This is a genomic window from Pedobacter sp. Leaf216, from assembly GCF_001421515.1.
GTDB lineage: Bacteria > Bacteroidota > Bacteroidia > Sphingobacteriales > Sphingobacteriaceae > Pedobacter.
This window is the reverse complement of record NZ_LMKM01000033.1, coordinates 1-115,343: the sequence shown is the minus strand read 5'-3', so window position 1 is coordinate 115,343 and position 115,343 is coordinate 1. Positions and strand designations below refer to the sequence as shown.

Genomic DNA, 115,343 nt, shown 5'->3' with positions numbered 1-115,343 from the left:
TCGTTAGGATATAAAAATAAACTTATCCGATATTAACAACTTCTTAAAATGTAGGTAGAACGCAATCTTAGCTTTCGTTGATAATTGCTTTAAATAAAGTTAAGCTATTCCCACTTAAATACCTTTATTGCTACAGCATAGATTCCGATGCCCCAAAGTAATAATATCATAATCTGGAATTTCACATCCCACAAACCCGAACCTTCGAAAGCTACCTTACGCATGGCATCGTTTAAATAGGTAAGTGGTAGGGCTCTGCTAATGGGTTGTAACCAGCTTGGAAAAGCCTCAATAGAAAAGAAAGTACCCGATAACAAGAATTGAGGTAAGGTAACAATGTTCGAAATAGGTGGTACCATACTTTCGCTTTTGGCTATGCCAGAAATGATAAAACCAAAACCCATAAATACAATAATACCAAGCGTGGCGAGTATAAGCATATTAATGACCGTTATGGCACCATTTACGAGTGTAAAGCCAAAAAAGAAATGACCAATCAGAATAATAAACAATGCGCCCAGCAAAGCAAAGCCGATACGGGCAATACCCTCGCCAATTACAATACTCGAACGTTTTACCGGAGTGGCAAAAAAGCGTTTAATTACCAGGGTTTGGCGCAAGCTTAAAAATACAAATGCTGTTCCGAAAACCCCCGTGCTTAATAGAGAAAAACCCAATTGCCCTGGAAGGATAAAATCAATGGTTTTATATTCGCGGCCTGTAATGGTGCTTTCTTTTATCTCTGCAACTGTTGGTTTTAAGGTTTTATCATAAAAAACATTGTTCAAAACCGATTTTAAAATTCCGCCCTTATCTCTTGATGCTGAAGTGTAAACCACATTTACCGAATAAGCTGCAGAATTTACTTTTCTATGCACATCAATCATGGCATCAACATTACCTTTTTCGAGTAATTTATCAAAATCCGCTTTCGTTTTATCCTTGATGAGCCTAATCATACCCGTTTTTGCTAACATCCCCATCACAGGATTGTTAATGTCAGATCCTGGCGTAACACCCACATCGATATGGGTGCCGCCACCGCCTAAAAACCCAAATACAAGGATAAATATTAAAGGAAAAGCAAGCGTAAATACCACTGCCGAAGGGCTCCGCATAATGGATCTGAAACTTGCTTTGGCGAGGGCAAGTGTTGCTTTGGTATTGCTATATCGCCCAACCGCTGTTGCGGAGTTTGAATCTCTTTCTTGTATATCTTTTTGCATGTTGGTTCTGCTGGTTTTTTTAAAAAATGTTTTAAGCACTGGATTTCGGGTTCCCGATTAAGAATTTACAATGAATTATTCTCTCCATTCCTGTCCGGTAAGGTTAATGAAAACGTCTTCCAGATTGGCTTTTTTAACTTCTTTTTTACGTTCGAAACCACTGCTTACCAGTTTATCAATTAAATTATCAGGGGTATCAAGAGCGATAATCTGTCCGCGTTCTACAAAAGCCACACGATCGCATAATTGCTCGGCCTCATCCATGTAATGGGTGGTAATTACAACTGTTGTGCCTGCATTTCGTATTTCGATAATCAAATCCCAAAGGTTTCTTCTCGCTTGTGGATCTAAGCCTGTTGTAGGTTCATCAAGAAAGATGATTTTAGGTTGGTTGATTAGTGTGGTGGCGATAGAGAAACGCTGCTTCTGGCCTCCTGAAAGTGCCTTATATTTCGCTTTTGCCTTATCCTGAAGATTTACTTTCTCCAGCATTTCCATCGGTTTGATATTAGCGCCATATAAACCGGCAAAAAGTTCGATCAGTTCAATCAGGTTTAAATTTGGGTAATAGCCCGCTGCCTGTAATTGTACTCCAATAATCTGCTTAATGTTATGTGGTTGTTTATCCACCGAAAAACCGTCAACAATAATTTCGCCTGAGGTTTTTTCCCGTAAGGTTTCGATAATTTCGAGCGTGGTGGTTTTGCCAGCACCATTTGGTCCGAGTAAACCAAAAATCTCATGTTCGTATACCTCAAAACTAAGGCCTTGAACAGCCACAAAATCATCGTACTTTTTTACCAGATCTGTAACACTGATAATGGCTTTTTTTGTTTCCATATTGCGAATGTAAGGAGCTTTACATGAATTGAAAATGAATTATGAAAGAATAAATGAAAATGTCGGTAAAATGATGTTTTAAGCAGGCGAAAAATGGTAAAAAAACAAATCTGCGGACCGGCAGCCTTAATTTTGCCGCAAATCCGCAGATTATATTATTGATTTTTGTTAATTGTTAAAATGCTTTGATTTAAGCTTTAGCTCCAAATCTCAGTATTTTATCTCAATCTACCAGCTTAATTCACCTTTCATTACTTCAACAAAATCATCGAATAGGTAACGAGAATCATGTGGGCCTGGAGAAGATTCAGGGTGATATTGAACAGAAAATGCTTTTTTACCTTTAACACGGATACCTTCGATAGATTTATCGTTTAAGTTCACGTGTGTAATTTCTACTTTATCTGAGTTTCTAACTTCATCCGGAATTACACCAAATCCATGGTTTTGTGAAGTAACCTCGCAGTGGTTTTTGATGATGTTTTTAACAGGGTGGTTTAATCCACGGTGGCCGTTAAACATTTTCATTGTACCGATATCATTGGCTTCGGCCAGTAACTGGTGACCTAAGCAAATTCCGAACAAAGGTTTATCTACAGCTAAAATATCTTTTATAGTTTCTACTGCATAAGGCATTACCGATGGATCGCCAGGGCCGTTGGAAATAAAATAACCATCTGGATTAAATTTTTCCATTTCGGTAAAAGTAGTTTTTGCAGGGAAAACCTGCACATAAATATCACGGTTTTCGAAACTGCGTAAAATGTTCTTCTTAATGCCCAAATCTAAAGCTGCAACTTTTAAGCTGGCTTCAGGGTTACCATAAAAATAAGGTTCTGTTGTACTTACTTTAGAAGAAAGTTCCAGCCCATCCATTGAAGGCACCTCAGAAAGTTTTTGTTTTAATTCGTCAAGATCAGTAATTTCTGAAGAGATAATTGCGTTCATGGCACCTTTATCTCTAATGTGGCGAACCAATGCACGTGTATCAATGTCGGATATGGCTACAAGGTTATCATTCTGGAAATAATCCTGAATAGATTCTGTTGCCTCTTTACGGCTATAAGTGATGTTGTAATTTTTACAAACTAAACCAGCAATTTTAATCGAACCCGATTCGATTTCATCTTTATGGATTCCGTAGTTACCAATATGCGCATTGGTGGTAACCATGATCTGTCCGAAATAACTTGGATCAGTAAAAATTTCCTGGTAACCTGTCATCCCGGTATTAAAACAAATTTCGCCAGTAGTAGTGCCAATTTTTCCGGCCGCTTTGCCGTAAAAAACCGTGCCATCGGCCAGTAATAAAATCGCAGGTAACTTGGTGTAGTTAGTCATAGTGATTACAATATGGATTTTGATTTAAAAAAGAGTTGAAAAAAGAATGGCTTCCGGCATTAAAGCCGTTTTTGCTGGATGCAAAAAAAGATGAATATATCCCTTCCATTTCGGGGTACAAAGATAGGCGTTTAGATTGGAAATGTAAAGAGAAAAGTGAAATAAGGTTGAGCAAAAAAGCTCAGATACCAATGCTGAAAGCGATGAAACACAATTTGGATAAAAAATGATTTTAGTTTGAGATTGCTTTGGTGTTTTACCTTTGGTGTTTCGGCTTAATTAAAGAAAAAACAATACTTTTGGCAACACAAAACAAATCCCATGTCGGTACATAAAGAAATCAAACGCATCACCACACACATTTTACAAGAAATGAAACAACGTGGTGAAAAAATATCTATGTTAACAGCTTACGATTATTCGATGGCTACTATTTTAGATGATGCAGGATTGGACGTTTTATTGGTTGGCGATTCTGCTTCTAACGTAATGGCTGGTCATGAAACTACCTTGCCAATTACGCTGGATCAAATGATTTACCATGCTGCATCTGTAATTAGGGCAGTTAAGCGTGCTTTTGTTGTGGTGGATCTTCCTTTCGGATCATACCAGGGGAACTCTAAAGAAGCATTAAATTCAGCTATCAGAATCATGAAAGAATCTGGAGCTCATGGTGTGAAACTGGAAGGTGGCGAAGAAATAATTGAATCTGTTCAGCGGATTATTACTGCCGGGATTCCTGTAATGGGCCACCTGGGTTTAACTCCGCAATCCATTTATAAATTCGGAACGTATACTGTTCGTGCAAAAGAAGAAGAAGAAGCGAACAAATTGAAAACTGATGTGCTGGCGTTACAGGCTGCAGGTTGCTTTGCCATTGTTTTAGAGAAAATTCCGGCTGCTTTAGGTAAAGAAGTTACAGAAAGCCTGCATATCCCAACCATTGGTATTGGTGCAGGCCAGGCCTGTGATGGACAGGTATTGGTAGTTAACGACATGATCGGTTTAACTAAAGGATTTAAACCACGCTTTTTACGTCAGTATATTAATTTATACGGCGATATTTTGGGTGCTGCGCAAGCATATATCCGTGATGTAAAAGGAAACGATTTCCCGAACGAAAAAGAACAGTATTAACCCCAAACCCCTAAAGGGGCTTTATTACATGAGGTTAATATTTGAAAAAATAAATCAATATTTAAAATTTAAGTTCCCCTTTAGGGGCGGAGGGGTTAAATGCCAATTACCGATAACGACATTCTTTTTGAAGATAATCATTTAATCGCCATTAATAAACTGGCTGGTGATATTGTACAGGTGGATGAAACCGGCGATGAGCCGTTGGATGAGCAGGTAAAAAAGTACATCACTAAAAAATACAATAAACCAAATGGTGCTTTTTTAGGCGTTGTACACCGTTTAGATCGCCCTGTTAGCGGTGTGATTTTGTTTGCCAAAACCAGTAAGGCGTTGGAACGGATGAATGCGGTTTTTAAAAACAGGGAGGTAAAGAAAACCTATTGGGCAGTAGTGAAGAATAAACCAGAGAAAGAATCTGCAACTTTAATTCATTGGCTGGTTAAAAACCCTCAAAAAAATGTAGTTTCTTACTACAATACAGAGGTAACTGGTAGTCAGCGTGCCGAGCTTTCTTATAAAGTAAAGGCCAAAGTTGGTGATTATTACCTTTTAGAGGTTGATCCGCTAACGGGGCGTTCGCATCAAATTAGGGTGCAGCTATCATCAATGGGTTGCCCCATTATGGGCGATAATAAATACGGTTACCCTCGCGGAAGCCGAAAAGGTAGTATTTGTTTACATGCACGCCGTTTACAGTTTATTCATCCTGTTAAAAAAGAACCTGTAAATATTTTTGCCAAATTACCAGTTGATGGTTTTTGGGAGCGTTTTGAAGACTTATAAAGCGTTAAACATATTAATAAAGAGCGCATCCGGTTACAATATTTTTTATTTGACCGGATTTTTTATGATTTGGCATCATATTTCGTCTATCTCAGACTAAAAAACCAAATTAATCATGAAAAACACAATTTTATCTATTGCTGCCGCAGGTTTATTGGCATCGGCATTGGTTTCGTGCGAAAGCACCAAAAAAACTGAAACGACTAAAGATTCAAGCGAAATTTCTGCTAATGGAGACACCATTATAAAAACTACAACGAAAACAACTGAAATAGTTAAAACCGGTGTACCAACTTTTTCAAGTGAAGAGGTAAATAAAGGGCTCGCAGATTATGTAAAACTTAAGGATGAGTACGTTGCAGCTGTAAAAAGTAAAAATGCTACCGAGATTAAAGCAATTAATGATAAATATACTGCCTGGGCGAATAAAGCTACGGGTTGGGCCAGCAAGTTAAAGCCGGATGAAATACAGAAATATTCTGATTATGTGCTAAAACTAACTGAAGATTGGAGCGCTGCAGCAAAGGATGCTGTGAGTAAATAAGTAAATAAAAGCTAAGAAAAGTCGTCATTTTGAATGAAGCAGCGAAACGGAGAAATCTTTTAACTATTTGAAAGATTTCTCCAGTGCCGTCGAGGTGACGATTTATGGACTGAAGACGATGTATTATTTACAATCTATTTTGTCAAAAACCATCGAGCCATCAAATTTTAGCTTACTCAAATCCTTGTATTTGGTTTCTCCATTAACCTCATGTATATCGCCATAACCTTCTTTTAACTGATCGCCCTGCTTCAAAAAAACAACCTCTCTAACTGATTTCTGGCCTTCAGATTGAAAAGTATAATTCGCAATAATGGTATCGCCTTTTATTAAGCCGGTAATTGTGCCTGCATTTTTATCTTTTTCGTATAGGTTGTAACCTAAGTCACCTGTTACCTTATTGGCTTCTGTTTTAAGCGTGAGCGTAGCTGTATCACGGTTTTTAATATACTTATAGCATTGAACAGCATCTGGCCTTGCTGTGCTATTGGTTATAATTGTAGAATCTATTTTGGCTTGTGTTTTTTTTGCTGTACCGCCTTGGCACGAAGCCATAAATAATGCTGCAACTCCTAATAGTGGAAAGATGTTTTTCATTTGGATTGGTTTTCTTAATGGATTTGATTTTAATGTGTACTGCAAAGTACCTGCCAAAATTGTTGTAAAATAGAAAGCCCCGCAATGCAGGGCTGACTAAACAATTAAACTATAAATTTTACCAAACATAAGTACCAACAGCACCTTTATCTAAACTGCTGGTTACTGTTTTTCCATTGTATTTGATATTAAAAACTGTTTCTGCATTGTTGTTGTTACAAACAATAAGTACATTTTTGCCTTCAGGTGTTTTAAAAGCAACATTCTGTAGGTTACTGGTAATGTTTGAGGCAATTCTTACCGAACCAGGCTTAACAAATTTAGAAGCATGGGCAATTACATAATAAGCCACATTTCTGCTTACTGCGGGCGAAATTGTAATTGCACCTAAACAGCTTGTACAACCACCTTTATCGGTATGTGGATTGTAATTCTGATCGGCAGCTAAATTCCATTCCAAAACATTACGGCTCCAGTTACGTGTTGCACCAACAATGAGGGTAGATACATGCCATTTTAAATCTTCAGCAAAATTGCCTGGCCCACCAACCCATTGTTCAGTAAAATAAACATTGCGATCGGGATGTGCATCATGCACCTGGCTAAGCGCAGTAATAGGACCTGCATAAAGGTGGAATGCGGAGCCATCAACATATTTTTTAGCCTCTGCATCATTCAAAATTGTGATTGGATATTCGGGTTTATCCGCGTTATGATCATAAACAATAATTTTTGTTTTGATCCCATTGCTTTGAAATATTGGTCCCAAAGCAGTTTTAATGAATGCTGCCTGATCTAAAGCAGTCATGTACATACTTGGGTTGTTTCCAGGATGAAGTGGCTCATTTTGAGGAGTTATTGCGTCTATTACAATGCCTTCTGCTTTCATGGCCTGAATGTACTTCACAAGGTATTTCGCATAAGTTTGGTAGTATTCTGGTTTTAAACTGCCACCGATAAAACTTTTGTTTGTTTTCATCCAGGTTGGGGAAGTCCAGGGTGAACCTAAAAATTTTATTGAAGGGTTTATGGCTACAATCTTTTTTAATACCGGAATTAAATCTGCCTGTTCTTTAGCGATAGAGAATTTTGTTAAAGTCTCATCCGTTTCTCCATCTGCCAGGTCGTTATAAGTAAAGGGCACAGCACTTAAATCTGAAGCACCGATGCTGATCCGAAGGTAACTTACAGCAATGGCATCATTTGTGGCTGCAAAAAGTTCTTTTAACAGTTTATCCTGTGCTGCGGCTGGTAAAGCATTAATTAGGCTTGCGCTTCCGCCAGTTAAGGTATAGCCAAAGCCATCAATACTTTGAAAAGTGGTTGCAGGATCAACTTCGATTGTTGGGTAATTATTAGTTGCTGCTGAAAAGTTTAATGAAACATTTTGTTGTTTTAAAAGTTGCGACTGATCACCCTTGGTTAGCCAAAATGCAACGTCGGTTTTAACGGGCTGGGTAGATGGTGGGTTTTCTGAAGTACCACTGCCTGCCTCCGGGCTTTTACTGCATGCACAAGCAACAATTAAGATGCTCAGCGCAGTGCCAAGGTTATAAAAAGGTTTCATAATTATGGTTTTGGTTAGTGTTTTCAAGGTATTTCGCATTGTAAAAAAAGGGTAGTTAAAAGAAGCAAAATCGTTTAAGTAAAATCATCATTATCAATTTTCCAATTCATTAAATAATGTGGTATAAATGCTTTGATGATTTTTCTATAAATCAGGATGGCAATTGTATACAATAAAGGATTGTCGATTCGCCGCTTCTGTTATTTTTTAAAAAAATGATTTTATAACAAAGGCGACCGTAGCCGCCTCTGTTTTAATAAATTAACGTACGTTAGGGTTTTTGTCTAACTCATCTTGAGGTATTGGGAAGTATAATTTTGAAGCAGATATGTTGTAATTCAGGTTTGCACCTGTACCATCAACTTGTGCGTTCATTACCGGAATTACCCTGTTTGTTCTCAATAAATCAAACCAACGGTGACCTTCAAAGGCCAATTCTAACCGGCGTTCGTTTTCGATAGCTAAACGCATCGATGCCTGATCAGTAGCTGTTAGTGCTCCTAAATTAACTCGACTTCGAACCTGGTTAACTAAAGTTGCGGCAGAAGACCATCCTGATGCACTTAATTCATTTAATGCTTCTGCTTTCAAAAGAATGATATCGGCCAATCTTAAAATATAGTTGTCAGATTTATCGTCTGCACGGTATTTATTGATGTAAGGATAACTGGTTTTTGACCAATATGAATCACTCCATCCTTCAGATACTACATTGTTAAATTTAATGCTAGAGGCTTTACGCACAGCATCACCAGCATCATCGAATGCTTTTGATAAGCTGTTGGTAGGGGTATTAAATCTTTTCCATCCGGTACCCACCAATACGCTTGGCATCCAGTTTCCGTGCAAACCACCATAGCCATCATATTGCATTTCCCAAATGGCTTCAGTATTGTTTTTGTGGTTAGAATCCCATAAGAAATCGTAGTTTGATACCAAACTATATCCTCCGTTTATTACTGCATCGCAATATGTGCTAACCTTGGTCCAATCTGGAGTAGGTTTGCTTGCATATACTTTAGCCAGTAGAGCATTAGCCACGCCTTTTGTCATAATACCTTTGTTTGGGGCAGTAGCGCGGGCATTTGTTGCGCCATACTCTAAATCGCTGATAATTTGTGCGTAAATTGCATCTACACTGGCTTTCGCAGGATAAAATTCGGCATCCGTTGTAGGTACTTTAACAACTAATGGAACCGAACCCCAAGTTCTTACCAGGTTAAAATACATGTAGGCTCTTAAAATACTGGCCTCGGCAAGAATTTGTCTTCTTCTGTCGCCCACATCAAGTTTGGTATCTACAATATTTGGAACGTTGGTTATAATCAGGTTACAGTTTTTAATATCACTGTATAATGCATTCCAATCCCTTGTTACGTTTCCATTGGTAGAAATTACGGTAAATAAATCTAACTGAATGTTTGCAGGATTGTCTCCACCAGCATAAGCATTGTCTGATCTTACGTCACCATTGGTCATGTAATCCCAGATGTGGTAATCGTTGTACATACCATCGTAAGCACCCTGAATTAATTTTTCTGCAGCAGCTGCATCAGCAAAAGCTACATCAGGACCAACCTGCGTAATTGGATTTTGATCTAAGAAATCTTTTTTGCAGCTGCTTAATGCCAAGGTAAGGGTACCTGCTGCGATTAATGAATATATTTTAAGTCTCATTTTTGTCTGAATTAAAAGCCTACGTTAACACCAAATAAGAAAGTTCTCGATTGCGGGTAAGTACCATAATCGATACCCATTGATGGTCCGTTTGCAGAGTTTTGGTTAACCTCAGGGTCGAAACCTGAATAATTGGTAAAGGTTAACAGGTTATAAGCACTGGCATAAACCATAAATTTGCTCATTTTAAGTTTGCCTAATGCCATGCTGCCAAAATTGTACGATAATGTGGTTGTTTTTAAGCGCAGATAAGAACCATCCTCTACAAAACGGCTGGATGTTAAGGTATTGCTACTGTTGTCTTTTATCGCTTTAGGTACATCGGTAATCTGTCCTGGAGTAGTCCATCTGTTTAATACAACTGCCGACTGGTTTTTCGAATCGTTCATTCCTTCCAGTTCCATTCTCGAAGCATTAAACATTTGGTTACCCTGCACACCCTGGAACAAGAAATTTAAACCAAAGTTGCCATACGTAAAAGTGTTGTTTACACCATAGGTAAATTTCGGTTGTGCAGAGCCGATAAATGTTCTGTCGGATGCATCAATTGTTCCATCACCGTTTAAATCCTGGTAAACAATATTTCCGGTTTGAGGGTTAACACCATTTGAAACATAACCATAGAAACTGCCCAGCGGACGGCCCGGAACCACTCTAATTGCTGCATCACGCTCATAAATATCACCAAAGTTAATCGAACCTACTTTGTCGCCTAAACTGGTTACTTTATTGCGGTTTAAAGTAAAGTTGATATCGGTAGTCCATGTAAATTTATCTTTAACAAAGTTTTTAGTAGTTAAAACAAACTCCAAACCTTTGTTTTCCATATCACCAACGTTAGATGCGATACTTCCAAATCCTATTGAATTTGGTAGTGGCTGGTTAATCAAAAGGTCTTTTGTTTTTTTCAAATAAGCATCAGCAGTAAAAACCACGCGACTGTTGAACATTGATAAATCTAAACCGATATTGGTTTGTGTGGTTTCTTCCCATTTTAACCCTGGGTTTGGCAATTGAGAAAATACGTAAGAACCTTGAGTAGTTGGTGTGTAAAGCTCCAGGTATGAATAATCTCCAATTCCTTCATCATTACCTACCTTACCCCAGCTTGCCCTTAATTTTAAATCGTTGATTGATTTTACATCTTTTAGGAAATTTTCACCAGAAATTCTCCATCCAACCGATGCCGAAGGAAAATAACCATATTTATTTTCAGGACCGAAACGTGATGAACCATCTGCCCTGAAATTTGTGCTGAATAAATATTTGCTGTCGTAAGCATAGGTTAAGCGGGCTAAATATGAACGTTTAGACCATTGAGAAGCTGTAGGAAGCTGTGCTGGAATTGACGTTCCGCGATCTAATAATTCGCCATTAGGGCCGATGAAATTCTGCTCGTTATAATTTAACTTATAATATTTAGATTCTTGCAAAGTCATACCACCTGTAGCGGTAAATGCATTTTTACCCCAGTTTTTGGTGTAGTTTAAAATGTTTTCATTTAGCCAAACGTGGTCGGTACTAAAGTTAGAGTTGATAATCCCTTTTTGCGTTCTGCCATAATCTGTAGAATATGGATCTAAGAAATAAGCATAACGGTTATCGTTATTGTTTGTGCTAATGCTAGATTTGAATGAAAAGTTTTGGGTAAATTTTACTTCAGCAGCAAATGCACCCAAGAAACGAAAATTTCTATTGTTATTTTTTGCTGCCATCGCATTGGCAACAGGGTTTTCTGATCCACCTTTGTAAGGGTTAAAGGCATAAGTTCCGTTTGCAGCATAAATACCAATGGTTGGTGGGGTAGTTAATGCCGATAAAATGGTTCCACCTCTTGCAACGTTGGCATTATCACTAACATCTACTGAGTTGCTTTGAGTAATTGCAGCATTTCCTGTTAGCTTTAACCATTTGGTTATGTTTTGCTGGCCATTAAAGTGGATGGTATATTTATCCAATTTAGCTGGTGATACCACGCCTTTATCTTGTTGATAACCAGTTGATAATGAATATTGACCACCTTTAACTCCGCCTGAAATTGAAGCCTGGTAGCTGTTTTGAGTACCTGTACCGAAAGTTAAATCTTGCCAATCGGTATTTTGATTACCCAGGCCTTGTGTATCATAACCAAGTTCTTTCATCAGGGCGATGTATTGATCTTTATTTAATACATCCTGTTTTTGCCAAAGGTTAGAAAAACCTGTAAATGCATTAAATGTTGCCCGGATTTTATCAGACGAACCTTTTTTGGTCGTGATCAGAATTACACCATTTGCACCGCTCGATCCATAAATGGCTGCCGCAGAAGCATCTTTTAAAATGGTTAAGCTTTCAATATCCGTCGGATTTAAAAAACTTGCATCGCGTGAAGTAACACCATCAATTACATAAAGAGGGCTATTTGATGCATTAATTGAAGTATTACCACGAATGGTAATTGCAACACCTGCCCCTGGCTTTCCTGATTGTGAACTGATCTGCACACCAGCAGCTTTACCTTGAATGGCTTGCAGTGGATTGGTTACCGGCTGGTTTTCGATATCTTTTGATGATAATGAAACTACAGCGGTGGTTAAATCTTTCTTGGTTGTAGTACCATATCCAATTACCACCACCTCATTTAATTGTTGGTTATCATCAGATAATGTTACGTTTACTGTTGTACGGTTATTAACTGCTTCTTCAATTGTTTTGTAACCAATAAAGGTAAATTCTAATGTCGCATTTTGAGGTGCGCTAATGCTGTATGCACCATTGTCTGTTGTGGAAGCACCCTGGTTAGTTCCTTTCACTTTTACAGATACTCCAGGTAATGGTAAACCTTGTTTGTCTTTTACCAGACCTTTTACAGTTATATTCTGTGCCATACTCAGAGAGATACCGCATAGCATACACACTATAAGCAATGTAAACTTTTGTCTCATAATTTTTGCTCTTGTTAATATTATGCCGTAAAGTTAACACTCATTTAATGTTAAATACAAGTGTTTTGGTTGATAATTTTTATGTAACTATCTGATATTTAGGTTTTTGTGATGATTTCGATACGCTTTAATACCATAGCCTAAATGGCTATTTTAAGCCTGATAATCAGCGCATAAGTAGCTAAGATGTGGCCAGGTACGGATAGAAAATGATACGCTTAAATACCTTAGAAATTTCTTTAATTAAAGCTTAAAACAAACAAATTTGTGACTGATAAAACCTCGGTTTTATTCAATTACGAGCTGACTCCAGCCGTTTTTAGTTGTTTTTTTCAAAGTTTTCTTGCGGTCATCCATCACTTTTTTAATCCGCGATCCGAATGTCCAGCAAGTACTTTGCCTGATGGAAAGAAGCTCTGACAATTTATGAGAAGATATTTTGCCTTTAGAAGAGTAAATCAGAAAAATCATGTAAAATGCCTTGTTAATCGGTATCCTGGTGTTATGGAAAATGGTATAAGTGGTTACCGATTCTTCATACCCGCATTTACTGCAGCGGCGGCTATATAAAATGTGTCCGTTAAAATAATGATCGTTGCTGCACTTCCGGCAATGGTAACCATTGCTCCATTTAAGCTCAGCCAAAAACTCGTAACAGGTTTCTTTGTCGGGATAAATTTTACTAAATTCTTCAAAATCAACCTCGGTAGACATTACGCGGTCTCTGGTAACCTTTTCTACACTTGTTTGCAGCTCTTCATTATCATGTTCCAACAACACATTCATTCTCGAAATTTCTTCTGCCTGCTGCTGTAACAAAGCATTTGCTTCTTCCAAAGCCTGATTTTTGCTTTCGATGATGAGCGATTTATGGTAAACCTCGCGTGTACGTTCTTCAACTTTACTTTCGAGTTCCTGGTTAATACTATCTTTAAGTTTGGCATTTTCAGCCATTTGTCTGATGATTTTCTGCTGTGCTTTATCTTTTTTTACTTTCAAAATCCGTACTTTATCGCCAATTGCAAACGATAAAAATATCATTTCGAGTACAAAGCAGAAGCTCAAACTGTAATAACTAACTGCCCCAAAATTAAGCCAGCCTATGCCAAGCATGATCAAAAACTTTAGGGTAAAGCCAGCAAACAGGAAGCTATAGCCCAAAACAAAGAAGCGGGCAGGTTGATAGCCTTTTTTATAGATATAAATGCCGGTAAAAAAAGCAACCGAGAGTGGCACAGCCTCAATAAACTTATAGCTGAACAGTGTTTGATCGAAAATGTAGCAGTACAGAAAAAACACAATCCTGCAAACAATAATCGTAATAATAAATTGGTTGAGTTTAGGTGCTTTTGCTTTAACATATAAAAGCTCGCGGGTAAAAAGCAGTGCAAAAATACTCGTGGCGCATAGTGCAAAAGCATAGGCAACCTGATTCCATGCAGGGTTATTGGGCCACAAATATTGATAGGCAATGCCATCGGTACTCATTTCGAAAAAACCTACACTGAGGTTGTAGAGCACATAATAGAGGTATTGCTTTTGCCTGATGGCAATAAACATAATAAGGTTGTAAAAGCTGAAAACCAGGATCATTCCATAAAAAATGCCGAAATAAAAATATTCATCAAGGGCATAAGAAATAAACCATTCGGTGGTTCTGAGCACAACAATTACATCGGCTATTTGTGAGGAACTGATTTTGAAATAATAGATTTGCGTTCCGTTTCCATCATTTTGCAACGGAATTTCGAAGTTTTTGTGGTGAATCAGCCTTTTGTCGAAATGGTTTGCATCGCCAAGGTTTTCAACCTTGTATTTTTGATTATCCTGAGGAATGTATGCAGTAATATGATCGATAGTCTGATCAAAAAACTCCAGTAAAAACGGTTTATCTGCCTGATTGTTCTGTTTAATCTTTATCCTGAACCAGTATGTTTTATTGAGCTGTTTGGTTTGCGGGGTACTGCTCAGGCTTGCTTTAAATTTCTGATCGAATGCGCTGCTTTTAATCTCTTCGAAATTGTATTGATTGCTGGCATCCTCTAAAACTTCAATTTCTTTAAAGGTGAATATGTGCTGCGTAACAGAATCCTGCATTTCTACCACTTTCTGTGCCTTTAAGCCCGAAACAGAAAACAGTAAAATTAGCGCAGTAAAAAGTGTGAAACGCTTTAAATAAGTTAGTGCCAGCATGAATTACAAAGGTACAAATTTGTCTTCACGTGATACCGATCGGCTTATCAGCGAAATTTCATTTTAAAAATATAATGAAATACTGGTTCCCTTCTGTTCTTCAGATTGAATATCGATTTCGATTTTGTGAAACCTGGCAATGCTTTGAACAATTGCTAAACCTAAACCAAAACCATTTTCGTCCGTATTTCCTCGTTTAAAGCGGTCAAAGGCATCTTCAACAAGGGCCTTACTCATTCCCGAACCCGTATCACTAATGGTTAATACGTACTTTTCCAGTTCGGTTTTATCAGTTATTGCAATTGTACCGCCATCAACATTGTATTTAATTGCGTTGTTAATGATGTTAATTAACAGCGTGTGAATCAATGCTTTATTGCCTTTAAAATGGAAATCTTTACTCAAGTTGGTGCTATAATTGATGTTTTTATCTGCAATACGGTCTTCCAAATCTTCGTAAATGTCTTCAATTTCCTGTTTCAGGCTAATTTCTTCGGTTTTTAAATATTGATTATTTTCCACTTTCGAGATGAGTAACAAGCTGTTAATGATCACCTTTAAGCGGTTTAATGTTTTTAACGAAGCATAAATTTTATTTTCGTGCTCTACCGGAATATTTGGTGTATTGAGCATATTCTCAAATCTTGTACTTAAAATTGAGATAGGGGTAAGCAACTCATGCGAAACGTTGGCAATAAACTGTTTTTCTAGCGCAAAAAGTGTATTTATTTTTCGCATTAACGAGTTGATGCTGTTATCAAGAATTTTAAAATCTTCGGTGCTGGTGGGTATATTCTGGTAATTGTAGTGCGAAGGATCGTCAACAAGGTTGATTTTTTTATCGATAATCAGGTAAAATGGCTTGAGCAGGAAATTAGAAAAGGCAAAATCGGTAACAAGCGTAATCAGCAATGCGGCCACAAGCACAATGAGCATGTAAAAACGGATCGAATTTTTAATCGACTGCAGGGTGGTCATTGTTTCCCCAATTTCGAGGTTGTACCAGTTGGTATGGTAGGAAAATTTATAGTTAAGTATGCGGTAAACTTCAATATCGCCTTCAATTTCCCGCTTTTCGGTAAATACTTTAGCTGTAGAATCTGGTAAATTGTCGGGTATGTCGGTTAAAACGATAAATTCTTCTTTTAAAATGTTATAATCGGTAAAAGATTGTTCTTTATTTAAAAGGCTGTCAATTTCATCATCATTTAAGTTCTCAATAATTTTATTCTTTTTTTTGATTAAACGGTTATCGAGTTGATTGTAGGCAAGTTTATCCAGCGAAAACAAAATAATCGCTCCTAAAACCAGGATGATGGCAATTTTGGTTACCGCATTATATAATGATAACTTAACCTGTAATTTCATTTTGGTTAATTAGTTCGTTAGCCATTAGTTATTTCCTTTAGCTGACAATTGCCCAACGGGCTAACAATTAATTCTGTAACCAATACTTCTAACCGTTTCAAACCAATCAGTAGGACTAACCGCAGCTAGTTTTTTGCGTAGATTTTTTACATGCACATCTACAAAATTCGAATCAGAGTTTACTTCTAAAATATCGCCCCAAACATGTTCTGTAAGACTCATCCGAGATACCACACGATTTTTATTCAGTACCAGGTAGTTAAAAATTTCGAATTCTTTTTTGGTCAGGTTTAATCTTTCTTCTGCAAAAGAAACCGTTCTATTTTGTATGTTGAGTAAAAAGTTATGAATGTTGATTTCATTTTTCTCCAGCTTGTGTTTTCGGCGGGTAATGGCATGCATCCTTGCTAAAAGTTCATTTAACGAGAAGGGTTTAGGTAAATAATCATCCGCACCTTCATCCAGTCCCTTAATCCGATCGTCTACAGCACTACGGGCGGTCAAAATTATTACAGCATCATCGCGATCTTTAGTGGCTTTCAATTGCTTCAAAATATCAAATCCATCTCCATCAGGTAAGCCTAAATCCAATAAAATGAAATCGTAGTTGTTTACAAATATTTTTTCCTCCGCAGAAGATTTTTTCCATGCATGCTCTACAATAAATCCTTCTTTGCTTAAGAATTCGTCCATTTCCAGCGCAAGGCTTTTTTCATCTTCAACTATAAGTACGTTCATTCAGTTACAGTTTTCGGTTTGTAATTTTCGGTTTATGGCTTTTACAATTGATGTTTTTCTTAGCAGATTAGCTGCTTTTTTTCGCTTCGATTGATGCCATTACCCTGCAACTAAGTTAATATTTTTTAAGATGATCGCACATGCTTCTTCAATTTCTTCTTTGGTAATAATTAACGGAGGCGCGATACGCATGGAGTTGCTGCAATGTAAAAACCAATCTGACAATACACCATCGAGGATACAGGCATCGATAATTTTTTTGTTGATCTCAAAATTCTCAAATTCAACAGCGAGCATCAACCCTTTTCCCCTTATTTCTTTTATTGCAGGGTGTTGGAGCAACTTTTTAAATACTTGTCCTTTTTCTTCAACTTCATCCACAATATGATTGTCGACCAAGGCGCGTAAAGTGGCCAAGCCTGCTGCACAACAAACCGGATGACCGCCAAACGTTGTCATGTGACCTAAAATGGGTGTATGCGATAATACCGACATGATCTCCAGCGAACTGATAAATGCACCGATTGGCATCCCGCCACCAATTCCTTTTGCCAAAAGTAAAACATCGGGTACTATATTGTAATGTTCGAAAGCAAACATTTTACCACTTCTGCCAAAACCCGACTGTATTTCGTCGAAGATTAATAAGGTACCAGTTTCAGTACATTTTGTACGCAAGGCTTGCATATAAATTAAATCAGCCACCCTGATTCCGGCTTCGCCCTGAATGGGTTCGATAAATACAGCGGCAATTTCTGTGGTGATTTTATCAAGATCAGAAATATTGTTGTGCTCAATAAAGCTTACATGAGGCAAAAATGGCCCATAACCAGACGAATAGAAATCGCTTTCCATTAAACTTTCTGCACCTTGCGTGCTGCCATGGTAAGCATTTTTGCAAGCAATAAAACCTTTGCGGCCGGTATAGCGTTTGGCCAGTTTCATTGCACCTTCTACAGATTCTGTACCCGAGTTTAAAAAGTAGGTACAACTTAAACTTTCTGGTAAAATATCGGCAAGTGCTTTAGCAAAATTTACCTGAGGCGTTTGTACATATTCGCCATAAACCATCAGGTGCATATAGGTTTCTGCCTGCTCCTGGATTGCCTTAACCACAGCCGGATGGCAATGGCCTACATTGCTAACACCGATACCGGCAATTAGATCTAAATGTTTTTTATCGGCAGAATCGTATATATAAACACCTTTAGCCCTTACAAATTCGAGCATAAGTGGTTCAGGAGAGGTTTGTGCATTGTGTTGTAAAAACAACTGACGTTGGGTAAGCATGGTACAAAAGTACGGAAATGATAGAGTGCTTTAAAACAAAAAAGACCTACATTACTGTAAGTCTTTTTCTTTATTGCCTTTGGCCGCCTTTAAATCTATTGAGCAACTCCCGTTTAAAACCTTCCTGGGCCCTATAAAACTTGCCTACAACTTTAATCGGTAGAGAAGATTTGAGTTTGTTGTAATATTTTTTATCCAGATTAAGGTCTTTTTGTTTAAAATCGAATTCGCTCGTAATTAAACTTTGTACTTGTGCATCGGTTAAATTATCAATCTCTGTGGTTTTGCGGAAAGAAATCATTTTCTGCATGCGCTCTTTACGCAATGCACTTTGTTCTTCTTGCATATCATTATAAATTGGCCAGAAAATTTTAGCCTCTTCCGGTGATAGATCCAATTTTTGAGTAAAAAAAGCTATTTTAAGTGATTCTATTTCTTCTCCTTTTGGCCTTTGTGCCAAAAGGGTGGTAGGTAATAAAAACATTAAAGCAACAAAAAGTAAATTCTTCATTTTCATCTGTTTATTCTTGTTTTCAAATTTGATGAAGCTATCATGATTTCGATATGCTTTTTGTTATTGTTAATCATGATGGTTTCATTAATTATTTAATTCCTGAGAAAGATCGTTTGACGAGAAATTGCTCAGGATGTAGTTTTCCATTTCTGCATCTGACGCAGAAGTAGTTTTTAGATTGGATGTTGTTGTATTTTCTGCCTCCAAGTGATCGATGATTGTGCTTTCATCAATATCATATAACAATTGTTCGTTTACTGCTTCGGCAGATTGCGCTTGCATAACGGTTGCAGTGGTACTATTTTGGTAGAAATAAATGCCAAATGATGCCATTAACAAAAAACACGCTGCACTTGCGTATTTAACTAGGCTGCGTCTCCATAGAGGGATAACTTTAGCTTCTTTTTTAGGCTCTGCTACCGCAATTCTGTTTGAAATCCTAGTTTGTAAAGTATCGAAATAATTTTCTGGCACTGTAAATGCATTTTCTGCTTTTGGCAATGCTTCAATGGCAATCCTGGTTTGTATCCGTTCCGTTAAATCTTCGAAATAATTCTGCGGAACTTCAAAATTATTGTTGCTGGTTTTCTGTTTTAACTGATCAAAATAAACAGCAGAAGAAATGGCCTCATCACAATTTTCGAAATATCCATCAGGAACAGAGAATGGATTACGTTTCCCCATTGCCGCAAGGGTAGGAGCTTCATTTATCCAATCGTTATTTTCTATATTTTCGTTCATCACAGATATATGATTCAATTAAAGGGAAAAGGTTTAATAGTCTATTTCATCATTTGTAATAAAAGCTTCAATTTTTTTTGCAGCAATATGAAATGACGCTTTTAATGCACCTACAGATGTACCGAGTACTTCAGAAATCTCTTCATACTTCATATCATCAAAATACTTCATGTTAAAAATTATGCGTTGTTTTTCGGGTAGGGTAAGAATTGCTTTTTGTAGTTTAATTTCGAGTTTATCTCCGTTAAAATAAGATGAAGCAACGAGGTTATCGGCAAGCGCACCAGAAACCTCATCTAAAGGCGTGTTATTGCGCTGCTTTTGTTTATTTAGAAAAGTAATGGATTCATTGGTGGCGATGCGGTAAATCCAGGTATAGAGCTGAGAATCACTTCTAAATTTTTCCAGGTTTTTCCAAACTTTAACAAATACCTCCTGCAAAAGGTCGTCGCAATCATCGTGGTTTAAAACCAATCTGCGGATGTGCCAGTATATTTTTTGCTGATATTTTTTTAGCAACAGGTTAAAGGCTTCATTTCGCGTGCGCTCTACGGCAAATAGTGCAAGAATTTCTGAATCTTCAACTTGTTTCATTTATGATTATTATAAAACCACAAAGACACTAAGTACACAAAGTTTTGGTTATCCTCGGTGTTCTTGGTGCCTTTCTGGTTAAATTTAAATTTTATTTTTTTCTGCCAATTACTTTCTGTGCAGCTTCAACAATGTTAATAGCATCTAAACCATATTTAGACATTAACTGATCTGGTGTTCCGCTTTCCCCAAAAGTATCGTTTGTAGCTACAAACTCTTGTGGGGTTGGCAATTCAGTAGTCAACAAACGTGCTACACTTTCACCTAAACCACCAAATTTATTATGCTCTTCGCAGGTAACCACGCAACCTGTTTTTTTAACAGATGTTAAGATTGCTTCATCATCCAAAGGTTTAATGGTATGGATATTGATAATTTCTGCATCAATGCCCAATTCAGCTAATTTCTCACCAGCTTCAATTGCTTTCCAAACCATGTGGCCGGTAGCAATTATAGTTACATCTGTTCCTTCGTTTACCATCCATGCTTTACCGATCTCGAATTTTTGATCAGGATCTGTAAATACAGGAATTACCGGACGGCCGAAACGTAAATAAACCGGTCCTTCGTATTCTGCAATGGCTAAAGTTGCTGCTTTGGTTTGGTTATAATCACAAGGATTGATCACTACCATGCCCGGTAACATTTTCATTAAACCAATATCTTCCAAAATCTGGTGGGTAGCACCATCCTCGCCAAGGGTTAAACCCGCGTGAGATGCGCAAATTTTAACATTTTTGTTAGAATAAGCTACCGATTGGCGGATCTGATCGTAAACACGACCAGTTGAGAAATTGGCAAATGTACCTGTAAAAGGGATTTTGCCACCAATTGTCATACCCGCTGCAATACCGATCATGTTTGCTTCTGCAATACCAACCTGTGTAAAACGCTCAGGAAAATCTTTAATAAAAGCATCCATTTTAAGCGATCCAACTAAATCGGCACATAAGGCAACTACATTTTCGTTTTTCTTACCAGCTTCATGTAAGCCAGCACCAAAACCCGAACGTGTATCTTTTTTTTCTGTATATGTATATTTTTTCATACCCCAAACCCCTAAAGGGGCTTTATTTGTAGTTAAAATTAAAAGTTATTTACTCCCCCTTCAGGGGGTAAGGGGGTTAATAATCCCCTAAAGTTTCTGGTAACTGTGCCAAAGCCAAAGCCAATTGCTCATCATTTGGTGCTGTACCATGCCACTTATGCGAACCCATCATATAATCTACACCAGCACCCATTTGTGTGCTCATTAAATTTAAAATCGGTTTGCCTTTTCCTGTTAATGTTTTGGCATAATGTAAGCCTTCAACGATCGATTGCATATCATTACCATCAGTATTGATTACATGCCATCCAAAAGCTTCAAATTTTGCCTGTAAACTATCCAGCGAAAGTACTTTTTTAGTTGGCCCGTCAATTTGCTGACCGTTGTAATCCACACTGCAGATTAAGCGGTCTAACTCGTGGAAAGGAGCAAACATTGCCGCTTCCCAGTTCTGGCCTTCTTGTAATTCGCCATCACCGTGTAAAGTAAACACGTACGAATTATCTTTATTTAATCTTTTAGTTAAGGCAGCACCAATGGCTACAGACATTCCTTGCCCTAATGAGCCAGATGCTACGCGGATACCCGGTAAATGCTCGTGAGTGGTTGGGTGGCCCTGTAACCTCGAATCCAGCTTACGGAAAGTTGCCAATTCACTTTTATCGAAATAACCTGCATGTGCAAGTGTACTGTACCAAACTGGAGAAATGTGACCGTTAGATAGGAAGAATAAATCTTCGCCAATCCCGTCCATAGTGAAATCCTTATTGTGGTTTAAGACTTCAAAATATAGTGCGGTAAAAAAATCGGCGCAACCCAATGAACCACCTGGGTGGCCAGATTGACATCCGTGAACCATTCTTACGATATCTCGTCTGATTTGAGAGGCAATATCTTCTAGCTCTTTAATTGTATGTTTCATTAAAATAAGAGGTTGTTGTTACATAGCAAAGGTAATATTTTACCCGCTATATCATAATTAGTTATTAATTAAATCGAGTACTTGCTGTGTTGAGTTTTTAGTGTCAACCTTTTTGATAATATGAGCAATTTTGCCTTCACCATCAATAATAAATGTGGTCCGTACGGTACCCATGTATTTTTTGCCATACATGTTTTTCTCCGCCCAAACACCATAGTCATTTACAATTTTCTGATCGGTATCAGCAAGTAAAGTAAAGGGTAAGTTATGTTTGGTTACAAATTTATGGTGCGATTTTTCATCATCAACACTTACACCTAAAACCACAATACCTTGCGCCTGTAAGCCCTGATAGTTATCTCTAAAATCGCAGGCTTCTGCTGTGCAGCCCGGGGTATCATCTTTAGGGTAAAAATAAAGCACAACAGTTTTGCCTTTATAATCGTTTAAAGATACCTCGATGCCATTCTGATCTTTTGATGTAATTGCAGGTGCCTGATCACCCTCTTTTAACTCTGCCATATATATAATGATTGAATTTTGAATGCTTTAATTATTGAATGCCTTGTGCCACGTGCAATTTAAACAGTTAACTTATAAATGTGTTTATCATTGTTTAAAATATGACACTTTGAGGCATTTTAATTGTTTTTACTTATTATCTGGAAAATTCCGCTGTATATTTTCGCGAATTTTCTTTCATATCCACCACAACTAAATCAAGCGTATGTTTGCCAGATGCTGTCCTTTCATCGAAACTGTGCCAAAGGGTTGCTGTTTTAGTATCGAATTCCATTAAAACCCATTTGCCATCAATGTAACCATTAAAACTTTTAATGCCAGACAGGTTATCACTTATTTTAAAAAATATCTTCGATAAACCAGCCATGCTTTTACCCTGGGCAATGTTTACCGGCACAATTCGAGGTGCAACGGTATCGGTAGCAATATAAAAGCTCCCAAAGTTTTTAGGAGTTGCCTTAACATAGCCGTTTTCGAAAAAACCACCTTGTGACGATCCATTCGAATTTACGATCAGAGCCTTGCTTTTCAGGTATTCGGGAAGATTATCTGCCTTGATGGAAATTTCAAAACCGATATTCAGTGGAGTATAACGATTATGAATCTGATGCACAGCCGACCAGGCATTTCCTGCAGGTTTAGGCAGCTTTTTATAGGTGAAATTTAAATCGCTATATAATGTTCCGAGCGGAAAAACCACCTTAATATCATCAGTATTAAATTCGTTTACTTTATTATAAGGGTAAATTATTCCAGGAGGAATAACCGGATTTACAATGGGTGCTGAGCCAGCATTAACAGTAAATGGCAATACCGATGAATTTCCCTTTGAATCGGTAATAATATAACGCACTTGATGTGAGGCTCCATCATTAAAATTGATTCTGCCGCTATTTACCAAACCACTATAAATTTTTAAGGGATTACCAGGCTCTACAAAACTTTTTTGGATACTTCTTTTGGTATTTAAATAGGTTGGGTAATCAATGTGTGAGTTAATGGCTTTACTATCTTCAAAAGCAAAACGCTCTAAAGCCGAAGTGTAAACTTTTTTACCATCAACCTCTAATTGAATAGAATATACTCCGTTTGTGCCCGATAAGCCATTATGCCGATCAGTTACTACAATACCAAAGCCAACCTCTCCGGTTAAACTGAGGGGCGCGGTGGTTTTGTAACTGCCGTTTGTGCCGGTAATACCGATAGCCTGTTTTGGAGTAGATTCATTAAAAGTTTTGCCATTTAGGCGATAAACATATAAACCATGGATCACAGGCGGAATGTTATCAGGAATGATGATTCCGAAAAACTGCGGATTTATAGTTTCTTCTGTTTTGGTATCACGAATTTCGAAATGTAAATGCGGACCGCCCGAACTTCCACGGTTACCAGACCAGGCAATAATTTCGCCTTTATGTACAGGGATTAAAGTAGCATCGGGAAATTCATCAATCTCGAATGATTTTTTTTCGTATTCAAGGTTTTTAACAATCGTGGCAATTTTAGGGGCAAATCGCTGTAGGTGACCATAAACGGTAGTAAAACCATTGGGATGATTGATGTACAGGGCCTGTCCGAAGCCACTGTTCTGCACCCTTAACCTCGAAATGTATCCATCGGCTACAGCATAAACAGGATAACCTTCGCGCTGGTTGGTTCTAAAATCAATACCGGAATGAAAATGGTTACCCCGTATTTCACCGAACGAGCCTGCAAGGGCAGGAGGGGTAATATCAAGCGGTTGCCTGAAATCGGTAATCGGATATTTATTCGTACTGAAAATTTGTTGTGCCTGAACACCAATTGAGACAAATAAAAGGCAAATTGAAACGGATAATTTTAACTTGTAGTGGATCGGGTTTTTAATCATTCGTTACTTTACATCAAAATTTAAAAGTTGCTTTCCTTCCAACCAGGCTTCTAATTTGTCGCCTCTGTTTGTTTTGCCTACTCCCTGGGGTGTTCCGGTGAAAATTAAATCGCCTTTTTTTAAGGTGATGTATTGGGAAACAAAGCTGATTATCTTCTCGAACGAGAATAGTAAATCTTTAGTATGCCCAATCTGGCGGCTTTCTCCATTAATTTTCAGCTCGAAATTTAAATTGTAAAGATCTTCGAAATCGGTTTTAGGAAGAAAAATACTGATTGGCGCAGAGTTATCAAATGCTTTGGCAAGTTCCCAGGGCAAACCTTTTTCTTTGTGTTTTGCCTGAATATCGCGTGCGGTAAAATCGATACCTAAACCCACTTCATCATAATAATTGGCGGCAAATTTTTCGGCAATGTGTTTTCCTTCCTTACAGATTTTTAAAACCACTTCGAGTTCGTAATGAACATCATCAGAAAAATCGGGTAAATAGAAAGGTTTATTGTCTTTTAAAACTGCTGTATCAGGTTTCAAGAAAATTACCGGTGTGGTTGGAACTGGATTGTTAAGTTCTTTTGCATGTTCGGCATAATTTCTGCCAATGGCGATGATCTTCATTATTAAGTATATGAAATATGATTAAATAAGCGGTTTTTAAATCCGCATCAATCAAAAATAGAAAAGAAAATGGGCTTATAAAACTGAGATGCGTTTTACCTGGCTTTCTGACCCTGCGATAACCCTTAAAAAGTAAATACCAGGGTTTATTCTGTTCGGAATGACGAAACTTTTGGTTTGTTCGCCAGCATTTAAGCGTTCGTTTGCCAGGGTAGCTACTTCATTGCCCAATAAATCGATAATTTTTATTGTGGTTTGTGTACCATCTTTACCAATTGATAAGATAATATTTAACTGATCTTCTACCGGGTTTGGATATATTTTTACGATGGTAAGCAATTTATCTTTTGCTGCAACCGTTGTGTTTTTTGGAGTTGTGGAGTAGGTGTTAAACATTCCTGAACCACCGATAGACATATAAAGTGGTTTGTAAGGGGTGATGTTTGCCTTAATTTCGGGAATTTTATTAACTTTTTTGGTTCTGTTTTTTAAGCTAATGTGAATACTATCAGCTTGTTGCGCCCAAGAATTTATTCCGCATAGCAGCAAGATGCACAATGTGCAAGCTAGTTTTGTGAGGAACGTTATCTTAGCGTAGAGTTTCATCAAATTGGTATAGCAAATGTATTAATTTAAAACAAAGAAATTAAACATTTTGTTTAAAAGCCATAATTTAACACAATTTAACAATAATATTTAATTTTCATAGTGTTAAAAATACACAATAATTTGGTTGTTAAATTGTTATAGTTAGTTTACTTTTGCCGCACTAAAATAATCAACGAAGTGTCAAATCATAAAAATGTCAACGCGTTAACCGCCGGCGGTGTACTAATTAGTTTAGGTATTGTGTTCGGTGACATTGGTACATCACCTCTATACACACTCAATGCAATTTTTACAAGCATATTAGGCGTAAAAGAAGGTCTTGTAGGAAATCCGGGATCGATTACTACTGATGTTGTTCTTGGCGTACTTTCCTGCATCATCTGGACGCTTACCCTGCAGACTACCATTAAATACGTAATTATTACCTTAAGGGCCGATAACAAAGGAGAGGGGGGAATATTTTCTTTATTTTCTTTGGTAAGAAAAAAGGCTAAATGGCTAATTGTACCAGCAGTTGTTGGTGGCTGTGCGCTGCTTGCTGATGGCGTAATTACCCCAAGTATTACCGTTACATCGGCAATAGAGGGCTTAACCAATAAGTTTGATATACCTGTTGTTCCTGTAGTAATCGCAATTTTAACTGTTCTTTTCATTATTCAGCAGTTTGGAACAAACCTGGTTGGAAAGCTTTTTGGTCCGGTTATGTTTGTTTGGTTTACTGTTTTGGGTATAGCCGGACTTTTATTCATTATTAAGGATTTTAGCATCTTAAAGGCACTTAATCCATACTATGCCGTACATTTACTGGCTACCAATAGTAAGGCATTTATTATTTTGGGAGGTGTTTTTCTCTGTACAACAGGAGCTGAGGCACTCTATTCGGATTTAGGACACTGCGGGCGTAACAATATCAGAATCAGCTGGATTTTTGTGAAATTAACCCTGATTTTGAATTATTTAGGGCAAGGTGTATGGATCTTGCAGAATGAAAGTACTTTCATTCCGAGTTCAAAAATGAATCCTTTCTTTCAGATCATTTCAAGTCATTTCCAGGTTCCAATGGTAATTCTGGCAACTATGGCTGCGGTTATTGCAAGTCAGGCTTTAATTAGCGGTTCGTTTACCTTAATCTCAGAGGCCGTTCGCTTAAACCTTTGGCCGAAGATTAAAATTGTTTATCCTTCAGTACAGAAGGGTCAATTGTATGTGCCATCTATCAACTGGATGCTTTGGTTAGGCTGCTGTAGCATCGTTTTTTTCTGGAAAGAATCCTCCAAAATGGACGCCGCCTATGGTCTTTCGATTACCATAGCAATGTTGATGACCACAATTTTAGTTAGTGTTTATTTAAGAAGCAGGCGTTTCCCTAAATACCTTATCGCTATTTTCATCTCGGTTTATGTAATTATTGAAGGTACTTTTCTTTTCAGTAACCTGCACAAGTTTTTTGATGGAGGCTGGTTAACTGTACTGATTGGTTCGGCACTTTTTACGGTAATGTGGAGTTGGTTTGTGGCCCGTAAGATTAAAAACAGGTTTGTAAAATATGTTGAGATTGAAGATTATTACGAAATTTTAAGTGAACTCAGTAATGATGAATCAGTGCCGAAGTATTCATCTCAACTTGTTTATTTAACAAGTGCTAATTTTAAAACTGAAATTGAATCGAAAATTATTTATTCCATTATTCAAAAGGAGCCAAAACGTGCCGATGTATACTGGTTGGTACACGTTGATGTAATGGATGAGCCTTATACATTAGATTATAAAGTTGAATTCCTGATTCCAGGCAAACTGATACGAATTGATTTTAGGTTAGGATTTAGGGTAGAGCAACGTGTAAATTTATTATACCGTAAGGTGGTTGAAGAACTGGTAAAAAATGGTGAAATAGACATTACAAGTCAGTACACTTCATTAAATAAACATAAGATTGCAGGGGATTTCAGGTTTGTACTCTTAGAAAAACATTTATCTAAATTCACTAAGTTGAGTTTTTATGAGCGTCAGATTATGGATTATTACTTTATCCTTAAGAAATTAAGCTTGTCTGAAGAGCGGAGTTTCGGATTGGATAGCAGTTATGTGGATGTTGAAAAAGTTCCATTGATTTTTGTTACACCTGATGATATCGAATTGCATAGATTGCCGGTTTAACAAATGAGAAGGGCGATTTTGATATTGGGAATCTGCTTATTTATAGCGGGGCCTATTGCAAAAATATACCACCTCAATCATGGCAATAGTTATATGATTGCCTCTGGTTTAGGGCTAATAGTGATAACTGCCATGGCTTTTGTAAAGAAAAAATAAAATTGAATCCTCTTTCTGCTAAAGAAAGTGGATTTTGTTTTATAAATGGAATTTATCTTTGCTCCATTTGCTGGGATTGTTGATGATGTAATTTGAGATGTTTTGATAGGCTCTTTCATCACGGATGATGTGCTCGTAGTAATTCCGCTGCCATAACCTGCCCATTGTTTTATCGTGCGATTTGAATAATTGCAGACATCCATTCGAAACTATTGATTTATATGCACCAACGATGTTGGCAATAGTCGGGGCTACCCTTGCGGTCGCCTTTGTTAGCTCGTTTTCTTCATGTGCGACCGCAAGGGTAGCCCCGACCGCATTTAGATCAGACAATACTATTATGCCGTGCATATGATTCGGCATAATCTGAAATACATCGAGTTCGAAATTTGAATATCTATCAGATAAATTAATCCATTCGTTGTAAGCAATAGTTCCAGATTGATTTAAGATCATTTCATCGCCTTCAACTTTTCCAAATCTATGGATTCTATCTTCACAGCAGATTGTAATGAAATAAGCTCCAGCTTTTGAATAATCGTAACCCTTTAACCTGATCGATCGCCGATGATGTATTAAAGGGTTGTATTTCATAATCCTAAACCTCCGGATTTGCTAATTTACTATGCCTGTAGCCATAAGCAAAGTAAACAACCAAGCCAACAACCAGCCAGATGCCGAATCCAATCCAGTTTGAAATACCAAGTTCGCACATCATATACAAGCAGCTGATCAATCCTAAAACAGGGATTAAGGATAAGTTTTTAGTGATACAGTAATAGGTAATCACTACGCAAATGATTAAGAAAATCCACATGGGTATCTTGTGTTTAAATAAACCCCAGCCACTTTCGTATTTCTTCTCAACAGGTATTTTGGATGCTGAAATAAATTGCTCGTAACGATCAGCAGGTAGTGCACTTAAATACGATTCTGCATCAACTTTATCTGCCAGGATAATTTGCGGAGCTGCATTTTTTACGATTTCTTCTTTAACAATTTTAAGCTCACCGCCACTCAAAGAAGTTACAAAACTTACCGTTTGGATTGTTTTAGGAGAATTAAAAAAGAATGCTTTTGTCTCCTTTCCATATTTTGCAAAGGCAAAAATAATTGTAGCAATTAAGGCAATCGGGATAATAAATTTACTGTTTACGTAAGGGATTTTAAATTTTCCTCTTTGTACATCAGGCCTGTTCTGTAACACCAAAACACCAGCACAAACCAATACGAAGGCGAAAAGTGTTCCTATCGAACAAAGATCGGTAACAATAGTAAGGTTCATAAACAACGATGGAACGGCTACAACGAAACCAACTACAATGGTTGCAAAAGAAGGTGTTTTATACTTTGGATGGATTTTTGAAAACGATTTCGGTAATAATCCATCTCTGCTCATGCTCATCCATATGCGGGGTTGTCCCATCTGAAACACCAAAAGTACACTGGCCATGGCAAAAACTGCACTTACAGCAATAATACCACTCATTAGTTTCAAATTAATCTGATCGAAAACAAATGCAAGCGGATCGCCTACAGCCAGTGTATCAGATTTAACGATGCCGGTTAAAACTAACGCAATAGCAACATAAAGTATGGTACACACAATAATTGCCCACATCATTCCGCGTGGTAAATCGCGCTGTGGGTTTTTACATTCTTCGGCTGTAGTAGAAATGGCATCAAACCCGATATAAGCAAAAAACACTGCTGAAACACCTTTTAAAACGCCTGCAACACCGTTCGGTGCAAACGGATTCCAGTTTTTTGTATCCACATAAAAAATACCAACAGCTAAAACCAACAGAATTACGGCAAGCTTAACAACAACCATGGCATTGCTGGCATTGCGACTTTCTTTCATACCGCGATAAATTAACCAGGTAATCAAAATGATAATGCCCAAAGCAGGAATATCTGCAACAATGTGAAAACTTCCTATTGTTGGTGCCGTAAGCCATGCATTATTGGCCAAAGCTGTAGCTGAATCTAAATCAGCAAGGTTTTTGCCAGCTGCCAATAATGCTTCTGCATGTTTATGTCCGTTATAGGCACTTAAGTAATCCATTGTCATCCAGTCGGGTACATGGATTCCATCTATGCCAAGGGGAGGTATTTTTATGGTAGAAAGTAATCCGGTAAAGTAATCAGACCAGGATATGGCAACTGTGATGTTACCGATGGAATATTCCATAATAAGCGACCACCCAATTATCCAGGCCACTAATTCCCCAAAAGCTACGTAAGAATAGGTGTAAGCACTGCCCGAAACCGGAACCATAGAGGCAAACTCTGCGTAAGCAAAAGCTGCAAAACTACAGGCAACTGCTGTAAAAATAAATAAAAAGATTACCGCCGGACCGCCATCTGCACTTGCCTTTCCAATCGTACTAAAAATTCCTGCTCCAATAATTGCTGCAATTCCAAATGCTGTTAAATCGCGAACACCGAGTGTTTTATGTAGTGTATTTTCATGGTCGCCATAGCCTTTTGCCGCATCATGTAATATCTTGGAAATAGATTTTTTTCTGAATAGCTTTTCGAACATTTTTTGCTTGATTGTTTCCTCAAACTTATAAAAAGTTTGGTTAAAAACGTTTAAAGCGGGATATAATTTTCATTACAGTCCATTTATGGTAGATAAATTCATCGTAAAAAGTCAAATTTATTGGATTTAAGTAAAAATTTGTAATTATTTGGCTTGAATAATCCTTTGTTTGATTTGCATACTTTTCGGATAGATGTAAGTAGTAATTTTGCTGCCAATAATCAATCAAAGGAATAAAGTAATTAAATTCTTGTTTGATTGGAATATTTATAAACCATTACCATCATCCAATGAATGCTAATACAACTCAAGTGAAATATATAAAAGAAGGTAACCAGCGCTTAGCCACCATTTTAGCTTTTGCACTAATTCCACTTTCAGGTTTTGCAACCGATATCTACATTCCATCTCTACCCACAATGGCAGGTGAGATGCAGGTAAGCAGCGTACAGGTGCAACTTACCTTAAGCATATTTTTAATCAGTTACGGTGTTTCACAACTTTTTATTGGCAGCGTACTCGATAGCTTTGGCAGATATAAGATTTGTTTATATGCACTGCTGATTTTCGCTGCGGCCAGTATTATTATTGCCACCACACATAATATTTACCTGATTTATGTAATGCGTGTTATCCACGGACTTACGGTGGGTGCAATTGTAGTGGCAAAAAGAGCATATTTTGTTGATCTTTATGAAGGCGACCAGTTGAAACACTACCTCAGTATGTTTTCTATCATCTGGTCTACCGGACCAATTGTTGCCCCGTTTATTGGAGGCTACCTTCAAACAGCATTTAGCTGGGAATCTAACTTTTATTTTCTGGCTGGTTTTGCATTGGTGTTTGCTTTGCTTGAACTATTGTTCAGTGGCGAAACATTGAAACAATTTACCGATTTTCAACTGAAAAAAATTACTCGAATCTATCTTGAAATGATCAAAACTACAAGTTTTACCTTGGGCATTGTGATGTTAGGTTTAGCTTATTGTATGGTAATGGTGTATAACATGACAGGTCCTTTTATCATAGAGCACCATTTTAATTTTTCTCCTGTTATTGCAGGTTATAGTTCATTGTTTTTGGGCTTCGCGTGGATGGTTGGTGGTTTTATTGGTAAAGCAACCATTAATAAGCCTTTTTTTAGAAGATTGATGATCAATTCGCTTTTTCAGGTGGCTTTTGTAATCCTGATGATATTGAGTTTAAATTTTGTATCTAATTTGTGGTCGTTAATTTTCTTTGCCTTTCTTATCCATGTTGGGGCTGGCTTTACCTTTAACAATTACTTCACTTTCTGTTTAAGTAAATTCCCTAAAAATGCAGGAATTGCCGGTGGCTTAACTGGTGGCATTACCTATGTAATTGTTTCTTTCCTGAGTTATGGTATTGTAAACCTTATTCCGGCTAAAGATGAACGTAACCTCAGCTACAGTTATCTCATTATGATCCTGATTTCAGTTTTAGTGATGTTTGTGATTTTAAAACTCAGGAAAAAGGAAGAAGTATAGTAATTATTTAATTCGGCCTTCTACGTCACTTAAACTTGTCTTACGGTCCCGGTTTCCTTTGATACTGCTGCTGCCGAAAATATAATTTAGGCTTAACCTGTAAACCCTGCTTTCTAGTTTTTGTACGAGGTTATAATTTAAACCAGATAATGCGCTGTTTATTCTTGATTTTCTGGTATCAAAAACATCATTAATGGCAAATTTAATGCTTAACTTTTTATCGAGTAATGATTTTTTAATCCCTAAATCTGCACCATAATAAGGTTTAATAGCATATGTGCCATAAATTTGAGAGGAGGCATATTCTCCTGAAAGCTCTGCAGATGTTGAGGGGCTAAGTGTAAAAGTTTGATTGCTGTTGATCATAAAATTTACTTTCTTCCTGTTATATATACCATTACCCAAGTTTGCGGTTTTTATCTGGTTATAGGTGCTTGTGAGTGTATTGTCCATACTCCAAAATTTGGTTATGATAGTAGGATAGCCGAACGATAAGTCGTAGGCGTATTGTTTATCAAGATTTTGCACAGTTTGGTACAAAGTTTTCTTTTCATTGTCGGGTAATAAAACATCTATAATTAAGTTATTGGTAATGCTGTATCCCAGCGAAATATTTAGAGTTTTTTTATAGTTGTATGTGAGTTGAAAAGTATTGGTATATTGTGGATTAAGAAATGGATTTCCCCGACTGAAAGTATACAGATCAACAAAATAAACAAATGGATTAAGCGATTTATAATCTGGCCGATCTATTCTTCTGCTGTATGAAAAACCAAGTTCATGATTTAGTGCTAAGTTTTGGTTAACATTAATATTTGGAAAAAAATCAAAATATCTGCGCTTTACAATCCTATTATCTTCAATGGAGTTGCCCTTAGAATTGGTTTGTTCCATTCTTATACCAATTTCTAAGCTGGTCGACTTAAATTCGTGCTTTAATGTAGCGTAAGCTGCATTTATATTTTCTTTATAGGTAAAACGGTTGCTTCTGCCCACATCATTCTTCCAATCTGTTCCTATTAGGTATTCGAATCTAAAATCATTGTCTGTATTTACCCAACTGCTTTTTAAACCTAAAGCTAATTTAGTAGTAGTGTTAAGTGGAAGTGCATAATCAATTTTGGCAGCTTTGATTGTGATAAAAGAGGGAGTGGAATTTCGAAAAATGGCAGGTAATTTATACAGTGAACCGTTTTGATCGAAAAAGGAGTTTTGGTAAACGGTATTTTCTTCACTGTGGTATCTCGCATAATCCAAATCGATCGATAACTCCTGGCCTAAAGTATCGATAATACTTTTGTAATTGAGGTTGTAAGCTTGATTACGGTATTTGTTTTGTGCAGGGTTATCGGCAACGATCGATGAGTCGACCTGTGCAAAACTTCGGCCAATAGCAGTTAGCCCATTAGATGCATCATGGCCATTGTTAAAATAACCCGTAGTAAGGAAACCTAAAGTATTTTCATTGTTAATAAAATAATCAATCCCAGCTTTATAATTGTTGTTATGTGTAGATCTTGTTTGCGTATTCGATTGATGGAAATAAGTATTTTGACCACTTCCATTAACTACCCTTAAAATATCCAGGTTTTCGGTAGCTTTATTGTTGTTATTGTCGAAACTGCCAAAAATGTTTAGGTTTTTATCCCGATGATTAACGGATATTCCGGCATCGCTTTTTGAATTTTTACCATAACCAAAACCTAAATCAACATTTCCATTGGTACCGTAACTGGCGTTTTTTTTTAGTTTGATATTGAGCAAACCTGCGTTTCCTTCAGCATCATATTTGGAAGAGGGATTGGTTATCAGTTCTATCGTTTTTATTTCATTGCTATTTAAAGATCGTAATCTGGTAGCCAACTGTTCGGCAGATAAATAAGTAGATTTTCCATCGATGAGCACATTTGCACCCGATCTTCCTTTTATGCTGATGATCCCATCTTGGTTAACGGATACACCTGGCATTTTAGCAAGCACTTCGAGGGCAGTATTTCCGGTAGAAACAATACTGTTTTCAACATTCATTACTGTTTTGCCGTTATGGCGCTCTATTAATGCTTTCCGGGCAGCTATCACAACACTTTCCAGTTCTTTTACACCAGGTTCCAGTCTGAAGCTTAAATCGAGATTTGTTTTTCCAGTAAAAGCTTCATGTATTTCTTTTATAGATTGATAACCCACAGCCTTCACCTCTACGATGAATTTATTTGCCGGGAAGTTTGCCATCACATATTTTCCTTCTTCATTGGTATTAACTGTTTTAATAAAAACAGTATCTGTCAAACTGGTAAATTTAAGGCTAGCGGAAACTTTAACACCATTTTTATTCATTACTGTACCTGTAATGTTAATTTTTATAGCCTGCGCAGAAACTACATTTAAAAATAACAGCGAGAGCACAAAATACGGAGCGAATATTTTCATTTTAATTAGGGAGCTGATGATTAGCATTTCCTCTTATCTGATTAGGAATTAGAACGAAACTAAATCATTAGGTGCATTAAGCCGTGTATTTTAACAATGTTTAACCCAATTAACATTTTTTTACATTCGTTTAGTTCACAGGTCATCTGTTCATTGGTATTACCAGTAGTTCAGCATCTGTTGTAAAGTTAATCGTTCAGAAAACGCGCTTAAGGCCTAGCATGCTGAGTGGCTTCGAAGCATATTTACAACTACCGTGTATTCTATGTTTCAGTGGCAAAACAAACAACAAAAAAAGCCGTGGCAATTTTGCCACGACTTTCATTTATTAAACTTTAAGCAGAGAAGCCTTTCAGCCCCCAACCTTTTAGTTAACCTAACTTTTCCAGTTCAGTTTTCACAAAATCTGCAAGTTCTTTCACATATTCTGCACTGAAATCAAATTTGATACCTGCGGTTTCATATATTTCATTCATCGGTTTGGTATAACCCAAAGAAAGTGCAGCAAGATATTGTTCTAAAGCTTTTTCGGGATTTTCTTTATAGTTTTTCCAAACAGCAATGGCTCCTAACTGTGCAATTGCATATTCTATATAATAAAAAGGAACTTCGAATAGATGCAATTGTTTTTGCCATCCGTTTCCAAATTGTTGTTCCAAATCTGTCCAATCGGCAAAGCCTGCACCAAAACGGTTAAAAATCTGTTTAAAAGTTTCTTCGCGGTCAGCAGCGGTATGGTTTGGATTGGTATAAATCCAGTGTTGAAACTGGTCGATAACTGCTACCCATGGCAATGTTTTTAAAACATCAGCCAATTGCTCTTTCTTAGCGCGGTTTAAATCTTCTTCATTATCGAAATACACATTCCAGTTATCCATGGAGATCAGCTCCATACTCATAGAAGCCAACTCGGCAACTTCAGACGGGCAATGTTTAAAATCGTTTAATTCTAAATTTGCCGTTAAAAAAGTATGTACCGCATGACCGCCTTCATGAACCATTGTGGTTAAATCGCGCAATGAATTTGCCGAGTTCATAAATATAAAAGGTGCTCCAGTTTCTGCTAAAGGATAATTATATCCTCCAGGTGCCTTACCTTTTCTGCTTTCCACATCAAAAAGGTTATTGGCCCTCATTGTTGCTAGTTTTTCGCCTAATTTTTCATCAATGGCGTTAAAACAGGCAATACTTTTATCAATCAGCTCTTCACCGTTGTTAAAAGGTTTCAAAGCAGGTTTGCCGCTTATGCTTACTTCTAAATCCCAAGGTTTTAGTACCTCGAGTCCTAAGGCTTCGCGGCGTTTTTCTGCTTGTTCTTTTAAAATAGGCACAATCTCTTTTTCAATGGCATTGGCAAAATCATAACAATCCTGTGGCGTATAATCAAAGCGGCCCAAAGCCTGAAACATATAATCGCGGTAGTTCTCAAAACCAGCATTTAAAGCTACCTGGGTGCGCAGTTTAATAAGTTCATCAAACAGGATATTTAAATCATCTTTATCTATCAAACGGCGTTGTTGAATGGTTTTCCAAGCATTTTCGCGTACTTCGCGGTTTAAATCTTTGATGAATATAGAAGCTTGCTCCAGGGTATATTCCTGTCCGTTTAGCTCAACACTCATTGCGCCGGTAGTGCTTTGATATTTTTGTTGTTTTACCTGTAATTCGGTAAACAGTTCGATATTTTCATCACGGTAAAGTTCCAATGCTTTTTTAATGGCACGGCTGTATACGAAATATTTCTCCTTATCAAGATCATCCATAAATGGACTTTCAACAAACTTTTTATTTAGTTCGTTAGCCAAGGGAGAAATTTTTGGCTCAATTTCAGTAGCAAAATATTGGAAATTTTTTACCAATTCTTCATTTGCCGTGTCGCAGCTCATTTTAATATACCTCCAAGCAAAATCTTCTTCTAAAGCCGCCTCAAGTTCCGAACGGTCTTTTAACCATTGTTCCAATTCAGCTGTGCTGTTAATTTTGCGATTTTGTAATTCGGTAAAAAGTGGTTCCAAATTTTCCCAGCTAATGTTGAGTTCCTGTGGGATATATGTTCTCGGTTTTTTAGTTATTATCATTAGTTTAATTATTGAATTATAGACTTACAGAATGGTTTTTATTTAAATCCCCTCAGCCAAAATTTAATTATTCACTTATTTTTACTTGTGTCTTAAATACGCATCAATTAAAAAGCATACTGCAAATACCACCGATGCATAGCCATTTAAGGTTTGAAAAGCCCTGTTTACTTTGCTGATGTCGTTTGGTTTTACCAGTAAATGCTGATAAACCAACATCGAACAGAAAAACACAATACCTATATAGTATACCCAGCTAAATGAAGTGAAAAACACTGGTAAAATTACACACGTGGCCGACAATATATGCAACAGTACAGAAACATTTAAAGCATTTTTAATGCCAAGTGCCGATGGTATGGAGTGTAATTTTTCTTCACGATCGAATTCTTCGTCTTGTAGTGCATAAATAATATCAAATCCACTCACCCAAAACAATACCGTTAAAGAATACAGTACAGGAACGAGCGCAAAATGCCCGGTTACGGCAATGTAAGCACCAATAGGAGCAAGAGATAAGCCTAAACCCAACACCAAATGGCAAAGCGCGGTAAATCGTTTGGTATAACTATAAAACAGAACTACAAATAAAGCAACGGGCGATAGGTAAAAGCACAACGGATTAATAAAGTAAGTAGTAATGGCAAAAAGTACACAATTGGCGATTACAAAAATCAAAGCTTCATTTGCCGAAACTTTACCCGCAGGAATATCGCGCATTTTGGTGCGCGGGTTTTTAGCGTCGATATTTCTATCAAGGTAACGGTTAAAGGCCATGGCCGAATTCCGCGCAAAAACCATACAAAGTAAAACCAAAATCAGTTTATACCATGAAAATGGATTTTCTGTAGTGGTAACACCCAAAAAGAAACCAATCATAGCGAATGGTAATGCAAAAACCGAGTGGGCGAATAATACGAGTGAAAAGTATTTTTTCATTTATTGGAAATAGGTTAACTGTATAAATCGGTTAACTGGTTAATTGTTTAGTTTGGTTGATGGCTAATAATTAAATGGTTCATAGGTAAGATGCTTCAATTAAATTATGATATCAGTATCACTAAAAATCGTAGATTAAATTTAACTTGCATCATTCTATCGACAACTAAACCATCAACTATAATCTATCCAACTATGAACTATATGCTATTATACTATGGTCTATAAACCATTAACCATTAAACTATCTAAAACTTCTTATAATCTGTTGGTACAACAAAATCTTTGTTTACTTCATAGATGAAATCTAAAACCTCATCTTTTCCTGTTCCTTTTTCTGCCGACGAAATAAACGTAGCAGGAATCTCTTCAAAAAACTCACCTAGTTTTTTCTTAAACGCAGCTACATTTTTCTGTGTGGTCGTCATGCCTTGTTTATCAGCTTTGGTAAAAATCAGCGAAAAAGGAATCTGTTTTTCCCCTAACCAGTAGCAAAATTCAATGTCAATTCCCTGAGGTTCTAAACGGCTGTCTATCAAAACAAAAATACATTGCAGGCTCTCTCTTTTGGTAATGTAGGCGCGGATAAATTTCTCCCATTTTTCTCTGCTTGTTTTCGAAACTTTCGCATATCCATAACCCGGTAAATCGACAATGTACCATTTCTCATTAATCAGGAAATGATTTATCAACTGGGTTTTACCGGGCCGCTGAGAGGTTTTGGCCAATCCATGTTGATTAACCAACATATTGATTAATGAAGATTTACCCACATTAGAGCGGCCGATAAATGCATATTCGGGCATTGTTGGTACCGGCAGGGCCGAAATTTGGGTGTTGCTGCAAACAAATGTTGCCGTTTTGATAATCATAGTGCAAAGGTAACAATTAGTTTTGAGTTGAGGGTTTGGAGTGTGGRGTAGAAAAGCTACCGTCGTCAGCAATTCGTAAAGTTTAATGCAATCGCTAAACTCCAACACCAAACATTAGTTTTGAGTTGAGGGTTTGGAGTGTGGAGTAGAAAAGCTACCGTCGTCAGCAATTCGTAAAGTTTAATGCAATCGCTAAACTGAAAACGCTAAACTCCCAACTGCAAACTCTTTTCTATATCTTTGCTATATATCATGAATCAGAATATCACTCCATACCAGGTAAACGATGCAACTAAAAAAGAGCAGGTTGCAACCATGTTTAATAATATTTCAGGCACTTACGATTTTTTAAATCATTTTCTGTCTTTAGGCATTGATGTATTATGGCGTAAGAAAGCAATTAAAGAATTGGTTTCCATCCATCCAAGAACTTTGCTTGATGTAGCAACAGGAACTGGTGATTTCGCTTTCGAGGCAATTAAAAAACTTCATCCAGAAAAAGTAATTGGTGTAGATATTTCTGAAGGCATGTTGGATGTTGCAAAAAAGAAAATCAACGAACGCAGCTTAAACGAAGTTTTTAACGTTCAGTTGGGCGATTCAGAAGGTTTGCACTTTGAGGATAACACTTTTGATGCAATTACCTGTGCTTATGGTGTGCGTAATTTCGAAAACCTCGAAAAAGGGTTAACAGATATGTACAGGGTGTTAAAACCCAATGGCAAAATGGTAGTATTGGAGTTTTCGAAACCCAAAGTATTTCCGGTTAAACAGCTGTACAGCTTTTATTTTAAACAGGTAACACCTTTTTTTGGGAAACTTTTTTCTAAAGATCATAGGGCCTATTCATATTTGCCAGAATCAGTTGCTGCTTTTCCCGATGGGGAGGATTTTACCAATCTGATGGAAAAAGTTGGCTTTAAAAGTACCAAACAACGAATTTTAACGTTTGGAATAAGTTCGATATACATAGGAACCAAATGATCAGAAAATTAAGCCTCATTCTTTCTCTTTTCGCTATTTCTACAACTGCCTTTGCACAAAACTGGGGTGGTGGAATTGACGATGAAGACTGGAGTTTTGGTTTTAATTTTCAATACATATCCGCCGAATATAAAATATTAAAAAATGCCAATTGGAGATCACCTTTTTATGAGGTGCCAAACTCGCTTGGTGTTTCTTACGATCCAAATTCGGGTGTTCCGGTTACTTCAAAATTAAATTCTATTTCGAGTACGCCATCACAGGGTTTCGGTTTGGGCTTTGTAATGAACCGGATGATTTCTGATAATTTTGATATCCGGGCAACCCCGTCCCTAATTTTTAGCGATAGAACTGTTACTTACGAATATGAACCAATGGCCCCGATTAATGTGGGTAACGGACAAACGAAAAACTTTCAAACGGTGGTGGAGCGAAAAGTACAGGCCACCATGTTCGAATTTCCTTTGGGTTTAAAGGTTAAATCAGACCGCTTTAAAAATCTTCGCGTGTATTGGTTGGGTGGTGCAAAATATTCGATAGATATTGCCTCCAAAAAGAAAACCTTCGATGAGGGAGAAACAGCAGTGAACAAGCTGCTAAAAAACCAAAGAAACTACCTCTCTTATGAAACTGGCGTTGGTTTCGATATTTATTTCGAGTATTTCAAAATGTCTCCAGAGATTAAATTGTCTTATTCAAATAACGATTTGCTTCAACACGATAATACAGCTTATGCCAATCCGATAGATAAGTTGAAATTACGTCAATTAACATTCAGTTTGATTTTTCAATAGTCAAGCATTCCAAAAAAACTTACCTTTGTTGGTGTAGGGAAATCGCAAAGATGATAGCTTAGGGATTACCGAGACTTAAAATTCATAAACATGTCTAAAATCGCGTTAATTACAGGTGCAACTTCTGGTATTGGTGAAGCTTGCGCAAATACATTTGCTCAACAAGGATACAATTTAGTTTTATTGGCACGTAGAACAGACCGTTTGGCTAAAATTGCACATCATTTAGAAGATAAATATGCCATTTCCATTAAACAGGTTGTTGTGGATGTACGCGATAAAGAAAACCTTTCAGCAGTTTTGGAAGTTTTACCAATAGAATGGAAAAAGATTGATGTGCTGGTAAACAATGCAGGTTTAAGTCAGGGATTAGATCCGATAGATAAAGGAGACACCAATGATTGGGATACCATGATTGATACAAACGTAAAGGGTTTGCTTTATGTAAGCAAAATTGTTTCCAACTGGATGATTCCAAACCAATCGGGCCATATTGTTAACATCGGATCTATTGCCGGCAAAGAAGTTTATCCAAATGGAAACGTATATTGTGCAAGTAAACATGCTGTTGATGCTTTAACCAAGGGCATGCGTATCGATCTGCTTGCCTATGGTATAAAAGTTACGGCGATTAATCCAGGAATGGTAGAAACCGAATTTTCGGTAGTCCGCTTTAAAGGTGACGAAGCGCGCGCTAAAAAGGTTTATGAAAACTTCGAACCCTTAATAGCAGATGATATTGCAGATGCCATTTGGTATGTGGTAAGCAGACCAAAACATGTAAACATTAATGATATGCTGATTATGCCAACAGCACAGGCCACAGCAACTATTATAAATAAAACCCCCTAGCCCCCTGAAGGGGGAACATAAGATTGGGAGGGAAATAACAAAATAATTTTTATTTTAAACTAATGAAAGGAAAGCCCCTTTAGGGGTTTGGGGTTAAAAATGATATCAAATACAATAGATCAGGAAATAAAAAAGGCCATGTTGGCCAAAAACAGTGCACAGTTACGAGGTTTAAGGGCCATTAAGGCAGCCTTACTTTTGGCTAAAACCGAAAAAGGTTCTACTGAAGAAATTACAGAAGAAACTGAGCTTAAAATACTTCAGAAATTAATTAAACAACGCCGCGAATCTGCTGATATTTACAAACAACAAAACCGCGAAGATTTGTACCAGGTAGAGGAAGAAGAAATTGAAGTAATCAACCAGTTTTTACCTAAGCAATTGGATAGGGCAGAGGTTGCTGTAATTATTGAGGCCGTAATCAAACAATCCGGTGCCACATCGGTTAAAGATATGGGTAAGGTAATGGGCATGGCGAACAAAGAACTTGCTGGTAAAGCTGATGGAAAACTAATTGCCGAAATTGTTAAAGAAAAACTGGCCTAAGCAAGGTAAAAAGTAGGAGCGCAGAAAGGTTAGCGGTAATTTATCGCCATCAACATAGTGCTCTGCGCAATGCAAATAGTGTTTTTATACCGTTTTCAGTTTTATTTCAGAAAAATGGCTTAGAAATGCATAAATTTAATTTTACTCTACTAACTTAGTAGCACAATACCATCTAGAATATATATGACTTACCCGATAATAGAAGAAGACGGATTTAAATACATCGAAGCTGGAACAGGCGAGACACTGGTATTGCTGCATGGCCTAATGGGCGAACTAAGCAATTGGGAACTGGTTATTGAGCAGTTTAAAGATCGCTACCGTGTAATTATCCCTATTTTACCCATTTACGATCTGCCTATTTTAACATTGGGGGTAAAGGCGCTTTCAAGATATCTTCACCGCTTTTTAAAATTTAAAAATTTAAATCAGGTAGTGCTTGTTGGTAATTCACTTGGTGGGCATGTTGGGCTTGTATTTACGGTTGCACACCAGGAGTTTGTTAAGGCTTTAGTGTTAACCGGTAGCTCTGGTTTGTATGAAAATGCTTTTGGCGGTTCTTTTCCACGTAGAGAGAGTTACGATTATATAAAAGAAAAAGTTGAATTTACTTTTTACGATCCTGCAACAGCTACAAAAGAGCTGGTTGATGATGTATTTAAAACCGTTAACGACAGATCGAGGGTAATCAGGATTTTAACCATGGCCAAATCGGCAATACGCCACAACATGGGAAAAGAATTATCCAAAATTACAATCCCTGTTTCTCTTATCTGGGGGAAAAATGATAAAGTTACTCCACCAGAAGTGGCAGAAGAATTTCACCAGTTATTGCCTAATTCTGAATTGAACTGGGTAGATAAATGCGGACATGCACCTATGATGGAACATCCCGCAGTATTTAACGCGTATTTAGAGAAATTTTTAGATAGAATATTGTTAAAATAATGTTTGCTGCAGAAATCATATCAGATGCAATTCCATCATTAAGAACCGATGACACGGTGCAAAAGGCTTTAGATCGCATGAACGATTTTAAAGTTAAACATTTGCCTGTAGTTAACGAAGTTACTTTGCTGGGTTTAGTTTCTGAAGATGATCTGTTAAACATTGCCAATCACGATACCCTTTTAAACGATGCTGCGGTAAGTATGTTAAATGTATTTGTGCTGAATAATGCACATACGTACGATGTAATCAGGTTATTGAGCCAGCTTAAATTAACTACTGTACCCGTATTGGATCAGCAGAAAAACTACCTCGGCTTAATTTCCATCAACAACATGATAAATGCAGTTGCCGAACAATATGCTGTTAACGAGCCTGGCGGAATTATTGTACTGGAAATTAGCAATCGCGATAACTCTCTGGCACATATTGCGCAGATTGTAGAAGCCGATAATGCACAGGTACTTTCTTCTTATGTGAATGCTTTCGAAGATTCTACACGTTTAGAAGTTACATTAAAAGTAAATAAAACCGAAATTACTTCATTGGTAGCTTCTTTTGAAAGATATGATTATCTGGTAAAAGAAGTATACAATAACACACAGATTGATGATGGATCGCAGGAGCGTTACGATTCTTTCATGAACTATTTAAATGTATAAACCTACTTTATGAGGATTGCAATTTACGGGAGAGATTTTAATGATACGGTTTTACCATATGTTCAAGAGGTATTTAATCATCTGGCCGAGCACAATATTCAGCCTGTTTTATATTCAAAATTTAAAACTTCGCTTCATGGCAAGATAAAACTGCCCGCCAATACCATTATTTTTCATAACCATGCCGAATTAAAAGAGCGTGCCGATGTATTATTGAGTTTAGGTGGTGATGGAACTTTGTTGGATACCCTATCTTTAATCCGCAATTCGGGCATACCTGTAATCGGAATTAATTTTGGCCGCCTGGGCTTTTTGGCCAGCATCAATAAAAATGAGATCGGATCAGCTTTGCATGCCTTAATTAATGAGGAGTATACCTTAGATAGTCGTTCATTGCTCATTTTAGAATCTGATAACGGCCTGTTTGGCGAAGAAAACTTCGCGCTCAATGATATTACCATCCACCGCCGTGATAATTCGGCGATGATGATTATCCATGCCTCGATGAATGGTGAGTTTATTAACTCCTACTGGGCTGATGGATTAATTATTGCTACTCCAACAGGTTCTACCGCTTACTCATTAAGCTGCGGTGGTCCTATTATTTATCCCGATTCTGAAAATTTTGTAATCACACCAATTGCCCCACATAACCTAAATGTTAGGCCTGTGGTGGTATCCGACGGTAATAAACTTTCTTTTGAAGTGGAGGCAAGGGAATCAAAATTTCTGGTTTCTTGCGATAGCCGCACAGTAACCGTAGAGCGATCGGTAAAAATCAGTATAAAAAAAGCAGATTTTTGTGTTAATCTTATCCGCCTTAACAATGAAACTTACTTAAACACGTTAAGGAATAAATTATTATGGGGCATTGATACCCGTAACTACTAAGTATGACGCCAAGCAAACTCCTCTTAATTGTACTATTCTTCATTTTTGGTAAACAGATTTCGTTTGCCCAGGATGGTACTTGGGAACTTGGTTTGATGGGTGGAGTTGCAGGTTACATGGGCGATCTTAACCAGAATAACCCTTTGCAGATTAGTGGTCTTTCCGGAGGAGCTTATGTAAAGCGGAACTTTAATCAGTATTTGGGTGTTCGTTTAAATTATACTTACGGCCAGGTTAAGGCTGATGATTCTTATTCCAGCAACGAGCATTTCCGGAAAAGAAATTTACGTTTTAAAACAATGCTGAACGAATTTAGCGGCTTGATTGATTTTAATTTTTTTAATTTCAGGATTGGCGGCGGAACCCGACAGTTTACCCCATATTTATTTACAGGTGCTGGCCTGGTAATTTTTAAGCCCACAGTAAAAATCGACGGCGAAAGGTACAGGTTAGACCAACTGGCAACCGAAGGTCAGGAAAATGGATACCCAAATGCTGTTTTAACCATTCCATATGGTTTAGGGCTAAGGTATAATTACAAAGATACCTGGAGTGTGTTTACCGAAATTGGTTATAGAACACCACTTACCGATTATATTGATGATGTAAGCGGTCGGTATCCGGTTAACCCTGCATTTGTAGGAAATGGGCAAAATCAGGTTAATTTATCAGATCCTTCACGCTATCAAATCGGTGAGCCGGGAACACAAAGAGGCGATTTTCGAAAAAGGGACACTTATCTATTTGTTAGTGTTGGCATATCTTTTACCTTTGTATCCTCAAAATGCTATTCCTTTTAAGCTGATTTTGACATAATTAATGGGATTTAAAGAACAAATAGACTATAGCCGCCTGCCAAAGCACATTGCCGTTATCATGGATGGCAACGGAAGATGGGCAAAAGGCCAGGGTAAAGTGAGGGTTTTCGGCCATGAACAAGGTGTACTTTCGGTAAAAGACATTGTAGAGGGTTGCGTAGAAGTGGGTATTGAATACTTAACATTGTACGCATTTTCTACCGAAAACTGGAATCGGCCAAAAGAAGAAGTAGACGCATTGATGCAAATTCTTATTTCTACCATCAATAAAGAAACGGAAACACTTAATAAAAATAATATAAAGCTTAATGCGATTGGCAATATTGCATCCTTACCTCAAGAGTGTATCGATGATTTAAAGGAAGCCATGGCAAAAACAGCCCACAATGAAAAATGTACTTTAACTCTTGCGTTGAGTTATAGTGCAAAGTGGGAAATTTTAGAGGCTGCAAAAAAAATTGCCTCGGCTGTTAAAGATAATATCATATCGTTGGATGACATTGATGAAGACCTGTTTTCATCAAAATTAACAACAGTAAATATTCCCGATCCGGAACTGATGATCAGAACAAGTGGAGAGCACCGAATCAGCAATTACCTGCTTTGGCAAATGGCTTATACGGAGTTTTATTTTACTGATGTTTTGTGGCCGGATTTCAGACGGGAAGATCTTTTCGAGGCTATTGTTGACTATCAAAAACGCGAACGCCGTTTTGGTAAAATTAGCGAACAATTAAACTAATTTTTCTTTTAACACTTTTTAACAAGCGTTTAAACTAACTTAGCACCACTTTTATACGATAAATGAAACCATAATAAGGGAAACAGAATAAAGAAAATTTTGCTTTATAAAACATTGTTACCTTCGTGGCCATTACTGAACAAATTATTTTAATGAAAAGAATATTTCAAGTTTTAATTCTACTAGTTTTAGCCGCTCCGGCCTTCGCTCAAATACGTCCACAAGGTCAGGCACCGGCAACCCCTTCTTTAAAGGTTGGTGGCTTAGATCTCGATTATTTTAGTCCAAAAGAATATATCATTGGTGGTACAACAGTAACAGGAACCCAATATTTAGATAAAGAAGTATTAATTACACTATCTAAATTAACCAAAGGCGACAAAATTGTACTTCCTGGTGAGGCAACTTCTGATGCAATTAAAACGCTTTGGGCACAGGGATTGTTTGATGATGTTAAACTTAATATCGAAAAGTTTGTTGGTGATTCAGTTTATTTTGAAATTGAAGTAGCAGAACGTCCGCGTTTAAGCTCAATTGATTTAAAAGGTATCCGTAAATCTGAAAAAACAGCCATTCAGGAAAAATTGAATGATAAAACAGGTAAAATCGTAAATGATAACTTATACAATACCACTTCGGCCATTGTAAAAAAATATTTGTTGGATAAAGGTTTCTTCTTCACGCAGATCGATTATAAAACACGTAAAGATCCAAATGCGGAAAACAGTGTGGTTTTAGAAGCCAATATCAATAAAGGTCATCGTGTTAAAGTTCAGCACATTGATTTTACCGGCAACAAAGATTTTAAATCAGCAAAACTCAGAAAATACTTAAAAAGTCCTAAACAGTTTGCATGGTGGCGTTTTTGGGGTTCAGGAAAATTTGCGAAAGAAAAATACGAAGAAAACAAAGTAAAAATGATTGCCAAAATGCACGAAAAAGGCTATCGTGATGCGGAGTTATTAAAAGATACCATCTACCAGTACAATAAGAAAAAAGTTAATATTAGAATGGACCTTTACGAAGGCAAGAAATATTATTTCGGTAATATTACCTGGGCCGGCAATGCGATCTATCCTGACAGTATTTTGAAAAAAGTATTGACCATTGAAAAAGGTGATGTTTTTAGTGAAGAAAAATTAAACAAGAAGTTAAATGGCGGCGGCGAAAACGGTGGCGACATTAACAGTATGTATACCGATAACGGATACTTAACTTTTAACATCGATCCGGTACAAACCAAAATTTACGGTGATACAGTTGATGTGGAATTAAGGATGTACGAAGGACCTCAGTATACCAATAACCGAATTACCTTAAAAGGAAATACCATTACAAATGATAAAGTTGTATTGCGTGAGATCCGTACTAAACCTGGACAAAAATTTAACAAAAGTGATTTAATCCGTACCATCCGTGAAATTGGTCAGTTAGGTAACTTTGATGAATCTAAAACAGTGCCAACTCCTCGTCCAAATCCGGCAGATGGTACAGTGGATATTGAATATGCAGTAGAAGAAAAACCTTCAGATCAGATTGAGCTTTCAGGTGGTTTCGGTGGTGGCCGTATCATTGGTACATTAGGCTTAACCTTCAACAACTTTTCACTACGTAACCTGTTCAACTTAAAAGCTTATAAACCACTACCAAAAGGAGATGGACAAAAATTAAGCTTACGTGGACAAACGAATGGTAAATACTACCAATCATATAGTTTTTCTTTCTCACAACCTTGGTTTGGCGGCGAGAAACCGGTAAGTTTAGGTGTAAGTGCATTTACCTCACTACAATCTAATGGTTTAAGCAATGGAGATGCTGCTTTTCAGAAAATCCGTTTAAATGGGGTAACGGTTAGTTTAGGCAGAAGATTGAACTGGCCAGACAATTATTTTCAGTTAAGCCATGCATTTAGTGTGCAACAATATATATTAAATAACTATACAGGGTATTTATTCAAAACAGGTACATCATATAATATCAGTCTATCGCAAGAAATCAGTCGCGATTCAAGGGATTCGCCAATTTTTCCTAAATCAGGATCATTTTTACGTTTTACCATTCAGGCAACACCTCCTTTTTCATTGTTAAACAAAACAAACTATGCTACGGCATCTGATAAAGAAAAATACCGTTTTACAGAGTATCATAAATGGAAATTCGATTCGCAATGGTATCAGCGTGTAGCTGGAAATCTTGTAATTAAAGCACAGGCACAGTTTGGTTTCTTAGGACAATATAACAAAGCAGTGGGTCAATCAGCATTTGAGCGTTTTAAACTGGGTGGTGATGGTATGCAGGGATTCGATTTCTTACAAGGTTCGGAGTTAATTGCAATGCGTGGTTATGCTAATAATACGGTTATTCCAAATGGTTCTGATCCAAATGTTGCACAACAATCTGGTAGTCCGATTTATACAAAATACGTATTAGAGGCACGTTATCCGGTAATTGCGAGTCAGCAAGCTACGGCATTTGTTTTAGCATTTGCAGAGGCGGGTAATACCTGGAATAGATTTGGCGATTTTAATCCTTTCAATGTGAGGAGATCAGTTGGTGTAGGTGCACGTATCTTTTTGCCAATATTTGGTTTATTAGGTATCGATTATGGACATGCATTTGATAGAATTCCTGGAATAGCTGATGGTGGTAAACAAAACTTCACCTTTAGTATCGCACAACAATTAGGTGGATTTTAATTGTTAAAGAACAAAAATTTAATTAATTATGCAATAAATCATCGCAAGATGAGTTTAAAGAAAGCTTAGGTTATTAAAGTATCATTAACACACACACAAATGAAAAAGTATCTTTTTATCGCATTTCTACTTTGCACTTCTTTCGGTGCCTTTGCACAGAAGTTTGCTTATGTAGACACGGAGTATATTTTGAAACATTTGCCAGAATATAAGTCGGCATTGAGTCAGTTGGATGTTGCCTCAAAACAATGGCAGCAGCAGGTTGATCAGAATTTTTCTGAAATCGACAGGATGTACAAGGCTTATCAGGCAGATCAGGTTTTACTAACAGATGATATGCGCAAACGCCGTGAAAATGAAATTATTGAAAAGGAAAAACAAGCTAAAGAATTTCAGCGTTCGAAATTTGGTCCTGATGGCGATCTTTTCCAAAGCAGAACAAAATTAATCAAACCTATTCAGGATAAAGTAGCTGAGGCAATAAAACAAATTGCAAAATCTAAGTATTTAGATTTTATTTTCGATAAGAGCAGCGAAGCTACCATGATGATTTATGCAAGCAGCAGTTACGATGTTAGTAATGATGTAATTGTAAAATTAGGTTACAAGCCAGGGACTGTAAATAATTAGTATATTCGCCCCTGATTTTTAGAAAAAACAATTAGAAAAAAATAAAAAAGTAAAATAGAACGATGAGAAAGTTAATTAACGTATTCTTTGTAGCAGCAGGTTTATTGTTTACAGCGAATATGGCAAGTGCACAACAAAAATTGGGTCACATTAATTCTGAAGAGGTATTCGCAAATTTACCAGAGGCTAAAGCAGCTCAAACAACTTTAGAGACCTTAGGTAAACAAAAACAAGCTGATATTGATGCAATGATCAAAGAATATCAGGGAAAATTGGCAGCAGCTCAAACCAAAGAAAAAACTTTGAGCGAAGCCAACAAAGAATCAGTAGGAAAAGAATTGCAAGTTGCTGGTCAAGAATTACAGGATTTAGAAAAACGTATCACTGATGCCCGTACTAAAGCTTCACAAGATATAGGTACTAAACAAGGAGAATTGTTTCAACCAATCCAGGCTAAAGTTGCAACTGCAATTTCGGCTGTAGCTAAAGAAAAAGGATTAGCTTACGTTTTCGATATCGCAAACGGACAAGGTGGTAACAATTTAGTTTTCTGGGATGGTGGTGATGATATTACTGCTTCAGTAAAAACTAAATTAGGCATTACTGCAACTGCTGCAAAACCAGCTGCTCCTAAAAAGTAGTTTGAGTTCGGAGTCGCAAGTCTCCTTAACAGTACAAGATATAAAGCGGAATTAAGTTTAACTTAGTTCCGCTTTTTTTGTTTTTAGGATTTTCGTCATGCTGAATTTATTTCAGCATCTTTAATGCCTGGCTTTACTGTTAGTAAGATCCTGAAACAAGTTCAGGAAGACGACCACTTTAACGATTTTACTTTTCAATATTTATCAATAACTTCCCAACACAATGCGTACATCCCCAATAGGTATTTTCGATTCAGGTTATGGTGGGTTAACCGTATTCCGTTCTATAGCAGATAAACTGCCCGATTATAATTATATTTACCTGGGCGATAATGCGCGTTCGCCTTATGGTGATCATTCTTTTGATACCATTTATAAATATACTTTAGAATGTGTAGAATGGCTCTTTGCGAAGGGTTGTCATTTAGTTATCCTTGCTTGTAACACCGCTTCTGCCAAGGCCCTACGCACGATACAGCAAAAAGATCTTCCGGCAAAATATCCGGATAGGAGAGTCTTAGGTGTGATAAGGCCTACTGCAGAAGTTATAAACGGATATACTAGTACCAAACAAGTTGGTGTAATGGGAACAAGAGGAACGGTGAATTCTCAATCCTATCTTTTAGAAATTAATAAATTTTTTCCAGAAATTGAGGTATATCAGCAAAGCTGCCCGATGTGGGTGCCTTTGATTGAAAATAACGAACATTTACAACCAGGAGCAGACTTTTTTATTAATGAATATTGCAGTCAGTTACTTAGTCAATCTGAAGATATCGATTGTGTATTATTGGCCTGTACACATTATCCTTTGTTAATGCCAAAACTGAAAAAAGTATTTCCCGATCATATCAACGTTTTAACACAAGGTGAAATTGTAGCTAAGAGTTTGGTCGATTATTTGGAAAGACATCCTGAAATCGAACAAAAACTAGCTAAACAAGGAGAAAGACAATTTTATACCAGTGGTGATCCTGATGCTTTTGATGAACACGCTTCGATATTTTTTGGAGAAGCACTAAAATCGGGTAAAATGTAGTGCCGTTAATCGGTTAATTCCCTATATGCATCCTGCTGAATTTGTTTAAGTATCTATTTTGCTTATTTCCATCGGCTAACTGTTCTTCTGATCTGCATCCTTCTAATCCTTTTTCCGTATCTTTTTTTAAAAGTCTCTGGCAAATGATATCCTAAATACCATTCTGTTAAACTTGTTTCAGCATCTATTTTGCTTACTTCCATCGGCTAACTGTTCTTCTAATCTGAATCCTTCTAAACTTTTATCTGTATCTATTTTGTTAAATGTCCCTGCTAAATGCTATCCTAAGTACGTCCTGCTGAACTTGTTTCAGCATCTATTTTTCTAGATTAAATTACAAATCCAAATCCTGTTTAACTGGCTATTAAGTCAATATGCTTTAACATAAGTGTCAATTTTACACTAACTATGCGCTTTATTTATTAATATTATAATAATGATGCGCGATATTAAGTTACAAACGCAACTTATCCTACATTTAAGGGCATCTGTCAGTTTAAACTCATCATCTTAAAAGAAAGCATTTTTGTTTAGGTTGTAATGGTTTAAAAGGATAACTTTGCGGCTTCAAACCCACACAATGAGTGATCAGATAAAACACGAATGCGGAATCGCTTTTATTCGCCTGTTAAAACCACTTTCTTACTACCAGCAAAAGTACGGTACAGCACTTTACGGCCTTAACAAATTATACCTTTTAATGGAGAAACAGCATAACCGGGGCCAGGATGGCGCAGGTATTGCCACCATTAAACTGGATATGAAACCCGGCAGTAGGTACATTAGCCGATACCGGAGCATGGCATCTAATGCGGTAGCTGATATCTTCGAATATGTGCAGAACAAATTTGTCGATATCCAAGAAAATACCCCTGAATTAATGCAGGATACAGAATGGCTCAAAAACAACGTAAGCTTTATAGGCGAGGTGTTAATGGGCCATTTGCGTTATGGTACACATGGTAAAAACAGCATCGAAAATTGCCACCCTTTTTTAAGGCAGAACAACTGGATGACGCGTAACCTGGTTATTGCAGGTAACTTCAACATGACGAATGTTGATGAATTATTGGAGCAATTGTACGAGCTAGGTCAACACCCGAAAGAAAAAGCAGATACTGTAACCGTATTGGAAAAAATCGGTCACTTTTTAGATGATGAAAATCAGGAGCTTTTCGACCAGTATAAGAAAGAAGGGCATGATAATGTTGCGATCACACATAAAATATCCGATAATTTAGATATTGCTAACATTCTTCGCCGTTCAGCCAAAACATGGGATGGAGGTTATTCGATCTGTGGTATGGTGGGTAATGGCGATTCGTTTATCATGCGCGATCCGGCAGGTATCCGTCCGGCATATTATTATTATGATGATGAGATTGTTGTAGCGGCTTCAGAAAGGCCAGCATTACAAACTGCATTTAATATTCAATTTAAAGATGTTAAGGAAATCGATCCAGGGCATGCTTTAATTATTAAGAAAAATGGAGAGGTGAGCATGGAGCAGTTCCGCGAGCCTACCGAAAGATTATCTTGTTCGTTTGAGCGCATCTATTTCTCTAAAGGAAGTGATGTTGAAATTTACCGCGAACGTAAACAGCTGGGCCGTTTGTTGAGTGATAAAATTCTTCAGGCTGTTAATTACGATTTAAAAAATACGGTATTCTCATTTATTCCAAATACGGCAGAAGTTGCCTTTTTCGGAATGGTTGATGGTGTGCAACGTTATGTGCGCAATCATCAAAAAGAAACGTTACTACATAGAAAAGAACAATTAACTGATGAGCAGTTAGACGATTTATTGTCGCTTGCACCACGGGTTGAAAAACTTGCAGTTAAAGATGTTAAACTGAGAACGTTTATTACCCAGGATGCTGACCGTAGTGAAATGGTGGCTCACGTTTATGATACTACTTATGGCATCATCAACAACCATCAGGATACTTTAGTGGCTTTAGATGATTCTATTGTTCGTGGTACTACGCTTAAGCAAAGTATCATTAAAATTGTAGACCGTTTACACCCTAAAAAGATTATTATTGTTTCTTCAGCACCTCAAATTCGTTACCCTGATTGTTATGGTATTGATATGAGTAGAATGGGCCAATTTGTGGCTTTCGATGCAGCTATTCAGTTGCTTACCGAACGCGGGATGTGGCAGGTTATCGAAGATGTTTACACCAAATGTAAAGCTTCGTTACTTTTACCCAAAGAAGAAATTGTAAACCACGTTAAAGAAATTTACAAACCTTTTACACCTGAAGAAATTTCAGCAAAAATTGCACAAATTATTACGCCTAAAGGTACTGTAGCAGAAGTTGAGGTGATTTACCAGAGCTTGGAAAATTTACATGAGGCTTGTCCGAAAAACAAAGGAGACTGGTATTTCTCAGGAAATTATCCTACTCCAGGTGGTAATAAAGTAGTAAACAAAGCTTTCGTTAACTGGAAAGAAGGAAATAACCAAAGAGCTTACTAAGGTATTCCCTAAAAAGCACTTGGATAACAAAATAGCTCATATTTATATGGGCTATTTTTTTTTGTTTTTTACCACTGAGAACATCGAGTTTGCACAGAGAAAAGAAGAGTTTCGAGCCCCTGTTTAGCGCTGGGCACGAAGACACAAATTGTAGCTTCCTATGCAGAGAAGAGTCCTTAGACTCCGCTCAAAGTGACCATCAAAAAAGGTAACAATCTTTTCCTACCTAAACCTGACATTAGCGGAAAGCCCGGAGGTAAATTCTTCATTTGCCGAGGACTTGTAGCATTGGCAGGACTAACGATAATTGTGGTACTGCACTTGCTTTTCTAAAAATATTAGACCACCTAAATCTTATAGGCAGATCCAAGCTGAGAACGCAATATATTATGCGTAAAACTTTAAATAAGTTTTAATAATTAACCAGAAGGCAAAGAAGATAATAACCACACCGGCAATTTTATTCAATTTTTTTAATGCGTCTTCTTTAATTTTATAACGGAGTTTACTAGAGTAGAAACTCTTTGCGCCATCGATACTAAGTTGTGTGGCCATGGCAATAAAAAAGCATACTAATTTCTCGTTAAGCATGTTATTCAGCTTAACTGAGATAATTCCACTTACAATTATCCAAAACATTAGGGTAGAGGGAGTGAGGATGCACATTAGAAATCCTTTAATCACATACCCGCGTTTGCTTACCTTTTGCAGGGTAGAGCTGTCGTAATTTACAGTAATTTTAGAAACGAGGTAATAAATGCCTACTGCTAACAAAAAAAGGCCCCCAATGGTGCCCACATATTTATCAAATTCGGCTTGATAATCCAGAAACTGGCTTCCAAAAAGCACAAGTGCGATGAGGATTATATCACTGATAATCACGCCAACGGCTAAAGAAAATCCAGCTTTGAAGCCTCTCTCTATGCTGGTTTTGATCATTGCAAAAAATACCGGCCCTGTTAAAAACGACGAAATAATCCCTGCTCCTATTCCTAGTAATATGGCTTCAAACATGCATTGTATTGTTTATAATATGCGAATATGCAATTTTATACCTAAACATATAACATTTATTTTTGTTGCACGGGTTGCATAAAATTTACTGGTTTTCATTTTTTTTTATTTATGTTTAGAGCCACTAAAACTAGATTTAAAAAATGAGTTCAGAACAAACACAAACCAAATGGGGGCAATTTATTCCTTTGGTCACGGTATTCTTTTTCTGGGGCTTTGTTGCCGCCAGTAACGATATTTTAATACCTGTATTTAAAAAAGCTTTTGATTTATCCCAAGCAGAAAGCCAATTGGTATCGTTGGCATTTTATATTGCCTATACCGTGGGTGCTTTAATTTACAACGGTATTTCTGTACTTATCGGGCAGGATATTGTAAATAAGCTTGGCTATAAAAATTCGCTTGCGCTTGGCTTGGTTATTTCTGCACTTGGAACATTATTGTTTTATCCGGCAGCAAATCTGCATTCGTTTCCTTTAATGCTTTCGGGCTTGTTTATTGTGGCGCTGGGTTTCTCCTTACAACAAACGGTGGCCAATCCATTGGCAATTGCATTAGGGCCGATTACTACGGGTTCTCAACGTTTAACTCTGGCTGGCGGTATTAATAATTTTGGTACTACTATCGGGCCGCTTATTGTAAGTTTTGCCATTTTCGGTTCTGCTGCCAATGCTACAACCAATATAAGTATAGAAAGTGTTAAAATTCCTTACCTGATTTTAGGTGTTGCGTTTATTGCAGTTGCTATTTTCTTAAAAATGTCGTCGTTACCTGATAAACCTGCATTGGTAGAAGCGTCAGTTGATGATACTAAATCGATTAAGGGGTCAGCGTTGAAATATCCACAGTTGGTTTTAGGTATGATTGCCATCTTCGTTTACGTTGGTGTTGAAGTTTCTACTGCCAGTAACTTACCTGCTTACATGGAGAAAGATTTAGGCTTTGCGATTAAAGATATTGCTCCATATATCTCTTTATATTGGGCAAGCATGATGATTGGCCGTTGGACCGGTGCTGTTGAAGCCTTTACCGATAACATCAGTACGCAAAAAGTGTTGCGTTTTATTGCACCATACCTGGCTTTTGGTATTTTCTTAGCGGTTAACGCCATTGCAAAACATGATCTTGCACCATTTTATGTGTACGGTTTAATTATTTTAGTGTTAATTGGTGCCGATATGGCCAGTAAAGGCAATCCGGCGAGAATGTTATTAATTTTCTCTGCTATTGGGATTACTGCTTTATTAATCGGGATGTTTACTACTGGGATGACAAGTGTTTACGCAATTACCAGTGTAGGTTTGTTTTGCAGCACCTTATGGCCTTGTATTTTTACTTTAGCCGTAAGCGGATTGGGCAAACATACCAGTCAGGGTAGTAGTTTTCTAATTATGATGATTATGGGCGGTGGTATTATCAGTTGGGCACAGGGTGCTGTATCTGAATTTACAGGTATCCAATACAGTTATGTTGTGGGTATAATCTGTTTCTCTTACCTGGCTTTTTATGCCTGGAAAGTAAGTGGTATTTTAAGATCACAAGGAATATCTTTCGATAAGAAACTTTCTGGCGGACATTAATTTATAATAAACTAATTTTGCAGCCACAGCAATTCACTTGCTGTGGCTTTTTTGATTTTTTACATGACAGATAAACCAAGTTTCGATACCATATTTATGAACCTAGCCACCGATTTGGCTGCCCGCTCACATTGTGTGCGCGCACATGTAGGTGCCGTTTTAACGAAAGATACCCGCATTATTTCCATCGGCTATAATGGGCCGCCAGCAGGTACGCATAACTGCGATGAGGAATGGCCAGAGCATGGCTGCGCCAGAGACAGTAAAGGAAGTTGTTCCTTAGCCTTACACGCTGAGGAAAATGCAATCCTTTATGCCTCAAAAAATGGATCGAAGATAGAAGGTTGTACTTTATATACCACTTTGTCGCCTTGTATTGCCTGTGCAAGGTTAATTTTGTCTTCCGGAATTAAACTCGTGTACTATTCGAAATCGTACGCAGCATACAAAGGCTTGCCAAGTGATGAAGGAGTAGATTTTTTAAGGAAATTTGGGGTGGAAGTCGTTTTGATTGAATCGTAGAGGTTTTATTGGTTCATTTGCTATTGGTTAATCGGTTTAACTGCTTAAATTGATTAACTGGAGCTAAACGGCAATTGTTCAATTCAAACTGTAGTTGATTTATTTTTTACGTTTAATTACCGCCAGGCTCAATGCGCTAATCTCTTAGCTTTTCCTCTAAAAATCTCAAATCTCCCCTCTCAAATCTCGTATCTAATTGCTACCTTTGCGGATGCAAGAAAAAATCATTATCGTCGATTTTGGTTCGCAATTTACACAACTCATCGCTCGTAGGGTTCGCGAACTAAATATTTACTGTGAAATATATCCATATAACAATCTTCCTGAAATTACGCCTGATGTAAAAGGGGTTATATTTTCGGGTAGTCCATATTCTGTTCGCCAGGAAGATGCTCCTCAAATCGAATTAGCTAAATACCACTTAAAATATCCATTATTGGCTGTTTGTTATGGTGCACAATACATTGCCCAACATTCTGGTGGCGATGTACAGGCCTCGTCAACCCGCGAATACGGCCGTGCAAATTTGAATTTCGTTAATCAGGAGAATAAATTATTTAAAGGCATCAATATCGATTCACAGGTATGGATGAGTCATGGCGATACAATTACCGATATTCCTGAGAATTTTGAGCTGATTGCCAGTACCGATAGCGTTAAAGTAGCAGCTTACCATATTAAAGATTCTGATACTTATGCCATCCAGTTTCACCCTGAAGTAACACACAGTACCGATGGAAAAATCCTTTTGGAAAACTTTTTGGTAGATATCTGTGGATGTAGCCAGGATTGGACTTCTGCTGCTTTTGTTGAAACTACAATTGCTGATATTAAAGCTACAGTAGGTAACGACAAAGTTGTTTTAGCACTTTCAGGCGGTGTAGATAGTAGTGTTGCAGCGGTCCTTTTGCATAAAGCCATCGGCACAAACCTTCACTGTATATTTGTAGATAATGGTTTATTGCGTAAAAACGAATACGAAAGTGTTTTAGAACAGTACAAAGATTTTGGCTTAAACATTAAGGGAGTTGATGCGAAAGATAAATTCTTAAGTCAGTTGGCTGGCGTAGAAGACCCTGAAACAAAACGTAAAATTATTGGTCGGGTGTTTATTGAGGTTTTCGATGAAGAATCTCATCTGATTCAAGATGTAAAGTGGTTGGCACAAGGTACAATCTATCCTGATATTATCGAATCTGTTTCAGTAAAAGGCCCGTCGGCTACCATTAAATCACACCATAATGTAGGTGGTTTGCCAGATTTTATGAAACTTAAGGTTGTAGAGCCGCTTAAAACTTTGTTTAAAGATGAAGTAAGAAGAGTAGGTACCACTCTAGGTTTAGAATCATTTATTTTAGGCCGTCACCCGTTTCCTGGTCCCGGTTTAGGTATCCGCATTATTGGAGAGGTAACGCCCGAAAAAGTGGCTATTTTACAAGATGCCGACAAAATTTATATCGATAACTTAAAAGAGGCAGGTCTTTACGATCAGGTATGGCAGGCCGGTGCAATCTTTTTACCGGTACGATCAGTAGGCGTAATGGGCGATGAACGTACTTACGAAAATGTAATTGCTTTAAGAGCAGTGGAATCACTTGATGGTATGACTGCTGATTGGTGCCATTTGCCTTATCCGGTATTGGCTAAAATCTCTAACGAAATCATTAATAAAGTGAAAGGAATTAATAGAGTAGTGTACGATATCAGCTCTAAACCACCTGCAACAATCGAGTGGGAATAATTCAGTGGTGAGTTTTCAGTTTGGAATTTCTGTCTAAACTGCATAAAATAAATGTAATGCTAGCAAGGTGGAATAAACTTTGCTAGCATATTTTGTTAAAAATGATAGGTATGAATTTTAAAAAGGTTTATTGGTTGCCAATTTTGTTTACTGTAATTTTAAGTGCTTGTTCACCTAAAATTAGGACTCCCAAACCAGAAACTAAAAAACCTGAAGAAAAAGAAAAGCCTGCCGATAAAAAGCCGATCAAAAAGTTTTCGCAGGCAAGTGTTTCCTTACTTGTTCCTTTTAAGCTCGATGAACTGAATTTAAAAACCGCTACAAAAGCTGATATTGAGAAATATGCCATGCCTATCGATTTTTACCAGGGCTTTAAATTGGGGCTCGATTCTGCAGCTGCCCAGGGCTTAAATTTTAAACTGAATGTTTTCGATACCCAGGATGATAACGCTCATATTTCTACACTGTACAAAAACGAAAGGTTTAAAGAGAGCAATATCATTATCGGCCCCGTTTTTCCTGAGGGTTTAAAATTTATTTCTACCTATTCAAAAGAAAATAATGCGCTTATCGTATCGCCTTTAGCCGCTACTGAACCTACTGAATTTAATAATCCCAACCTGGTTTCAATTGTAAATAACATTGGCCTGCATGGCAAGAAAGTAGCCTCTTACATTGCTAAAAGTTTTAATCCAGCCAATACTATAGTGGTGATAATTAACCCTAAAAAATCGGAAGATGAACAGTTTGCAGCCCCGGTAAGAAATTATCTTAAAAACAGTACAAAGTTTGTGGTGCAGGAATATGCCTCAGCTTACACCTTTGAAACGAAAATGATTAAAGGCAAGCAATATGTAGTTGTGGTTACATCATCCGACCGCGCTTTTGTGCTGCCCACCATCGAAAAACTTTATAAATTAAAAAATCTGCCAACAGGAGGATATAATATCAATTTATTTGGACATCCAAATTGGGTGAAACAGAATTTTCCTACTGATAAATTGCAAAATTTAAATACCATTATAAGTTCATCTTACAAAATAGATTATAAAAGCAGTGCCGTAGTTACTTTTATCAAAAAATACCGGTATAAATATGGTTTCGAACCTGGTGAATATGCTTTTAAAGGTTTCGATATCGGCTATTATTTTGCTAAGCTATTGGCGAACCATGGAGAAGAATATAAAGACTATATCGTAAAAGATAAATATAAAGGACTACATAATAATTTTTCATTTATTCATGATGAAAAATTAGGTTATATTAACACCAGTTTAATATTACTGAAGTTTAAAAACTTCGCGCTAAACCCAGTTGAATAATCTACATTTCTTCCATTTAATTATTGCATGAGAGCAGACCATCAGTTAAGAGCCTTTGAACAGATTTTAAATAATTACGATGGCAGTTTGCCCTTGCATCGCTTTTTGCCTGCTTATTTTAAACAGCATAAACAGATGGGTTCATCAGATAGGAGATGGGCAACCCGTCATATATATAGTTTTTTCAGGCTTGGGAAGGCTTTATCAACCCTTCCGCAGGAAGAGCGGCTAAGTATTGCCGATTTCTTATGTCATGATACCCTTAGCCTGATTGTTGAGCAGAATCTGCCTCAGTTAAAAGAACATATTACATTACCTCTTGAGCAGAAATTAACCCTGGTTAAAAGCAAATATCCAGATTTTGAGCTGGAACAGGTTTATCCTTTCTCTACAGCACTTTCGGGTGATGTTGACAAAGAAGCATTTTTTACCTCCTTTTTTAAACAACCTGATCTTTTTATCAGGGTGGCAGCTGAAGATGCTACAGAGGTTATTAGTAAGCTGGAAAATGAGAATATTACTGTTAAAGCGATTTCCGAAACTGCCCTGGCTTTACCCAATGGAACTAAATTAGAAACTGTTTTAAAAGAGGGGAGTTACCAGGTTCAGGATTTATCTTCACAACATACCGGCGAATATTTTAAACCAAATAAATGGGATAAATGGTGGGATTGCTGTGCAGCATCAGGCGGTAAAACATTACTTCTACATAGTTTTGAATCAGTAATTGAGCTTTTGGTTTCTGATTTGCGTGAAAGTGTACTTTTGAACCTTGATGAGCGTTTTCGCCTTGCGGGAATTAAAAAATACCATAAAAAAGAATTGGATCTTTTACAAAATAACGATCAGGTGTTGCACCATTATCAGTTTGACGGGATCATTTTAGATGCCCCTTGCACCGGCTCAGGTACCTGGGGTAGAACACCAGAAATGCTCAGTTTCTTCGAAGAACGTAAAATCAATCAATTTGCTGCCATTCAGAAAGGTATTGTACAAAACATTGTAAAATACTTAAAACCGGGCAAGCCTTTAATTTATATTACCTGTTCTGCCTTCGAGGCCGAAAATGAAGCAGTTGTACAGCATATGATCGATACCTTGCCTTTAGAATTGGAAGAAATGGAATTGATTAAAGGCTATGAAAAAAATGCTGATACAATGTTTGTAGCCAGGTTAATTAAGAAAAGCCAGGATTAATCACTCGGTTCGTTACCCTGAATTTATTTCAGGGTCTTAAAATATAGATGCTGAAATAAATTCAGCATGACGATCGATTTATAGTCGCTAGGTATGTTCAAACCAGGATTTGAAATTCTTTTTGAAGTATTTCACTGCTTCTATTAAAAGGGCAATGGCTCCAATAATTAAGGTATATTCTTCAAAGCTGTTCATAATATAAGCTTTATTATTAGATGAATATACGGAATTATTGTTACAGATTGATTGAGGGATTGTCATTTTAAACGTTATTTCCCTCGATCGTAATGCTGAATTTCAGCATCTTTTCTGCAAGATAGACCCTGAAATAAATTTAATGTGTACCTTTCCGCTGCGTTACAGGTCAAGATGACGAATCTTTGAATAATCCCTAAAGCCCTGTATTATTTCTAAACAACTTAATCGCGATAGCCAATAAAATTACGCCAAAGGCTTTACGTAGAATATTTAATCCAGATTTGCCGAAAAGCTTCTCCAGCCTGTTGGTATTTTTCAATACAAAATATACAAACAACATATTAAGAATTATACCCACCAATATATTCTGCGTATGGTATTCTGTTTTTAGCGAAAGTAGCGTGGTCATTGTACCAGCTCCTGCAATTAGTGGAAAAGCCAATGGAACAATAGACACCGTTTCTGGGGCCTCTTCCTTGAAAATGGTAAGACCCAAAACCATTTCCATGGCAATAAAAAAGATCACGAATGAACCTGCAATGGCGAAAGATTCTACATCTAATCCGATTACCTTTAATAAAGATTCGCCTACAAATAAGAAGAGGATCATTAAGCCTGTAGCCACAAGTGATGCTTTTTCTGATTCGATATGACCTGCTTTTCTGCGCAATTCGATTACCACAGGAATGGCTCCTAAAATATCTATAATAGCAAAAAGTACCATCGTAGTAGATAGGATCTGGCTTAAGTTGAACGTCATAAAATCGAATTTCATAGCGGAGCAATTTTAAGCAAAGGTAGCGGAATTTGTTTCAATTCCTCAATTGTGTAAGTATTTATTAGAAATAGAACTGTGTTCTTAAAGTGAGCACATTGTCTTTTCTATCAGCGGTATAGCCTTCTATTTTGGTCGATTCGTTTTTAATGATATCGTAATATAGAACCGCTTTAAAATGTGGATTAAAATGATGCAGAAAGCCAAAACCAAAAGTATCAAAACGCACATCAGCAGGAGATAGGCCACGATCGCTTGAAATATCGAGTCCTTTTACTTTCGAATTCGGATCGTACCAATCGTATTTTAAAATAATTTGATTATCGGTACTGTTAAGGGTTTGCACAAAAGTAAGGTAAGCACCATTAAAGGTTCTGGTATAGTATGGCAAAGCGATCGATTTATTGTCCACAGGATAAGAGCCAGGTGTAGTTGATGTTGTTGAAGTCCCCGTTTGTAAACCAGATACCACCTCTGCTCTTAATTCCGATTTCCAGCTTTTGGTTTTAGTTGCCAATTGGATGTCGGCACCATAATATCTTCGTGGGGCAACTTTATTAACGGTATTAACCGACGAATCTTTCACCATTCTCCATTGATCGTTTATTTGGTTCATTTTATAACTTACAGGCAAGCGGTGGTTTAATCCACCTTGTAGGGTACTTATACCACCAGCTATGGTAAAAGTGTTAAATGCATAGGTTTTATGGCTTAACCTAAAGATAAAATCCTTGCTGTTATCAAATTCTCCTGCACCTGCGAGGCCCTGCCCATTGTAAATACCGAAATCAAATACAAAATTTTTAAGCCTGGCATCCTTCCAACGGGGATTTAAACTAAACGTTACACCAAGATCACGTTCAGTTTTCATTAAAATCTGCGACATCCGGCCACGTTCTGGTGCTTCCCTAACGGAAGATGACAGCTGAAGCTCGTTACCAAAAGGACGACCGGAAAGGCCTAAAGTTACCGCTAAAATTTTCCATTCATTCTCATAATAACGTCCCCAAAAATCCCGAATGGCAACCCCTTGTTCAGTTCCATCAAACTGGAGTACAAAGTAAGTAGAAGGACTGCCATCATCAGTTAACATCATATAATCGGCCCTTAGGCGGCCCCTTCTCAGTCTGAATCGGTTATTAGTAAACTCTCCAAAATTTCCACCCTGATATTCTGCCTGCGTACCGTTTGATTGAGCAACCTGAAATTGCGGTTGTAAATATCCGCTGAAAGATAACGAGCCGTATTTTTTTGATATAATGAGCAAATGGTTAACTGTTGTAGAATCCATTACATCGTTAATTGTTCTTTGGCCGTAACTTATTGAAGAAAACAGCGGTAGGAATGCAACGATCAGGAAATATACTTTTTTATATCTTGCAAAATGACGGTTCATGTTATCAATTTTTTGCAAAGGTAGTTTTATTAACAATTATTTAACATAAAAAAAGCCCCGACTTTCATCGGGGCTTATAATTTTTAGAAAAATTTTTATTTTACGTCTCTCAAATGAGAATTTTTTCTGCTGTATCCAAAATAAATAATGAAACCTAAAGCTAACCAGCCAAATAACCTTAACCAGTTGGTCCAACCTAAGCCAAGTATCATTAATCCGCAGGCAGCAACACCAAGAATTGGAATTATAGGCACCCAAGGAGTTCTAAACTGACGTGGAAGATCCGGATCTGTTTTTCTTAAGATAATTACCGCAACACAAACTAGCATAAAGGCAAATAAAGTACCAATACTGGTCATATCACCAACAACATCACCAGGAATAAATGCGGCAAATAAACCCACAATTACCAAAATAACAAGGTTGGCTTTAAAAGGTGTTTTAAATTTAGGGTGAAGATCGCTAAACATTTTTGGTAATAAACCATCTTTACTCATCGAATAAAATACGCGGCTTTGGCCCAATAACATCACCAGGATTACAGAAGAAAAACCTGCTAAAATAGCTACAGTTACCAATTTAGATAACCAGCTATAACCAGTCATGTATTCACTTATTGCAGCAACAACTGAAGCTTCGCCACCTTTTGTCCTGAAAAATTCTACCGGAGCAATACCTGTTAAAACGTGTGCAAATAAGATATATAATATTGTACAAACTGCTAATGAACCTAAAATACCAATTGGCATAGCTGTTTTAGGGTTTTTAGTTTCTTGAGCTGCGGTACTTACGGCGTCGAAACCGATGAAGGCGAAAAACACTGTTCCGGCTGCACCAATAACTCCCCAGAAACCACCAAAACTATGGCTGATACCTGCATGATCTACATAAGTTGTAGCCTCTGGAATGTATGGATGGTGGTTGGCTTCGTGAATAAAGCCCCAACCTAAAACAATAATTAAAATTACGATACCTACTTTAGTGATTACGATAATACCGTTTACAAAAGCAGATTCTGAAGTTCCTTTAATTAAAAGTAAACTTAGCAAGCCTACAATAAATAAAGCCGGAAGATTTAGAATACCGTTAACAGTACCATCAGGATGCGACTGAAAAGGGGAGTGACACCATTCGTAAGGTATGGGAGACATATGCAATACCTCTACCAAAAGTTTATTTAAATATTCACTCCATGCAATACCTACTGTTGCTGCTCCAACTGCATACTCCAATACTAAATCCCAACCAATTACCCATGCCATCAACTCGCCCATTGTAGCATAAGTATAAGTATATGCACTACCTGAAATTGGAATTGAAGATGATAATTCAGCATAGCATAATCCAGCTAAGGCACAGCCTATTGCCGCTATTATGAATCCGATTGTAACCGAAGGACCTGCGTTTTGGGCGGCTGCAGCTGCAGTACGCACAAATAGACCAGCACCAATGATTGCGCCAACACCCAGAGCTACTAATGCTCCTGCACTAAGTGTACGCTTTAAGCCTTTGCCTGAATCACCTGCTTCTTCAAGCAATAGATGCATTGGCTTTTTAGTAAATAAACCCATATTATAGTTTTTGTTTAGATTAATTCAGCTCCAAACGTAATTAAAAATTACGGAAAAGTAAAAGGGATTTTGGTTAAAAATCCCTTTTACTATTATTATATCTATGATTTTACAACTAACGGCTTAAAGTATCGGTTGTATTTAATAAAGTGTCGGTTTTTAGGTTGCCCAAAGCATCGGTTTTTTGTTCAATCCGGATTTCTTTGCGAACTTCTTGTTTATGATCGCTTGCAATTGCCTTAACTGCGATGTATGGAGCAATAACTAGTGAAACGATAGACATTAATTTGATCAAAATGTTCATTGAAGGCCCCGAAGTATCTTTAAAAGGGTCGCCAACTGTATCTCCGGTTACAGAAGCCTTGTGTGGCTCTGATTTTTTATAGTGCATTTCTCCATTAATCATTACACCTTGCTCGAAAGATTTTTTGGCGTTGTCCCATGCACCGCCTGCATTGCTTTGGAAGATACCCATCAACACGCCTGTAACAGTTACACCTGCCAATAAACCGCCTAAAACTTCGGGGCCAAAGGTAAAACCGATAATAATAGGGGTGATTAAAGCAATTGCACCTGGCATCATCATTTCGCGGATAGATGCTTTGGTTGATATGGCTACACACTTTTCATACTCAGGTTTCGCTTTATACTCCATAATGCCTGGAATTTCCCTAAACTGGCGGCGAACTTCCTGAACCATATCCATGGCGGCTTTTCCAACAGCCTGGATACAAAGGGCAGAAAAAATGAAAGGAATCATCCCTCCAACAAATAAACCGGCCAAAACAGGTGCTTTATAGATATCAATTGCAGTAATACCGGCAATGCCTACAAAGGCGGCGAATAAGGCCAGCGAAGTTAATGCAGCAGATGCTATGGCAAATCCTTTTCCGGTAGCAGCTGTTGTATTGCCCACAGCATCTAAATTATCGGTACGTTCGCGAACTTCTGGCGGTAACTGACTCATTTCTGCAATACCACCTGCATTATCCGCTATTGGTCCGAAAGCATCAATGGCCAGTTGCATGGCTGTTGTGGCCATCATTCCTGCTGCGGCGATGGCAACCCCATATAAACCGGCAAAATGGTATGATAACATGATACCGCCTGCCAAAACCAGAATTGGGATAACTGTCGATTTCATTCCAACAGCCAAACCTGCAATAATATTTGTAGCATGCCCTGTTGAAGATTGTTGGATAATGGAATTTACCGGCCCTTTGCCCATGGCAGTAAAATATTCGGTAACAATGCTCATAATCGTACCCACTACTAAACCAACAATAATGGCGTAAAATACATTTATGCTCGAAAACTCATATCCGCGGAGTTTAAGTGTTTCTGGCAACATCCATTTTACAATAAAGAAGGAAGCTATTGCAGTAATCAGGATTGATGACCAGTTGCCTAAATTTAATGCTGTTTGTACATTCGATTTTTCATCTTTAATGGTTACAAACCAGGTTCCAATAATCGAAAATAAAATGCCCAATCCACAAATTACCATTGGCAATAAGATGGGCGACATGCCGCCAAATTTATCAGTTACAGTAATTTCTTGTCCTAAAACCATTGTGGCTAAAATTGTGGCTACATAAGAACCGAATAAATCGGCACCCATACCAGCAACATCACCAACATTATCGCCTACGTTATCGGCAATTGTTGCAGGGTTACGTACATCATCTTCAGGAATTCCGGCTTCAACTTTGCCCACTAAATCGGCACCAACATCGGCAGCCTTAGTGTATATACCGCCACCTACACGCGCAAATAAGGCTATTGATTCGGCTCCTAAAGAGAAACCTGTTAACACTTCAATAGCGGTTCTCATTTCTACACTATTGGCACTGGTAACATGAAATAGCTGTAAAAAAACGATAAATAATCCACCTAAACCTAAAACAGCAAGTCCGGCAACGCCTAGGCCCATTACCGTACCGCCGGTAAAAGAAACTTTTAATGCCTGTTTTAAACTGGTTCTGGCCGCTTGTGTGGTTCTTACATTGGCTTTTGTGGCAGATTTCATTCCGATATAACCTGCGGTTGCAGAAAATACGGCTCCAATAATAAAAGATATGGAAATTATCCAGCTCGAATGCATCGGTACACCTTTGATTTCGGTAATTGTTCCGGAATAAGCCAATAATGCTGCTGTAAAAACGGCAAAAATGCTCAATACCCTCCATTCGGCTTTTAAAAAGGCCATTGCACCATCAGCAATATAGCCGGCAAGCTCTTGCATGTTTTTATCGCCGGCATCCTGCTTATTTACCCAGGCACTTTTAACCATCATAACTATAATTCCAACAAGGCCCAGTGCCGGAATACAGTAAATTAAATTGTTTTGTAAAAAATCCATAGTTAATAATTGATTTATATTTGGTTAGTTGATTGTTGTTTATTTAGTGAACTGTTTAAATAAGGCTATTGTTTCACCCTTCATAATCACTTCGCTTTAAGCTATGCACTTATATCTAGCAAGTTAATAAAATATTTTTCTTGTGATAAAATTTTCGCCACACAAGTGAATAAAAATTTGCTGGCATAAAAATGCCTTACAATTTCGTTTTTTTAAATAAATTAGCCACAAACTAAACTTAAACTAAAATGGAAATTCAAAAAGAAGATGAACCTTCTAAAAGAAAATTAAGTCTTTTCGATGCCACAATGCTGGTAATGGGCTCAATGATCGGAAGTGGGATCTTTATTGTTAGTGCCGATATCATGCGGAACCTAGGCTCTGGTTACTGGTTGATTGTGGTTTGGATTATCACCGGGGTAATGACAGTTGCAGCTGCGATTTCTTATGGAGAACTTTCTTCTATGTTTCCTAAAGCTGGCGGACAATACACTTACCTGAAAGAAATTTTCGGTAAAATGATGGGATTTCTTTATGGTTGGGGTCTCTTTACCGTAATTCAAACTGGTACTATAGCTGCAGTTGCAGTTGCATTTGGCAAATTTACAGCCTATCTGATTCCTGCTTTAAATGATGCAGCTCCCATTTTTCAAAGTGGTGGATATAAAATTACCTGGATACAGATTGTAGCCATAGGGGTAATTCTGCTTTTAACTTATATCAATACTAAAGGTGTGGAAAGTGGGAAATGGTTGCAAAATATTTTTACAGGATCCAAAATTATCGCTTTAATAGGTTTAATAATTTTAGGCTTTCTTTTAGTGAAAAACAGTTTTTGGGCAGATAATATGAAATTTGGGTGGAGCGCATTCAGTAACCTTAAAACAGATCCAAGCGGTAATTTTTTGAAATCTGGTTGGGAATCTATTTCCGGAATGACAATAATGGGTGGAATTGCCGCTGCAATGGTAGGATCAGTATTCTCTAGCGTTGCCTGGGAGAATGTAACATTTGTTTCCGGAGAAATAGAAAACCCAAGAAAAAACGTAGTACGCTCAATGGTTTTAGGTACTTCGGCGGTAATGATTCTTTATTTATTGGTGAATTTTATTTACCTGAACACTTTAAACAGAGATAGTATTGCTTTTGCACTTAACGACCGTGTTGCTGTTGCAGCTTCTGAACAAATTTTTGGTAACGGAATTGGAACGATTGTAATTGCCTTATTGGTGATGATTTCTACTTTCGGTTGCGTAAATGGAATTGTGCTGGCTGGTGCAAGGGTTTTTCAAACCATGGCAAAAGATGGGATGTTTTTTAAAGCAGCACTTAAAAATAACAAAAATGGCGTGCCTGAAAAATCACTTTGGATGCAGGGAATCTGGGCATCGGCATTATGCTTAAGCGGTCAGTACGGCAATCTTTTAGATATGATCTCTTTCGTAATCGTACTCTTTTATATGATAACCGTTTTTGGCGTAATTTATTTAAGGATAAAACAACCTGATTTAGAACGGCCATATAAAACCTGGTTATATCCGGTTACACCAATTATTTATTTATTAATCGGTGCAGCTTTTTGTGTATTGCTTTTAATTTATAAGCAACAATATACATGGCCTGGGCTTTTGATTGTATTACTGGGCGTTCCGGTTTACTTTTTTATAAATAAGAAAGACCAGCAAATAGATTAACCTAATTAACTTTATATTTTTTATATCAACCTCGCAGGTTCAAAACCTTGCGGGGTTTTTAGTTTTTTAGGAGTGTAAGGTTTGGTGTGAATCAACTATCTCCAGTCTCATTTTTTAGGTTTTGAAAATCAGGGTTCGGTTTCAATCGGTTCCGGTAGTCCCGTTATCCGCTTTACGCTCCTGATAGAAAAAATCAGGAGTGTGCCCGCTGCTACCGGGTTTAGGTTGGTTGGTTTTGTGCGGCAAACGCTCAATCTAAACCCGACATTGCGGATACCGGCCTGTGCTTAAGGCCTGAAAGCGTATGATCAAATGGCGGGATTAACATTGCCAAGCACCACAGCCTTTGCTTTCTAAAGAAAGGTATGGATTAAATTTCCGTATAAGCCTAAAAAACTTTTTTAAGCCCTGGGTATATAAATTGAAATTGTATCAAATGGTGCAGGCTTTAACTCAATCAAACGGCTTCAACGTTTAATCAAATATCACGTTATTGTATAATATTTTACTTTTTAGTATGACATAAATGTAAATTTTAATCTTCAATATCTTGAACTTTTCCACATGCTTATAAAGTTTAATCTTCGTCGATTTGTTCCTTAGCGCGTCATTTAAACTGATTTTCGCCCAATTACTGATTTTAAAAACCCACAATTAAATATATTTTATTTTGTTGGCCTGATATTTGGTTTGTGATAATTGTAGTTGTCAACTACATCGCAACAATTAGATTTAAATTATGGCTCTCACAACTGAACACAGTTTTCCTGACAAAGATTTCATGTTAATTTATTATATCAACGTTTATATCTGTGATGTAAATAATTTTGAAGTTCCTTTTTTACAACGCGCGGTACCAAAATTATAAGAAAAGCGAAAACTTTGATTATTACTAATGCTTAATTGAAGTGTTAGGTTAAATAATCTTCCTGCTTAACATCAATCGCTATTCTCCCTGCAATTTTTAAACCTCTAACATGTAAATTATGCCGTTATATTTTCGTTTTAATATACTTTTTGTTTTATTATATGCATTATCTGCCTGTTTTGTAGGTTGTAATGGTGATCATAAACAGCATAAAACAAATAATAATCAGATAGCAGGAAAAATAACTGTTACAGATCTATTTCTTTCCTATACTGATTCAGTGGCAAAGATTCCTTTAAACAGATTTAACGAATCCAATATCATATCATTAAACAAATCGTTCGCAAATAAATTACCACTCAGTATTTATAAGGGTGAACAGAATAAAAATGCTCAAAATATCATCGTTCAATCATATCAAAATAACAATGCAAGCCATATAGGTGCTGGAGCTATATTGTTGCTGCCAAAATTTATTAGCGATTCATTACGTGTAGGTGATTTTACACGTCATTTTGGGAACATTAAAAAAGAGAAACCTACAATCGGCGTAACTGAACAACCGCTTCCCGTTGAGATAAATCTAAATGCCTATACATCGATAAAGTTAACCTTTAACAATAATGAAAAGCTTGAGCTTGCCCAGGTTACCATGGTTGAGGTTTTAAAATATAGATAAACAACAATGAATACGCTCGTAAAAATTAAAGAATATGATGCACATGGCGGCCCTTCCAATGTTAAAATGGGAGACGATGGTCATTCTCAAACCTCTACAACCGCTGGCAGGTTTGTCATCAAAAGCATAGAAAAACATGTTAGTTATGGTCGTTATGCCATGTGGTCAGGCATATCCTGGGGAACCGAAATCAAGATAAGTGGAAACATCGTGATGGTGAAATATATGGGTATCTGGAAAAAGTTAACTGATGTAAATGCACAATGGGGAAAATATAGAAATGATCAGCGTGGAGTTACAAATGCAGTGCTCAAATACCAGCGCGATCTTTATCCCAATTCTCCCATCCCAACCAAATGGTTGTTTAATGATTTTGGACATGTTTCCATAAAGTATTTCAAGGATATGAACAACGATCGGAAAATGAACGGAAAAGAATATGTTATGGGTGATTTTATCCATACCACCCCGCCTGATGAAGCTGCAACTTCTTCAGGAAGGATCTTCCAGCTGGCAGAATCACACGGCTGTATCCATGTACGGCCCAACGATATCGATGCCATGATCGGTAATGGTTATCTAAAAAAAGAAAACACTATAGAAGTACATCCTTACACTAAAAAAAACATAGAGGCTTCACCTAAAAGAAATGCAGCAGGAAAGCAATTTGAAGTGCACTTCTATCCTGGTCTTTATAAAATTGCGATATATAAAAAAATGTAGCCAATTACGCTACCATTAAAGTAAATGAATACACTACACTATGGAAAACAAACTTATCGTAGAAATCAGTATAGAAGATACAGCAATAGCTCATTTTACTTCTTTTAATCTTTTACAATCTTTCAATCAGCACCATTATTTTGAGCTTCATTTTAACCACGATCAATTGGGTGCCCCAGGTTTGATCAGCTTGGATGACAGCCGCAATTTCGTGGGCAAAACCCTAACTGCATCTTTTGGGCATTCTCCAGAAAACCTGCAATATTTTACCGGCCTGGTTACCAAGGTAGAGCTTTCGCAGAGCCATGGCTATCATGGTGTTTTAATTATTAGTGGCTATAGCCCTACCATATTAATCGACCGCGGACCGGATCTGGGTTCTTACCTGGATAAAGACCTAGATACTATTGTAAAACTCGCTACCAAAGATACACCTGTTAACGACCTGGCAATTGTAACCAACGCTTCCAGAAAAGCTGCGATTGATTACCTTATACAATACCGGGAGAGTGATTTTGCATTCTTAAACCGCCTTTCAGGTGAATACCATGAGTGGTTTTATTATGATGGCAGGCAGCTTAATTTTGGCAAGCCTAACGATCAGAAAGAAATAGCACTCTTTTATGGTCGCGATGTGCATAACCTGCAATATGCCATGGAAGTTTCGCCGATAAAATATAAGCGTTTTGCCTATAATCCTAAGCAGGATGAAATGCTGCATAGTGAAAGTAGTGGTAAAGCTGACGGAAATCCTGATCTGGCGCATGCCATTAAGGCCTCTAATTCGATGTACAGCAAAACCTTTAATCAACCTTCATTAATTCGGGTTGATAATGGCAATGATATCAAAAGACATGTAGAAAATGAGGAAAAAGCACATATTAGCGAACTATTAAAGATAAATGCAGGTGGCGATAATGCGTTACTCACTATAGGAAGCATTGCCGAAATAACCATGAGTATCAGGAAAGAGCTGGCTTTTGCAACAGAGAGCCTAGGGAAGTTTTTAATTACCTCCATCAATCACCAAATAGATGGAACAGGCAAATACAGCAACACTTTCGAAGGCTTAGTAGCTACAACTGAACGTTTGATGGTTAAAAATTATGAGAAACCACATTCGGATATGCAGCTGGCAGATGTGGTTGATAACGACGATCCGCAAGGGCAGGGCCGGATTAAAGTGAAATTTAAATGGGAATGTCAAACCAACGACCCTACTGAATGGTTAAGGGTTGTTAGCCCCAATGCAGGTAGCGGCGATACCGGAAAAAACAGGGGTTTCCATGTCATTCCTGAAAAAGGCGACCAGGTGGTAATTGCATTCGAAGAAGGTAATGTAGCCAGGCCTGTAGTAATGGGTAGTGTTTACCATGGAAAGAGTGGAGATAGTAAAGGATTTAAAAATAGTAACATTAAGGGCATGACTTCAAGAAAGGGAAGTGCTTTAAGTTTTGATGATCTAAACCATGCACTGAACCTGGGTACAAATGCGGCAAACCTTGTGAAGATTGAAAACGGACCAGGATTGATTACAGCAGAATCTGCTGAGAAGATAGTAATTAAGACGGGTTTAAGTAGTATTACGATGAAAAAGGATGGAACGATTGATATTATTGGTAAGGTAATCAATATTCAGGGTACGCAGGTGATTAACGCAAATGCAGGTGAGAAGCCGGGCGATGCTGTTAACATTGGTAAAAATGCCACCACTGCAGTAACTATTGATACGAAAAACATAGATTCGAAAGCGAGCAATGGCATTGTGATTGATTCTAAAACAACCATTTCGCAAACATCAACTGGGGTTCAAACAATAACAGGTAGTCAAGTAGATATTAATTAATTATGAGCAGATTTAAATTTTTTGATGATGAGCAGCCTGTTGAAATTAGAACTCATCAGGATGTTGAAAGTACAACTAAACAAAAAATAGCTGATAACAGTTTTAAAGCAGGTAAAGCAAGGTATCGTAGTGAACAATTAGTTGTTATAAAAGTTGATGGTATAATTGAAAACCATGCGGATACAAAATTGGAGTATACGGTTGAAAAAATAATTAAGGAAAATCAGCTTTTAGTAGATGTAAAACTTGTTGATCAAATAGTAAAAATCCAACCGGAATATTTACAGGATAGTTTCGATCTGATGAGTAAGATTGATTTAATAAAAAGTAATGCTTTGATCGCAGTAAATCCAATTAATGGAAAAATTGATAAAATAGAAAATATTGAACAAATTAGGGAAAACTGGGATTCTTTTAAGAAAGATGTTATAAAAAATACATCGTTCATTCAATCTGATGAAATGAAGAAAAGCATTTTTATATATCTGAATAATACAGAACCTCAGTTCATTCAGGAAAATTTAATTCAGGATTTTCAAATCCGGCCTTTTTTCGACCTATTTTTTGATCGATATCTTGTATCAAAAAACTTTACGGTAAATAATAATACCAAGCTTTATTATTCGCAGCTTTTTGATAGGCTGCCCATTGAATTGGATTTTGAGAATACGATCTCGAGCGAAACTCCAGAAACTATAACTATACTTAAATCCGGTAGTTTAAACAGAAAAAATTTAAATATAAATGACTTTGAAAAAATTTATGACCTTAGATATAAACCCCGCATCGGTTTTAAATTTGATGGTTATGATTTCACCCATCGAATTCAAATCAGCTACGACCAAGCTGATGAAGTACTATTAGATGCACAAATGACAATCAATGAGGTTGTAAAAAATAATATAGAAGTATTTGTGGATTATAAAATCAGGAGGATAAATTAATGAGTAGTTCATATCTTCCCTCAGGTGTAAAGATTAACTGTACGATGATGACTGTTTCATCACCGCAACAGTTAGGAATGACGAGAAGCGCCAGAACAGTTCTTTCATCTAAAGGAGCGCTATGGCTCAACATAGAAGATAAAAAACTAAGTGCAACCTTTGTTTGTAAATCTCCTGCTAAATTTTGGAATGGCTTAGGTGCAATGTTTACAGGGCTCGCAGTTGGAATTTTGTGCGTTGCAGCTGCAGTAATAGTAGTAGCAGCTGTTGTAGGCACTGGTGGAGCAGCGGGGGTAATATTAGCAGGTATGGCAGCCGCTGCTTCTAGTACTGCTACCGGTGTAATTGTTGGTTCTCTTGCCGTTGCAGGTGCAGCAGCCATGTTGGTTGAGCCTGTTAAGGCAGTAGTTGGACTTTTTACCAGTGGCCATGCCTGCGATTGTACTTTGGAAAGTGGTAGCAAATGGGAAAATTATCATAATAAAGTTACCTTTAATAAGCAAAATGCCATCTTGCAAAAATCCATGTTGAATTGCATCAATGGTGGAATTTTACAGCCGTTCATAAGTCCTGTAATTGCTCAAATGGCGGCTGATAAATTCGCCAAAAACAACAATGAGGAAATAAACCTTCATTTAGAACAACAGTTATGGATGGGTTTTGTAAGTGGGTTTAGCGGATTGGCAGATCCGTTAGGTACATCTTTAGGAATTGCTACTGGTACTTATGATTATGCTACTGGTAACTATGATTTTAAAAAAGGTCGCTATACCGATGCCTTAACGAATGAAGGTGCCTCATCTGAAGAAGATTTAGAAGGCGAGATTAGTAGTGCAACCAGAGATCAAATTGCTGGTGCTGTTGCAGGAGGAGGTAAAGGTAGTTTAGAGGCTGTAGAGGTCATCACCAACCAAAACAGAACTATTATTAGGGAAGTGATTGATCAGGGAGGAACTTATGCTCAAGCTGAAAGAATGACATATTGGGGAACAAGGACTTTTGCAGGTGAGTTTAAAAATATAGGCATTGGTTTAGGCGTTGGTTTTGGTTTTGGCGTGGCAGGGGCAATTACCAATCATTACATTGCCAAAAGTTATAAGGAAGATAAAAAAGAATTAATTAAAGAAGTACGTAATAATAGAAAGGAATTAACCAACTTAGATTCAAGCAATAGTAGTGGCGTGATTGCTTCTCGAAAATAACTCTATGAAAAACATTTTAAAATACGGTGCATTTGGTTTATTGGGTCTTGGCTTATTATTTGGTAAATATGTGGGGCGGTGGATCGTTAACATTATAGATAATCCAGATACAAGAGTAAACAATGGCAAGCTATATGTAAAACAATATTTGAATAATTGCGATACCGTGCATTTGATCATGAGAAATTTCACAATTAAACTTGATGATTTTAAAGTTCAGGGTGCATTCAACCTCTCGCAAGCTGATAATACAGCCTATTTAGATAAACAAACCTCTGTTTTTTTTGATGATAAATCAGATAAATTTTATTGCATTTATTATTTTTTTTCAAGTAATTCAAAGAATAGCCAAATGTACGATGCTTTTATTTCAGATGTTGATCAAAATGGTGCTAGCATCATTGCAATGGTAAATAAAAATGAACTCTCTGATGGTACGTATGGTACTAAGCAGAAACCAGTACCTATCATCTATTATGAAGTTCCGGAGAAAATGAATAGCTTTTATAGTTTGGTTGATGATATTGGCAATTCTAATTATAAAACTGAGAAAGAATTTAAAGATTATACAGCCAGCTATAATGCTAGGAACTATCTCTCCTATGTAAAAAGCAAAGCAGATTTCGAAAAGATGTTCGGCAAGCAGCCTGATAAATGAAAAACCTTTTAAAATATGGTGCATTTGGTTTATTGGGTATTGGTTTGATTTTTGGTAAATATGTGGGGGGGTGGATAGTTAATGTAATTGATAATCCCGATACAAGAGTAAACACTGGCAAGCTATATGTAAAACAATGTTTGAATAATTGCGATACTTATGGAACAAAGGTCAATCCAATACCTGTTTCTAGAGTAAGAGAAGACCTTCCTGATTCAGTCAGTAAAATCAGAGGTTCAGAAGATGGATGGAATGTTGATATTACTAAAAATCAATTTAAATATAATGTTGAACAGTACTTAACCTACATCATGCCTAAAGAAGAATTTAAGGAACGTTTTGAGAAAGGTAAATGAGATGGTTACAAAATATGGGTGGGGCTTTAGGCTATATTATTGGTGCTATGATAGTCTTACCTTTAATAATCTTTATTTATAACAAATATTTTATCAAAGAAAACGATAATGTAGAGCCATTTATAAAGCCTTATATGGAAAATGTTATAGAGTTGAAGTTTAAAATGCCTAACACTAGTGAAATGCCGTTTGATAAAAACCCTTTTATAAGCGAACAAATTGAAACTAAGTTGGTTAGAAAAAACATGACAGGAAGCAACAGTAAGTTATCCTATTATCGTTACCAAGATATTTATTCGCCACTCTACAAAAAGCACATTAGGATTGGAATGGTAGATTTGACCACGCTTTTTTGGAATGACATAGGTGACTCTACAGTTATGCTCAAAGTAAACAAAGATGATTTCAATAACACAGAATACGGCACCAAAGAAAAGCCCTTAATGTGCTTTAGCTTAAGAGGTGCAAATGGGCCAATTCTCATTCCAGGAAGAGGAACGAAGAATGAAGGTAAGATGATTAATAAGGATACCTCGCCAGAACAATTCGATTATAACGTGTACATGTACCTTACTTATGTAATGCCAAGAAAAGAATTTAAGGAACGCTTTGAGAAAACAAATGAGTAAACAAACTGTAGGCTGGATAGTCGGTGTATTTGTATTGTTTCCCTTATTTGTGTTTTTGTATAATAAAATTACTGTAAGAAAGAATGATGGAGCAAAATATTTAAATTTATATATAGGTAAAATTTCTAAAATAGATCTTCAGATTCCAGTTTCGGACATCAACAGTCCAATTTATATGAAAACAGATTTCGATCATTATAGGCGGGGGGCTAGTGGTATTGGTTTTAAAGGATTATCTGGAGAAATACAGTACATTACTTTTTTCGAGACTATCGAAAGTAAATATTTTAGGATTTATTTATTTGATACTAACTATCAAAGTTATGCGAATTTTGAATCAGTAATTGAAAAAAAGAAAATAACCGGATGGGTAAATCAGGATGATTTAAAAGATCCTAGCTATGGTACTAAAGAAAGACCAATCCCTATTTTTACTTTCAAAGGGATCAATGAACCAATTCGAATTACTTCAGAGAGTGAAGGTTCTGTTAACGGATATGAAAGCTTAGAACCTACTTATCAACAGTACAAACATAATGTTCTAACCTATTTAACCTACATTATGCCGAAAGAAGAATTTCAGGAGAGGTTTGAAAAGAAATAATAGTTTCAATCTGTAAATGAATAAGCAAATCTCACAAGCAATTGGCTGGGCTGTAGGTGTATTAATCATATTTCCCATAATAATTTATGGGGTTAACTATCTTTTCAAAAAAAAAGATAATAATTCAAAAAATGCGATTCCTGTATATATAGATAATTGTGTAGAACTAAGGATTTTATTTCCTGAACAATTAGATTTCAGAGATACTCAGTATAAAACATCTTTATTATCTCCACAAGAGAGTATTTACAAAATTTTTTTTAGAGAAAAATCTATGAAAAAGTACTTAGAGATTACTTTTTTTAATTATCCTGATGATAAAGGACTTGCCTTTCCGACTTCTTTACGCGGCAAGAGAATAATAATAACAATCAATAAAGATGAACTAAATAGTAATCATTATGGTACTCCTAATAATCCAATACCTGTTTTCAGGGTAAGAGAAGACCTTCCTGATTCAATCAGTAAAGTCAGAGGTTCAGACGATGGATGGAATGTTGATATTACTGAAAATCAATTTAAATATAATGTAGAACAGTACTTAACTTACATTATGCCGAAAGAAGAATTTAAGGAACGTTTTGAGAAAGGTAATGAGGTGGTTAAAGAATATTGGTGGGGCTTTATTATGAAGTTCCCGATAAAAGGAATAGATTTTACAGCCTAATTGATGACGAGGGTAAATCTAAGTATAGCAACAAAGCCGAATTCAAAGTTTATATGACCAATTACAATATAAGGAATTACTCATCTTACATAAAAAGCAAAGCAGATTTCGAAAAGATGTTTGGTGAGCAGCCTGATAAATGAAAAATATAATTCAAAATTTATAGAACTAATCGTTACCAGCTACAAATTGTACGCCCAATCTCAAATCTTACATCTAATCTCTCAAATCTAACCCTGCGTATCGAACAAAAACCGTATTTTTGCAAATAATGGGAACACTAGTAGATTCAGGGATAAAGGGTTATAAAAATTATGGAACGCATTTACGCGAGAAGTATAAAGGGCAACGTGTATTTAAGGTTATAGTAGATGGCGGCTTTACCTGTCCTAACCGTGATGGAAGCAAGGGGTATGGTGGATGTACATATTGTAACGTAGATTCTTTTACACCTGAGCCTTCCCGTAAAAATCCTAATATCAAAGATCAGCTTGCCGAAGGCATGTTAAGGGCTAAAACTTCATATCGAGCTGATAAGTATATCGTTTATTTTCAGCCAAATACCAATACCTATGCGCCTGTACATTATTTAAAAATGATGTACGATGAAGCATTATCTATCAATACCGAAGATATTGTCGGTTTTGCAGTAGGTACACGTCCGGATTGTATCGATGCAGAAAAAGTAGCTCTATTAGAAAGCTATACTGATCGTTTTGATGTCGATTTAGAAATGGGCATGGAATCTATCTATGATGAAACCCTCGATCAGATAAACAGAGGCTGCAGTCATGGCGAATTTGTTGCAGCTGTAGAACTATTGAAAGATAGTAAACTCGATTTGTGTGTGCATACTATTTTTGGCTTCCCCTGGGAAACAAGAGAGCAGATGAGGGGTTATATTCATGAAATTAACCGGTTTCCTCAAATTAAGTTTGTAAAATTTCATCATCTTCATGTGGTAGAAGGTTCTATTATGGGGACAAAGTATAAAAAAGAGCCCTTTAAACTGTTTTCTCTTGAAGAATATACAGATTTACTTTGTGAGTTGATTCCGCTTTTACGTCCGGATATTGTAATTCAGCGACTTTTTGGCATTTCTGACTGGGATTTATTAATTGCACCCAATTGGGGACTTAATAAATCCGCAATTCAGACCTATATGGATAAAGAAATCGAAAAACGGGGGGTAATTCAAGGTTCTGCATATTTTTCTTAAAAAATTAAATTTTATAATAATTATTTTAAAAACTCATGAAATTTCATGGGTTTTTTCTTTTTGTAATCATTTTCAGGCTAATTTTTTATAAATTTTAGGTAAAATCATATAAAACATGGTTAATATGTGATTTTGTTTTTATTAAAAAGTTGCATTGAAATCTGTCTAAATTTTTATTATTTTTATTTTTGGAAGTCTTTTTTGCTTTGCTTTATAAAAATCATCTGTTTTTATTAAAATATTTCATTTTTATGGTGTAAAAATTACATTATGTCGTATTTTTAGAAAAATAAATAACCAAAAAATCGATTATTTAAACACTACTAACAAATTAAACTAAAAACTATGAGTAAATTCTCCTTTAAACAGTTTGCGCCCTTTGCGATATTAATGATCGTCGCAATTTTCGCTCTATTTATTCCACTTCTTCCAAATTTCGACGAAGGCAAGTATAGTGGGCCAGATATCGCATTCATATTAATCGCTTCTGCGCTTGTATTTTTAATGACACCAGGCCTTGCATTTTTCTATGGCGGTATGGTTCACCGTAAAAATGTATTGTCTACCATGATTAAAAGTGTTGTAGCGGCTGGAGTAATTACAGTTTTATGGACAGTTGTTGGTTTTAGTTTAGCTTTTGGTGATACCATTGGCGGTTTTATCGGAAATCCATCAACATTTCTGTTCTTTAAAGGTGTAAACTCAGGAGCACCACATTTACAAGGTGGAGCAGATTTAACTATTCCGCTTTCTTTATTTGCTGTGTTTCAATTAATGTTTGCCATTATTACACCAGGTTTGGTGGTTGGTGCCGTTGCAGAACGTATCCGTTTTACCTCGTATATCTTATTTATTGTTTTATTCGCAATCTTCGTTTATTCGCCATTGGCCCACTGGACATGGCATCCACAAGGTTTCCTGTTTAAAATGGGTGTTTTAGACTTTGCAGGAGGTACAGTAGTTCACATTTCTGCAGGTATGGCTGCTTTAGCTGGTGCATTGGTTTTGAAACGTAGAAAATCTCACCTGGAGCATAAAGAAGTTCCACCAGCAAATATTCCATATGTATTAATAGGTACTGGTTTACTATGGTTCGGTTGGTTCGGTTTTAATGCAGGTTCGGCATTAAGTGCAGGTAGTTTAGCTGTTTCAGCATTTTTAACTACAAACACTGCTGCAGGTGCTGCCGGTTTATCATGGATGTTTTTCGATGTAGCAAGAGGTAAAAAACCTTCAGTTTTAGGTTTCTGTATCGGTGCGGTAGTTGGTTTAGTGGCCATTACCCCTGGTGCTGGTTTTGTAAGTATTTCATCAAGTATATTCATTGGTGCCATTGCTGCGGTAATTTCAAACCTTGTGGTTTCTTGGAAACAAAAAACAAGTTTGGATGATACTTTGGATGTTTTCCCTTGCCATGGTGTTGGAGGTATTGTTGGTATGTTGTTAACTGGTGTTTTTGCAACCAAAACAGTGAATGCTGCTGGTGCTGATGGCTTGTTTTACGGTAACCCAACTTTCTTTATCACTCAATTAAAAGGTGCTGTAATAGTGATCTTGTTCAGTTTTGTGGTATCATTCGTGATTTTCAAATTGGTTAACCTTATCAATCCGATCAGGGTTTCTGAAGAAGAAGAAGAATTAGGACTTGATGCTTCTCAACATGATGAGAAATACTCTCAAGGTACATTGTTGGTTGAAGAAAAAGCCATCTATGTAGAAAGAAACAGTCCATTAACAGAATCAATTTCTTAAGGATTATATAATATCTAAACTCAAATCAAGCTCAAACATGAAGAAACTTTTAACCGCTATTTTCGCAATGGCCAGCGCTAGCTGTGCCATGGCACAGGAAACCACCACATCACCACTTGAGATTTCAGGGTCGGTTGATACCTATTTTAAGTATGATTTCGCGAAGAACCCAAAAAACATTACCACATCATTTGCGTCAGACCATAATTCGGTTTCACTGGGAATGATAGATATTGCGCTTAAGAAAAAAACGGGTAAAGCCTCATTTGTTGGAGAGCTCTCTTTCGGGCCAAGAGGTCAAACTCAATCCATTCCGGATGCTGCTGCAGGAGGCTCATCATTTCACATACAAAATTTATATGTGAATTATGATTTTACTGATCAGTTTTCAATGACTGCCGGATATATGGGCACGTTTATTGGTTACGAAGTGATTTCTCCGGTTGGAAATTTTAACTATTCTACATCATATCTGTTTACCAATGGTCCATTCCAAAATGCAGGTATTAAGGCTACTTATAAATTCTCTGATAAAGTAAGTTTAATGGCTGGGGTATTTAACGATTGGAATGTTTACAGCGCAAGCCGTGGTGTATCTGCTGTAGGTGGCCAGTTAATGGTAGCTCCGGTTGAAGGCTGGACAGCTTACCTAAACGTGTTATCTGGTGCGGGTGCAGGTGGTTATGGCACTATCGAAGATTTAACAACTTCTTACCAAATTACAGAAAAATTTAAGTTGGGATTAAATGCCGCAAACTATGATATTGACAATGATGGTGGCGGTTACGCAGGTGCTGCACTTTATCCTCAATATGCTGTTGCAGATGGTGTAACTTTAGGTTTAAGAGGCGAATATTTTAAGTATAAAGATGCAGGTCCGGTTCAGGGAGTAAAATATACTGCTGTAACTTTTACCGCCAACATTAAATCAGGTGGTTTAACTTTTATTCCAGAAGTGAGATTAGATCATAGTGGAGATAAACCCTTTTTTAACAAAAGTGGCGCTGCTGCACCAAATGCTGGTCAGTTCTCATTAGCAGCTGTTTATGCTTTTTAAGGAAATATATTTGTAATATTAAGCCGTCCTGTGGTAAAACCCGGACGGCTTTTTAATATCTTTAAACGCTGTTTGCCCATTAATCCATTCTGATGAAATACATTATTCTTGTTTTTTTTATTGCATTTTCAATTGATCTTTCTGCCCAGCAAAAACAATTTATAAAAGATGATAACGGTAAGTTTATTTACTATAAAGTTGTCGATTCGCAATTGCTGAGTAAAGATACCCTTGTTCAAAGGGCTAAATCTTTTATTAACCTTGCCAATAAAAAAACGATGGTGCAGCAAAGCATCACTGATTCTTCGGTGTTGGCTAAAGGAACTATAATTGTTGATAAGACCGTGTTGGTGATGGGCCATCCGAGTGGAGAAGTGAGCTATAATTTTGTGTTTGAAGCCCGTAATGGAAAATATAGATTTTGGTTAACCGATTTGTTGTTTATTCCATACCAGCGCGACCGTTATGGAAATTTTGTTGCCTCAACAAAAATAGGCACACCTTTAGAGCGCACGCCAGGTAAACTTAGTGCAGGCGCATGGAAAGATATTGTAAATAGTGCCTACAACAAAATAGAGAAATTTGGTGATGATTTTAAAAAATATTTAGCTACTAAAAGGGTAGAAAAAGCCAGCAAAAACACTGAAACCATTTCTACCAAAAAATGGTAATTTATAAAAGCTAAAACTTGCCAAATAACTCTTCAACTTTCTGATAACGGAATTTAAAAATTTCGTTTATTTTATTTTCAACAATTATTGCATTCGCAACTAAACCAAGTGGTCCCCAACCTACACTATAGTGTAAAGTATCGTGCATCAATACGCCACCATCTACTTTTTCGAAACGGTGCTGGTGATGCCAAAATGCAAAAGGGCCAAAACGCTGCTCATCTATAAAGTATTCTTTATCTTTAACATGCGTAATTTCAGTTACCCAATTTAATTTAATCCCGAATAATGGTGAAACCTTATAAGTGATAATCAGGCCAGGGTACATTTTAGTGTTGCGCATGTTTGGCGTGGTAACATCAAATGTCATATCCTTGGGTGTAATTTCTGCCAGGTTCATTGGCGATGAAAAAAAATCCCAGGCAGCATCCAAATCAATTGGAAGTTTTTGGGTAAATTCTAGTCTGTACGTTTTCAAGATCTTGTTTTGAGAATACAACAGCAAAGATGCTATTTTGTTGTATTTAACCGCAAAGAATGCAAAGAAAAAGCGCAAAGATCACGGAGTTGGGTACAAAGACATCATTCATCCCTATCGGAATGCAATGAAGGTCTATAAGCCACAGGAATCTATCAATAACCTGCTTACAGATTCTTGTCGATATTTGACATGAGGGCCTTTGGCTCCTGACCTCTAACCCCAAACTTATTGCCTAAAATGATCAGCTTTGAAAAATGTCTAGCATACCGACATAGAATTTGTCAAAGCTTTTCGCTAATGCACCATTTTATCCGCGCACGTAGAGCTGGCAAAAGCTTCTGGTTTAGCTTTAAAGATGAATCCCATACTTAAAATATAACCCATGGCATCGTTAAGTGCTTTGTTAGATTTAAATGATGGATTGGTGTTGATGTCTGCATGGACTTCTAAAGCCACATCATAAATATCGAGCAAATCGCAGATAGAATAGGCAGTTTCAATAGATTTCTGCACTTCCATTAACATTCTTTCTTTAATACTTACCTGTTGAGTGCTCTTTTCCTGATGGATGTACATAAAGCCACCATGATGTTCTCTTAACAATACAATTACGGTTGCAAAATCGGTTACAGTGCCTTTTACCTGCGAATCTGTACCGATGCAAACTTTAAGCTTATATCCGTTTTCACTTTCTCTGATAATCGCATTTTCTACTTCTTCGAGGATTGAAGATTGAATAATTTCACCACTAAATTTTTTCCACGTCATACAGTTGTGTTTTTGAGGTTAACGAATGGTAATCAGGTTTTTATAAAAATAGGTGCTATGAATTAAATATATGTTAAGTGTAGGTTGTTTATTTGCTAACAAAAAGTTAGTTATCAACAAGTTAGTTAAAATAGTTTGAATGCTATTATAATTTAATGAAACAAATCATAATTCGGCCCGTTAATATTTGTACATTCATTAAAAATTCTAAGTTATGAGAGCAGAATTAATTCAAGAACTTCAATTATTGCAAAATAGCAGGGCCAATAAATTTGCTGATGAACTGGCTGACAGTATTTTATCTTCGGTTGATGCTATTAATGAAAAAGTACAATCTTCAATGTCTAAACGTGGTAGCATGTTAATGCTTTTGGATAAAAGATTAAATTTTTCTACTCTTCGTAAACTCAGAAACAGATTTTTCAAACCATAATTTTCAGTCTCTTTTTGCCCTAAATGTAAATGATTACCTTTATGGCGGAATGATAGAAAATGCCTTAAAAAAACTAAATATTTCTGCACTTAATGAGATGCAGGAATCTTCTTTAAAATCAGCTAAAACTGGTAAAGATGTCATATTGATTGCACCCACCGGTTCAGGAAAAACATTAGCCTTTTTATTGCCCTTACTTTCCAACCTAAAAATGGGTGTTAAAGGTGTTCAGGCTTTGGTTTTAGTTCCTTCAAGGGAACTGGCGCTTCAAATTGAGCAGGTTTTTAAACAAATGGGTACTTCATTTAAAGTAAACTGCTGTTATGGTGGCCATGCTGTAAGGATTGAAAAAAATAATCTTGCACATCCTCCTGCCGTACTTATAGGAACGCCCGGAAGGATAGCTTACCATCTGGAACATCAGAATTTTGATGAATCATTTATCGAAACCTTGGTTTTAGATGAATTCGATAAATCGCTCGAGTTTGGCTTTGAGAAAGATATGTCCTATATCATTGGTTCCTTGCACTCGTTAACACAGCGAATGCTTACCTCAGCAACCAAAATGGAAGAAATTCCTCCATTTGTGAAACTAAATGCTGCGGTTGAAGTCGATTTTTCAAAAAATATAGAAGCTAAACCCGATTTAAAGCTTAAAAAAATTACTGCGCCTGCAGCCGATAAACTGGATTATCTTTTTAGGTTGTTGAGTAAAATTGGTGATAAAAATACTTTGGTTTTCTGCAACCATAGGGAAACTGTAGACCGCATCAGTGATTTACTTTTCGATAATGGTTTAGGGCACGATGTATTTCATGGTGGCATGGAGCAAATCGACCGTGAAAAAGCTTTGCTAAAATTTAGAAATGGCAGCCATAGGATTTTAATTACAACAGACCTCGCCGCTCGCGGTTTAGATATACCTGAAGTAGAACATATTGTGCATTACCAGTTACCTTATACAGAGGATGCGTACATTCACCGCAATGGCAGAACGGCACGTATGCATGCAAAAGGAACAGCATACGCCATTTTAACCACCGAAGAAAACTATAAATATTTACCTGATGATATTGAAGAAGAAATTTTATCAGATAAATATAAGTTGCCCGAAGCGAGTGACTGGGTAACTTTATATCTGGCCCACGGTAAGAAAGATAAAATTAACAAAATAGATATTGTTGGTTTATTTTTACAAAAAGGTAGTTTGGGAAAAGAGGATTTAGGCCTTATCGAAGTTAAAGATACCACCAGTTATGTGGCTGTTAAAAGGAATAAAGTGGAAAAATTGCTGAAAACATTAAGCGGAGAAAAAATTAAAGGGAAAAAACTTAAATTAGAAGTAGCGAGTTAGTTTGGTTCATAATCATGGGTTTATTGGTATTTTATACCTTTTACAACCTTAATATTAGCGCAATCAGTCACTCAATCCTTCAACAATTCAATCATTTATAAAAAGCATGAGCAATAACGATATATTAAAAAAATTAAGAGTAGCATTATCATTAAAAACAGAAGATATCATTACCATTTGCGATTTGGTAGGTTTTAAAGTAACCAAGGCAGAATTGGGAGATATTTTTAGAAATGAAGATCATGAAAATTTTAAACCTTGCGGCGATCAGATTTTGCGTAATTTTTTAAATGGTTTAGTAATTTATAAAAGAGGTCCGAGGGATGAGAAAAAGCAATAAAATATGCTTTTTAATATTTTTTATACTGATCACGCTCTCTTTTAACGCTCTCGCTCAGTCTCAGTTTAAAATTAGTGGCAATGTAATCGATTCTTTAAAAAAGCCCATTGAAGGTGTTAGTATCCGGTTAATTAACGATAAAGATACCCTGCGGTCTAATTCTGACTCCAGGGGTAATTTTACATTCCCAAAAGTTGGCCACAACAAATTTTACCTCAGTATTACTGCGCTGGGTTATAAGCCCTTTGCTTCTGTTTATGAATTTGAATCTTCAAAAAAAAGCATGGTTTTAGAACCCATTATTCTTAAAATGGAAACCATCCGGTTGGAAGATGTAGAAGTTAAAGTAAAGGTAGATCCCATTAAAATCAAAAAAGACACCATTGAATACAATGCTGGTGCCTACACGGTTAGGGAAAACGATAAAGTAGAAGATCTTTTAAAACAGCTTCAGGGCATTGAGGTAGATGATAAAGGTGCGGTTACTGCCATGGGAAAAAAAATGACCAAGCTGCGGGTTAATGGCGAAGATTTTTTTACAAGCAATGTTGAAGATTACATCAGGCAATTGCCGGCAGAGATTATTGCTAAACTTCAGGTGATAGATGATTATGGCGACGAAGCCAATTTTACGGGAATTAAAACGGGTACACCACAAAAAATGCTAAATCTTGTAACCAAACCTGGAATGGATAAAGGTGTTTTTGGAGGAGTAAACGTAAGTTCGGCAACAAATAATGCCCATAATTTAGGCGGAAACGGAAGCATCTGGAAAAAAACCAAACAGATAGGTTTTGGTGGCCGTTATGGAATTACCAATAACGAATTTGCCAAATTAAACAATGGTGGCCTTAACGGCAATATCAGGGATAAAATCTCGAAAGAATTTAGTATCAACGGAGGTTATAATTTCAGCAGCGGCATAAATAAATCCATACAAAGTAATTATCTGGAAACATTTAACCCACAAGGAACCATTTACGATTTGCGGGAGAGTGCCAACAGCTCAAACTCTTTAAATAATAATATTAACCTTGGTTTAAATGGGGCTACCAAAAAGAATTATTTCAATGTATCACTTGCCGGGGCTTTGGCAAATACCAGAAATGATGCGCTTACTACATCAAATAAAACAGGTTTTATAAAACAGGATCTCATTTCCAATACAGGTTCAAAAAATAGCAATCCAAATGTTAACGGAAGTATCAATTGGTCGCGCCGATTGGCTAACAATAAGCAATCTTTATCTTTAGGTTTTAATTTTGGTACCAGCGGCGGCAGTTCTAACAGCACCATCAACGATATTATCCGCTATTATAATGAAACCACCAATATTTTGGTTAAAGATTCGCTTTTAAACCGCTTGGTAGATAATAACACTTCAAACGCTAATTTTGGTGGCAACATTCAGTTTTCAAATTCATTAAAAAAAGCAAACGATAGTACAGGATATAGTTTTATTAATATGTCTTATCGTTTTTCAGTCAGCAGAAGTCGGAATTTGCAAACTACTACGGTAACCAATCCCTTTGGAAATAAATTTGTGGTAGATTCGCTTGGGCAGGATTACGTATCGAACTTTATTAACCAAAATTTTAGTATAGGTTACAATACCAATGCAAAGCGGATCAGTTATAATTTAGGACTTAATTTTTCGCCAAGTATCATTATTGGTAAATATCAGAATACCGGACAGGAGCTAAAAAATTATCAGCTAAATTTTTCGCCATCTGCCAATTTAAGTTATCAGATTAAAGAAAACGGAAATTTGAGTTTTGGTTATAATGGTTACACCAGTTCGCCCGATTTTAATAAGCTTCAACCCATCAGGAACAATAATGATGTGCAAAATCTTATTATTGGCAACCCTGATTTAAAGGCCACCTCGAGCCATACTGCCGATTTGAGCTATAACAGGTTTAGCCTGAAATCAGGATTGAGTATTATGGCAGGTTTATCTGGTAATTTTGCCTTTAATAGTGTAGTGAGCAATACCATTTTTCTGCGGGATACGCTAAATAGCCTGAAACAGCAAACTACATACGAAAACGTGAATGGCATTTACAATGTGGGTGGTAACTATTCATTTAATAAAAGGATGTTGGATAATAAACTTTCTTTATCCTTAAACGGGAATATTGCTTACAGTCGCAATGTTTTTTATACGGATAATGTGTTAAACCGCAGTAGTGGAATTAATATTTCAAACGGTTTCAGATTTAACTTAAATCAGAAGAAATATGTTTTTAACAGCAGTATTTCTTATAGTTTTAGCTCTAATACCTATTCTGTAATGAACCAGAACATTAAAAATGTACAAGTTTTGGCCTTAAGTGGGGGAGGTAGCTGGATTCCAAGCAAACGTTTCAGAATTAATGCATCGGCCTCTAAGAGTTTGAATTTTGGTTATAGTTTATATGCCGGAAACCCTTTACTGGTGAACATGGGATTAAACACCTCCTTTTTGAAAGGAAATAAACTCGTTTTCTCAATACAGGCGAATGATTTATTTAACCAGGGTTCACTTTTTAGTACCAGTATTAGCAATAATTCCATTTCCGAAAACAGAACACGTTTTATCAGTCGTTTTGTACAGGCCACATTGAGCTATAATTTGAGCCAGTTCGGTAATAAAAAAGGCCGTTCGGATGTAAATTTAAATGGAAATGAGATTTTTTAAACCAGAAATAATTAGTTTAGCGGTTCTGTACAATTCCATATCCCATGAAAAGAAAAATCATACTCTTTCTTTTATTAACCGCTACAACTAAATTATTTGCCCAGGATGCCAAAACAGATTCGCTAAATAATAAGCAGAAAAAAGAAAATTTTGCCGATGATTGGGCAGCTTTAACCAAATATCAAAAAGAGAATGAACTTTTGCCAGCCCCCTCAAGAAAGGAAAAAAGAGTTGTTTTTTTAGGAAGCTCAATTTTCGAATTCTGGAAGCAAAAGGACCCTGGATATTTCGAGAATAAGCCTTATTTGGATAGGGGAATAAGTGGGCAGATTTCGCCACAGTTATTGATCCGTTTCCGGCAGGATGTGATTAGCCTAAAACCTAAAGTGGTAATTATTTTAGCAGGTAGTAATGATATTGCAGGCAATACGGGCCATGTTACCATTGATAAAATTATGGATAATGTAAAGTCCATGGCAGAACTGGCCAGGTTACATCATATAAAAGTTGTGCTCTGTAAATATTTGCCAGTTTACGAGTATCCTTGGAATAAAAGTATTAAGGCAGCAGATCTTATTGTGGATTTAAACGAAAGAATTGTAGCCTATGCCAAAGAGAAAAATTATACGGTTTTAGATTATTGGACACCCTTGGTTGATGAACGAAAAGGACAACGTGCTGAGTTAACCGTTGATGGTGTTCACCCCAACCTTGCCGGTTATAAAATCATGGAAGGTGTAACGGAGCTTGCGATTAAAAAAGCTTTAAAGAACAGACACTAGGTTATAAACTAAGATGTTTTGATGTTGATATGAAAAATAAATGTAACAATTCATTTACCGATGGCTCTAAAAAGATATCCATAAATGGTGAATAAAGCAGAAATTACAACAAATAAAAAAATGGAAATGATCACCCTTGGTTTAGGGTTTTTATTCCTTTTATTGGTTTTAATTAATCAATCAACCAGATTTGAAACACAGCTTTTTTCGGCTAATTATGTTCCAGTCTTACTCAGCTTAAGTATGGTTTGCATGTTGATTAGTTTTTATTTTGGGATTAAACCAAAACTTAAAACCAAACACTTTTTTGCTTACGTTAATTATCGCCAATTATTAAGATTGGTAGGCTTTGCTGCTTTAGTTGTTTACGCCTGGGGCAATAACTAAAAAAGTCCCGGTTTTCGCCGGGACTTTGCTTTAATCTAATTTTTTATATCTGATCCGTTTTGGAGCAACATCGCCCAAACGTTTTTTGCGGTTTTCTTCATAATCTGAATAGTTACCTTCAAAGAAATAAACTTCAGAGTTGCCTTCGAAAGCCAGGATGTGCGTACAGATCCGATCCAGGAACCACCTGTCGTGACTGATAACTACGGCACAGCCACCAAAGTTTTCTAATGCCTCTTCCAACGCACGTAAAGTATTTACGTCGATATCATTGGTTGGCTCATCCAGCAGCAATACGTTTGCTCCCTTTTTAAGTGTAATGGCCAGGTGTACCCTGTTGCGCTCACCACCAGATAGTATCCCTACCTTTTTCTGTTGATCGCCACCATTAAAGTTGAATTTCGATACATAAGCACGTCCGTTAACCGCTTTAGTACCCAACTGGATATTGTCTAAGCCATCGGTAATATTTTCGTATACCGTTTTATCGGCATCCAGATCGTTGTGCATCTGATCTACATAACCCAATTCTACAGTTTCACCAACACGGAAAGTACCAGCATCAGCTTCTTCCTGTCCGGTAATTAAACGGAATAAAGTGGTTTTACCAGCACCGTTGGGGCCTATAATCCCGACAATACCTGCTGGAGGAAGTGAGAAATTCAAGTTATCGAACAATACCTTATCGCCATAAGTTTTGGTAACATTAGTAGCTTCGATTACCACATTACCCAAACGCGGCCCTGCAGGGATAAAAAGCTCTAATTTATCTTCTCTTTCTCTGCCATCTTCTGAGGCTAATTTATCGTAGTTGGCTAAACGGGCTTTAGATTTTGCATGACGTGCCTTAGGGGCCATACGTACCCATTCCAACTCACGCTCCAACGTTTTTTGGCGTTTGCTCTCTGTTTTTTCTTCCTGAGATAAACGTTTTGCTTTCTGATCTAACCAACTGCTGTAATTTCCTTTCCACGGAATACCTTCGCCACGGTCTAATTCTAAAATCCATCCGGCAACGTTATCTAAGAAATACCTATCGTGGGTAACGGCAATAACAGTTCCTTCGTAATTTTGTAAAAATTGCTCTAACCAATCAATACTTTCAGCATCCAAGTGGTTGGTAGGCTCATCCAAAAGTAACACATCAGGGTGTTGAAGCAACAAACGGCACATAGCCACTCGGCGGCGTTCACCACCTGATAATACACCGATTTTGGTTTCAGGATCCGGACAACGCAAAGCATCCATTGCCCTCTCCAATTTCGAATCGATTTCCCAGGCACCTAAAGCATCAATTTTATCCTGAAGCTCACCTTGTCTGGCCATCAGTTTATCCATGGCATCAGGATCAGAATAGTTTTCTTCCAAGCCAAAAGCTTCGTTTACTTCTTCATATTCTTTTAAAATAGCAGTTACTTCTGCCACACCTTCTTCAACCACTTCGCGCACTGTTTTCTCAGGATCTAAAATCGGCTCTTGTGCTAAATAACCCACCGAGTAACCTGGAGAGAAAACAACCTCACCTTGATAGGATTTATCTAAACCTGCAATGATTTTTAAAAGAGATGATTTACCCGAGCCGTTTAGACCGATAACACCAATTTTTGCACCGTAAAAGAAAGAAAGGTAAATATTTTTTAAAACCTGTTTTTGTGGAGGGTAAATTTTATTTACCCCGGCCATTGAAAAGATTATTTTCTCGTCTGACATATTATAGAATTATCGTGCAAAGATAGGGGTAAAAAATGGAAGAGGTAAAATGTTATCACAAATAAAGAAGCGCCTGCAATCATACACAATTGCAAGCGCTCCTTAATTTATTAATGGTTGTTTTAAGGAATTAATTTCGAAGCACGCAATTTTTCGAATAATTGAAAAAAGGATTCCTCGGTATCTTGAAATATGGTAAAACCCAGTTTTCTGCTTTTAGCCATATCAGTCATTACTTCAATTGGCCTGCCCAAATCAAGGTCTGTATGCCAGGCCGACGCCAGTCGGTTTAAATTCTCTTCTTTCAGATTATACTTTCTGGCAATCTGTTGCCAGGTAGCTGCATCATTAGCCAATTCTTGTTCAAGAGGCTGAATGTTGCCCTCAAATCCTGAAGATTCTACATTAAAATAGGCTGCTATCTGTTTCCATAATCTGCTCCAACGGAATACATCTCCATTAACAACATTAAAAGCTTCATTTTTGGCCGCATCGGTTGTTGATGCCCAAATTAAATGCTCCGCCAATACTTTCGCATCAGTTACATCTGAAAGTCCGTTCCATTGTGCTGCAGAACCTGGCCATTTAAAAATACGACCGGTTTCCTTACATATTGATGCATATAATGCTAAAGTAGTTCCAAGATTCATTGCGTTGCCTACAGCTTTACCAATAACTGTATGTGGACGGTGGATACTCCAGGTAAAACCATCACGTTCTGCTGCTGCATATACTTCATCTTCCTGTGAATAATAAAAGTTTTCCATTTCCAGCCTTGGATGTTCCTCTCTTAATGGCGTTTCGGGTAAGAATCCTTCTTTGGCATAGGCTTCAAACGGACCCAGGTAATGTTTTAACCCGGTAACCAATGCCACATGTTCAACTGATTTTTTTTCGGATAATACATCCAGCAGGTTACGTATCATCAAACTGTTAACCCGTATGTTTTCTGCCTCGGTATCATTACGCATCCAGGTGGTAATATAAATATGGGTCGGCCTTATTTCAGATAAGGATGATTTAAGGCTGTTAATGTCTAAAAGATCTGCTGCAACCGGCTTTAGGTTTTCAATTTCCTGATTAGGTGTTCTGGCCAGGCCATAAGTTTCCCAGCCTTTTGCAATCAGGCTTTCGGCTAAATTACTTCCTGCTATGCCACTTGCGCCAACTACTAATGCTATTTTATTCATGGTATTTTAATTTTACACAAAATTAAGGCACTTATAATTAACATAACTTGACCTGGATCAAATAATAGGCTTGATTCAGATCAATGAAGTTGTTCCACTTTCTTCCACCTGAAAATTTATCTTTGTGTGCAGTTAAAATAAATTCCAACATGATTGATGTACTTTTTAGCCATATCCAGGAAAAAGTTTCGCTTACTGACCATGATCGGGAAGTGATACAAACCTTTTTTGAAGCTAAAAGATTGAGGAAACGACAGTATTTGTTGCAGGCAGGAAATATTTGCAAGCACCTGGCATTTGTAGCGAAGGGCTTGTTACGTACTTATAATGTAGATGAAAAGGGCGATGAGCATATGAGTATTTTCGGCTGGGAAGGATGGTGGCTGTCTGATTTTAACAGTTTCTTAACTGGCGAACCAGCATTGTTTAACATTGATGCAATAGAAGAATCGGAACTGCTTTTGATTTCGAGAAATGATTATGATGCTTTAACGGTGGCTGCACCAATTATGGATCGTTATTTCCGAATACTTTACCAAAATAGCCTGGTTACTAAAGAACGTAGATTAATGAGTTCCATTACGCACAGTGCTGAAGAAAAATACGTCTTACTTATGGCCTCAAATCCAGAAATTATTAAACGGATACCCCAAAACCTGATCGCTTCTTATCTAGGAATCGCTCCGGAAACGCTTAGTCGCATCAAAAAAAATCTGGCCTCAAAAAAATGATGTCGATCAATGCAGCACCCTAAATTTAATGTTCAATAAGGCAGTTTAGTGCTTAATATGGTTGAAGCTGATAAAATAAGATCGGTTCCGGGTAAAATAAGCATCAACGAGGGTGAAATAGTATCAAAATGGCATATAGTCAACTATGATAGTTTGATCCTTCGATAATTATTTTATGTTTTATAGGAGATGATAGTATTTTAATCCCGTTTTAATGTAATTATCAAACTTTTTTCAAAAAAGGAACTATCCTATACAGCGAAAAGCAAATTTTATACTTTTAAAGTGCGGATTAATTCTTAGTAGATACCGTAAACATTAGTTAATGTAAAAAGCCTTTCAGGATTGAAAGGCTTTTACAATTTTTAACAGATTATGTTGTTTTATAAACCCAATCCCAGTGTGAAACCGCGTACGGCTGTAGCAATGGTAGCACCAGCTGTTGCAGCACCTGTAGTTAGGTTTACGCTATAAAGTTTTTGCACACCGCCAACAGTAAATATACCGTAAGCATTGCCGCTTGTACCACCAATATCAAAGCCACTGTTTGCTTCAATATTTACACCAAGTGGACCAACATCAACCAGTGCTCCGCTATTAGGTGGATCTTGTTTGTATAAGCGATCTGTTGTAGCATCAATATCAAACAATGCTGTAGATGAAGCACCCGCAAAGTTATTGGTATAGGCAGCACCAGAAATGGCTGCGGTACTTAATGTAATAGGCGTATCAACAATTAAAGTAGCATCAGTTGGTACAATTCTAAAATTTTGGCCATTGTTACCTACAATCCTAATGCGGTCGGCCATTGGGTTAAAATCGAATCCAATTTGTGTAGCTGTTAATAAAGTAGCCAACGGCCCTGTTCCAACCATGGCTGCCGCACCCGAAGATGCATTAATAGTGTAAATTCTACTTGTACTTCCTACGGCATAAAGCTGTCCGTTAACCGGGCGCATATCGATGCCTAAAATACTTTCACCTGTTTGTATGCCAGTTATTGCTTTTACCACAAGTGTTGGTGTTGCAGCGTTTGGATTAAATATAAGCAGTTCGTTATTGGTTGATACTGCATAGGCAACAGGCTCTGTAGGTATAGCAACGGCGGTAATCTGTTGGTCTACATTACTGATTTTTGAAGCTTTGCCCGAAGTAAGGTCGATCAGGTATAAACCCGATTTACCACTTACATTTAAAGCCGCAAGTGCTGCAGTTCCGTCAGGATTAATGTCAAAGCCGCCAATATCTTCAGCATCCAAACCAAGGCTGCCTACTTCAACAAGTTTTCCATCATTTGGTGGATCTTGTTTATGAAGTTTATCATTCGCAATGTCGATATCAAAAAGAACTGTTGAGCTTGCGCCAGCCTTATTTTGAGTATAAGCAACTGATGATACTTTGGCATTTGTAACACCGTTTACCACACCATCGGTTGCAGCCACCGTGCCAGTTTCAGGGTTTAAACGTAAATTCTGGCCAGATGAAGTAACCAAACGGATTCTATCTACAGTAGGATTAAAATCGAAACCTACTGAAGTTCCGCTTATTGCAGGTGTGAAAGGAGCCGTAGCAACAGATCTTGCAACGCCCGTTTTCTGATCGATTACATAAATGCGGCTACTGCTGCCTACACCATATAACTGACCTGTTGCAGGGCGAAAATCAATTCCTAAAATGGTTTCACCACTCTGTAAACCGGATATTGTGACTGAAGCAGTTGTTGAATTCGGATTTTTGGCATTGATCAATAACAGTTTGCCATCGGCAGTGAGGGCGTAAAAGTTAACATCAGGGCCAGGTGTGAGTACCTCTTGCTGAGGATCGTTATTGCGGTCTTTTTTACAGGCCGAAAATAAAATAGGGGTCATAATAGCCAACAATGCTACTAAGATTAAATGTTTGATTTTAATCATGGTTTTAATGTTTAATTAAGAAAAGTATTAGTAAAGGGATATATTAACGCAATGCGATTAACCTTTTCGAGATAAAAAGGCTTGTTATTCATTCGGAAGAGGAACTCTACCGACGATTTTAATTTTCAGGCTTGTTGTTCGCTATTAACAGGAACTCATTGCTGAAATTAAGTATTTAATTATTTTGGAGGATATTCCAATGTTTGGAGGTAACACTTAACAAGGTTGTAATTTCCAGAAAACAATCTTCTTTTTGAAGAAAAAATACTCAGAAATTCAATTTTTGTAAAATCGGTTTTCATCAGATCTTCTAATTTGACTTTATCTTCCAACTGATCATCATTTTGATTCGTATCCGATTTATCAGCATTTACTTTCGAAATTTCCACCGAAACTTTATAGATGGGCATGGCACTAATCGCAATCCGACCCGCAAATGCGAAAAAGAGAAGGGTTGCAATTAAAACTTTTTTGTAAAGTGGTGCCATTCCGGTGTTTGAGATTGTGCATATATACGGAGGTTAGCATCAACGGGTTTTTTGATAATAAGATAATAAAAAAGATTTTTGCTCTTATTTAACGCAAATTGGTTTAACTGAAAGATTATTTGATCTAAAATTTAGCTTTACTTAATGTATACGGCATTTAATAATACCTAAAGCGATAATCCATTTAAGTAAACTCATTATTGTAAAATGCCAGCCTTTTATTTCTTTGATTACTTAAAGAGGAAAACAATGCCAAAAGCTTAGAGATTGTCTTCGGAAACCTTCGCTGTTTCAAAACAAAAGCAACCTTTGCACAGTTAATTCCGTATAGATTTTATCGTATCGAATGCTGCAAAGGGAAAGGGTAGAGATAATTGTCTGGAGAATTTGTTAAATGATGTCACGTTCTTTTTGTTTTTCTGTCAAAACTTGTAAATTGCTTTAGTAAAAAGCAACAAATTGTCAGTTACTCAAATCGAAAAAATCCTTACAATAAACCGACAAAATGATAACTTATAAGGTAAGCGATTTAAAAAGCACCTTTTAAAACCTGTAAAACAGTTATTACGTAGATAGATATAGCGGAATTTATCTTTATCGAAACGATATTCTTACCGTAATTTTTAGGTTGGTGGATATGTATACTGCCTTTTATCCACCCGTATGGCGCAATTGTTGATAAAATAAACGAAATGGTACAGTCGCTTTTTATAATTTATTTTATAGTTTAGGGACGTAGCTGTTAAGAAAGGTATTATGGAAGCAAAATTTTCACCACAGGTTAAAGATGTAATCTCTTTTAGTAGGGAGGAAGCGCTCCGATTAGGGCATGATTACATTGGAACCGAGCATTTATTATTAGGCCTCATCCGCGAAGGCGATGGTATGGCTATAAAAATTTTACGATCGTTAGGAGTTGATACCGGTAAATTGCGCCGCTCAATTGAAGATGCCGTTCGCGGTACTTCGAGTGTTACAGTAAACTTAGGCAATATTCCATTAACTAAACAGGCAGAAAAAGTTTTAAAGATTACTTACTTAGAAGCTAAAATATTTAAAAGCGATTTAATTGGCACCGAACATTTATTGTTATCGGTTTTAAGAGATGATGATAACATTGCCTCTCAAATCTTATTACAATATGGTGTTACTTACGATGTTTTTAAACAGGAGGTTGAAGTGAATAAAAATGGATTCAGAGATGATATCTCAAACAGTGCTTCTACAGGAGGCGACGATGATTATCGCGAAGAAGAAAGCTTTAGTACACCTAAAAAGGTTTCGGATATAAAATCTAAAACACCGGTTTTAGATAACTTTGGTCGTGATTTAACAAAGGCTGCAGAAGAAGGTCGTTTAGACCCAATTGTTGGCCGCGAGAAAGAAATTGAGCGTGTATCGCAGATTTTATCCCGCAGAAAAAAGAACAATCCGATTTTAATCGGCGAGCCAGGTGTTGGTAAATCTGCAATTGCTGAAGGTTTAGCCTTACGCATTGTTCAACGTAAAGTTTCGCGTGTGCTTTTTGGCAAACGTGTAGTTACTTTAGATTTAGCATCATTAGTGGCCGGTACAAAATACCGTGGCCAGTTCGAAGAACGTATGAAAGCCGTGATGAACGAGCTTGAAAAATCGACAGATGTAATCTTGTTTATTGATGAGATTCACACGATTGTTGGTGCTGGTGGTGCATCGGGTTCTTTAGATGCATCAAATATGTTCAAGCCTGCTTTGGCAAGGGGCGAAATTCAATGTATCGGTGCCACAACTTTAGATGAATACCGTCAATATATTGAAAAGGATGGTGCTTTAGACCGTCGTTTCCAAAAAGTGATGGTAGAGCCTGCTACACCAGATGAAACCGTAGAAATTTTAACCCGTATTAAAGATAAGTATGAAGAACACCACGGTGTAACTTATACCGACGAGGCAATTTTAGCCTGCGTTACTTTAACATCACGTTATATTTCAGACCGTTTCTTACCAGATAAAGCTATTGATGCTTTAGATGAAGCTGGATCTCGTGTACACTTAACCAATATTCATGTTCCACAGAATATTATTGATATCGAAGCGAAAATCGAAGATATTAAGTTAGAGAAAAACAAAGTGGTACGCAGTCAGAAATATGAAGAAGCTGCAAAACTTCGCGATACAGAGAAAAATTTAATTGAAGAATTAGATAAAGCCAAAGCTGAGTGGGAAGCTGAAACCAAAACTAAACGTTACGAAGTATCAGAAGATAATGTAGCCGAGGTGGTTTCGATGATGACTGGTATTCCGGTACAACGTGTTGGCCAAACAGACAGTGCAAAACTGTTAAACATGTACGATAAAGTGGCTGAGAAAATTATCGGTCAGGATGATGCGATCAAGAAATTGACTAAAGCTATTCAACGTACGAGAGCAGGATTGAAAGATCCTAAAAAACCAATCGGTTCATTCATTTTCTTAGGCCCAACAGGTGTAGGTAAAACAGAATTGGCAAAAGAATTGGCCCGCTTCATGTTCGATAGTGATGATTCATTGATCCAGATCGACATGAGTGAATACATGGAGAAATTTGCAGTTTCACGTTTAGTAGGAGCGCCTCCGGGATATGTAGGCTATGAAGAAGGTGGACAGTTAACTGAAAAAGTTAGAAGAAAACCTTATGCCGTAATCTTATTGGATGAGATTGAAAAAGCGCACCCTGATGTATTTAATATCTTATTGCAGGTTTTGGATGAAGGCCAGTTGACTGATAGTTTAGGACGTAAAGTTGATTTTAGAAATACAATCATCATTATGACATCAAACATTGGTGCCCGTCAGCTAAAAGATTTCGGACAAGGTGTTGGTTTCTCTACAGCAGCAAAAACAAATCAAGCAGATTCTCACAGTCGTGGTGTAATTGAAAGTGCATTAAAACGTGCTTTTGCACCTGAGTTCTTAAACCGTGTTGATGATGTAGTTGTATTTAATAGTTTAGGTAAAGATGAAATCTTTAGAATTATTGATATTGAATTAAAAGCATTATTCGGCCGTGTTCATACCTTGGGTTATGAAATTGCCTTAACTGATAACGCTAAAGATTATATTGCTGATAAAGGTTTTGATAGTAATTTTGGTGCCCGCCCTTTAAAAAGAGCGATCCAGAAATATTTAGAAGATCCAATTGCTGAAGAAATCCTTAAAGGTGATTTAACCGAAGGAGATGTTTTAGAAATTGATTACGATAAAGCTACCGAACTGATTTCTATCAACCATAAAAAAGGTGAGAAGAAAAAAGAAGAACCGAAGCAAGAAGAAGATTCTTCTAGTAAATAAATAAGAAACTCCCGATGAAAATCGGGAGTTTTTTTTTGAAGAGATTAATTTGTGAAAATATGTTTAGTCTTTTATTGCATAAAACTTTTTTACTGCTTCGTAATCAGTGAGCTTCAAGCCTTCATCTTTTGCCAGTGCCACCGCGGTTCCACCGGGAATAATTACATACCTGTATTGTAAAGCTGTAGATAGTGGAATGCTGTTGCTGTTATCAGCAGTAAACCTTGTGATAATAAAATGCCCTAGTCTGGGAAAATAGCTGATGGTATTTAATTTTCCTCCGGCATACGATGAATAAGGTAAAGCATAAACACCACCTCCAAAGTTAAAATATACCTGTACCAAACCGCCATTAATTACCGCTGTGGTTAATGCTGGTGCCAGCAAATCTGCAGCCTTCAGAGCTGTGTTATCTGAAGTTGTATCCCTAAAATTCTTGGCAACATTCCATCCTGAATAAATAACATTAGTAGTTCCTTTTAAAGATAATGCCGTGCCCCAACCAGTGGCTACTTTAGGTCCGTATAAGTTATAACTGGTTTTATCCAAAAAATAATCTCCTACTGTACCAGTTACCGCATCCGGAATTCCGGTTCCACTTATAATCTGACTGCCAGATGCACCAGTGTTTCCTACCGCACCAGTATTACCAGTTGCTCCGGTTTGGCCTTTTAACAAAAAGGCAACCCCCCAGCCATCAGCTTTTTTTGGTCCATAAAAATTACTTGTTGCTAAATCCAGGTAAAAATCGCCAATAACTCCGGTTGCAGCTGCAGGTACACCATTTCCGCTTAAAACTGTGCTTCCGGCCGGCCCGGCTATTCCTTTTTCGCCTTGTGGTCCTTGTGTTGCGATTTCTTTTTTGCAGGCAACTCCCAGACTTACAAAAATTAATATCAGAATTAAAGTTTGTTTAGTTTTTGTTCTTGTTTTCATAATTTTATTTCTAATGATTTGTAAATCAGCTTGATTGATTTAGAATAAAATTATGAATTGAAGGTATTGTAATTTGGCTAAATGGGTGAGCAAGTATTTAAAATGAGTGGATTACCTGTTTTAATGAGTTAAAGCATATATTCCAATTTAATTTTCCGGTTGTATTGCATTGTGCTCAAAATATGAAGGTTAGAATTACTAAATAACTTTGTTTCTAATCGTTTTTACATGAGCTCTTGAAGTGCCTTATAATACCTTTCATAATTTTCGGGTTCTGTATTCAGAAACAGGAAAGGCTCTATTAACTCAAGTTCCATTAATAAAAATTCTCCATTCACAATAGTGCCATCTACTCTTGCATAAAGGCAGTTTTTTGCAAATGAAGTGACATATTGTTGTGCTTTGGCAATTAATTCAGCCTTTGGCTTTTGTGGATGAACAGATCCGCCATGGGCGGGCTGTACCCTGAAATCGCCAGCTTTAGCCTGTTTTATCAATGAATGGCTATATACGCCGTTAAAGAAAATGAAAGACCATTCTCCATTCTCTAATATTTCTGGTAAAAAAGGCTGTACAATAAAATCTTCTGCCTCCAGAAGCTGGTTTAGCTGCACATTTATTTCTTCCACATTTTCGGCGGTTACTTTAAATGTATTTTTTGCTCCACCACTTATACAGGGTTTTACAATCAGCTTGTTGGTGTCGAACTGTGCAAAGGAATGGCTGAGATCAATATTCTCCTTCCGTTGTATAAAGTAACTCGGCGTAATTTTAAGCCCTGCGGCTTCGATCTCTTTCAGGTATTTTTTATCCGAATTCCATCTTACCACTTCAATGGGATTGAGCAGCTTTATGTTTTTTGTTTCCAAAAGAGTTAACCAATTGTAGAAATCATCAATCAGATCAAAATAATCCCATGGTGATTTCAAAATCGCAAGCGAATAATTCTCCCAATTTATGTTTTGATCGTTCCAGATTACTTTTTCAATCTTTAAACCCTTTGCTGTTAAAAAATCCAAAAGCTTATCGTCTTCGCTTTCTACAGTTGTGGTATCGTAAGCACCTTTATCCAGGTAGGTTACTAATGCTATCTTCATGGCAATAAAACTAGGTTTTAAAAAGTTTTAATACAAACCGGCAATCCACTTTGCTAATTTTAAAACAGACTCACCTGGTTACTAGGAATTTTAAATAAGGTATGATCAAGAATTATATCTTTTGCATTTAATCCATTTAAACGGCAATGCAGCCTGAAATTATCCCTGATCATTTGTGAAATATTTCCATCTCCGCGCATTCTGTCGCCAAACCTGCTGTCATTCACATTTCCACCATGGCAACTTTGTATCATATGCCAAACCTTATCAAAGCGATCTGGAAAATTTTTTCGTAGCCAATCTTCAAATATCTGTCCGATAGCTCCATTTAAACGTACAACAGTATAGCCTGCTTTAATGGCTCCTGCATTGGCTACTGCTTTTAAAATTTTTGGTATTTCATGGTCGCTTAATCCTGGTACAAGAGGTGCAACCATTACGCCCATGGGGATACCGGCTTTGCTTAATTCTTCTACAACCCTTAAGCGTTGTTTTGCAGTTGTGGTTCTTGGTTCCATTACCTGACGGAGATCTTCGTTTAGGCTATTGATGGATACATACACCATGCAGAGGTTTAATTTGGCCATTTCTTGTAAAATATCCTGATCGCGAAGGATTAAAGAATTTTTGGTAATCATGCCGATAGGCTGTTTGTAAGCCAGTGCTATTTCCAGTAATTGCCGGGTAAGTTTAAATTTTCTTTCGGCAGGTTGGTAGCAGTCGGTATTACCTGATAGTGAAATGGTAGATGCATCCCATCCCTTTTTTTTCAAAAACTTTTTAAATAATTCAGGGGCATCCTTTTTAACAATTATTTTTCTTTCAAACTCTATTCCTGCGCTGTATCCCCAATATTGGTGAGAATTGCGGGCGTAACAATAGGTGCAGCCATGCTCACATCCCTGATATGGATTTAAGGAATAGGCCATGCCTACATCCGGGCTATCTACTTTATTTACTATTGTTTTGGAGTTTTCAAAAATAAAGGCTGTTTTGCGGTCGCTTTCCTCCCAGTCATCTATCCCTTCCTGGTGTTCTTTCACATAAACATCTTTTAAAAATTTATTATGTGGATTAACCTGGGCACCCCTGCCTTTAAAATACTGTTTTTCTTCTTCACCGATCATGAATTAAAATTACTAATATATTTAGTAATTTTAAAGCTCACAATAGCCTACTTTTCAACATTTATGTTCAGGATTTTTATTCGGGTAAGTTATTTCTTAGGGAGTGGCACATAATCCATCGGCACCATATCGGCTACTTTTTCGTAAGCCCAAAATCCTTCATATAAAAGCGAACGTGAATCGTAAATGCCTCCGTTCTCGTAAAAACGGACACCTTCTCCGGTTAAATTGGCTACAGAAATTTCATTTTCAGGCACATCCAATGGTCTGAAAATCCAGAAACCTGTATTGGAGTAGGCAAGGGATTCTTTTTCTTTGGTATATTGGATCAACAGTGCATCGGTGTAGCTCAGGTACTTTAAATTCTGGTTAAAATAATGCACCAAAGTATCGGTAAGTACTTCTGCCCTTGAAAACCTGTCGATTGTTTTCGGCATTTCTTTTTGCTTCATCCAGAAATTAAACAAGGCAGTATCTATTTTCCCTTTGTTTTGTCTGATACCTGTTTTTTCTGGTACCGCTTTTATCTTTTCTAAATTGGTATTGATAATGTATTCGGGATAGCGGTTAGGGTTAGGCACTTTAATCATTTTATTAATGATAAAGCCTTCTTCTTGTGTTTTATTGGCATAAAGTGAGCGGAAAAAATGTTGCGATGAGCCATAATAAGCAATTTCTCTTGCTGCAATGTATTTTTTCTTTTTGGCTGCAGAAGCTTTTAATTCTTCGAAAAACGGATGACCGGAATAGTAAATAAATTTAAGGCGGTACCCTAATGCTTTGTTTTCAACCACTAAAAATTCTGTTGTAGAAACGGTAAGTGTACTTTTGGTGATATCAAAATCAACATTTAAAACCTGCGGATTTAATATTTTGCATTGTAAGGCATTGGGGGTTTTGCCTATAAAAAACTCTTTAAACTGATTGATGTATTTCTGGCGGTTAGGATCTGCCCGGATAACAACTTCTTCTAATTGCGCCACATTTTCTTTCAAAACCAATTCTACCTGGACAGATTTATCAGAAATGATTACGCTTTTTGAATAGGGGAGGTAGCCAATCAGTTGAACAAGGATATCATAACTGCCGGGTTTAAGGTTAGCTAATTTAAACCTCCCGTCGTTATCGGCCACTGTAGCAATTTTATAACCGCTCAAATAAATACTTGCGCCAGGCAATCCATCTTTCTGATCTCTAACCAGACCACTGATTGTAAAGGTGTTTTGAGCAATGGCATTAGTACCCAAAATGATCAGCATGAGAGCTACTAAAAAGCTTTTAATCATGGAGACGAATGTAACCAAAAGGCTTAAGATTTATTAAAAACGAAAAAGATTTTTAACAATTTTAACATTTGGGAGTAATCATTAATAATAGTAGATATGTTACCTACCAGTGAAGGTTAATTGGGCTATTGCGCTTTATTATTCGTGATGAAACAACTATAACATTTTCTTTTTTTAGCATGATTGCGATTAACATATCAACAAACCGAAATTGGTGCATAGCCGTTGGTTGTTATTTCAATTTTGTTTCTACATTATGCGGAGGAAGATAATCCATGGGGACACTATCGGCAACTTTTTCCCAGGCCCAGTAACCTTCATTGATCATTGACCGTGCATTATTGATGCCTCCATTTTTATAAAAGAAAACTGATCCTCCACGCAGATTAATTAAGGAGATTTGTGCCCTTCCAAGGTCTGATGGCCTATTTATAGACATTCGGACCCTGCTTAAATAACTGCTGCTTTCCTTTTCTTTTGTATAAATTACATATAATACATTGGTGAAATTTATTCTTCTAATGTCGTCGTTATACCAATGTACCAGTGTATCTGTCGAAATTTCTGTCCTGTTTAACATTGCGAAGTTATGGCCCAGGCTAAGTTTTTCTAGTTTATCTTTTGCAACTGTTTTTTTTGGTTGGTTAAAAGTGGTAGCACCCGGTAGCGTTAATGTTCTGGCTGTGAAACCGCTTTCCTGAGATTGTGCAATGCTATCTGCCAGAGATTCCTGCGCCTGGTTTCTGATCAGTTTATTGATGATAAATCCCTCTTCTTTGGTGCGGTTGTTAAACAGCGCACTAAAGAAATGTTGAGAAGAACCGTTGTAAGCTTCTATTCTTTTTTTCTCCCATTTTTCTTTTTTGGCTGCATTTCCAGGCAAATCTTCATAATGCGGAAAGCCTTCATAAAAAACGATGCCAGCGCGATAATCATATTGAAATTCTTTTACTAAAAATTTAATTTTATAACCTAATGCCTGGTTTTCGATAATCAAAAAATCATCTGTTGTTGCATTCAAAACCCGTTTTTCACTATCATAATCAAACCTGATTAATTCTGAATTTAGGATTTTACACCTGTCGGCATTATCGGTCAAACCTATAAAGTATGCTTTAAAAGTATTAAGATAAGCCATGCGGTTGGGATCGGGTTTAATGGTTACTTCTGCGAGCTGCGTGCTACTTTCTATAAGTAAAATATCTGCACGAACATCTTTATTTTCAATACTTATGGCTTTGTCAGTAGATTTAAAACCGATTAGCTGCACTAATATAGTGTAATTACCAGGCTTAAGTTTTAGTACATATTTTCCCTGGTTATCTGTAGCAGTAGCCAATTTATAATCGCTTACGTATATGGCCACGCCAGGTAATGGTTCTCCCTGTTTATCTTTAACCACACCAGAAAGTGTATAACTTTGCTGCGCGAAGCAAAAATTACCAATGATTAATATCGAGAAGACAAGCGCAATCGTTTTCATCGCTTAAATATAAACTAATTGGATAGTTATTTGAAAATAACATTTCATTTATTGATACGATTCGAGTCTTTAAAGATAGGATTTGAGTGTTACATGATGAATCCTTCTCAATTTATCGCAAACAAGTATTATTATTTTTTTTTAAATAGATCATGCTGCCAGATGCTAACATTTGGCAGCACGTTAATAAACAATCTCTGAAATGGTTTTTGCCCCGTTCGCTTTATCTTTTTCTACTTTATAACACATTTAAGTGTTTTGGTACACTATGCGAGCAATTCCTTTGCATTTTCTATTGCGGAAGCTCCAGGGTTTTTGCCGCTTAACATTTCGGCAATTACACCAATCCGTTCTTCTTGTTTAAGTTTGCGGATTCCTGTGGTGGTTTTTCCACCGTCTTCATGTTTATGCACAAAATAGTGAGATGTTCCTTTGGCTGCAATCTGAGGTAAATGTGTAATTGAAATTACTTGCATATTCTCGCCTAAATCAGCAATGACTTCTCCAACCTTTAGTGCTGTTTCACCAGAAATTCCGGTATCAATCTCATCGAAAATAATCGTCGGAAGTGAAGTATGTTTCGCTAAAAGGGCTTTTATGGCCAACATTAATCTGGATAATTCACCACCTGAAGCTACTTTATTTACCGGGGCCGGAGCCTGACCTGCATTTGCCGTAAAAAGTAAGTTAATTTCATCCAAACCATCTTTATTTAAGTCGGTTAAAGGCTTTTGCTCCAATACCAGTTTAGCATTCAGCATCCCAACTTGTTTAAGGGTAATGCCAGTTTGATCTTCTACTACTTTAATGGCCTTTTTACGGTTAACACTTAACTGATTGGCCTGTTTTTGTAAAGCTATTTTAAGCAGATCAATTTCCTGCTGTAATTTTTCAATGTGCTCATCAGAAGATAAAAGTTTGGTTAAATTATCTTCAAGTTGTTTTTGAAGCGCAATTAACTCCGCATTATTGGCCAGCCTGTGTTTTTGTTGAAGTGTATAAAATAAATCGAGCCTTTGGTTTACAATTTCCAGTCGATCGGCACTGTGTACGGTATTACCCTCTATGGTAGAAACCTCATCGGTAATGTCTTTTATCTCAATAATCGACGAGCGCAAACGTTCATATAGTACGTTAATTTCGGGATCAAATTTTTCTATACTCTGCAATTGTAATGAAGCTTCTTTTAAAATTTGCAGGGCAGAAGGTTCACTTTCATTAATTAAGCCAGATGCAGTAAGTAAGGCTCTCTTAATGGTTTCTGCATGGGTTAGTCGCGCTAATTCTTGTTCAAGCTCTTCCTGTTCACCATCCTGTAATTTTGCCTGCTCAAGTTCGTTAAAAAGAAATTGTTCATAATCTTGCTTGTTTCTAGCTTCATCAGCTTCGGCAACTAGTTTTTTTAAAAGGCTTGTATCGTGCTTCAGTTTTTTAAATCCGCTGCGGTAATTAAGCAACAGGGATTGATGATTGGCCAGAGAATCTACAATTAACAATTGAAAATCGGCATCATTTATTTCTTGTGTAGCATGCTGTGAATGGATATCGATCAGCTTTTCGCCCACTTGCTTTAAAATAGATAAATTAACAGGCGTATCGTTAATAAACGACCTGGTTTTACCGTCTATTGATATTTCTCTCCGTAAAAGACTTTCTTTCGAAAAATCCAGGTCATTTTCTTCAAAAAAATCTTTTAAGTTTTCGTCAGCAAGGGTAAAGCTACCCTCAATAACGCATTTTTTATCCTGATTAAAAAAATATTTGCTCTCTGCCCGCTGACCTAAAATTAGCGATAATGCACCAAGTATGATTGATTTACCTGCGCCGGTTTCACCAGTTATAATATTTAAGCCTTTATCAAATTCGATATCAAGACTATCAATTAATGCGTAATTACGTATAGAAAGTTTTTGTAGCATGCTTAGCAAAAATATTAAAATTTATTCAACAGGACAGTACAAAACAAAAACAGCGAAGAATAAACTTTGTGTTAAAGAAGCTATTTTTATATCAGCTTAATTTAAAAAATCAAGAACAGTTTGGTTAAAAAGAGTGGGATTTTCACTTGGAACCATATGTGTCTCTTTTTTGAAAATGATTAATTGAGACTGAGGAATATTATTTGCAATCAATTTGGTGTAAACAAAAACAGCGAAGAATAATCTCCGCTGCTTATGATGTGTTTGGTTTAATATGTGTTTTTATTTTATCTAATTGCAGATTGGATGGCAATGGCGATATCATTCGTTTGTACAAAACTTTTTAAGGCCAATTGATCGGCAACTTTAAAATCCTCTTTTTTGTAGGTTACCATTGCATTTTCAATCTTCAAAACTTTTGCAGGGTTTGAAAAATCTTTGTTGTTGTAATTAATTACCGCAGTACTGATTTGTGAGCGTTTATTACCGCCTTCAACTTTTTCCTTTTTTTCTTTTTTCTCCATTTTCTCTTTCAGCTCTTTCACTTCACTGTCGAATTTTTCTTTCAGTTTTTTATATTCTTCAGTCTGTCTTACTTTGCTGTTCGCATTATTGTTTTCGTTAAGAAATAATACTGTTCCATCTGGACCGGTAAGGGCATTTTTGTTGCCTTTAAATATAGAATCAACATTCAGTTTTGTTAATCCTGACAAACGAATCATATCTCCTGATTTCAATGCCTGTATCCTGATGTTATCAATTTGTGCCCTAAATTCTGGTGTATTCACTTTGGCCGCCATCTCTTCACCCATTTTTTTCCATTTAGCCTGTGCCTCCGGTGTATTGTACTGTTTAGCAATATCATCACCAAATTTTTTCCACTTTGCCTGTTCTTCTGGTGAGTTCATTTTCTTGCCCATTTCTTCTCCCATTTTTTTCCATTTGGCCTGTGCTTCAGGTGAGCTGTATTGTTTGGCAATGTCTTCGCCGAACTTTTTCCATTTGGCTTGAGCTTCAGGGGAATCGAATTCTTTAAATATTTTTCCTTTTAAAAGTGAATCGCTGAATTTAATCTTAAATGAACTGTCAGCCTGAATGTGGTAGATACTTTTACCAGCAAAAAGCTCGTCTCTGTAGAAATCTTGCCTTAGGCTGTCTGGCATTTCTTTAACGGAATTGTACTCTTTTTTATTTCCATTTACATCAATGGTAACAATTTTAATCTTGCGTTTTTTTGTTGTATCCGTACAAATCACATTGTTTATTAATCCGTTTGATAGCTGTACAGTTAAAATTTCTTGTTTGTGCTGTTTTTTGGTTTGTTTCTTCTTTTCTGTAGGATTGATCCAGGCAATAGAAAACAGGCACGCTACACCCAGTGTTAGGGCTGCCATTTGTTGTTTGGCGTTTAAATAATTTGTTTTCATGTTGGTTATTCTTTTAATGCGTTGATATAAATTTTGTGTTTTACCTGTTGCTGCCAATGCATAAGCCGGACTGTTTTTATCTTTCAATAACTCAAGTTTAAGTAGGGCATGAGCATAGTTTAATGGTTTTCCGGTCACCTTTAATACCAGATCGTCGCAGGCATGTTCGCGTTCAATGTGTATAAACCTGCCGGCCATCCAAACAAATGGATTGTAGAACAATAAAGTTTCTATTGCAGTTTTAATCAGGTTCAATAGAAAATCGTTTCTTCTGATGTGCGATAGCTCGTGGATTAAAATAGCCTCAACCTGATCGTTATCCAATTGGTTTACCAATGCAAGGGGAAACAATACCACAGGTTTTAAATAGCCGATAACCAAAGGCACGTTAACAATAGAAGAAAGGTTAAACTGGATGCTTTTTTTAATTTTAAGGTGCGCGGTTACCTGTTCGAAAATTGTTTTCCAACCATCAGGAATAGCACTTAAACTTTCTTTTTTTAGTTTAGAAAGCTGATTGTAACCTTTCACAATCACAAACAACTGTAGCAATATACCGATGAGGTAAAATGCCACCACGATAGGGAAGTATTGTTCGGCTTTACTGCTAAAACTTGGTGGCAGGTTGTTAAAATATTGATAAGCCTGTATATTTTGTGGGTTGATTGCAGCTGCCTGATTATTTATGGTTAATGTTAACTGATGAATAAAATTATAGCCAAAACCGAAAAACATTAAAATTATGGCACCAAAAGCGAGGTTGTGCTTATGTTTTGCGGCCATTTTCGGGATGCTTAGCATCACAATAAATAGTATGCCATAAATAACAGCACTTTGCCAAAGGGAGTTTAAAATGCTCCAGCCAAATGCCTTGATGAATTGTTGTAATAAAGTTTCCATAACGGTGGTTTTAATTTTTTTACCGGGATACCCCGAAGTGTTATTGCATAATTAGGGAGCTATACCCTACACTTTCCAACCTTCAACTATGCCTTATTTCAGGCTGTCTAAATATTTCTTAATTTCATCAATCTCATCCGCACTTGCACTGTGATTACCCAGGGCTTGCATTACCAATCTCGCCGCCGAGCCATTAAATACATTGTCGATCATTTTTGTTACCAATTGCTTTTCGGTTTTATCCTGACTTATCAATGCTTTATAGATGTGTGTTTTTTGATTGGTATCTCTTTCTACCATTCCTTTTTCATGCAAAATCTGCATTAATTTTAAGGTAGTGGTATAACCAGAATCTTTTTTATTCAACGCCTCATGAACCTCTCTTACCGTTGCATTCCCCTTTTGCCAAAGCACCTGGAGGATTTCCATTTCACCTTCTGTTGGTTTGATGTTTTGATTATTCATATGTTACAAGTTGTACGAATTATTTCGTATTCAAATGTACGAAGATATTCGTAAGATCAAAATATTTTAACAAAATTTTAACTTAATTACTTAATTCTTGAAATTGGTCAGCTGGTTAACTGTGTATCAGACGCTCAAGAATGAAGAATGTTGCATCTACAGTATGGTTAAGAAACCCCCAATGAAAAATTGACTTTGTTAATTAAACCTGATTGATGTGGATACCGGCCTGTGTTTAAGGCCTGCAGGCGTATGAACAAAAAGCAGGACTGGCTTTAATTGAAATGCTGAGATTGCTTTTCTAAACAATTAATCCCACAAATAGGGGAAACTACTTATCAGTTAACAGATGAAACTGGTTAATTAGTTTACTGACGGGCTTGAAATTATTTAGCACCTAATAATTCAGCCATTTTATCGCGTAATTCTTTTCCTTTAATATCCTTGGCAATTATTTTTCCATTAGGACTGATAAGTACATTTGCTGGTATAGTTGTAATACCGTAAAGCTTAGCTGCTTCGTTTTCTTTTTTAAGATCAGAAACCTGCATCCATGGTAACCGGTCTTCCTTGATAGCGTTTAACCATTTGGCTTTATTTGCCAATATATCGATTGACACACTTAAAACCGTAAAATTTTTCTCCTTGTATTTTTCATAAACAGCTAAAACATTTGGATTTTCTTCCCTGCAGGGCAGACACCACGAAGCCCAAAAATCAACAAGAACATATTTATTCAGATAGGATGAAAGTTTAGTGGGCTTGCCATTTATATCATTTTGAGTAAAGTCTTTTGCCATCATTCCAACTGAAATCTTTTTCCCTTCTTTAATCCTGTTGGCAATTTCTAAACCTTCTGGCATTGCTTTGAGCGCAGCAGATAATTTGGCAAAACTTTGTTCTACCTCTGATAGATAATTACTGGAGCGTACCATTTTAACTAAAGCGAATAAGCTTACATAAGAATTTGGATGTGTATCTACAAAATTAAATTGGATGGGAAAAGTTTCATCATATGCATCTATAATACGTGCTTTTGTTAGGTTTACCAAGGCTGTATCTTTCAATTCCTCTGCGCTTAGTTTATTTGGGTCTTTTAATTTTCTTGTTTTTTCTGTCACAGGCCGTAATGCCGCACAAAGTGTGGCATAATCATTATTTAATGGAGTCCCCGAAATAATGGAATTGTTTAAAGTATCTGGAGAACGCAGTGTAATCTGTCCTGATTCGATGTAAACATCAAACGCATCAAATAGTTCGGATGCGTAACGAGGGTTGTCATTTCGGCAAACATAGCCTCTCACTTTAGTTTTAAAAGTTCCTTTAAACTCAAACGATCCTTTGTTTACTAAAGTAGAATCATGAATTAACTGGTCACCTTGCCGAAAAGATAAAAACATCTTATCGCCATCTTTATAAGCCTTGCCATAGCCTTTAATGCTAAATGAAGATTGCGCCAGTAGGTTTAATGGTAAAAGACAGATCGTAATCAATAAAAATCTTTTCATCGTTTTTAGAAATTATATTTTGAGCGATTATAATTCAGTTAACCGATTTAAGGGCTCAATCAAGTAATTAATGTTGTATAAAGGTTAACCGTTGAAACCGATTAACTGATGGGCACGATGTACAATGAACCAATTTAAACAATTAACCAGTTAACCAAAGAAACTAATTTTTCTTTAGTCCCTCGTATTTGCCAATATTTGCCGGATCAATTTCTGCCAACATGTTGTAAGCTTTCATCCGTTCCTGTCCATTAAGTTTAGAAAGAACATTGGTTACTTCTTCAGCCTTGGATGCGAAATAAACATTAGGGAAAATTGAGCCTAGTTTTTGTTTATCCATTTGTTGCAACGCCGGCAGTGCAGCAACAATTTGTGTTAAGCCTTTATCATTATCGGTAAGCTGATCCAGGCCGCTAAAATGATAACTGTAAATGAAATTACGGAGTTCTGCAAAAATAGGATTTAAAACATTTTCGTTAAACCAAAAACGGTTGCGTAATCCATCTGCTGCTTTCCAGCCGGTATTGCCCGAAGCCTGCGCCAGATTAATGATATTCTGTGCTTTTTTATAATAGGGCGTACCACCCATTTTGCTAAAACTATCCTTATCCATACCGATAATGGTATATGCATAATAGGAGAGAAGTGCACTGATATTGGAAATATAATTCTGATCAGAAAAATCGATTGTGGAGCCATCGTTAAAACTGAAATCGAAATTTTTATCGCTCATGTTTAATAAAGTGCTGTTGTAGGAACTGTTAAAAACCGGGCGACTGCTCTGAATCTGCGCTTCGGCGGTATAACCAGATCCACCATCCCAGGAGTTAATGGTAATGATAAAACTGCAATCGATGCGTTCCTGAGGCTTGTAACTTTCGTTACTAAATTTATTATTGTTCAAAAAATCGCGGATTGTTTTTTGCAAAGCCTCAATGGTTGGTTTGCTAATGTTCGAAACCTGGGGAGCAAGCAAAGTTACCCTTGCATTTAACTCCTGCGCCTGTAGCTTACCAAAACCAATCAATAGCAATATCCAAACAATCCTTTTTATCATTTTGTAATTTTTAAAATGGCAGCACATATATCTTTAGCCACATCTGCTTTGGATTTCGTTTCAAATACAGTCCGTTCTAAAGCCTTGTTAAAAATAGTAATTTTATTGGTATCCGATTTAAAACCTGCACCCTTATCATTTAAAGAATTTAAAACAACCAAATCTAAATTTTTCTTCTCCAATTTACCTTTGGCATAGTTCTCCTCATCATTGGTTTCTAAGGCAAAACCAACTAAAATCTGATTTGCTTTTTTTGTGGCACCCAAAGAAGCTAGGATGTCAGTAGTTTTTTCTAATTCCAGAAAGAGGTCACTATCCTGTTTTTTGATTTTTTGTGTAGCAACTAATTTCGGGCGGTAATCTGCCACAGCCGCACACATTACTATTATGTCAGTTTCTGAAAATATAGATGAACAAGCATCAAACATATCCTTTGCGCTTATTACATCAATTCTTTTTAAAGTTTGGTCAGCCTTTTGTGCCGTTGGTCCGGCAATTAAAGTAACCTCAGCACCAAGTTTTACCAATTCGTCTGCAATTGCAAAACCCATTTTACCAGAAGAATGATTCCCTATAAATCGAACCGGATCAATCGCTTCATAGGTAGGGCCGGCAGTTACCATCACTTTTTTGCCAAAGAATGGCATCGATTTTTGTATGGCATTGTTCAGAAAGGAAACAATTTCTTCAGGCTCTGCCATTCGGCCTTCGCCCCAAAGTCCGCTTGCAAGTTCCCCATTGGCAGGCGCTATAACCTTATTTCCAAAACTAATAATCTTTTTAATGTTTGCCTGGGTCGTTTCATGTTTCCACATATCCAGATCCATTGCCGGAGCTACATAAACAGGGCATTTTGCAGAAAGATAAACAGCAGTTAATAAGTTATCGCAGATTCCTGTTGAAAGTTTAGCCAGTGTATTGGCACTTATCGGAGCAATAATAATCAGATCGGCCCAAAGCCCTAGTTCAACATGATTGCTCCATACCCCAGTTTCTTCTTCGAAATATTGGGTGTAAACAGGGTTTTTAGAAAGCGTAGCAAGGGTTAGTGGTGTTATGAAATTAGCACCATCAGGGGTAAGGATAACCTTTACGTTTGCACCAGCTTTAACAAGCAATCGAACTAAAAAAGCCGATTTATATGCTGCAATGCTACCGCAAACGCCAAGGATTATATTTTTATGTTTCAGCATAGCGTGTTGGGCATGAGGCATAGAGCATTGATATGCTTATAAAACTGCGCCATGCTCTTTGCCCTCTGCTAATTACTTTTGTTCTTTAGCAGGATTTCTGTGATAAATTTTCTCATTCAAAAATTCATCAATAGCAACCAAAACAGGCTTAGGCATACGTTCGTAGTGCTTGCTGATTTCAATTTGCTCACGGTTTTCGAAAATTTCTTCTAAATTATCGTTGCTCGATGCAAATTCTGCCAATTTACCGTGTAACTCCTCTTTAACGTTATTCGAAATCTGATTTGCTCTTTTAGCAATTACAACTAAAGATTCGTATAAGTTATCTGTAGTTTTATCTAAATCGTGTACGTTTCTGGTTACTGTAGTATTTGGTACAGCAGGTTTGTTAGTATTCATGTATTAATCGTTTTTAATATTCGTGTTATCAGCATTAGTTGGTTTTGTAGAAATGGTATCTTTTAATTTACCCGTTCTGATCAACATTTGCTTGTATTTTTCTTGGTCAGCTGCATATAATGCAAGTTCTTGTTTTGTAGCCGCAATTCCTAACTCAACATCTTCTTTAAGTACCTTTGCATCTTTGGTATACTTACTGTCAGGATGGTTTTCAGTAAACTCAGTATATAAAGCAAGAGCTTCATTATAACGGTCTTCCTGGCGGATTACATAACTGTTTTTAGCATATAAATACTGAGCCTTAATCATTAAAAAGTCCATTTCCTCAGCATATTTAATATCGGGGAAATCTCTTTGTGCATTTTTTAAAGCAATAACCGCTGCCCTATAATTATCTACGTTACTTGGACCAGTAGTTAAATACATTTTAGCATTTTCAAAAGCTTTATCCTCTAATTTACCCCTTAAAGTGGCAATATATTTACCTGCAGCAGCAGCGCGATCGCTGGTAGGATATAAGTTAATGAATAATTGTAATGCATCAATAGCTTTATAGGTGTTTTCCTGATCTAAAGAGAAACTTGGCGATTCTAAATAGAAACAATAAGCTCCCATATACCTCGCTTCTTCAGCATTTTTACTCGCAGGGTAAGTATCTGCGAAACTTTTAAATTGGTACCTGGCCGTTGTATAATCACTTAACCTATATAAGGTATAAGCATAATAATAATTTAAATCCTCAGCTTCAGCACGGCCACGGTATTTTTGAGAAAGATCTTCAAAAAGCACCAATGCTTTACTGTAATCGCGTTTATTATACAAACGAAGCGCCTCCTGGTATTTTTTTGCAACGTCGTTACTCGCCCTCAATTTCTCGAAACGACTTTTACAACCCGCAATACCCAAAGCGGCAACAAAAACTAAAATAATTAAGTGTTTAACTTTAAACATTCTGCAAAGATAATTAATAATACGATAACATCAATAAAAACAATTGGCCGCTAAGCTATGCAAAGCAATTCAGTACAATATTACAGTTAACAATTTTTAACATATATAATATAGGCTATTATTTAAGCCTTTATGCTTTTCTATATACTATATATGTACGCAACAACTTTCGAAACATTTATGGGCTAAGCGCAAAGCAAAATTTGAAAGGCTGTTTGGGTTGGGTCCTTTATCCTTATACTATATGTAATAGTGTGTTTGTTTTATAAGCAAAGCAGGGTGGGTGCTGCTATATAAGTTTCTTCCCGCTTATCATTACAAGTCCTCGCTGCGCTGCGGGCTTTTCATTTTAATCGGGTTTATTTTGCAGGGTCTTCCAGGCGTTTTAAAAGGCTGGGTGCATGGAAACCCTGGAAGCCTGAAGAGACTAGACAGATACAAACAGCCCTTACTTAAAAAAGTTTTGCCCTGTGGCATATTTTTTCCTGTTGAAAACCATATAGTTAGATTGTATCGTCCGATAATATGTAAAAAAGCTTTGCGTTATATTTAATTTTCCCTACTTTTGCATCCCGCTTCGGAGGAAGGGTTTTGAATGAAAAGGATGGCATAGGGTGATGATAGGGCAGGATTTATTTTAAAATAAATGTTGCAGGTGAGGAAAAGATTGCTACCTTTGCAGCCCGCTCCGGAAGGACGGAAAGCTGAA

99 protein-coding genes are annotated in these 115,343 nt (G+C 36.9%); 48 read left to right on the top strand and 51 right to left on the bottom strand.

The genetic code is table 11. The features are described from left to right. Positions 1–104: 104 nt before the first annotated feature. From ASE74_RS18825 to carA, 3 genes are all read right to left on the bottom strand, one after another. Positions 105–1,226 carry an ABC transporter permease gene (locus ASE74_RS18825; RefSeq protein ID WP_055912824.1) on the bottom strand — a complete coding sequence of 374 codons (1,122 nt, stop codon included), beginning with the start codon at positions 1,224–1,226 and terminating at the stop codon, positions 105–107. 75 nt (positions 1,227–1,301) lie between these two features. Beyond that, the gene (locus tag ASE74_RS18820; protein WP_055912395.1) at positions 1,302–2,066 is read right to left on the bottom strand and encodes an ABC transporter ATP-binding protein; all 765 of its coding nucleotides are present in this window, start codon (positions 2,064–2,066) and stop codon (positions 1,302–1,304) included. 228 nt (positions 2,067–2,294) lie between these two features. Beyond that, a complete protein-coding gene (gene carA / locus ASE74_RS18815) occupies positions 2,295–3,407 on the bottom strand; it encodes a glutamine-hydrolyzing carbamoyl-phosphate synthase small subunit (RefSeq protein WP_055912393.1) in 1,113 nt (370 codons plus the stop codon). Between the two features lie 35 nt (positions 3,408–3,442). On the opposite strand from carA, the gene ASE74_RS18810 reads away from it, so the two are divergent. The 4 genes from ASE74_RS18810 to ASE74_RS18795 all read left to right on the top strand — a co-directional run bounded on the left by ASE74_RS18810 (position 3,443) and on the right by ASE74_RS18795 (position 5,874). Next, complete coding sequence (locus ASE74_RS18810; protein ID WP_055912391.1) at positions 3,443–3,637, top strand: hypothetical protein; 195 nt, start codon at positions 3,443–3,445, stop codon at positions 3,635–3,637. Between the two features lie 91 nt (positions 3,638–3,728). After that, positions 3,729–4,544, top strand: a complete 816-nt coding sequence (panB, locus tag ASE74_RS18805; RefSeq protein ID WP_055912389.1) for a 3-methyl-2-oxobutanoate hydroxymethyltransferase — start codon at positions 3,729–3,731, stop codon at positions 4,542–4,544. Positions 4,545–4,643: 99 nt separating this feature from the next. Then, a complete protein-coding gene (locus tag ASE74_RS18800) occupies positions 4,644–5,330 on the top strand; it encodes an RluA family pseudouridine synthase (RefSeq protein ID WP_055912387.1) in 687 nt (228 codons plus the stop codon). A 115-nt stretch (positions 5,331–5,445) separates the two neighbouring features. After that, positions 5,446–5,874, top strand: a complete 429-nt coding sequence (locus tag ASE74_RS18795) for a hypothetical protein (protein WP_055912385.1) — start codon at positions 5,446–5,448, stop codon at positions 5,872–5,874. A gap of 123 nt (positions 5,875–5,997) precedes the next feature. Here the strand turns inward: ASE74_RS18795 and ASE74_RS18790 are convergent, their stop codons facing one another. The 17 genes from ASE74_RS18790 to ASE74_RS18710 all read right to left on the bottom strand — a co-directional run bounded on the left by ASE74_RS18790 (position 5,998) and on the right by ASE74_RS18710 (position 25,612). Further along, on the bottom strand, positions 5,998–6,471 hold the full coding sequence (locus ASE74_RS18790; protein ID WP_157255481.1) for a hypothetical protein: 474 nt from the start codon (positions 6,469–6,471) through the stop codon (positions 5,998–6,000). A 118-nt stretch (positions 6,472–6,589) separates the two neighbouring features. Beyond that, on the bottom strand, positions 6,590–8,038 hold the full coding sequence (locus ASE74_RS18785; RefSeq protein ID WP_055912821.1) for a glycoside hydrolase family 30 beta sandwich domain-containing protein: 1,449 nt from the start codon (positions 8,036–8,038) through the stop codon (positions 6,590–6,592). A gap of 261 nt (positions 8,039–8,299) precedes the next feature. After that, positions 8,300–9,715, bottom strand: coding sequence for a RagB/SusD family nutrient uptake outer membrane protein (locus ASE74_RS18780; protein ID WP_055912381.1), 1,416 nt, complete (start codon positions 9,713–9,715; stop codon positions 8,300–8,302). Positions 9,716–9,726: 11 nt separating this feature from the next. Next, entirely contained in the window at positions 9,727–12,582 is a 2,856-nt protein-coding gene (locus ASE74_RS18775) for a TonB-dependent receptor (RefSeq protein ID WP_235526165.1), read from the bottom strand. Positions 12,583–12,927: 345 nt separating this feature from the next. Further along, positions 12,928–14,832: a 7TM diverse intracellular signaling domain-containing protein gene (locus ASE74_RS18770; RefSeq protein ID WP_055912377.1), complete on the bottom strand. Its 1,905-nt coding sequence runs from the start codon at positions 14,830–14,832 to the stop codon at positions 12,928–12,930. 63 nt (positions 14,833–14,895) lie between these two features. Further along, positions 14,896–16,200 carry a HAMP domain-containing sensor histidine kinase gene (locus tag ASE74_RS18765; protein WP_055912375.1) on the bottom strand — a complete coding sequence of 435 codons (1,305 nt, stop codon included), beginning with the start codon at positions 16,198–16,200 and terminating at the stop codon, positions 14,896–14,898. Between the two features lie 60 nt (positions 16,201–16,260). After that, the gene (locus ASE74_RS18760) at positions 16,261–16,938 is read right to left on the bottom strand and encodes a response regulator transcription factor (protein ID WP_055912373.1); all 678 of its coding nucleotides are present in this window, start codon (positions 16,936–16,938) and stop codon (positions 16,261–16,263) included. Positions 16,939–17,037: 99 nt separating this feature from the next. After that, complete coding sequence (locus ASE74_RS18755) at positions 17,038–18,228, bottom strand: aspartate aminotransferase family protein (protein ID WP_055912371.1); 1,191 nt, start codon at positions 18,226–18,228, stop codon at positions 17,038–17,040. Positions 18,229–18,298: 70 nt separating this feature from the next. Continuing rightward, the gene (locus ASE74_RS18750; RefSeq protein WP_055912368.1) at positions 18,299–18,739 is read right to left on the bottom strand and encodes a hypothetical protein; all 441 of its coding nucleotides are present in this window, start codon (positions 18,737–18,739) and stop codon (positions 18,299–18,301) included. Positions 18,740–18,826: 87 nt separating this feature from the next. After that, positions 18,827–19,483: a hypothetical protein gene (locus tag ASE74_RS18745; protein ID WP_055912366.1), complete on the bottom strand. Its 657-nt coding sequence runs from the start codon at positions 19,481–19,483 to the stop codon at positions 18,827–18,829. Positions 19,484–19,516: 33 nt separating this feature from the next. Next, a complete protein-coding gene (locus tag ASE74_RS18740; RefSeq protein WP_055912364.1) occupies positions 19,517–20,077 on the bottom strand; it encodes an RNA polymerase sigma factor in 561 nt (186 codons plus the stop codon). A gap of 91 nt (positions 20,078–20,168) precedes the next feature. Then, a complete protein-coding gene (locus ASE74_RS18735; RefSeq protein WP_055912362.1) occupies positions 20,169–21,125 on the bottom strand; it encodes a transketolase family protein in 957 nt (318 codons plus the stop codon). 76 nt (positions 21,126–21,201) lie between these two features. Further along, positions 21,202–22,047, bottom strand: coding sequence for a transketolase (locus ASE74_RS18730; RefSeq protein ID WP_055912360.1), 846 nt, complete (start codon positions 22,045–22,047; stop codon positions 21,202–21,204). 57 nt (positions 22,048–22,104) lie between these two features. Further along, positions 22,105–22,569: a thioredoxin-dependent thiol peroxidase gene (gene bcp, locus ASE74_RS18725; RefSeq protein WP_055912357.1), complete on the bottom strand. Its 465-nt coding sequence runs from the start codon at positions 22,567–22,569 to the stop codon at positions 22,105–22,107. A gap of 136 nt (positions 22,570–22,705) precedes the next feature. Further along, positions 22,706–24,439 (bottom strand): M23 family metallopeptidase, encoded by a 1,734-nt coding sequence (locus tag ASE74_RS18720; RefSeq protein WP_055912354.1) that lies wholly within the window; start codon positions 24,437–24,439, stop codon positions 22,706–22,708. A 3-nt stretch (positions 24,440–24,442) separates the two neighbouring features. Beyond that, a complete protein-coding gene (locus tag ASE74_RS18715; protein WP_055912352.1) occupies positions 24,443–25,054 on the bottom strand; it encodes a fumarylacetoacetate hydrolase family protein in 612 nt (203 codons plus the stop codon). Between the two features lie 75 nt (positions 25,055–25,129). Further along, positions 25,130–25,612, bottom strand: a complete 483-nt coding sequence (locus ASE74_RS18710; protein ID WP_235526164.1) for a T9SS type A sorting domain-containing protein — start codon at positions 25,610–25,612, stop codon at positions 25,130–25,132. Between the two features lie 228 nt (positions 25,613–25,840). On the opposite strand from ASE74_RS18710, the gene ASE74_RS18705 reads away from it, so the two are divergent. After that, complete coding sequence (locus ASE74_RS18705) at positions 25,841–27,820, top strand: KUP/HAK/KT family potassium transporter (protein WP_055912346.1); 1,980 nt, start codon at positions 25,841–25,843, stop codon at positions 27,818–27,820. Between the two features lie 195 nt (positions 27,821–28,015). Here the strand turns inward: ASE74_RS18705 and ASE74_RS18700 are convergent, their stop codons facing one another. Together ASE74_RS18700 and ASE74_RS18695 are read right to left on the bottom strand one after the other, a co-directional pair. Then, the gene (locus ASE74_RS18700) at positions 28,016–28,570 is read right to left on the bottom strand and encodes a transposase (RefSeq protein ID WP_055912344.1); all 555 of its coding nucleotides are present in this window, start codon (positions 28,568–28,570) and stop codon (positions 28,016–28,018) included. Positions 28,571–28,574: 4 nt separating this feature from the next. Then, a complete protein-coding gene (locus tag ASE74_RS18695; protein ID WP_055912342.1) occupies positions 28,575–30,524 on the bottom strand; it encodes an amino acid permease in 1,950 nt (649 codons plus the stop codon). A gap of 290 nt (positions 30,525–30,814) precedes the next feature. Between ASE74_RS18695 and ASE74_RS18690 the strand changes: the two genes are divergently transcribed. Then, positions 30,815–32,032: an MFS transporter gene (locus ASE74_RS18690; RefSeq protein ID WP_055912340.1), complete on the top strand. Its 1,218-nt coding sequence runs from the start codon at positions 30,815–30,817 to the stop codon at positions 32,030–32,032. Positions 32,033–32,035: 3 nt separating this feature from the next. On the opposite strand, the gene ASE74_RS18685 is transcribed toward ASE74_RS18690, so the two are convergent. The 4 genes from ASE74_RS18685 to yihA all read right to left on the bottom strand — a co-directional run bounded on the left by ASE74_RS18685 (position 32,036) and on the right by yihA (position 38,348). Beyond that, positions 32,036–34,459, bottom strand: coding sequence for an outer membrane beta-barrel family protein (locus ASE74_RS18685; RefSeq protein ID WP_055912338.1), 2,424 nt, complete (start codon positions 34,457–34,459; stop codon positions 32,036–32,038). Between the two features lie 371 nt (positions 34,460–34,830). Continuing rightward, complete coding sequence (locus ASE74_RS18680; RefSeq protein WP_055912336.1) at positions 34,831–36,537, bottom strand: M3 family oligoendopeptidase; 1,707 nt, start codon at positions 36,535–36,537, stop codon at positions 34,831–34,833. Positions 36,538–36,618: 81 nt separating this feature from the next. Then, positions 36,619–37,476, bottom strand: a complete 858-nt coding sequence (locus tag ASE74_RS18675; RefSeq protein ID WP_055912334.1) for a UbiA-like polyprenyltransferase — start codon at positions 37,474–37,476, stop codon at positions 36,619–36,621. Between the two features lie 248 nt (positions 37,477–37,724). Further along, entirely contained in the window at positions 37,725–38,348 is a 624-nt protein-coding gene (gene yihA, locus ASE74_RS18670) for a ribosome biogenesis GTP-binding protein YihA/YsxC (RefSeq protein WP_055912332.1), read from the bottom strand. 252 nt (positions 38,349–38,600) lie between these two features. Between yihA and ubiE the strand changes: the two genes are divergently transcribed. The 13 genes from ubiE (at position 38,601) to murI (ending at position 50,591) form a co-directional block, all read left to right on the top strand. Next, positions 38,601–39,332, top strand: a complete 732-nt coding sequence (ubiE, locus tag ASE74_RS18665) for a bifunctional demethylmenaquinone methyltransferase/2-methoxy-6-polyprenyl-1,4-benzoquinol methylase UbiE (protein WP_200912327.1) — start codon at positions 38,601–38,603, stop codon at positions 39,330–39,332. Next, positions 39,329–40,126, top strand: coding sequence for an outer membrane beta-barrel protein (locus tag ASE74_RS18660; RefSeq protein WP_055912329.1), 798 nt, complete (start codon positions 39,329–39,331; stop codon positions 40,124–40,126). The genes ubiE and ASE74_RS18660 overlap by 4 nt, the downstream gene beginning before the upstream one ends. 90 nt (positions 40,127–40,216) lie before the next feature. After that, complete coding sequence (locus ASE74_RS18655; protein ID WP_055912327.1) at positions 40,217–40,978, top strand: SDR family NAD(P)-dependent oxidoreductase; 762 nt, start codon at positions 40,217–40,219, stop codon at positions 40,976–40,978. 99 nt (positions 40,979–41,077) lie between these two features. Next, entirely contained in the window at positions 41,078–41,524 is a 447-nt protein-coding gene (locus ASE74_RS18650; RefSeq protein WP_055912325.1) for a GatB/YqeY domain-containing protein, read from the top strand. Positions 41,525–41,707: 183 nt separating this feature from the next. Continuing rightward, on the top strand, positions 41,708–42,472 hold the full coding sequence (locus ASE74_RS18645; RefSeq protein ID WP_055912324.1) for an alpha/beta fold hydrolase: 765 nt from the start codon (positions 41,708–41,710) through the stop codon (positions 42,470–42,472). After that, the gene (locus tag ASE74_RS18640; RefSeq protein WP_055912321.1) at positions 42,472–43,134 is read left to right on the top strand and encodes a CBS domain-containing protein; all 663 of its coding nucleotides are present in this window, start codon (positions 42,472–42,474) and stop codon (positions 43,132–43,134) included. Before ASE74_RS18645 ends, ASE74_RS18640 begins: the two co-directional genes overlap by 1 nt. 9 nt (positions 43,135–43,143) lie before the next feature. Next, complete coding sequence (locus ASE74_RS18635) at positions 43,144–44,025, top strand: NAD kinase (RefSeq protein ID WP_055912320.1); 882 nt, start codon at positions 43,144–43,146, stop codon at positions 44,023–44,025. Between the two features lie 2 nt (positions 44,026–44,027). Further along, positions 44,028–44,825 (top strand): DUF6089 family protein, encoded by a 798-nt coding sequence (locus ASE74_RS18630; protein WP_055912318.1) that lies wholly within the window; start codon positions 44,028–44,030, stop codon positions 44,823–44,825. A gap of 19 nt (positions 44,826–44,844) precedes the next feature. After that, on the top strand, positions 44,845–45,585 hold the full coding sequence (locus ASE74_RS18625) for an isoprenyl transferase (RefSeq protein WP_055912316.1): 741 nt from the start codon (positions 44,845–44,847) through the stop codon (positions 45,583–45,585). A gap of 152 nt (positions 45,586–45,737) precedes the next feature. Continuing rightward, complete coding sequence (bamA, locus tag ASE74_RS18620) at positions 45,738–48,281, top strand: outer membrane protein assembly factor BamA (protein ID WP_055912814.1); 2,544 nt, start codon at positions 45,738–45,740, stop codon at positions 48,279–48,281. A gap of 99 nt (positions 48,282–48,380) precedes the next feature. Continuing rightward, positions 48,381–48,911: an OmpH family outer membrane protein gene (locus ASE74_RS18615; RefSeq protein ID WP_055912314.1), complete on the top strand. Its 531-nt coding sequence runs from the start codon at positions 48,381–48,383 to the stop codon at positions 48,909–48,911. Between the two features lie 62 nt (positions 48,912–48,973). Then, positions 48,974–49,552, top strand: coding sequence for an OmpH family outer membrane protein (locus tag ASE74_RS18610; RefSeq protein WP_055912311.1), 579 nt, complete (start codon positions 48,974–48,976; stop codon positions 49,550–49,552). A gap of 223 nt (positions 49,553–49,775) precedes the next feature. Beyond that, the gene (gene murI, locus ASE74_RS18605) at positions 49,776–50,591 is read left to right on the top strand and encodes a glutamate racemase (RefSeq protein WP_055912309.1); all 816 of its coding nucleotides are present in this window, start codon (positions 49,776–49,778) and stop codon (positions 50,589–50,591) included. Positions 50,592–50,653: 62 nt separating this feature from the next. Here murI and ASE74_RS25260 read toward each other — a convergent pair whose 3' ends face one another. Continuing rightward, positions 50,654–50,794, bottom strand: coding sequence for a hypothetical protein (locus ASE74_RS25260; RefSeq protein ID WP_235526162.1), 141 nt, complete (start codon positions 50,792–50,794; stop codon positions 50,654–50,656). A gap of 377 nt (positions 50,795–51,171) precedes the next feature. On the opposite strand from ASE74_RS25260, the gene ASE74_RS18600 reads away from it, so the two are divergent. Next, positions 51,172–53,073 carry a class II glutamine amidotransferase gene (locus ASE74_RS18600; protein WP_055912306.1) on the top strand — a complete coding sequence of 634 codons (1,902 nt, stop codon included), beginning with the start codon at positions 51,172–51,174 and terminating at the stop codon, positions 53,071–53,073. Positions 53,074–53,460: 387 nt separating this feature from the next. On the opposite strand, the gene ASE74_RS18595 is transcribed toward ASE74_RS18600, so the two are convergent. Then, positions 53,461–54,087, bottom strand: coding sequence for a LysE family translocator (locus tag ASE74_RS18595; protein WP_055912305.1), 627 nt, complete (start codon positions 54,085–54,087; stop codon positions 53,461–53,463). Positions 54,088–54,230: 143 nt separating this feature from the next. Here ASE74_RS18595 and ASE74_RS18590 point away from each other — a divergent pair, with 143 nt between their 5' ends. From ASE74_RS18590 to ASE74_RS18570, 5 genes are all read left to right on the top strand, one after another. Further along, the gene (locus ASE74_RS18590; RefSeq protein ID WP_055912303.1) at positions 54,231–55,667 is read left to right on the top strand and encodes an MFS transporter; all 1,437 of its coding nucleotides are present in this window, start codon (positions 54,231–54,233) and stop codon (positions 55,665–55,667) included. Positions 55,668–55,730: 63 nt separating this feature from the next. Further along, positions 55,731–56,189: a dCMP deaminase family protein gene (locus tag ASE74_RS18585; RefSeq protein ID WP_055912811.1), complete on the top strand. Its 459-nt coding sequence runs from the start codon at positions 55,731–55,733 to the stop codon at positions 56,187–56,189. 211 nt (positions 56,190–56,400) lie between these two features. Beyond that, positions 56,401–57,930 carry a glutamine-hydrolyzing GMP synthase gene (gene guaA, locus ASE74_RS18580; protein WP_055912301.1) on the top strand — a complete coding sequence of 510 codons (1,530 nt, stop codon included), beginning with the start codon at positions 56,401–56,403 and terminating at the stop codon, positions 57,928–57,930. Between the two features lie 110 nt (positions 57,931–58,040). Then, positions 58,041–59,252 carry an ABC transporter substrate-binding protein gene (locus ASE74_RS18575; RefSeq protein WP_055912298.1) on the top strand — a complete coding sequence of 404 codons (1,212 nt, stop codon included), beginning with the start codon at positions 58,041–58,043 and terminating at the stop codon, positions 59,250–59,252. Between the two features lie 27 nt (positions 59,253–59,279). Continuing rightward, the gene (locus tag ASE74_RS18570) at positions 59,280–60,449 is read left to right on the top strand and encodes an RNA methyltransferase (RefSeq protein WP_055912296.1); all 1,170 of its coding nucleotides are present in this window, start codon (positions 59,280–59,282) and stop codon (positions 60,447–60,449) included. 391 nt (positions 60,450–60,840) lie between these two features. Here the strand turns inward: ASE74_RS18570 and ASE74_RS18565 are convergent, their stop codons facing one another. The 4 genes from ASE74_RS18565 to ASE74_RS18550 all read right to left on the bottom strand — a co-directional run bounded on the left by ASE74_RS18565 (position 60,841) and on the right by ASE74_RS18550 (position 66,751). Beyond that, positions 60,841–61,407, bottom strand: a complete 567-nt coding sequence (locus ASE74_RS18565; protein ID WP_029274105.1) for a MarC family protein — start codon at positions 61,405–61,407, stop codon at positions 60,841–60,843. 79 nt (positions 61,408–61,486) lie between these two features. Next, positions 61,487–62,818: a porin gene (locus tag ASE74_RS18560; RefSeq protein ID WP_200912326.1), complete on the bottom strand. Its 1,332-nt coding sequence runs from the start codon at positions 62,816–62,818 to the stop codon at positions 61,487–61,489. A 95-nt stretch (positions 62,819–62,913) separates the two neighbouring features. Next, complete coding sequence (locus ASE74_RS18555) at positions 62,914–64,389, bottom strand: amino acid permease (RefSeq protein ID WP_055912294.1); 1,476 nt, start codon at positions 64,387–64,389, stop codon at positions 62,914–62,916. A gap of 115 nt (positions 64,390–64,504) precedes the next feature. Next, entirely contained in the window at positions 64,505–66,751 is a 2,247-nt protein-coding gene (locus tag ASE74_RS18550) for a sodium-translocating pyrophosphatase (RefSeq protein WP_055912291.1), read from the bottom strand. Positions 66,752–66,999: 248 nt separating this feature from the next. Here ASE74_RS18550 and ASE74_RS18545 point away from each other — a divergent pair, with 248 nt between their 5' ends. From ASE74_RS18545 to ASE74_RS18475, 15 genes are all read left to right on the top strand, one after another. After that, entirely contained in the window at positions 67,000–68,445 is a 1,446-nt protein-coding gene (locus tag ASE74_RS18545) for an APC family permease (RefSeq protein WP_055912289.1), read from the top strand. Between the two features lie 986 nt (positions 68,446–69,431). Further along, entirely contained in the window at positions 69,432–69,992 is a 561-nt protein-coding gene (locus ASE74_RS18540) for a hypothetical protein (protein WP_055912287.1), read from the top strand. Positions 69,993–69,998: 6 nt separating this feature from the next. Further along, positions 69,999–70,715: a hypothetical protein gene (locus tag ASE74_RS18535; RefSeq protein ID WP_055912285.1), complete on the top strand. Its 717-nt coding sequence runs from the start codon at positions 69,999–70,001 to the stop codon at positions 70,713–70,715. A gap of 40 nt (positions 70,716–70,755) precedes the next feature. Continuing rightward, a complete protein-coding gene (locus ASE74_RS18530) occupies positions 70,756–72,561 on the top strand; it encodes a type VI secretion system Vgr family protein (RefSeq protein WP_055912283.1) in 1,806 nt (601 codons plus the stop codon). Positions 72,562–72,563: 2 nt separating this feature from the next. Then, positions 72,564–73,505: a hypothetical protein gene (locus ASE74_RS18525; RefSeq protein WP_055912282.1), complete on the top strand. Its 942-nt coding sequence runs from the start codon at positions 72,564–72,566 to the stop codon at positions 73,503–73,505. Next, on the top strand, positions 73,505–74,707 hold the full coding sequence (locus ASE74_RS18520; protein WP_055912280.1) for a DUF4280 domain-containing protein: 1,203 nt from the start codon (positions 73,505–73,507) through the stop codon (positions 74,705–74,707). Before ASE74_RS18525 ends, ASE74_RS18520 begins: the two co-directional genes overlap by 1 nt. A gap of 4 nt (positions 74,708–74,711) precedes the next feature. Beyond that, positions 74,712–75,365, top strand: coding sequence for a hypothetical protein (locus ASE74_RS18515; RefSeq protein ID WP_055912278.1), 654 nt, complete (start codon positions 74,712–74,714; stop codon positions 75,363–75,365). Beyond that, positions 75,362–75,721 (top strand): hypothetical protein, encoded by a 360-nt coding sequence (locus tag ASE74_RS18510; RefSeq protein WP_055912276.1) that lies wholly within the window; start codon positions 75,362–75,364, stop codon positions 75,719–75,721. The genes ASE74_RS18515 and ASE74_RS18510 overlap by 4 nt, the downstream gene beginning before the upstream one ends. After that, positions 75,718–76,350, top strand: a complete 633-nt coding sequence (locus tag ASE74_RS18505; protein WP_055912273.1) for a hypothetical protein — start codon at positions 75,718–75,720, stop codon at positions 76,348–76,350. The genes ASE74_RS18510 and ASE74_RS18505 overlap by 4 nt, the downstream gene beginning before the upstream one ends. Then, positions 76,343–76,954 (top strand): hypothetical protein, encoded by a 612-nt coding sequence (locus tag ASE74_RS18500; protein WP_055912272.1) that lies wholly within the window; start codon positions 76,343–76,345, stop codon positions 76,952–76,954. Before ASE74_RS18505 ends, ASE74_RS18500 begins: the two co-directional genes overlap by 8 nt. A gap of 16 nt (positions 76,955–76,970) precedes the next feature. Continuing rightward, positions 76,971–77,621 carry a hypothetical protein gene (locus ASE74_RS18495; RefSeq protein ID WP_055912270.1) on the top strand — a complete coding sequence of 217 codons (651 nt, stop codon included), beginning with the start codon at positions 76,971–76,973 and terminating at the stop codon, positions 77,619–77,621. 271 nt (positions 77,622–77,892) lie between these two features. Further along, positions 77,893–78,840 carry a TIGR01212 family radical SAM protein gene (locus ASE74_RS18490; protein WP_055912268.1) on the top strand — a complete coding sequence of 316 codons (948 nt, stop codon included), beginning with the start codon at positions 77,893–77,895 and terminating at the stop codon, positions 78,838–78,840. A gap of 345 nt (positions 78,841–79,185) precedes the next feature. After that, positions 79,186–80,592 carry an ammonium transporter gene (locus tag ASE74_RS18485; RefSeq protein WP_055912265.1) on the top strand — a complete coding sequence of 469 codons (1,407 nt, stop codon included), beginning with the start codon at positions 79,186–79,188 and terminating at the stop codon, positions 80,590–80,592. A 37-nt stretch (positions 80,593–80,629) separates the two neighbouring features. Beyond that, positions 80,630–81,649: a porin gene (locus ASE74_RS18480; RefSeq protein WP_055912263.1), complete on the top strand. Its 1,020-nt coding sequence runs from the start codon at positions 80,630–80,632 to the stop codon at positions 81,647–81,649. A gap of 92 nt (positions 81,650–81,741) precedes the next feature. Continuing rightward, positions 81,742–82,320, top strand: coding sequence for a DUF4468 domain-containing protein (locus ASE74_RS18475; protein WP_055912261.1), 579 nt, complete (start codon positions 81,742–81,744; stop codon positions 82,318–82,320). Between the two features lie 10 nt (positions 82,321–82,330). Here ASE74_RS18475 and ASE74_RS18470 read toward each other — a convergent pair whose 3' ends face one another. Next, entirely contained in the window at positions 82,331–82,798 is a 468-nt protein-coding gene (locus tag ASE74_RS18470) for an SRPBCC family protein (RefSeq protein ID WP_055912805.1), read from the bottom strand. A gap of 297 nt (positions 82,799–83,095) precedes the next feature. Next, entirely contained in the window at positions 83,096–83,569 is a 474-nt protein-coding gene (locus tag ASE74_RS18465; RefSeq protein ID WP_055912259.1) for a ribonuclease H-like YkuK family protein, read from the bottom strand. A gap of 214 nt (positions 83,570–83,783) precedes the next feature. Here ASE74_RS18465 and ASE74_RS18460 point away from each other — a divergent pair, with 214 nt between their 5' ends. The 6 genes from ASE74_RS18460 to ASE74_RS18435 all read left to right on the top strand — a co-directional run bounded on the left by ASE74_RS18460 (position 83,784) and on the right by ASE74_RS18435 (position 89,545). Then, positions 83,784–84,002, top strand: coding sequence for a hypothetical protein (locus ASE74_RS18460; RefSeq protein ID WP_055912256.1), 219 nt, complete (start codon positions 83,784–83,786; stop codon positions 84,000–84,002). A gap of 49 nt (positions 84,003–84,051) precedes the next feature. Then, positions 84,052–85,356 carry a DEAD/DEAH box helicase gene (locus tag ASE74_RS18455; RefSeq protein WP_055912252.1) on the top strand — a complete coding sequence of 435 codons (1,305 nt, stop codon included), beginning with the start codon at positions 84,052–84,054 and terminating at the stop codon, positions 85,354–85,356. 106 nt (positions 85,357–85,462) lie between these two features. After that, positions 85,463–85,696: a DUF1456 family protein gene (locus ASE74_RS18450; protein ID WP_029274124.1), complete on the top strand. Its 234-nt coding sequence runs from the start codon at positions 85,463–85,465 to the stop codon at positions 85,694–85,696. Continuing rightward, the gene (locus tag ASE74_RS18445) at positions 85,680–88,376 is read left to right on the top strand and encodes a TonB-dependent receptor (RefSeq protein WP_055912250.1); all 2,697 of its coding nucleotides are present in this window, start codon (positions 85,680–85,682) and stop codon (positions 88,374–88,376) included. The genes ASE74_RS18450 and ASE74_RS18445 overlap by 17 nt, the downstream gene beginning before the upstream one ends. A gap of 44 nt (positions 88,377–88,420) precedes the next feature. After that, entirely contained in the window at positions 88,421–89,158 is a 738-nt protein-coding gene (locus tag ASE74_RS18440) for a GDSL-type esterase/lipase family protein (RefSeq protein ID WP_055912248.1), read from the top strand. An 84-nt stretch (positions 89,159–89,242) separates the two neighbouring features. After that, positions 89,243–89,545, top strand: a complete 303-nt coding sequence (locus tag ASE74_RS18435) for a hypothetical protein (protein ID WP_055912245.1) — start codon at positions 89,243–89,245, stop codon at positions 89,543–89,545. A gap of 30 nt (positions 89,546–89,575) precedes the next feature. Here the strand turns inward: ASE74_RS18435 and ettA are convergent, their stop codons facing one another. Next, the gene (ettA, locus tag ASE74_RS18430) at positions 89,576–91,255 is read right to left on the bottom strand and encodes an energy-dependent translational throttle protein EttA (protein WP_055912243.1); all 1,680 of its coding nucleotides are present in this window, start codon (positions 91,253–91,255) and stop codon (positions 89,576–89,578) included. A 122-nt stretch (positions 91,256–91,377) separates the two neighbouring features. Beyond that, entirely contained in the window at positions 91,378–92,445 is a 1,068-nt protein-coding gene (locus ASE74_RS18425; RefSeq protein WP_055912241.1) for an SDR family oxidoreductase, read from the bottom strand. Positions 92,446–92,594: 149 nt separating this feature from the next. On the opposite strand from ASE74_RS18425, the gene ASE74_RS18420 reads away from it, so the two are divergent. Then, on the top strand, positions 92,595–93,176 hold the full coding sequence (locus ASE74_RS18420; protein ID WP_055912239.1) for a Crp/Fnr family transcriptional regulator: 582 nt from the start codon (positions 92,595–92,597) through the stop codon (positions 93,174–93,176). Positions 93,177–93,559: 383 nt separating this feature from the next. On the opposite strand, the gene ASE74_RS18415 is transcribed toward ASE74_RS18420, so the two are convergent. Next, positions 93,560–95,089 carry a DUF4394 domain-containing protein gene (locus tag ASE74_RS18415; RefSeq protein WP_055912237.1) on the bottom strand — a complete coding sequence of 510 codons (1,530 nt, stop codon included), beginning with the start codon at positions 95,087–95,089 and terminating at the stop codon, positions 93,560–93,562. Positions 95,090–95,268: 179 nt separating this feature from the next. Continuing rightward, positions 95,269–95,577, bottom strand: a complete 309-nt coding sequence (locus ASE74_RS18410; protein WP_055912234.1) for a hypothetical protein — start codon at positions 95,575–95,577, stop codon at positions 95,269–95,271. 756 nt (positions 95,578–96,333) lie between these two features. Here ASE74_RS18410 and ASE74_RS18405 point away from each other — a divergent pair. After that, complete coding sequence (locus tag ASE74_RS18405) at positions 96,334–98,886, top strand: ATP-dependent Clp protease ATP-binding subunit (RefSeq protein ID WP_055912232.1); 2,553 nt, start codon at positions 96,334–96,336, stop codon at positions 98,884–98,886. 63 nt (positions 98,887–98,949) lie between these two features. Here ASE74_RS18405 and ASE74_RS18400 read toward each other — a convergent pair whose 3' ends face one another. The 13 genes from ASE74_RS18400 to ASE74_RS18340 all read right to left on the bottom strand — a co-directional run bounded on the left by ASE74_RS18400 (position 98,950) and on the right by ASE74_RS18340 (position 114,634). Beyond that, a complete protein-coding gene (locus ASE74_RS18400; protein WP_055912230.1) occupies positions 98,950–99,822 on the bottom strand; it encodes a hypothetical protein in 873 nt (290 codons plus the stop codon). A 224-nt stretch (positions 99,823–100,046) separates the two neighbouring features. Continuing rightward, a complete protein-coding gene (locus ASE74_RS18395; protein ID WP_055912227.1) occupies positions 100,047–100,919 on the bottom strand; it encodes a RimK family alpha-L-glutamate ligase in 873 nt (290 codons plus the stop codon). A 59-nt stretch (positions 100,920–100,978) separates the two neighbouring features. Further along, positions 100,979–102,046: a PA0069 family radical SAM protein gene (locus ASE74_RS18390; RefSeq protein ID WP_055912223.1), complete on the bottom strand. Its 1,068-nt coding sequence runs from the start codon at positions 102,044–102,046 to the stop codon at positions 100,979–100,981. Between the two features lie 89 nt (positions 102,047–102,135). Next, positions 102,136–103,305, bottom strand: a complete 1,170-nt coding sequence (locus ASE74_RS18385) for a carboxypeptidase-like regulatory domain-containing protein (RefSeq protein WP_235526160.1) — start codon at positions 103,303–103,305, stop codon at positions 102,136–102,138. A gap of 259 nt (positions 103,306–103,564) precedes the next feature. Then, a complete protein-coding gene (locus ASE74_RS18380; RefSeq protein ID WP_055912218.1) occupies positions 103,565–104,815 on the bottom strand; it encodes a carboxypeptidase-like regulatory domain-containing protein in 1,251 nt (416 codons plus the stop codon). A gap of 266 nt (positions 104,816–105,081) precedes the next feature. After that, the gene (gene recN, locus ASE74_RS18375) at positions 105,082–106,734 is read right to left on the bottom strand and encodes a DNA repair protein RecN (RefSeq protein ID WP_055912216.1); all 1,653 of its coding nucleotides are present in this window, start codon (positions 106,732–106,734) and stop codon (positions 105,082–105,084) included. Positions 106,735–107,021: 287 nt separating this feature from the next. Beyond that, complete coding sequence (locus ASE74_RS18370; RefSeq protein WP_055912213.1) at positions 107,022–109,061, bottom strand: M56 family metallopeptidase; 2,040 nt, start codon at positions 109,059–109,061, stop codon at positions 107,022–107,024. A 93-nt stretch (positions 109,062–109,154) separates the two neighbouring features. Beyond that, positions 109,155–109,526: a BlaI/MecI/CopY family transcriptional regulator gene (locus ASE74_RS18365; protein ID WP_055912211.1), complete on the bottom strand. Its 372-nt coding sequence runs from the start codon at positions 109,524–109,526 to the stop codon at positions 109,155–109,157. A gap of 386 nt (positions 109,527–109,912) precedes the next feature. Next, positions 109,913–111,034, bottom strand: a complete 1,122-nt coding sequence (locus ASE74_RS18360) for a TlpA disulfide reductase family protein (protein ID WP_055912209.1) — start codon at positions 111,032–111,034, stop codon at positions 109,913–109,915. A gap of 163 nt (positions 111,035–111,197) precedes the next feature. Beyond that, positions 111,198–112,091, bottom strand: a complete 894-nt coding sequence (locus ASE74_RS18355) for a DUF4835 family protein (RefSeq protein ID WP_055912802.1) — start codon at positions 112,089–112,091, stop codon at positions 111,198–111,200. Next, a complete protein-coding gene (gene coaBC, locus ASE74_RS18350; protein WP_055912799.1) occupies positions 112,088–113,284 on the bottom strand; it encodes a bifunctional phosphopantothenoylcysteine decarboxylase/phosphopantothenate--cysteine ligase CoaBC in 1,197 nt (398 codons plus the stop codon). The genes ASE74_RS18355 and coaBC overlap by 4 nt, the downstream gene beginning before the upstream one ends. A 72-nt stretch (positions 113,285–113,356) precedes the next feature. After that, positions 113,357–113,683 (bottom strand): DNA-directed RNA polymerase subunit omega, encoded by a 327-nt coding sequence (locus ASE74_RS18345; protein WP_025145617.1) that lies wholly within the window; start codon positions 113,681–113,683, stop codon positions 113,357–113,359. Between the two features lie 3 nt (positions 113,684–113,686). Then, positions 113,687–114,634 (bottom strand): outer membrane protein assembly factor BamD, encoded by a 948-nt coding sequence (locus ASE74_RS18340; protein ID WP_055912208.1) that lies wholly within the window; start codon positions 114,632–114,634, stop codon positions 113,687–113,689. Positions 114,635–115,343 lie beyond the last annotated feature (709 nt).

What these genes read in the sequence shown, in the direction of transcription:
- ASE74_RS18825 (WP_055912824.1), bottom strand. Translation starts at nt 1,226, where the DNA reads ATGCAAAAAGATATACAAGAAAGAGATTCAAACTCCGCAACAGCGGTT.
- ASE74_RS18820 (WP_055912395.1), bottom strand. Translation starts at nt 2,066, where the DNA reads ATGGAAACAAAAAAAGCCATTATCAGTGTTACAGATCTGGTAAAAAAG.
- carA (WP_055912393.1), bottom strand. Translation starts at nt 3,407, where the DNA reads ATGACTAACTACACCAAGTTACCTGCGATTTTATTACTGGCCGATGGC.
- panB (WP_055912389.1), top strand. Translation starts at nt 3,729, where the DNA reads ATGTCGGTACATAAAGAAATCAAACGCATCACCACACACATTTTACAA.
- ASE74_RS18800 (WP_055912387.1), top strand. Translation starts at nt 4,644, where the DNA reads ATGCCAATTACCGATAACGACATTCTTTTTGAAGATAATCATTTAATC.
- ASE74_RS18795 (WP_055912385.1), top strand. Translation starts at nt 5,446, where the DNA reads ATGAAAAACACAATTTTATCTATTGCTGCCGCAGGTTTATTGGCATCG.
- ASE74_RS18790 (WP_157255481.1), bottom strand. Translation starts at nt 6,471, where the DNA reads ATGAAAAACATCTTTCCACTATTAGGAGTTGCAGCATTATTTATGGCT.
- ASE74_RS18785 (WP_055912821.1), bottom strand. Translation starts at nt 8,038, where the DNA reads ATGAAACCTTTTTATAACCTTGGCACTGCGCTGAGCATCTTAATTGTT.
- ASE74_RS18780 (WP_055912381.1), bottom strand. Translation starts at nt 9,715, where the DNA reads ATGAGACTTAAAATATATTCATTAATCGCAGCAGGTACCCTTACCTTG.
- ASE74_RS18775 (WP_235526165.1), bottom strand. Translation starts at nt 12,582, where the DNA reads ATGGCACAGAATATAACTGTAAAAGGTCTGGTAAAAGACAAACAAGGT.
- ASE74_RS18770 (WP_055912377.1), bottom strand. Translation starts at nt 14,832, where the DNA reads ATGCTGGCACTAACTTATTTAAAGCGTTTCACACTTTTTACTGCGCTA.
- ASE74_RS18765 (WP_055912375.1), bottom strand. Translation starts at nt 16,200, where the DNA reads ATGAAATTACAGGTTAAGTTATCATTATATAATGCGGTAACCAAAATT.
- ASE74_RS18760 (WP_055912373.1), bottom strand. Translation starts at nt 16,938, where the DNA reads ATGAACGTACTTATAGTTGAAGATGAAAAAAGCCTTGCGCTGGAAATG.
- ASE74_RS18755 (WP_055912371.1), bottom strand. Translation starts at nt 18,228, where the DNA reads ATGCTTACCCAACGTCAGTTGTTTTTACAACACAATGCACAAACCTCT.
- ASE74_RS18750 (WP_055912368.1), bottom strand. Translation starts at nt 18,739, where the DNA reads ATGAAGAATTTACTTTTTGTTGCTTTAATGTTTTTATTACCTACCACC.
- ASE74_RS18745 (WP_055912366.1), bottom strand. Translation starts at nt 19,483, where the DNA reads ATGAACGAAAATATAGAAAATAACGATTGGATAAATGAAGCTCCTACC.
- ASE74_RS18740 (WP_055912364.1), bottom strand. Translation starts at nt 20,077, where the DNA reads ATGAAACAAGTTGAAGATTCAGAAATTCTTGCACTATTTGCCGTAGAG.
- ASE74_RS18735 (WP_055912362.1), bottom strand. Translation starts at nt 21,125, where the DNA reads ATGAAAAAATATACATATACAGAAAAAAAAGATACACGTTCGGGTTTT.
- ASE74_RS18730 (WP_055912360.1), bottom strand. Translation starts at nt 22,047, where the DNA reads ATGAAACATACAATTAAAGAGCTAGAAGATATTGCCTCTCAAATCAGA.
- bcp (WP_055912357.1), bottom strand. Translation starts at nt 22,569, where the DNA reads ATGGCAGAGTTAAAAGAGGGTGATCAGGCACCTGCAATTACATCAAAA.
- ASE74_RS18720 (WP_055912354.1), bottom strand. Translation starts at nt 24,439, where the DNA reads ATGATTAAAAACCCGATCCACTACAAGTTAAAATTATCCGTTTCAATT.
- ASE74_RS18715 (WP_055912352.1), bottom strand. Translation starts at nt 25,054, where the DNA reads ATGAAGATCATCGCCATTGGCAGAAATTATGCCGAACATGCAAAAGAA.
- ASE74_RS18700 (WP_055912344.1), bottom strand. Translation starts at nt 28,570, where the DNA reads ATGAAATACAACCCTTTAATACATCATCGGCGATCGATCAGGTTAAAG.
- ASE74_RS18695 (WP_055912342.1), bottom strand. Translation starts at nt 30,524, where the DNA reads ATGTTCGAAAAGCTATTCAGAAAAAAATCTATTTCCAAGATATTACAT.
- ASE74_RS18690 (WP_055912340.1), top strand. Translation starts at nt 30,815, where the DNA reads ATGAATGCTAATACAACTCAAGTGAAATATATAAAAGAAGGTAACCAG.
- ASE74_RS18685 (WP_055912338.1), bottom strand. Translation starts at nt 34,459, where the DNA reads ATGAAAATATTCGCTCCGTATTTTGTGCTCTCGCTGTTATTTTTAAAT.
- ASE74_RS18680 (WP_055912336.1), bottom strand. Translation starts at nt 36,537, where the DNA reads ATGATAATAACTAAAAAACCGAGAACATATATCCCACAGGAACTCAAC.
- ASE74_RS18675 (WP_055912334.1), bottom strand. Translation starts at nt 37,476, where the DNA reads ATGAAAAAATACTTTTCACTCGTATTATTCGCCCACTCGGTTTTTGCA.
- yihA (WP_055912332.1), bottom strand. Translation starts at nt 38,348, where the DNA reads ATGATTATCAAAACGGCAACATTTGTTTGCAGCAACACCCAAATTTCG.
- ubiE (WP_200912327.1), top strand. Translation starts at nt 38,601, where the DNA reads ATGAATCAGAATATCACTCCATACCAGGTAAACGATGCAACTAAAAAA.
- ASE74_RS18660 (WP_055912329.1), top strand. Translation starts at nt 39,329, where the DNA reads ATGATCAGAAAATTAAGCCTCATTCTTTCTCTTTTCGCTATTTCTACA.
- ASE74_RS18655 (WP_055912327.1), top strand. Translation starts at nt 40,217, where the DNA reads ATGTCTAAAATCGCGTTAATTACAGGTGCAACTTCTGGTATTGGTGAA.
- ASE74_RS18650 (WP_055912325.1), top strand. Translation starts at nt 41,078, where the DNA reads ATGATATCAAATACAATAGATCAGGAAATAAAAAAGGCCATGTTGGCC.
- ASE74_RS18645 (WP_055912324.1), top strand. Translation starts at nt 41,708, where the DNA reads ATGACTTACCCGATAATAGAAGAAGACGGATTTAAATACATCGAAGCT.
- ASE74_RS18640 (WP_055912321.1), top strand. Translation starts at nt 42,472, where the DNA reads ATGTTTGCTGCAGAAATCATATCAGATGCAATTCCATCATTAAGAACC.
- ASE74_RS18635 (WP_055912320.1), top strand. Translation starts at nt 43,144, where the DNA reads ATGAGGATTGCAATTTACGGGAGAGATTTTAATGATACGGTTTTACCA.
- ASE74_RS18630 (WP_055912318.1), top strand. Translation starts at nt 44,028, where the DNA reads ATGACGCCAAGCAAACTCCTCTTAATTGTACTATTCTTCATTTTTGGT.
- ASE74_RS18625 (WP_055912316.1), top strand. Translation starts at nt 44,845, where the DNA reads ATGGGATTTAAAGAACAAATAGACTATAGCCGCCTGCCAAAGCACATT.
- bamA (WP_055912814.1), top strand. Translation starts at nt 45,738, where the DNA reads ATGAAAAGAATATTTCAAGTTTTAATTCTACTAGTTTTAGCCGCTCCG.
- ASE74_RS18615 (WP_055912314.1), top strand. Translation starts at nt 48,381, where the DNA reads ATGAAAAAGTATCTTTTTATCGCATTTCTACTTTGCACTTCTTTCGGT.
- ASE74_RS18610 (WP_055912311.1), top strand. Translation starts at nt 48,974, where the DNA reads ATGAGAAAGTTAATTAACGTATTCTTTGTAGCAGCAGGTTTATTGTTT.
- murI (WP_055912309.1), top strand. Translation starts at nt 49,776, where the DNA reads ATGCGTACATCCCCAATAGGTATTTTCGATTCAGGTTATGGTGGGTTA.
- ASE74_RS25260 (WP_235526162.1), bottom strand. Translation starts at nt 50,794, where the DNA reads ATGGAAGTAAGCAAAATAGATGCTGAAACAAGTTTAACAGAATGGTAT.
- ASE74_RS18600 (WP_055912306.1), top strand. Translation starts at nt 51,172, where the DNA reads ATGAGTGATCAGATAAAACACGAATGCGGAATCGCTTTTATTCGCCTG.
- ASE74_RS18595 (WP_055912305.1), bottom strand. Translation starts at nt 54,087, where the DNA reads ATGTTTGAAGCCATATTACTAGGAATAGGAGCAGGGATTATTTCGTCG.
- ASE74_RS18590 (WP_055912303.1), top strand. Translation starts at nt 54,231, where the DNA reads ATGAGTTCAGAACAAACACAAACCAAATGGGGGCAATTTATTCCTTTG.
- ASE74_RS18585 (WP_055912811.1), top strand. Translation starts at nt 55,731, where the DNA reads ATGACAGATAAACCAAGTTTCGATACCATATTTATGAACCTAGCCACC.
- guaA (WP_055912301.1), top strand. Translation starts at nt 56,401, where the DNA reads ATGCAAGAAAAAATCATTATCGTCGATTTTGGTTCGCAATTTACACAA.
- ASE74_RS18575 (WP_055912298.1), top strand. Translation starts at nt 58,041, where the DNA reads ATGAATTTTAAAAAGGTTTATTGGTTGCCAATTTTGTTTACTGTAATT.
- ASE74_RS18570 (WP_055912296.1), top strand. Translation starts at nt 59,280, where the DNA reads ATGAGAGCAGACCATCAGTTAAGAGCCTTTGAACAGATTTTAAATAAT.
- ASE74_RS18565 (WP_029274105.1), bottom strand. Translation starts at nt 61,407, where the DNA reads ATGACGTTCAACTTAAGCCAGATCCTATCTACTACGATGGTACTTTTT.
- ASE74_RS18560 (WP_200912326.1), bottom strand. Translation starts at nt 62,818, where the DNA reads ATGAACCGTCATTTTGCAAGATATAAAAAAGTATATTTCCTGATCGTT.
- ASE74_RS18555 (WP_055912294.1), bottom strand. Translation starts at nt 64,389, where the DNA reads ATGGGTTTATTTACTAAAAAGCCAATGCATCTATTGCTTGAAGAAGCA.
- ASE74_RS18550 (WP_055912291.1), bottom strand. Translation starts at nt 66,751, where the DNA reads ATGGATTTTTTACAAAACAATTTAATTTACTGTATTCCGGCACTGGGC.
- ASE74_RS18545 (WP_055912289.1), top strand. Translation starts at nt 67,000, where the DNA reads ATGGAAATTCAAAAAGAAGATGAACCTTCTAAAAGAAAATTAAGTCTT.
- ASE74_RS18540 (WP_055912287.1), top strand. Translation starts at nt 69,432, where the DNA reads ATGCCGTTATATTTTCGTTTTAATATACTTTTTGTTTTATTATATGCA.
- ASE74_RS18535 (WP_055912285.1), top strand. Translation starts at nt 69,999, where the DNA reads ATGAATACGCTCGTAAAAATTAAAGAATATGATGCACATGGCGGCCCT.
- ASE74_RS18530 (WP_055912283.1), top strand. Translation starts at nt 70,756, where the DNA reads ATGGAAAACAAACTTATCGTAGAAATCAGTATAGAAGATACAGCAATA.
- ASE74_RS18525 (WP_055912282.1), top strand. Translation starts at nt 72,564, where the DNA reads ATGAGCAGATTTAAATTTTTTGATGATGAGCAGCCTGTTGAAATTAGA.
- ASE74_RS18520 (WP_055912280.1), top strand. Translation starts at nt 73,505, where the DNA reads ATGAGTAGTTCATATCTTCCCTCAGGTGTAAAGATTAACTGTACGATG.
- ASE74_RS18515 (WP_055912278.1), top strand. Translation starts at nt 74,712, where the DNA reads ATGAAAAACATTTTAAAATACGGTGCATTTGGTTTATTGGGTCTTGGC.
- ASE74_RS18510 (WP_055912276.1), top strand. Translation starts at nt 75,362, where the DNA reads ATGAAAAACCTTTTAAAATATGGTGCATTTGGTTTATTGGGTATTGGT.
- ASE74_RS18505 (WP_055912273.1), top strand. Translation starts at nt 75,718, where the DNA reads ATGAGATGGTTACAAAATATGGGTGGGGCTTTAGGCTATATTATTGGT.
- ASE74_RS18500 (WP_055912272.1), top strand. Translation starts at nt 76,343, where the DNA reads ATGAGTAAACAAACTGTAGGCTGGATAGTCGGTGTATTTGTATTGTTT.
- ASE74_RS18495 (WP_055912270.1), top strand. Translation starts at nt 76,971, where the DNA reads ATGAATAAGCAAATCTCACAAGCAATTGGCTGGGCTGTAGGTGTATTA.
- ASE74_RS18490 (WP_055912268.1), top strand. Translation starts at nt 77,893, where the DNA reads ATGGGAACACTAGTAGATTCAGGGATAAAGGGTTATAAAAATTATGGA.
- ASE74_RS18485 (WP_055912265.1), top strand. Translation starts at nt 79,186, where the DNA reads ATGAGTAAATTCTCCTTTAAACAGTTTGCGCCCTTTGCGATATTAATG.
- ASE74_RS18480 (WP_055912263.1), top strand. Translation starts at nt 80,630, where the DNA reads ATGAAGAAACTTTTAACCGCTATTTTCGCAATGGCCAGCGCTAGCTGT.
- ASE74_RS18475 (WP_055912261.1), top strand. Translation starts at nt 81,742, where the DNA reads ATGAAATACATTATTCTTGTTTTTTTTATTGCATTTTCAATTGATCTT.
- ASE74_RS18465 (WP_055912259.1), bottom strand. Translation starts at nt 83,569, where the DNA reads ATGACGTGGAAAAAATTTAGTGGTGAAATTATTCAATCTTCAATCCTC.
- ASE74_RS18460 (WP_055912256.1), top strand. Translation starts at nt 83,784, where the DNA reads ATGAGAGCAGAATTAATTCAAGAACTTCAATTATTGCAAAATAGCAGG.
- ASE74_RS18455 (WP_055912252.1), top strand. Translation starts at nt 84,052, where the DNA reads ATGATAGAAAATGCCTTAAAAAAACTAAATATTTCTGCACTTAATGAG.
- ASE74_RS18450 (WP_029274124.1), top strand. Translation starts at nt 85,463, where the DNA reads ATGAGCAATAACGATATATTAAAAAAATTAAGAGTAGCATTATCATTA.
- ASE74_RS18445 (WP_055912250.1), top strand. Translation starts at nt 85,680, where the DNA reads ATGAGAAAAAGCAATAAAATATGCTTTTTAATATTTTTTATACTGATC.
- ASE74_RS18440 (WP_055912248.1), top strand. Translation starts at nt 88,421, where the DNA reads ATGAAAAGAAAAATCATACTCTTTCTTTTATTAACCGCTACAACTAAA.
- ASE74_RS18435 (WP_055912245.1), top strand. Translation starts at nt 89,243, where the DNA reads ATGGTGAATAAAGCAGAAATTACAACAAATAAAAAAATGGAAATGATC.
- ettA (WP_055912243.1), bottom strand. Translation starts at nt 91,255, where the DNA reads ATGTCAGACGAGAAAATAATCTTTTCAATGGCCGGGGTAAATAAAATT.
- ASE74_RS18425 (WP_055912241.1), bottom strand. Translation starts at nt 92,445, where the DNA reads ATGAATAAAATAGCATTAGTAGTTGGCGCAAGTGGCATAGCAGGAAGT.
- ASE74_RS18420 (WP_055912239.1), top strand. Translation starts at nt 92,595, where the DNA reads ATGATTGATGTACTTTTTAGCCATATCCAGGAAAAAGTTTCGCTTACT.
- ASE74_RS18415 (WP_055912237.1), bottom strand. Translation starts at nt 95,089, where the DNA reads ATGATTAAAATCAAACATTTAATCTTAGTAGCATTGTTGGCTATTATG.
- ASE74_RS18410 (WP_055912234.1), bottom strand. Translation starts at nt 95,577, where the DNA reads ATGGCACCACTTTACAAAAAAGTTTTAATTGCAACCCTTCTCTTTTTC.
- ASE74_RS18405 (WP_055912232.1), top strand. Translation starts at nt 96,334, where the DNA reads ATGGAAGCAAAATTTTCACCACAGGTTAAAGATGTAATCTCTTTTAGT.
- ASE74_RS18400 (WP_055912230.1), bottom strand. Translation starts at nt 99,822, where the DNA reads ATGAAAACAAGAACAAAAACTAAACAAACTTTAATTCTGATATTAATT.
- ASE74_RS18395 (WP_055912227.1), bottom strand. Translation starts at nt 100,919, where the DNA reads ATGAAGATAGCATTAGTAACCTACCTGGATAAAGGTGCTTACGATACC.
- ASE74_RS18390 (WP_055912223.1), bottom strand. Translation starts at nt 102,046, where the DNA reads ATGATCGGTGAAGAAGAAAAACAGTATTTTAAAGGCAGGGGTGCCCAG.
- ASE74_RS18385 (WP_235526160.1), bottom strand. Translation starts at nt 103,305, where the DNA reads ATGCTGATCATTTTGGGTACTAATGCCATTGCTCAAAACACCTTTACA.
- ASE74_RS18380 (WP_055912218.1), bottom strand. Translation starts at nt 104,815, where the DNA reads ATGAAAACGATTGCGCTTGTCTTCTCGATATTAATCATTGGTAATTTT.
- recN (WP_055912216.1), bottom strand. Translation starts at nt 106,734, where the DNA reads ATGCTACAAAAACTTTCTATACGTAATTACGCATTAATTGATAGTCTT.
- ASE74_RS18370 (WP_055912213.1), bottom strand. Translation starts at nt 109,061, where the DNA reads ATGGAAACTTTATTACAACAATTCATCAAGGCATTTGGCTGGAGCATT.
- ASE74_RS18365 (WP_055912211.1), bottom strand. Translation starts at nt 109,526, where the DNA reads ATGAATAATCAAAACATCAAACCAACAGAAGGTGAAATGGAAATCCTC.
- ASE74_RS18360 (WP_055912209.1), bottom strand. Translation starts at nt 111,034, where the DNA reads ATGAAAAGATTTTTATTGATTACGATCTGTCTTTTACCATTAAACCTA.
- ASE74_RS18355 (WP_055912802.1), bottom strand. Translation starts at nt 112,091, where the DNA reads ATGATAAAAAGGATTGTTTGGATATTGCTATTGATTGGTTTTGGTAAG.
- coaBC (WP_055912799.1), bottom strand. Translation starts at nt 113,284, where the DNA reads ATGCTGAAACATAAAAATATAATCCTTGGCGTTTGCGGTAGCATTGCA.
- ASE74_RS18345 (WP_025145617.1), bottom strand. Translation starts at nt 113,683, where the DNA reads ATGAATACTAACAAACCTGCTGTACCAAATACTACAGTAACCAGAAAC.
- ASE74_RS18340 (WP_055912208.1), bottom strand. Translation starts at nt 114,634, where the DNA reads ATGTTTAAAGTTAAACACTTAATTATTTTAGTTTTTGTTGCCGCTTTG.